The organism is Hyphomonas jannaschiana VP2 (genome assembly GCF_000685215.1).
GTDB lineage: Bacteria > Pseudomonadota > Alphaproteobacteria > Caulobacterales > Hyphomonadaceae > Hyphomonas > Hyphomonas jannaschiana.
This window is the reverse complement of sequence record NZ_ARYJ01000008.1, coordinates 1-113,006: the sequence shown is the minus strand read 5'-3', so window position 1 is coordinate 113,006 and position 113,006 is coordinate 1. Positions and strand designations below refer to the sequence as shown.

General features: G+C 61.0%; 114 protein-coding genes (1 of these 114 running past the window's edge). 72 read left to right on the top strand and 42 right to left on the bottom strand.

The features are described 5' to 3' along the window. The 8 genes from HJA_RS18130 to HJA_RS13080 form a co-directional block, all read left to right on the top strand. On the top strand, positions 1–104 hold the 3' portion of the coding sequence (locus HJA_RS18130) for an AGE family epimerase/isomerase (RefSeq protein ID WP_051597680.1). 1,036 nt of this gene lie to the left of the window's left edge; 104 of the gene's 1,140 nt are visible here — the last part of the coding sequence; its start codon lies off the left edge, out of view; the stop codon is at positions 102–104. A gap of 175 nt (positions 105–279) precedes the next feature. Next, complete coding sequence (locus HJA_RS13110) at positions 280–1,698, top strand: alpha,alpha-trehalose-phosphate synthase (UDP-forming) (protein ID WP_051597679.1); 1,419 nt, start codon at positions 280–282, stop codon at positions 1,696–1,698. After that, positions 1,698–2,429, top strand: a complete 732-nt coding sequence (gene otsB, locus HJA_RS13105) for a trehalose-phosphatase (protein WP_035583018.1) — start codon at positions 1,698–1,700, stop codon at positions 2,427–2,429. Before HJA_RS13110 ends, otsB begins: the two co-directional genes overlap by 1 nt. Next, the gene (locus HJA_RS13100) at positions 2,426–4,195 is read left to right on the top strand and encodes a glycoside hydrolase family 15 protein (protein WP_035583016.1); all 1,770 of its coding nucleotides are present in this window, start codon (positions 2,426–2,428) and stop codon (positions 4,193–4,195) included. The genes otsB and HJA_RS13100 overlap by 4 nt, the downstream gene beginning before the upstream one ends. A 126-nt stretch (positions 4,196–4,321) precedes the next feature. Further along, positions 4,322–5,755, top strand: a complete 1,434-nt coding sequence (locus HJA_RS13095) for a circularly permuted type 2 ATP-grasp protein (RefSeq protein WP_035583094.1) — start codon at positions 4,322–4,324, stop codon at positions 5,753–5,755. Between the two features lie 3 nt (positions 5,756–5,758). Then, positions 5,759–6,700 (top strand): alpha-E domain-containing protein, encoded by a 942-nt coding sequence (locus HJA_RS13090; RefSeq protein WP_035583015.1) that lies wholly within the window; start codon positions 5,759–5,761, stop codon positions 6,698–6,700. Positions 6,701–6,703: 3 nt separating this feature from the next. Continuing rightward, positions 6,704–7,504, top strand: a complete 801-nt coding sequence (locus tag HJA_RS13085) for a transglutaminase family protein (RefSeq protein ID WP_035583013.1) — start codon at positions 6,704–6,706, stop codon at positions 7,502–7,504. Between the two features lie 24 nt (positions 7,505–7,528). Beyond that, a complete protein-coding gene (locus HJA_RS13080) occupies positions 7,529–8,278 on the top strand; it encodes a proteasome-type protease (RefSeq protein ID WP_035583012.1) in 750 nt (249 codons plus the stop codon). Here the strand turns inward: HJA_RS13080 and HJA_RS13075 are convergent. From HJA_RS13075 to HJA_RS13035, 9 genes are all read right to left on the bottom strand, one after another. After that, positions 8,275–9,243 (bottom strand): alpha-L-glutamate ligase-like protein, encoded by a 969-nt coding sequence (locus tag HJA_RS13075; RefSeq protein WP_051597678.1) that lies wholly within the window; start codon positions 9,241–9,243, stop codon positions 8,275–8,277. The genes HJA_RS13080 and HJA_RS13075 overlap by 4 nt on opposite strands. Then, positions 9,240–10,775 carry a UUP1 family membrane protein gene (locus HJA_RS13070; RefSeq protein ID WP_162177063.1) on the bottom strand — a complete coding sequence of 512 codons (1,536 nt, stop codon included), beginning with the start codon at positions 10,773–10,775 and terminating at the stop codon, positions 9,240–9,242. Before HJA_RS13070 ends, HJA_RS13075 begins: the two co-directional genes overlap by 4 nt. Further along, positions 10,768–11,292, bottom strand: coding sequence for an ATP-dependent zinc protease family protein (locus HJA_RS13065; RefSeq protein WP_162177062.1), 525 nt, complete (start codon positions 11,290–11,292; stop codon positions 10,768–10,770). The genes HJA_RS13070 and HJA_RS13065 overlap by 8 nt, the downstream gene beginning before the upstream one ends. A gap of 162 nt (positions 11,293–11,454) precedes the next feature. Then, positions 11,455–12,738 carry an alanine racemase gene (locus HJA_RS13060; RefSeq protein WP_051597676.1) on the bottom strand — a complete coding sequence of 428 codons (1,284 nt, stop codon included), beginning with the start codon at positions 12,736–12,738 and terminating at the stop codon, positions 11,455–11,457. After that, a complete protein-coding gene (locus HJA_RS13055) occupies positions 12,731–14,155 on the bottom strand; it encodes a D-arabinono-1,4-lactone oxidase (RefSeq protein ID WP_035583008.1) in 1,425 nt (474 codons plus the stop codon). Before HJA_RS13055 ends, HJA_RS13060 begins: the two co-directional genes overlap by 8 nt. Further along, positions 14,152–14,538, bottom strand: coding sequence for a c-type cytochrome (locus HJA_RS13050; protein ID WP_035583006.1), 387 nt, complete (start codon positions 14,536–14,538; stop codon positions 14,152–14,154). Before HJA_RS13050 ends, HJA_RS13055 begins: the two co-directional genes overlap by 4 nt. A 103-nt stretch (positions 14,539–14,641) precedes the next feature. Beyond that, the gene (locus HJA_RS18125) at positions 14,642–15,262 is read right to left on the bottom strand and encodes a MotE family protein (protein WP_051597675.1); all 621 of its coding nucleotides are present in this window, start codon (positions 15,260–15,262) and stop codon (positions 14,642–14,644) included. A gap of 29 nt (positions 15,263–15,291) precedes the next feature. Continuing rightward, complete coding sequence (locus tag HJA_RS13040; protein ID WP_035583004.1) at positions 15,292–15,756, bottom strand: hypothetical protein; 465 nt, start codon at positions 15,754–15,756, stop codon at positions 15,292–15,294. A 5-nt stretch (positions 15,757–15,761) separates the two neighbouring features. After that, positions 15,762–16,286 carry a flagellar basal body-associated FliL family protein gene (locus HJA_RS13035; protein WP_035583003.1) on the bottom strand — a complete coding sequence of 175 codons (525 nt, stop codon included), beginning with the start codon at positions 16,284–16,286 and terminating at the stop codon, positions 15,762–15,764. A 128-nt stretch (positions 16,287–16,414) separates the two neighbouring features. Between HJA_RS13035 and fliF the strand changes: the two genes are divergently transcribed. From fliF to HJA_RS13010, 5 genes are all read left to right on the top strand, one after another. Continuing rightward, complete coding sequence (gene fliF / locus HJA_RS13030; RefSeq protein ID WP_035583000.1) at positions 16,415–17,926, top strand: flagellar basal-body MS-ring/collar protein FliF; 1,512 nt, start codon at positions 16,415–16,417, stop codon at positions 17,924–17,926. 70 nt (positions 17,927–17,996) lie between these two features. Next, positions 17,997–18,524 (top strand): hypothetical protein, encoded by a 528-nt coding sequence (locus tag HJA_RS13025; protein WP_162177061.1) that lies wholly within the window; start codon positions 17,997–17,999, stop codon positions 18,522–18,524. A gap of 4 nt (positions 18,525–18,528) precedes the next feature. Then, on the top strand, positions 18,529–18,852 hold the full coding sequence (locus HJA_RS13020; RefSeq protein WP_051597674.1) for a FliM/FliN family flagellar motor switch protein: 324 nt from the start codon (positions 18,529–18,531) through the stop codon (positions 18,850–18,852). Next, positions 18,839–19,624, top strand: a complete 786-nt coding sequence (locus tag HJA_RS13015; RefSeq protein ID WP_035582995.1) for a flagellar type III secretion system pore protein FliP — start codon at positions 18,839–18,841, stop codon at positions 19,622–19,624. Before HJA_RS13020 ends, HJA_RS13015 begins: the two co-directional genes overlap by 14 nt. Continuing rightward, positions 19,621–20,733, top strand: coding sequence for a FliG C-terminal domain-containing protein (locus HJA_RS13010; RefSeq protein ID WP_035582993.1), 1,113 nt, complete (start codon positions 19,621–19,623; stop codon positions 20,731–20,733). The genes HJA_RS13015 and HJA_RS13010 overlap by 4 nt, the downstream gene beginning before the upstream one ends. Positions 20,734–20,768: 35 nt before the next feature. Here HJA_RS13010 and HJA_RS13005 read toward each other — a convergent pair whose 3' ends face one another. The 5 genes from HJA_RS13005 to HJA_RS12985 all read right to left on the bottom strand — a co-directional run bounded on the left by HJA_RS13005 (position 20,769) and on the right by HJA_RS12985 (position 26,533). Beyond that, complete coding sequence (locus HJA_RS13005) at positions 20,769–21,872, bottom strand: flagellar basal body P-ring protein FlgI (protein ID WP_035582991.1); 1,104 nt, start codon at positions 21,870–21,872, stop codon at positions 20,769–20,771. A 4-nt stretch (positions 21,873–21,876) separates the two neighbouring features. Continuing rightward, positions 21,877–22,854: a flagellin gene (locus HJA_RS13000; protein WP_081814696.1), complete on the bottom strand. Its 978-nt coding sequence runs from the start codon at positions 22,852–22,854 to the stop codon at positions 21,877–21,879. A gap of 4 nt (positions 22,855–22,858) precedes the next feature. After that, positions 22,859–24,307, bottom strand: a complete 1,449-nt coding sequence (flgK, locus tag HJA_RS12995) for a flagellar hook-associated protein FlgK (protein ID WP_035582987.1) — start codon at positions 24,305–24,307, stop codon at positions 22,859–22,861. A gap of 26 nt (positions 24,308–24,333) precedes the next feature. Next, positions 24,334–25,638, bottom strand: coding sequence for a flagellar hook protein FlgE (locus tag HJA_RS12990; RefSeq protein WP_035582985.1), 1,305 nt, complete (start codon positions 25,636–25,638; stop codon positions 24,334–24,336). Between the two features lie 82 nt (positions 25,639–25,720). Then, positions 25,721–26,533, bottom strand: coding sequence for a flagellar motor protein MotB (locus HJA_RS12985; RefSeq protein ID WP_051597673.1), 813 nt, complete (start codon positions 26,531–26,533; stop codon positions 25,721–25,723). 163 nt (positions 26,534–26,696) lie between these two features. Between HJA_RS12985 and HJA_RS12980 the strand changes: the two genes are divergently transcribed. From HJA_RS12980 to HJA_RS12945, 8 genes are read left to right on the top strand one after another with little or no spacing between them, the layout of a single operon-like run. After that, positions 26,697–27,590, top strand: coding sequence for a FliM/FliN family flagellar motor switch protein (locus HJA_RS12980; RefSeq protein WP_162177060.1), 894 nt, complete (start codon positions 26,697–26,699; stop codon positions 27,588–27,590). Between the two features lie 40 nt (positions 27,591–27,630). Beyond that, entirely contained in the window at positions 27,631–28,497 is an 867-nt protein-coding gene (gene motA, locus HJA_RS12975) for a flagellar motor stator protein MotA (RefSeq protein ID WP_155839987.1), read from the top strand. Further along, positions 28,494–30,242, top strand: a complete 1,749-nt coding sequence (locus HJA_RS12970) for a hypothetical protein (protein WP_035582978.1) — start codon at positions 28,494–28,496, stop codon at positions 30,240–30,242. The genes motA and HJA_RS12970 overlap by 4 nt, the downstream gene beginning before the upstream one ends. Then, complete coding sequence (locus tag HJA_RS12965) at positions 30,242–30,979, top strand: flagellar hook-basal body complex protein (protein ID WP_035582976.1); 738 nt, start codon at positions 30,242–30,244, stop codon at positions 30,977–30,979. The genes HJA_RS12970 and HJA_RS12965 overlap by 1 nt, the downstream gene beginning before the upstream one ends. Positions 30,980–31,014: 35 nt before the next feature. Further along, positions 31,015–31,800 (top strand): flagellar basal-body rod protein FlgG, encoded by a 786-nt coding sequence (gene flgG / locus HJA_RS12960; RefSeq protein ID WP_035582974.1) that lies wholly within the window; start codon positions 31,015–31,017, stop codon positions 31,798–31,800. A gap of 2 nt (positions 31,801–31,802) precedes the next feature. Further along, positions 31,803–32,207, top strand: a complete 405-nt coding sequence (flgA, locus tag HJA_RS12955) for a flagellar basal body P-ring formation chaperone FlgA (RefSeq protein WP_035582971.1) — start codon at positions 31,803–31,805, stop codon at positions 32,205–32,207. Further along, positions 32,204–32,911, top strand: coding sequence for a flagellar basal body L-ring protein FlgH (locus HJA_RS12950; protein ID WP_241764358.1), 708 nt, complete (start codon positions 32,204–32,206; stop codon positions 32,909–32,911). The genes flgA and HJA_RS12950 overlap by 4 nt, the downstream gene beginning before the upstream one ends. A gap of 15 nt (positions 32,912–32,926) precedes the next feature. Beyond that, complete coding sequence (locus HJA_RS12945; protein WP_035582967.1) at positions 32,927–33,496, top strand: flagellar basal body-associated FliL family protein; 570 nt, start codon at positions 32,927–32,929, stop codon at positions 33,494–33,496. 29 nt (positions 33,497–33,525) lie between these two features. Here the strand turns inward: HJA_RS12945 and HJA_RS12940 are convergent, their stop codons facing one another. Together HJA_RS12940 and HJA_RS12935 are read right to left on the bottom strand one after the other, a co-directional pair. Then, a complete protein-coding gene (locus HJA_RS12940) occupies positions 33,526–34,155 on the bottom strand; it encodes a flagellar hook assembly protein FlgD (RefSeq protein ID WP_051597672.1) in 630 nt (209 codons plus the stop codon). A gap of 11 nt (positions 34,156–34,166) precedes the next feature. Next, on the bottom strand, positions 34,167–35,585 hold the full coding sequence (locus HJA_RS12935; RefSeq protein WP_035582963.1) for a flagellar hook-length control protein FliK: 1,419 nt from the start codon (positions 35,583–35,585) through the stop codon (positions 34,167–34,169). A gap of 120 nt (positions 35,586–35,705) precedes the next feature. Here HJA_RS12935 and HJA_RS12930 point away from each other — a divergent pair, with 120 nt between their 5' ends. The 6 genes from HJA_RS12930 to HJA_RS12905 all read left to right on the top strand — a co-directional run bounded on the left by HJA_RS12930 (position 35,706) and on the right by HJA_RS12905 (position 39,527). Continuing rightward, complete coding sequence (locus HJA_RS12930; RefSeq protein WP_155839985.1) at positions 35,706–36,026, top strand: hypothetical protein; 321 nt, start codon at positions 35,706–35,708, stop codon at positions 36,024–36,026. Continuing rightward, on the top strand, positions 36,023–36,403 hold the full coding sequence (locus HJA_RS12925; protein ID WP_035582959.1) for a hypothetical protein: 381 nt from the start codon (positions 36,023–36,025) through the stop codon (positions 36,401–36,403). Before HJA_RS12930 ends, HJA_RS12925 begins: the two co-directional genes overlap by 4 nt. A 147-nt stretch (positions 36,404–36,550) precedes the next feature. After that, on the top strand, positions 36,551–37,798 hold the full coding sequence (locus HJA_RS12920; RefSeq protein WP_035582957.1) for a flagellin: 1,248 nt from the start codon (positions 36,551–36,553) through the stop codon (positions 37,796–37,798). A 69-nt stretch (positions 37,799–37,867) separates the two neighbouring features. Then, the gene (gene flaF / locus HJA_RS18120) at positions 37,868–38,257 is read left to right on the top strand and encodes a flagellar biosynthesis regulator FlaF (protein ID WP_051597671.1); all 390 of its coding nucleotides are present in this window, start codon (positions 37,868–37,870) and stop codon (positions 38,255–38,257) included. Beyond that, positions 38,257–38,691: a flagellar biosynthesis repressor FlbT gene (locus HJA_RS12910; protein ID WP_035582955.1), complete on the top strand. Its 435-nt coding sequence runs from the start codon at positions 38,257–38,259 to the stop codon at positions 38,689–38,691. The genes flaF and HJA_RS12910 overlap by 1 nt, the downstream gene beginning before the upstream one ends. Positions 38,692–38,816: 125 nt before the next feature. Next, positions 38,817–39,527 carry a DUF1217 domain-containing protein gene (locus tag HJA_RS12905; RefSeq protein ID WP_241764357.1) on the top strand — a complete coding sequence of 237 codons (711 nt, stop codon included), beginning with the start codon at positions 38,817–38,819 and terminating at the stop codon, positions 39,525–39,527. Here HJA_RS12905 and HJA_RS12900 read toward each other — a convergent pair. After that, positions 39,511–40,851: a FliI/YscN family ATPase gene (locus tag HJA_RS12900; RefSeq protein WP_051597670.1), complete on the bottom strand. Its 1,341-nt coding sequence runs from the start codon at positions 40,849–40,851 to the stop codon at positions 39,511–39,513. The genes HJA_RS12905 and HJA_RS12900 overlap by 17 nt on opposite strands. A gap of 109 nt (positions 40,852–40,960) precedes the next feature. Here HJA_RS12900 and HJA_RS12895 point away from each other — a divergent pair, with 109 nt between their 5' ends. The 20 genes from HJA_RS12895 to HJA_RS12800 all read left to right on the top strand — a co-directional run bounded on the left by HJA_RS12895 (position 40,961) and on the right by HJA_RS12800 (position 59,288). Continuing rightward, positions 40,961–41,317: a flagellar biosynthesis protein FlgB gene (locus tag HJA_RS12895; protein WP_035582949.1), complete on the top strand. Its 357-nt coding sequence runs from the start codon at positions 40,961–40,963 to the stop codon at positions 41,315–41,317. Between the two features lie 11 nt (positions 41,318–41,328). Next, positions 41,329–41,712 (top strand): flagellar basal body rod C-terminal domain-containing protein, encoded by a 384-nt coding sequence (locus tag HJA_RS12890; protein WP_035582948.1) that lies wholly within the window; start codon positions 41,329–41,331, stop codon positions 41,710–41,712. A gap of 23 nt (positions 41,713–41,735) precedes the next feature. Beyond that, entirely contained in the window at positions 41,736–42,041 is a 306-nt protein-coding gene (fliE, locus tag HJA_RS12885; protein ID WP_035582947.1) for a flagellar hook-basal body complex protein FliE, read from the top strand. Between the two features lie 16 nt (positions 42,042–42,057). Further along, complete coding sequence (locus HJA_RS12880) at positions 42,058–42,321, top strand: flagellar biosynthetic protein FliQ (protein ID WP_034762145.1); 264 nt, start codon at positions 42,058–42,060, stop codon at positions 42,319–42,321. A gap of 68 nt (positions 42,322–42,389) precedes the next feature. Beyond that, positions 42,390–44,408, top strand: coding sequence for an FHIPEP family type III secretion protein (locus HJA_RS12875; RefSeq protein WP_051597688.1), 2,019 nt, complete (start codon positions 42,390–42,392; stop codon positions 44,406–44,408). Beyond that, positions 44,408–45,163, top strand: coding sequence for a flagellar biosynthetic protein FliR (locus tag HJA_RS12870; RefSeq protein ID WP_155839983.1), 756 nt, complete (start codon positions 44,408–44,410; stop codon positions 45,161–45,163). The genes HJA_RS12875 and HJA_RS12870 overlap by 1 nt, the downstream gene beginning before the upstream one ends. Positions 45,164–45,171: 8 nt before the next feature. Next, positions 45,172–46,248: an EscU/YscU/HrcU family type III secretion system export apparatus switch protein gene (locus HJA_RS12865; protein ID WP_035582935.1), complete on the top strand. Its 1,077-nt coding sequence runs from the start codon at positions 45,172–45,174 to the stop codon at positions 46,246–46,248. Positions 46,249–46,251: 3 nt separating this feature from the next. Then, complete coding sequence (locus tag HJA_RS12860; protein WP_035582934.1) at positions 46,252–46,587, top strand: hypothetical protein; 336 nt, start codon at positions 46,252–46,254, stop codon at positions 46,585–46,587. A 45-nt stretch (positions 46,588–46,632) separates the two neighbouring features. Beyond that, a complete protein-coding gene (dusA, locus tag HJA_RS12855) occupies positions 46,633–47,607 on the top strand; it encodes a tRNA dihydrouridine(20/20a) synthase DusA (RefSeq protein ID WP_035583073.1) in 975 nt (324 codons plus the stop codon). Positions 47,608–47,676: 69 nt separating this feature from the next. Then, complete coding sequence (locus tag HJA_RS12850) at positions 47,677–49,224, top strand: YifB family Mg chelatase-like AAA ATPase (protein WP_035582933.1); 1,548 nt, start codon at positions 47,677–47,679, stop codon at positions 49,222–49,224. Between the two features lie 66 nt (positions 49,225–49,290). After that, complete coding sequence (locus tag HJA_RS12845; RefSeq protein WP_035582931.1) at positions 49,291–50,775, top strand: ATP-binding protein; 1,485 nt, start codon at positions 49,291–49,293, stop codon at positions 50,773–50,775. Further along, complete coding sequence (locus HJA_RS12840) at positions 50,772–52,514, top strand: AmpG family muropeptide MFS transporter (protein ID WP_162177059.1); 1,743 nt, start codon at positions 50,772–50,774, stop codon at positions 52,512–52,514. The genes HJA_RS12845 and HJA_RS12840 overlap by 4 nt, the downstream gene beginning before the upstream one ends. Beyond that, positions 52,507–53,043 (top strand): HdeD family acid-resistance protein, encoded by a 537-nt coding sequence (locus tag HJA_RS12835; protein ID WP_081814693.1) that lies wholly within the window; start codon positions 52,507–52,509, stop codon positions 53,041–53,043. Before HJA_RS12840 ends, HJA_RS12835 begins: the two co-directional genes overlap by 8 nt. Positions 53,044–53,115: 72 nt before the next feature. Beyond that, complete coding sequence (locus HJA_RS12830) at positions 53,116–53,589, top strand: YybH family protein (RefSeq protein WP_035582928.1); 474 nt, start codon at positions 53,116–53,118, stop codon at positions 53,587–53,589. 110 nt (positions 53,590–53,699) lie between these two features. Then, positions 53,700–54,593, top strand: coding sequence for an ion transporter (locus tag HJA_RS12825; protein ID WP_051597668.1), 894 nt, complete (start codon positions 53,700–53,702; stop codon positions 54,591–54,593). Positions 54,594–54,670: 77 nt separating this feature from the next. Further along, positions 54,671–55,387, top strand: a complete 717-nt coding sequence (locus HJA_RS12820; RefSeq protein ID WP_035582926.1) for a molecular chaperone DjiA — start codon at positions 54,671–54,673, stop codon at positions 55,385–55,387. Between the two features lie 88 nt (positions 55,388–55,475). Beyond that, a complete protein-coding gene (locus HJA_RS12815) occupies positions 55,476–55,754 on the top strand; it encodes a hypothetical protein (protein ID WP_035582924.1) in 279 nt (92 codons plus the stop codon). A gap of 167 nt (positions 55,755–55,921) precedes the next feature. Beyond that, entirely contained in the window at positions 55,922–56,308 is a 387-nt protein-coding gene (locus tag HJA_RS12810) for a BlaI/MecI/CopY family transcriptional regulator (protein ID WP_035582922.1), read from the top strand. Further along, the gene (locus HJA_RS18115; protein WP_051597667.1) at positions 56,305–58,242 is read left to right on the top strand and encodes a peptidoglycan DD-metalloendopeptidase family protein; all 1,938 of its coding nucleotides are present in this window, start codon (positions 56,305–56,307) and stop codon (positions 58,240–58,242) included. Before HJA_RS12810 ends, HJA_RS18115 begins: the two co-directional genes overlap by 4 nt. Positions 58,243–58,373: 131 nt before the next feature. Next, positions 58,374–59,288 (top strand): hypothetical protein, encoded by a 915-nt coding sequence (locus HJA_RS12800; RefSeq protein ID WP_035582920.1) that lies wholly within the window; start codon positions 58,374–58,376, stop codon positions 59,286–59,288. A gap of 5 nt (positions 59,289–59,293) precedes the next feature. Here HJA_RS12800 and HJA_RS12795 read toward each other — a convergent pair whose 3' ends face one another. The 4 genes from HJA_RS12795 to HJA_RS12780 form a co-directional block, all read right to left on the bottom strand. Further along, positions 59,294–60,232 (bottom strand): ribose-phosphate pyrophosphokinase, encoded by a 939-nt coding sequence (locus tag HJA_RS12795; protein ID WP_035582919.1) that lies wholly within the window; start codon positions 60,230–60,232, stop codon positions 59,294–59,296. A 90-nt stretch (positions 60,233–60,322) separates the two neighbouring features. Further along, positions 60,323–61,102, bottom strand: a complete 780-nt coding sequence (pgeF, locus tag HJA_RS12790; RefSeq protein WP_035582917.1) for a peptidoglycan editing factor PgeF — start codon at positions 61,100–61,102, stop codon at positions 60,323–60,325. Between the two features lie 64 nt (positions 61,103–61,166). After that, the gene (locus tag HJA_RS12785; RefSeq protein ID WP_081814704.1) at positions 61,167–62,468 is read right to left on the bottom strand and encodes an ammonium transporter; all 1,302 of its coding nucleotides are present in this window, start codon (positions 62,466–62,468) and stop codon (positions 61,167–61,169) included. 122 nt (positions 62,469–62,590) lie between these two features. Continuing rightward, complete coding sequence (locus HJA_RS12780; protein WP_035582916.1) at positions 62,591–63,520, bottom strand: peptidylprolyl isomerase; 930 nt, start codon at positions 63,518–63,520, stop codon at positions 62,591–62,593. 94 nt (positions 63,521–63,614) lie between these two features. On the opposite strand from HJA_RS12780, the gene HJA_RS18110 reads away from it, so the two are divergent. Beyond that, entirely contained in the window at positions 63,615–64,106 is a 492-nt protein-coding gene (locus tag HJA_RS18110) for a GFA family protein (protein ID WP_051597666.1), read from the top strand. Here the strand turns inward: HJA_RS18110 and HJA_RS12770 are convergent. Next, the gene (locus HJA_RS12770; protein WP_035582915.1) at positions 64,094–65,710 is read right to left on the bottom strand and encodes a class I adenylate-forming enzyme family protein; all 1,617 of its coding nucleotides are present in this window, start codon (positions 65,708–65,710) and stop codon (positions 64,094–64,096) included. The two genes, HJA_RS18110 and HJA_RS12770, sit on opposite strands and share 13 nt — an antisense overlap. A gap of 93 nt (positions 65,711–65,803) precedes the next feature. Further along, positions 65,804–66,100, bottom strand: coding sequence for a TM2 domain-containing protein (locus HJA_RS12765; RefSeq protein ID WP_051597665.1), 297 nt, complete (start codon positions 66,098–66,100; stop codon positions 65,804–65,806). 178 nt (positions 66,101–66,278) lie between these two features. Between HJA_RS12765 and HJA_RS12760 the strand changes: the two genes are divergently transcribed. Further along, positions 66,279–66,677 (top strand): DUF1330 domain-containing protein, encoded by a 399-nt coding sequence (locus tag HJA_RS12760; RefSeq protein ID WP_206741719.1) that lies wholly within the window; start codon positions 66,279–66,281, stop codon positions 66,675–66,677. Between the two features lie 44 nt (positions 66,678–66,721). Continuing rightward, on the top strand, positions 66,722–67,579 hold the full coding sequence (locus HJA_RS12755) for a 50S ribosomal protein L11 methyltransferase (protein ID WP_035582914.1): 858 nt from the start codon (positions 66,722–66,724) through the stop codon (positions 67,577–67,579). On the opposite strand, the gene HJA_RS12750 is transcribed toward HJA_RS12755, so the two are convergent. Together HJA_RS12750 and HJA_RS12745 are read right to left on the bottom strand one after the other, a co-directional pair. Then, entirely contained in the window at positions 67,550–68,734 is a 1,185-nt protein-coding gene (locus tag HJA_RS12750; RefSeq protein WP_035582913.1) for an alpha/beta hydrolase, read from the bottom strand. The two genes, HJA_RS12755 and HJA_RS12750, sit on opposite strands and share 30 nt — an antisense overlap. 312 nt (positions 68,735–69,046) lie before the next feature. Further along, complete coding sequence (locus HJA_RS12745) at positions 69,047–69,313, bottom strand: hypothetical protein (protein WP_035582912.1); 267 nt, start codon at positions 69,311–69,313, stop codon at positions 69,047–69,049. Between the two features lie 109 nt (positions 69,314–69,422). On the opposite strand from HJA_RS12745, the gene HJA_RS12740 reads away from it, so the two are divergent. Beyond that, positions 69,423–71,234, top strand: a complete 1,812-nt coding sequence (locus HJA_RS12740; protein ID WP_035582910.1) for an aminopeptidase P family protein — start codon at positions 69,423–69,425, stop codon at positions 71,232–71,234. Here HJA_RS12740 and HJA_RS12735 read toward each other — a convergent pair. Then, the gene (locus tag HJA_RS12735) at positions 71,231–72,025 is read right to left on the bottom strand and encodes a helix-turn-helix transcriptional regulator (RefSeq protein WP_035582909.1); all 795 of its coding nucleotides are present in this window, start codon (positions 72,023–72,025) and stop codon (positions 71,231–71,233) included. The two genes, HJA_RS12740 and HJA_RS12735, sit on opposite strands and share 4 nt — an antisense overlap. Positions 72,026–72,141: 116 nt before the next feature. Between HJA_RS12735 and HJA_RS12730 the strand changes: the two genes are divergently transcribed. After that, positions 72,142–72,555: a tautomerase family protein gene (locus HJA_RS12730; RefSeq protein ID WP_035582908.1), complete on the top strand. Its 414-nt coding sequence runs from the start codon at positions 72,142–72,144 to the stop codon at positions 72,553–72,555. 7 nt (positions 72,556–72,562) lie between these two features. Here HJA_RS12730 and HJA_RS12725 read toward each other — a convergent pair whose 3' ends face one another. Both HJA_RS12725 and HJA_RS18105 read right to left on the bottom strand, forming a co-directional pair. After that, positions 72,563–73,249, bottom strand: coding sequence for an SDR family NAD(P)-dependent oxidoreductase (locus HJA_RS12725; protein ID WP_035582907.1), 687 nt, complete (start codon positions 73,247–73,249; stop codon positions 72,563–72,565). A gap of 1 nt (position 73,250) precedes the next feature. Then, positions 73,251–74,036 (bottom strand): SDR family NAD(P)-dependent oxidoreductase, encoded by a 786-nt coding sequence (locus tag HJA_RS18105; RefSeq protein ID WP_051597662.1) that lies wholly within the window; start codon positions 74,034–74,036, stop codon positions 73,251–73,253. Positions 74,037–74,189: 153 nt separating this feature from the next. Between HJA_RS18105 and HJA_RS12715 the strand changes: the two genes are divergently transcribed. Together HJA_RS12715 and ligA are read left to right on the top strand one after the other, a co-directional pair. After that, entirely contained in the window at positions 74,190–75,878 is a 1,689-nt protein-coding gene (locus tag HJA_RS12715; protein ID WP_035582900.1) for a DNA repair protein RecN, read from the top strand. Further along, complete coding sequence (gene ligA, locus HJA_RS12710; RefSeq protein WP_035582899.1) at positions 75,875–77,977, top strand: NAD-dependent DNA ligase LigA; 2,103 nt, start codon at positions 75,875–75,877, stop codon at positions 77,975–77,977. The genes HJA_RS12715 and ligA overlap by 4 nt, the downstream gene beginning before the upstream one ends. A gap of 6 nt (positions 77,978–77,983) precedes the next feature. On the opposite strand, the gene HJA_RS12705 is transcribed toward ligA, so the two are convergent. The 6 genes from HJA_RS12705 to HJA_RS12680 all read right to left on the bottom strand — a co-directional run bounded on the left by HJA_RS12705 (position 77,984) and on the right by HJA_RS12680 (position 84,718). Further along, positions 77,984–78,814, bottom strand: a complete 831-nt coding sequence (locus HJA_RS12705; RefSeq protein WP_035582898.1) for an outer membrane protein assembly factor BamD — start codon at positions 78,812–78,814, stop codon at positions 77,984–77,986. A gap of 162 nt (positions 78,815–78,976) precedes the next feature. After that, entirely contained in the window at positions 78,977–79,894 is a 918-nt protein-coding gene (gene lpxC / locus HJA_RS12700) for a UDP-3-O-acyl-N-acetylglucosamine deacetylase (protein ID WP_035582897.1), read from the bottom strand. A gap of 206 nt (positions 79,895–80,100) precedes the next feature. After that, a complete protein-coding gene (ftsZ, locus tag HJA_RS12695) occupies positions 80,101–81,567 on the bottom strand; it encodes a cell division protein FtsZ (protein WP_035582894.1) in 1,467 nt (488 codons plus the stop codon). A 96-nt stretch (positions 81,568–81,663) separates the two neighbouring features. Further along, the gene (gene ftsA, locus HJA_RS12690; protein WP_035582892.1) at positions 81,664–82,956 is read right to left on the bottom strand and encodes a cell division protein FtsA; all 1,293 of its coding nucleotides are present in this window, start codon (positions 82,954–82,956) and stop codon (positions 81,664–81,666) included. Next, on the bottom strand, positions 82,956–83,822 hold the full coding sequence (locus HJA_RS12685) for a cell division protein FtsQ/DivIB (RefSeq protein WP_035582890.1): 867 nt from the start codon (positions 83,820–83,822) through the stop codon (positions 82,956–82,958). The genes ftsA and HJA_RS12685 overlap by 1 nt, the downstream gene beginning before the upstream one ends. Then, positions 83,810–84,718 carry a D-alanine--D-alanine ligase gene (locus HJA_RS12680; RefSeq protein ID WP_035582887.1) on the bottom strand — a complete coding sequence of 303 codons (909 nt, stop codon included), beginning with the start codon at positions 84,716–84,718 and terminating at the stop codon, positions 83,810–83,812. The genes HJA_RS12685 and HJA_RS12680 overlap by 13 nt, the downstream gene beginning before the upstream one ends. A 255-nt stretch (positions 84,719–84,973) precedes the next feature. Between HJA_RS12680 and HJA_RS12675 the strand changes: the two genes are divergently transcribed. After that, a complete protein-coding gene (locus HJA_RS12675) occupies positions 84,974–87,040 on the top strand; it encodes a TonB-dependent receptor plug domain-containing protein (protein WP_155839979.1) in 2,067 nt (688 codons plus the stop codon). Here HJA_RS12675 and murB read toward each other — a convergent pair. From murB to secA, 3 genes are all read right to left on the bottom strand, one after another. Further along, positions 87,037–87,990 carry a UDP-N-acetylmuramate dehydrogenase gene (murB, locus tag HJA_RS12670; RefSeq protein ID WP_035582885.1) on the bottom strand — a complete coding sequence of 318 codons (954 nt, stop codon included), beginning with the start codon at positions 87,988–87,990 and terminating at the stop codon, positions 87,037–87,039. The genes HJA_RS12675 and murB overlap by 4 nt on opposite strands. Before the next feature lie 106 nt (positions 87,991–88,096). Further along, positions 88,097–91,135, bottom strand: a complete 3,039-nt coding sequence (locus HJA_RS12665; protein ID WP_081814689.1) for a tetratricopeptide repeat protein — start codon at positions 91,133–91,135, stop codon at positions 88,097–88,099. Between the two features lie 125 nt (positions 91,136–91,260). Next, on the bottom strand, positions 91,261–94,038 hold the full coding sequence (secA, locus tag HJA_RS12660) for a preprotein translocase subunit SecA (RefSeq protein WP_035582883.1): 2,778 nt from the start codon (positions 94,036–94,038) through the stop codon (positions 91,261–91,263). Between the two features lie 181 nt (positions 94,039–94,219). Here secA and HJA_RS12655 point away from each other — a divergent pair, with 181 nt between their 5' ends. The 4 genes from HJA_RS12655 to HJA_RS18400 are packed head-to-tail and all read left to right on the top strand — an operon-like array spanning position 94,220 to position 97,002. Continuing rightward, positions 94,220–95,170, top strand: a complete 951-nt coding sequence (locus HJA_RS12655) for a peptidylprolyl isomerase (protein WP_051597661.1) — start codon at positions 94,220–94,222, stop codon at positions 95,168–95,170. Next, positions 95,167–96,414: a bifunctional glutamate N-acetyltransferase/amino-acid acetyltransferase ArgJ gene (gene argJ / locus HJA_RS12650; RefSeq protein WP_035582881.1), complete on the top strand. Its 1,248-nt coding sequence runs from the start codon at positions 95,167–95,169 to the stop codon at positions 96,412–96,414. The genes HJA_RS12655 and argJ overlap by 4 nt, the downstream gene beginning before the upstream one ends. Continuing rightward, a complete protein-coding gene (mutT, locus tag HJA_RS12645) occupies positions 96,411–96,815 on the top strand; it encodes an 8-oxo-dGTP diphosphatase MutT (protein ID WP_035582880.1) in 405 nt (134 codons plus the stop codon). Before argJ ends, mutT begins: the two co-directional genes overlap by 4 nt. A gap of 10 nt (positions 96,816–96,825) precedes the next feature. Continuing rightward, the gene (locus tag HJA_RS18400) at positions 96,826–97,002 is read left to right on the top strand and encodes a Flp family type IVb pilin (protein ID WP_081814687.1); all 177 of its coding nucleotides are present in this window, start codon (positions 96,826–96,828) and stop codon (positions 97,000–97,002) included. Positions 97,003–97,009: 7 nt separating this feature from the next. On the opposite strand, the gene HJA_RS12640 is transcribed toward HJA_RS18400, so the two are convergent. Next, on the bottom strand, positions 97,010–97,810 hold the full coding sequence (locus HJA_RS12640) for a methyltransferase domain-containing protein (RefSeq protein WP_241764356.1): 801 nt from the start codon (positions 97,808–97,810) through the stop codon (positions 97,010–97,012). Positions 97,811–97,913: 103 nt separating this feature from the next. Here HJA_RS12640 and HJA_RS12635 point away from each other — a divergent pair, with 103 nt between their 5' ends. The 4 genes from HJA_RS12635 (at position 97,914) to HJA_RS12620 (ending at position 99,844) form a co-directional block, all read left to right on the top strand. Next, a complete protein-coding gene (locus tag HJA_RS12635; RefSeq protein ID WP_155839977.1) occupies positions 97,914–98,684 on the top strand; it encodes a ComF family protein in 771 nt (256 codons plus the stop codon). Between the two features lie 31 nt (positions 98,685–98,715). Further along, entirely contained in the window at positions 98,716–98,976 is a 261-nt protein-coding gene (grxC, locus tag HJA_RS12630; protein WP_035582877.1) for a glutaredoxin 3, read from the top strand. A gap of 18 nt (positions 98,977–98,994) precedes the next feature. Beyond that, positions 98,995–99,438 carry a DUF1178 family protein gene (locus HJA_RS12625; protein WP_035582872.1) on the top strand — a complete coding sequence of 148 codons (444 nt, stop codon included), beginning with the start codon at positions 98,995–98,997 and terminating at the stop codon, positions 99,436–99,438. A gap of 103 nt (positions 99,439–99,541) precedes the next feature. After that, positions 99,542–99,844, top strand: coding sequence for an aa3-type cytochrome c oxidase subunit IV (locus tag HJA_RS12620; protein ID WP_035582871.1), 303 nt, complete (start codon positions 99,542–99,544; stop codon positions 99,842–99,844). Here HJA_RS12620 and HJA_RS12615 read toward each other — a convergent pair. Next, positions 99,837–100,097 (bottom strand): TraR/DksA family transcriptional regulator, encoded by a 261-nt coding sequence (locus HJA_RS12615; RefSeq protein ID WP_051597660.1) that lies wholly within the window; start codon positions 100,095–100,097, stop codon positions 99,837–99,839. The genes HJA_RS12620 and HJA_RS12615 overlap by 8 nt on opposite strands. Before the next feature lie 117 nt (positions 100,098–100,214). Here HJA_RS12615 and HJA_RS12610 point away from each other — a divergent pair, with 117 nt between their 5' ends. Genes HJA_RS12610 through HJA_RS12600 form a run of 3 tightly spaced genes read left to right on the top strand, consistent with a single transcriptional unit; the run spans position 100,215 to position 103,345 of the window. Then, the gene (locus HJA_RS12610; RefSeq protein WP_035582869.1) at positions 100,215–101,192 is read left to right on the top strand and encodes an ABC transporter ATP-binding protein; all 978 of its coding nucleotides are present in this window, start codon (positions 100,215–100,217) and stop codon (positions 101,190–101,192) included. After that, positions 101,189–102,571, top strand: a complete 1,383-nt coding sequence (locus HJA_RS12605) for an ABC transporter permease (RefSeq protein ID WP_035582868.1) — start codon at positions 101,189–101,191, stop codon at positions 102,569–102,571. Before HJA_RS12610 ends, HJA_RS12605 begins: the two co-directional genes overlap by 4 nt. Positions 102,572–102,598: 27 nt before the next feature. Next, positions 102,599–103,345 (top strand): hypothetical protein, encoded by a 747-nt coding sequence (locus HJA_RS12600; RefSeq protein ID WP_035582859.1) that lies wholly within the window; start codon positions 102,599–102,601, stop codon positions 103,343–103,345. Between the two features lie 70 nt (positions 103,346–103,415). Here HJA_RS12600 and rpsU read toward each other — a convergent pair whose 3' ends face one another. Then, positions 103,416–103,637 (bottom strand): 30S ribosomal protein S21, encoded by a 222-nt coding sequence (gene rpsU, locus HJA_RS12595; RefSeq protein WP_035582858.1) that lies wholly within the window; start codon positions 103,635–103,637, stop codon positions 103,416–103,418. Positions 103,638–103,753: 116 nt separating this feature from the next. Between rpsU and HJA_RS12590 the strand changes: the two genes are divergently transcribed. The 3 genes from HJA_RS12590 (at position 103,754) to HJA_RS12580 (ending at position 105,513) form a co-directional block, all read left to right on the top strand. Next, positions 103,754–104,401, top strand: a complete 648-nt coding sequence (locus HJA_RS12590) for a COQ9 family protein (RefSeq protein WP_051597659.1) — start codon at positions 103,754–103,756, stop codon at positions 104,399–104,401. 304 nt (positions 104,402–104,705) lie between these two features. Beyond that, entirely contained in the window at positions 104,706–105,041 is a 336-nt protein-coding gene (locus HJA_RS12585; protein ID WP_035582857.1) for a DUF2794 domain-containing protein, read from the top strand. A gap of 97 nt (positions 105,042–105,138) precedes the next feature. Then, positions 105,139–105,513 carry a hypothetical protein gene (locus tag HJA_RS12580; RefSeq protein ID WP_155839975.1) on the top strand — a complete coding sequence of 125 codons (375 nt, stop codon included), beginning with the start codon at positions 105,139–105,141 and terminating at the stop codon, positions 105,511–105,513. A 6-nt stretch (positions 105,514–105,519) separates the two neighbouring features. On the opposite strand, the gene HJA_RS12575 is transcribed toward HJA_RS12580, so the two are convergent. Both HJA_RS12575 and HJA_RS12570 read right to left on the bottom strand, forming a co-directional pair. Further along, positions 105,520–107,223 (bottom strand): vWA domain-containing protein, encoded by a 1,704-nt coding sequence (locus HJA_RS12575; protein WP_081814686.1) that lies wholly within the window; start codon positions 107,221–107,223, stop codon positions 105,520–105,522. 104 nt (positions 107,224–107,327) lie between these two features. Continuing rightward, positions 107,328–109,208, bottom strand: a complete 1,881-nt coding sequence (locus HJA_RS12570; protein WP_035582853.1) for a DUF885 domain-containing protein — start codon at positions 109,206–109,208, stop codon at positions 107,328–107,330. A gap of 109 nt (positions 109,209–109,317) precedes the next feature. On the opposite strand from HJA_RS12570, the gene HJA_RS12565 reads away from it, so the two are divergent. From HJA_RS12565 to HJA_RS12555, 3 genes are all read left to right on the top strand, one after another. Then, a complete protein-coding gene (locus tag HJA_RS12565; protein WP_035582851.1) occupies positions 109,318–110,118 on the top strand; it encodes a SapC family protein in 801 nt (266 codons plus the stop codon). Positions 110,119–110,277: 159 nt separating this feature from the next. Beyond that, entirely contained in the window at positions 110,278–112,371 is a 2,094-nt protein-coding gene (locus HJA_RS12560; RefSeq protein ID WP_035582850.1) for a protein-disulfide reductase DsbD family protein, read from the top strand. 33 nt (positions 112,372–112,404) lie between these two features. Continuing rightward, positions 112,405–113,006 (top strand): redoxin domain-containing protein (locus tag HJA_RS12555; protein WP_051597657.1); only part of this gene is annotated, 602 nt, incomplete at its 3' end.

The window sequence follows — 113,006 nt, the reverse complement described above, 5'->3', positions numbered from 1 at the left end:
AGCCGGACGCGGATGATGTGCCCGCTTCAACGCTCTATCATATCTTCCTGGCATTCACGGAAGTGCTGCGTCTTCAGGACCGGATCGAAGCCCTGCGCCGCTGACGCAGCTGCACATGCCTTGGGGAACCGCCCGGGCGGTCTGTCGTTAATCCCTCATCCGGGGGCGCCATCATTGGCTCAATCCTGAGCAGGCTGGAAATTTTCCCGGGGAAAATGGCCTCCGGAGGTTGGGTCTTCCGGCAGAGCGGCCTACATGGAACCTAACAGGAAGGAACCGATGACAAGCGCCAAGGCAGACACATCGGCAGAGCCGTCAGGGCGTCTGGTCGCCATTTCAAACCGGACCGCTGCAGGCAGCGAAAGCAAAGCAGGCGGGCTGGCCGTCGCACTCTGGGATACCCTGGTGGAGACCAAAGGCCTCTGGATCGGCTGGTCCGGCCGGGTCCTCGATTTCGAAACCGCCCGGGTCAATTATGTGGAGGAAGAGGGAGTTCAGTTTGCCCTCAGCGACCTTTCACGCCGGCAATATGACGGTTTCTATCTTGCCTACGCCAATTCCGTTCTCTGGCCGGTCATGCACAACCGGATCGATCTTGCCGTGTTCGAGGCAGACACCTATCGCAATTACCGCTCCGTGAATGAGAAGTTTGCACGGATTGCCGTGCAGGAGGCCCGGCAGGAAGATTTTGTCTGGGTACATGATTATCATTTCTTCCTGCTGGGGCGGATGATGCGCCAGCGGGGATGGCAGGGGCGCCTCGGCTGGTTCCTCCACATTCCGTTCCCTGCGCCGGATGCCTTCCGTGCGATCCCGCAGCACCGGGAACTGGGCGAAGCGATGTGCGCCTATGATGTGGTGGGCGTTCAGACGGGAAAAGATCTCTACAATCTCGCCCGCTATCTGGAAGAAGAATTCGGAGCGGAAGAGCTGCCGGATGGGCGTTTTAAGGTTGGTGAGCGGACGGTTCGTCTTCTGCACTGTCCCATCGGGATTGATGTGGATGCGTTTGTGGAGGCCTCCACCTGCGATGAAGCCCGGCTGGCGGCGTCCAAGCTCAACAAATTCCTTGGCAATCGCCAGCTCGTGCTGGGGGTCGACCGGATGGATTATTCCAAGGGGCTCATTCAACGCTTCGAGGGGATGGCGGACCTGTTTGACCGCCACCCGGATGTGCATGGGCATATTTCCTTTACTCAGATTGCGCCGCCTTCGCGCTCCGTAGTTGAGGAATACCAGCAGCTCCGCCAGCAGCTGGATGAGCTGTCCGGCCGGATCAATGGCGACTATGGGGATCTGGACTGGATTCCGATCCGGTATCTTGCCCGCGGGTACGACCGGGACCAGATCGCGGGTCTCTACCGGCAGGCCAAGGTATGCCTGGTGACGCCTCTGCAGGACGGGATGAATCTGGTTGCCAAGGAATTTGTCGCTGCGCAGGATCCGGAAGATCCCGGCGTTCTTGTCCTGTCGCAGTTCGCAGGCGCAGCGGAGCAGATGCTGGAGGCCCTGATCGTAAACCCTTATGATGCAAGCGCGATTGCCGAAGCGGTCTACCGGGCCATTCACATGCCGCTCGACGAGCGGCAGGCACGCTGGCGGGCGCTCATGGACGGTATCCAGTCGCAGGACCTGATTTGGTGGCGCGAACGTTTTCTGAATGCTGTTCCTGCCGGTTCCGAGGTATCTGCAGCGTGATGACGGGGCAGGGTGCCGCGCCGCCGCCGCTCCGGGCGGAAGATGCGCTGTTTCTGGACTTTGATGGAACGCTGGCCGGTTTGCAGGACGATCCGGATACGGTCTTTCTGGCGTCTGGCATGGATACGGTCCTGGAGACGATCGGTGACCAGCTGGACGGGGCGCTGGCGATTCTCTCCGGACGGGATGCAGGGGATCTCGCCCGCCGCGTGCCGGGCGGGTTATGGCGGATCGGCAATCACGGACTTATCCCTCTGGCGCCAGAGGCGAAGCCGCCGGAAGCGCGGGCTGCTGCACCGGATGCCGTTCGTCACGCGATTGAGAAGATCAGCGCCATGTTTCACGGCACGCGCGTGGAAACCAAAGGACCGGTTTTGGCGCTGCATTACCGACAAGCCCCAGATTTTGCAGAAGAAATCGGCGTGGCGCTCGCAGATGCCGGGCTGTCTGCCGAAGGTTACCGTATACAGCATGGCAAGTTCGTTTTTGAGGCCAAACCTGAAGATGCAAACAAGGGCCGCGCACTGGCCCGTATGATGCAAGACGTTCCGTTTTCCGGGCGGCGTCCGGTCATGATTGGTGACGATACGACCGATGAGGATGCTTTCCGGACGGCCAATGACCTTGGCGGGTTGACGATCAAGGTCGGCGCAGGTGACACCGTCGCCCAGTACCGGCTGAAGGATGTCGAGGCCGTGCATGCGTATCTGAAGGAGCTGGCAGGGACATGAGCGGACTGGACCTTGGCATCGTGGGGAACGGCACGATTGCTGCCCTGATCAATTCTCGCGGCGATTACCAGTGGGCGTGTCTGCCAAGGTTCGATGGCCAGCCTGTGTTCAACCAGCTGCTGGGCGGGGGCGGCGCGTTTTCCGTCTGGATGGAAGACCTCGCGTCCCGTACGCAATCCTACGATCACAACAGTGCCATTCTGCGGACACGTCTTGAATCGCGTGACGGCGCGGTTGTCGAAATCGTCGACTTCGCGCCCCGTTTTGAAAACCAGGGCCGTATGTTCCGCCCGGCTGCTCTTGTGCGCCGCTTCCGAGTTCTGGCAGGCACGCCGCGGATGCGTATCACGCTGACACCGGAAACTGACTGGGGTGGACGCAAGCTGAAGCCGGTCCGGGGTGTCAATCACGTCCGGTTCATCGATGAAGAACTGGGTTTCCGCGTCACCACGGACGCGCCGGTTTCCTACATCCTGTCTGGCACCAGTTTCATACTCGACAGGGAGGCTGCTTTCATCCTGGGGGCAGACGAATCCCTGTCCGACCATCCGGAAGTCATTGCCCGCGATTGGGAGGAGCGTACGCGGCTATACTGGAAGCGTTGGGCGCGCAGCCTGGCGGTACCGTTCGAGTGGCAGCAGGCCGTCATCCGCGCGGCGATTACGCTGAAGCTCTGCGTGTATGAGGAAACCGGCGGCATCGTCGCGGCGCTGACGACCTCTGTCCCTGAACACGAAGGATCGGAGCGGAACTGGGATTACCGTTATTGCTGGATCCGGGACGCCTATTTTACCGTGACAGCGCTGAACCGCCTCTCGGGTATGGGGACTCTGGAGCACTATATGCGCTGGGTCCGGAATATCGTGGCCCAGTCCAAGGGCGGGCATATCCAGCCGGTGTATGGCATCGGGCTTGAGGCGGACCTCACGGAGGACTTCGCAAAGCAATTGCCCGGTTATCGGGGAATGGGGCCGGTGCGCGTTGGGAACCAGGCTGCCGAACATGTTCAGCATGACGTCTATGGACAGGTTGTTCTGGGCGTCGCGCAAAGCTTTTTCGATACCCGTTTGATGAAGCGGCCGGGGCTGGCGGAGTTTGAACAACTCGAGCCGGTGGGGGAGCGGGCCTTTGCGGTCCACGACACTCCGGATGCCGGTATCTGGGAGTTCCGCACGATCGCTCATGTCCACACCTCGTCGGCCATCATGTGCTGGGCCGCGTGTGACCGCCTGTCAAAAATCGCCGGGCATCTCGGTTTGCCGGCGCGGGCGGATTACTGGCGCGAGCGGGCAGACATCATTCGCGGCACCATTCTGGAAAAAGCGTGGAACGAAGAGGTCGGCGCCTTTACCGCAGCCTTCGGCGGGGAAGACCTTGATGCGTCTGTCCTGCTGATGGCGGAGATCGGGTTTATCGAGGCGGATGACCCGCGGTACATCTCAACCGTTCAGGTCATCAATCGCGACCTGCGCGAAGGTGACCATGTCTATCGCTACAAGGTGACGGACGATTTCGGGAAACCGAAAACCGCCTTCACTGCGTGCACGTTCTGGCTGGTCGATGCCCTTTACCGGATCGGTGAGGCCGAAGAAGCCCGGCGCGTTTTCGAGGCGCTGCTGGCCGCTCGCAACCATCTCGGCCTCTTGTCTGAAGACGTGGATACTGAAACAGGCGAGCTCTGGGGGAATTTCCCGCAAACCTATTGCATGGTGGGTATTATCAATTCTGCGGCTCTGCTTTCGCGGTCCTGGGGCGAGTCGATCTAGGCAGGGTGCCCAATTTTTGGGCAGCGCGGATGGCGCATTCTTCAAAGCCGGGCGACCTCAGTGGCGCAAGGTTATGCCCGCTGAGGCGGGTTGACCGGGCATACGCTTGCATGTGTTCATGTCTCCATGGGAGAGGCACCTCAATTCTTTGATGAAATGGACGGGTTCGACGGCAACGTGCGAGCCCCTTACGAGACTTATGCGGAGTGGCTTCAGAATATGAGCCGGCCCGCGCTGCTCAAGAAGTCTGTCGAAGCGCAAGCTTTCTTCCGGCGAACTGGCATCACTTTCAACGTCTATGGCGAAGCGGAAGCCGACGAACGGCTGATCCCGTTTGACCTGATCCCGCGCATTATCGGGGCAGGAGAATGGGCGAACCTGGTGCGCGGTATCGAGCAGCGGGTGAAGGCGATCAATGCTTTCCTGCACGACATCTATCACCGGCAGGAGATCATCCGGGCCGGCCGCGTGCCCGAACGTCTGATCCGCGAGAACGACGCCTTCCTGCCGAGAATGATCGGTGTGGATCCGCCGGGAGGTATCTATACCCATATTGTCGGCGTGGACCTTGTCCGCACCGGCCCCAACGAATTCTTCGTACTGGAAGACAATGCGCGCACGCCAAGCGGCGTGTCCTACATGCTGGAAAACCGTGAGACGATGCTGAAGATGTTTCCGGAACTTTTCTCGCATATCCGTGTCGAACCGGTTCAGCAGTACCCGGCGATGCTGCGGCGCTCGCTTGAGCAGTGCGGCCCGCCGGCTGCGGATGGTCACCGTCCGACCGTCGCGGTGCTCACGCCTGGCATCCACAACTCTGCCTATTTCGAACATGCCTTTCTGGCAGACCAGATGGGGGTCGAACTGGTTGAAGGGCATGACCTTCGGGTCACCGATGGCCGGATCGCCATGCGCACGACGCGCGGCTATGAACCGATCGATGTGATCTATCGCCGGATCGATGATGATTTCCTCGACCCGTTAAATTTCCGGTCGGACTCCCTGCTGGGGGTCGCGGGCATTTTCGATATTTATCGCGCTGGCGGCATCACGATCGCAAATGCGCCGGGCACAGGGATTGCCGATGACAAGGCGATCTATTCCTACATGCCGGACATCGTTGAATTCTACACCGGCCAGAAGCCGATCCTGCAGAACGTGCCGACCTGGCGGTGTGCCGAGAAGGACGCGCTGGCCTATGTGCTGGAACACCTGCAAGAGCTGGTGGTCAAGGAAGTGCACGGGTCTGGCGGGTACGGAATGCTGGTCGGGCCGGCCGCCAGCAAGGCGGAGCTGAAAGCCTTCCGCGCAAAACTGGTAGACAAGCCGGAGAACTATATTGCCCAGCCGACGCTCGCGCTCTCTACCGTTCCTGTGCTGACAAAGTCAGGGCTTGCGCCGAGACATGTCGACTTGCGGCCATTCGTTCTGGTCTCTCCGGAAGGGGTGAAGGTGACACCGGGTGGGCTGACCCGCGTGGCAATGAAAAAGGGCTCCCTGGTCGTAAATTCCAGTCAGGGCGGCGGAACCAAGGACACCTGGGTCCTGAAGGGGGAATAGGTGATGCTGGGTCGTACAGCTGCCGGCCTCTTCTGGCTGACCCGCTATATGGAAAGAGCGGAAAACACCGCACGCCTGGCGGAGGCCGGGTTCCGTATGGCGCTGACGCGGGCGGAGTCCAACACAGAGGAGTGGGGCTCTGTCATCACCACGGCAGGCTGCCAGCAGGCCTATCTGGAAAAGCATGAGACGATACGTTCAGAAAAGATTCTGGACTTCCTTCTGCGTGACAAGGAGAATCCCAACAGCGTCCTGTGCGGCTTCCATGCCGCCCGGGAAAATGCGCGGATGACCCGGACCGCGCTGACGCGGGAGGTCTGGGAAGCGATCAATGATGCCTGGATGAGCGTGCGGGATGCCTTGCGCCGGCCAGTATCTGAGCGGGACCTGCCGGAAGTCCTCTCTCTCGTGCGGGGGCAGGGGGCGCAGGTGCGCGGGGCCGTCACCGGCACGATGTTGCGCAATGACATCTACAATTTCATGCAGATCGGCACGTTGGTGGAGCGGGCGGACAATACGTCCCGTATTCTGGATGCGAAATATTATGTCCTGCTGCCGTCGAGTTCCTCGATCGGTTCGTCACTAGATAATGTGCAGTGGGAAATGATCCTGCGCTCAGCTTCAGCTGAGCGCAGCTTCTACTGGCTGAACGGCGGAACGGTCAGCCCACCGGCTATTGCGGACTTCCTGATCTTTGACGCCCGCCTGCCGCGTTCCCTGGCTTTCTGCTATGATATGATCACGGAGTACCTGGGGCGCCTGGCGGAAGAGTACGGGGGAAGCACACCCGCGCATGAGCTGGCGATCCGGCAGGAGAACCGGCTGACAGCGCTGAATATTGCCCTCGTCTTCGAGGAGGGCCTGCACGAATTCCTGACAAGTTTCATGGCTCAGAATGCGGCATTCTCCGCCCAGATCGAAACCGATTACAGGTTCAATGAGTAAGCCATGAGACTGCGCATCGATCACACCACGGTTTATGATTACGAGAAGGCAGCGACTTATGCGCTGCATCAGGTTCGCAAGCGCCCGCACGATACGGACGCGCAGACGGTGATCTCCTGGGACCTGGTTCTGGAAGGTGCCAGGAGCGAAGCAAGGTATGTTGACCATCATGGCAACCATGTTGAGCTGGTCTCCATTGAGCCGGATGCGAGGCGTGTATCGATCTCCTGCAAAGGCGAAGTGGAAACGCGCGATACCGCAGGCGTACTCTCCAACGACCGGCTGGTGCCGCCGCTCTGGCTTTATCGCCGTTTTACGCCGCTGACGAAGGTGGGGAAGGGTGTGCGGGCTCTCGTCTCCCAGCTCGGCCGGGACCCGGACCTCAGCCTGGAAACCCTGCACACGCTGATGAACCTCATCGCTGAGGCCGTGGTGTATGATACTGAGCCGACCGGGCCGGATACAAGCGCCGAGGAGGCGCTGGCGATCGGCCATGGCGTTTGTCAGGATCACGCTCACGTCTTCACATCCGCTGCCCGGCTTCTGGGGTTCCCGGCCCGTTATGTCAGTGGATACATGATGATGCTGGACCGTGTGGACCAGGACGCAGGGCATGCCTGGGCAGAGGCCTGGGTCGATGGCCTGGGATGGGTCGGATTTGATGCAGCCAACCGTGTTTGTCCTGACGAACGGTATATTCAGGTTGCAACCGGGCTCGACTATCGCGAAGCTGGTCCCATGACAGGGGTGATGTATGGCGGAGAGCAGGAAGTGCTGTCCGTCAATGTCCAGGTTCAACAATAATCAACGGGTCCGAAGAGGTTCGAAGTGACATATTGCGTGGCGATGCGGCTCAACGCGGGGCTCATCTTCATGTCCGACACGCGTACAAATGCCGGTGTCGACAACATATCCCGGTTCCGGAAGATGTTTACCTGGGAAGAACCGGGGGAACGGGTCATCACCGTCCTGACGGCAGGCAACCTTGCGACCTCTCAGGCCGTTATCAGCCTGCTAGATGAGCGGACAAAAGCGCCGAAGGAGCGCCGTCCCAGCCTGCTGGAAGCGCCGACAATGTTCCAGGTTGCAAATATTATCGGCGATACGCTCAAGGAAGTCATCAAGACGCAGAAGATGACCGGCCCGGAATCAGAGGCGGACTATGGCGCCACCATGATTGTGGGGGGGCAGATCACGGGGATCGAGCCGCGCCTGTTCATGGTCTATCCGGAAGGCAATTTCATCGAAGCGAGCGAAGAGACACCCTTCTTCCAGATCGGTGAGACCAAGTATGGGCGGCCGATCCTGCTGCGCGCCTATGACCCGGACATGAGCTTCGAAGAAGCGGTCAAGTTGCTGTACGTCTCATTCGACTCGACCCTGAAAGCCAATCTGTCTGTCGGCATGCCGCTGGACCTGCAGGTAGTCGAAACGGGAACGATGCAGGTCGGGCACCGGCGCCGCGTCGAAGACGACGACCCTTATTTCCAGACCGTTTCCAGTAGCTGGGGTGATGCGCTGAAGCTCGCCTTCAAGTCACTTCCGGACTTCACGTTCGGGCCGGACGACCAGGCTTAGGCATTTACCGGATGGGCAGGTGCGTGCTGGCGATATAGCTTTTTCGCCAGATCCACGCGGCCTTCCGCGTCGAGCCCTTCTGTGTCGGCTGTCAGCGCGGCGTTGACCAGCGGCCGGATGCCCATGCGATTGGCAATCTGGATGGCAAGGCCCGGCCGGGCATTCAGCTCCAGAAGCAGGGGACCCTTGCCCTTGTCGAGCACGATGTCGGCACCGAGATAGCCGAGTCCTGTCACTTCATAGGCCTTGGCTGCCATGAGCAGCATCGCGTCCCAGTGAGGCACGGAAAAATTGCTGAGTGGATTGGCTGTGTCCGGATGGATTTCCGTCGTCTTGCCGTTCTGCATGCCATGCATGGTGCGACCGGTGACAAGGTCTAGCCCTACGCCGACGCCGCCCTTGTGTAGGTTGGCCTTTCCGTCGGATTCAGCAGTTGGCAGGCGGACCATGGCGACAAAGGGAATGCCGCGCAGCACGATGATCCGAATATCCGGCACGCCGCCGAAGCTGATGGGGTCGAACACTTCGTCGAATTTGACCCGGTATTCGATCATCGCGACATCAGGCTGGCCGGACAGGGAGTACATTCCTGACAGGATGTTGTTGACGTGGAATTTCAGGTCTTCGAAGAGGGCGCGCTGGCCATTCGACCGGCGCCATCCGCCACGCATCGGGCCGAGGATCACCTGAATGCCATTGCCCTGAGAGCCATTGGCCGGCTTGATGACACAGCCGTCTGGCTTGTCCAACAGCGTCTCCAGGTTGCGCATGTCGAGCGGATTGCGGATCAGGCCATAGAGTTCAGGCGTCGGAATACCTGCTTCGATCGCAAGACGCTTGGTTTCCGTCTTGTCGTTCACCAGCCGCATGAGGCGGCGTGGGTTCAGATCGTTCACGAGGCGGAGGTTCCGCTCATTGATGCCAAGCAGACCGGCCTTGCGCAGGGCGATCCAGGTGCTGATCATTTCTCTGCCTGCTTGGCCAGTTCACGAAAGCGGATGATTTCGCTGAGACGCAGGCCGGTATATTTGCCCATCAGCAGACAGAGCGCCATCAGGACCAGAAGCAGTTCAGGGAAATTGAACAGAAGGTACTCAATGTGCTTGTTCGTCATCACCAGATAGGAAATCGAAGCAACCAGCATGGATCCGGCGCCGGCCTTGATGGCATCTTCGGCGGAATATTCTTCCCACATGATCGACATACGCTCGATGGTCATGGTCAGGATCACCATCGGGAACAGCGAGATCGACAGGCCCATGCGCATATTGGCGCCATTCATGACCTGTGCGATCACCGCCATACAGATCACGATGAAGATCAGCACAACGGCCAGCCGCGGTACGAGCAGCAATCGGAGCTTTTCGAGATAAAACCGCATTGCGAGACCGAGGGCGACCAGCATGGTGAACAGGATGAGTCCGTTCAGCAGAGCCGTTTCGCGGAACGCGATCCCGATCAGGATCGGCATGAACGTACCCAGCGTCTCGATCCCGACGAACTGGCGCATGAACACCAGCAGGACAATGCCGGCCGGGATGGTGATCAGGACCTGGTAAACAAGCTGGGTCGTGACGGGCAGGCGGTCGAAACTGAAGAGTTCCACAGGTGTGCGGTCTGCCCGGGCGGCCTTGCGTACGACGTCTGATGCGGATGAGTCGATCGGCTGGATGGAGACCTGAGGCTCAAAATCAAACACGCCATCGGCGCGGATCATTTCCTCGGTGCCATACCAGATCGTGAAGAACTCCTTCGGATCGGGCCCGAGGAAATAGCGCTTGTCGCGGCCATCGACATGATATTCCAGCCAGTGCTGGATTTCGGTGCGGCGGCGGGCCTCATCGAGGTAGACGCCATTGGCCACGCGCGCACGGATGCCTTGGCTCTGCAGGGCCTCGGCGGCGAGGGTCAGCCGGTCCAGCGGCGGGGGCAGCACAGGCAGCAGCGCCTCGATCTCGTCGGCATCTTTCTGAACAAAGATTTCCTGCAGGATCAGTTCGGCCAGCGAGTCGTCATCAGCGGACCGGCGGCGCATGTCGGAAGACCAGACGAGGAAGGCCTGGCGCTCCAGGTCATTAAGGGATTCTGGCGGCTCGCGGTCCGCGGGACGGTGCATCTCTGCAGGCAGGGGAGAGCGCTGGGTTTCGCCCTCGAGGCGTGCGCGATAGCGCAGCACTTTGCGGTCGTTCGGGTAACGATAGGTCCAGATCGCCTTGCGGCCATTGTCGTTGTCGCTCTCAAGGCGAAGGCCGAAGGCGCCATTATAATATTGTTCCTGGGAAACGCGGCGGGTGTCGCTGTTTGCCGGAATGAAGGTCTCGATCCGTACGGGCTGATTGGCCGTGTCGAAGTCGAGATAGATCTCGAAATCCCAGGTTGTGGTCTGGGTCCCCGGGGTCAGCGGGTAGTTGTACTGGAATACTTTGATGCCGAAGATCGTCAGGGCGATCGCGGTCAGCACAAAGGCCAGAAGTCGGGTGTGAAAAGTGCTAGTCACGCTCGGATACGTTACATTCGTCGTCTGCAATGAAAGTCGATGCAGAATCGACCAGGACCCGGGACGCGAGGAATTCGCGGCCAATCAGGATGTCGTATTCAAAGTCTTCCCGGTCGGCAAGATTGACTTCAGCCAGACCGCGAACGCCTCCAACGCAAATGGGAAGATGAATGACCGGGCGACGGATCGTGCCGCCCGTCTTCAACTTGATCAGCGCGAAGCGGCGCACATCCTGGTCATACCGCACAGTGCGGCCATTCTTGCCGCGCAGGCGGAACGTCACCCAATCATCCTTGCCGGACTTTTTGTAGACCTTCACATCGCGCCCATAGACAGAGGAGGAGTCGGCGCCGGTATCAAGTTTCCCTTTCATTTCAAGGCCTAACTTGCCTACGTGCACATCTTCGACATAGCCCAGAACTGTCATGTCATCGCGCCCTTCACGTTCGGCGAACGCTGGTGACGGGACCAGCGCCATAAAGAGGGCGGCATAGATTGGCAGTCTCAACAATTTCACGGGGGATCCCCTCCTTCCTGAGCTGTCGCGCGGATGTGGCCTTAGCATGCGCTGATGGGCTGCGATAGACATCCCACTCGGTGCGCAGGGGCGGCACAAACACCAGATTCGTGGCGAAAAATGGACGAAGCCTGCGGGAGGGTTCGGTACTGCCGGGCCCAATCAGGCCGACACGGGGAAGACCGGCCACGTGTCGACGATGGCGCCGTCCTCGTAAAGGGCGATGTCTCCGAATTGCAGGAAGACGGCCTCGCTTTGCTGGGGACGGAAGAAAACGAATTCGTCCGGCTGGATCGAGAGTTCCGGCCCGCCATTCAGCATTTCCTGGTTCGAGGAACGCCCGAACGTCTTGTTGTATTCAAGGCCTGGCGGATCCACCGGGTCAGCCAGCCAGTGGCCGCCATGGATGAAGACTGTTTTCTTCGAATTGGGGTTCCAGGCAGAGGCGGCCCCGCTTGCGAACTCAAGGCCGGGCAGGCGGGTCTTGTCGAGAGACTTGATCACCGGTGTTGCTATGAAGCTCGCGGGTTTGTGGGGTTCCAGCAGTTCGGTGTCGAAATGCGTCGGCTTGACCAGGCAGGACCCGGCCGAAACTTCATTCGCAATGTCGGTGGACTGGTAATACCTGTAGGTCGGGCTGCCGGCGGCATTGCGGGTCAGGCCAGCCATGCGGTCTGCGCCGATCAGGGCCGAGGCCTGCTCGAGTGCGGCCGTGTATGTGTTCCATGCACTTTTCAGCGCCTTGTCGCGCCAGCCGAGGGTTGTAGGCAGCGAAGGGATGTGCGGCTCGTATCCCATGAAGCCGGAGAATTCGAGATTCGGATCAGCCTCGATCGCTTCGATCGCCGCGCCGAGTTCCGGGCCGGGGGTGAAGCCGCCGCGGTGCAGTCCAACATCCAGCTCCAGGACAAGTTTCAGGGGGCGTCCGATGTCAGAAGCGAGCGACGCATATTGCTGCAGCCGTGCCGGTGTATCGATCAGCCACTCGACATTGTCTGCTGCTGTCGTGGACGTAGCCGGCAGGGTCTCAAAATAGTGCCGCGCCGCCCGGACTGGCAGCGGTTTGCCGAGCAGTTGGCTGGCTTCCGGCATGTCAATTGAGAGCTTGGACAACATGGGCTGATTGAACGTCATCAACCGGTCTGTGCCCGACAGGTCCCGGATGTACGAGATGAGATCGATGGAGGGCAGCGACTTGGCGACGATGCGGTAGCCCATGCCCGGGGGGAGGTGGGTTTTGAGAGTCCGGATATTTTCCGAAAGGCGCGTCTTGTCGATCACCAGTGTCGGCCAGGCAATGCCAGCGCCGATCAGGGCTGCCTGCATGCTCATGAAGTAGGGGTCTCTAGGTCCGCTATGATCATGCGGCTTGTTCATCAGGACGGCTCCTCCGGCGGCGACGGCGGCGCCGCCCAGAAACAGGGTACGGCGCGACAGATCAGGCATCGAAGTCTACTCCGAACAGGTGTGCAAGATGCGGGTTGAGGAATTTCCCACCTGGATCGAGCGCGGCGCGCAATTCGAGGAAATTCCCGAAATCCGGATAGAGACCGACCAGGTCTTCCTTTCCCAGCGAATGCAGTTTGCCCCAGTGAGGCCGTCCGCCATGAGACCGGTGAATGGGTTCCAGCATGTTGAAGAAATAATCGTACGGCTCGTCCACCGCGGCGTGTGTGGCGATGGACAGACGCGGACCGTCATTGAACGGGCTCAGCCACGCATCATCCTGAGCGGTCATGCGGACCTCTACCGGGAAAAACGCGTCCTTACGGGTCTCAAGGGCCGCAACGATTTCGCGAAGGCAGGCGAGGCCGTTATCCAGCGGGATGTGATATTCCATCTCGTTGAATTTGGTAGGGCGGGCCGTCGCAAGCAGTTTCCAGTAGGTGTCCGTACTTTCTTCCACGAGCCCCTTTGGCAGGCTGCCCTGTGCAATCCGCCGACGCAGCCAGGGGGCCCAGCCGAACATATCGCGCAGCGACTGCAGTCCGGCGAGTGTGTCCTCGTCCTCGTCGGAGATGCGCCCCGTCACTTCGCCGTCGTACACGTCGTGTGAGATGCCGGCAGCCAGACCTGTGAAGGGGAAATAATAAAATTCGAAGTTCCGATGCTGCTGAGACAGGTCCATCGCCTGGTCCATGATACTGTCCAGCGTATCGACCCAGACACGGCGCTTGAGCTTGTAGGATGGGACGCATTTCAGCGTGTATTGCGTGATCACGCCCAGAGCGCCGAGCGACACGCGGCCGGCATTGAAAAGGGCGGGATCGGAGCTTGCGGTCACATCCCGGGCCGTTCCATCCGCCGTGATCATCCGGAAGCCCTCAATGTGGGAATGGATGGGTTGAAGCGTCCGCCCCGTTCCATGGGTTGAGGTCGAGAAGGACCCCGCCAGAGTCTGCACATCGACATCCGGAAGGTTCTGCAGGGCGAGCCCGGCCTGGTCCAGTTCCCGCGCGGCTTGGCGGATACGTGTGCCGGCACCGACCGTGGCGAGGCCAGTCTCTTTATCTGCTGAGATGAGGCCTGAAAAACGGCTGGCATCCACAATCAGATGCTCGGATGGAACCAGTGCAGTGAAAGAATGGCCGCTGCCGACAGGCCGGACACGCCGGGCGCCTGATAGCGCAGCCGAAAGATCTGATTCCGTGGCTGGCACGGCAATTTGCCGGGGGGTGGATTGCTGAATGCCGGACCAGTTCGACCAGGCCACTTCTCCCTCCGGAGCAGGGGGAAGGCCGGGACTGTATCCGTCGCGTGTGAAGTCCTTCATGCTCCAGCTGGCATATTGCACGCCGGGAATGGCGGCAGCTGCGGCAAGTCCGGCAGTTCCGAACAGTATGGCCCGGCGTGTCGTGCTCATGATTGACCCTCGGTGGACATGAAGTCGATCAGGGCTTCAAAAGTGTCGTCCGTACAGTCCGGGCAGTAGCCCATTGCCGGCATGGCGCCGCGGCCGGAGTGGACAGACGCCAGCATGCCGTCCAGGCCGCGCGCCTCGAAACGCTGTGCCCAGGCGGCCGAATGACCTGTGAGCGGGGCGCCCAGCCCATTCAGAGCGTGGCAAGCACGGCAGGACCGGTCATACACTGCGCTGAGTTCAGGATCTGAGGGGGTGAGCTCTTCTGCCATGGCAATATGCCGGGCATCCGGTTCGATGATTTCCGGGGCTGAGTTCTCACTTGCGCCTTCAGAGCAGGCGCCCGCGCATATGAGCAGCAGCGCGACCGGAGCATACCTCACCATGTCTCTCCCCTCTTATCGACCCGGTGATATAATAAGATAGCAAATACTACTATTACATCGGGAGACAGAAAGAGTCCATCTTCGAAATAGGAGGCCTACGATTTTATTCTGCTTTTGTGGAGTTCCGGACGTCTTCGTTCAGGGCAGCAAGACGGAGGCTGACGGCATAGGCCTTCTTGGTTTCCATGCCCGCGAGAATCATGCCGGCCTGTTCGGACCGCATCAGGCGCAGGAAGCCGGCCGCGAAATCGGAATCCATCTGGTTGAAGATTGAAGCCGCCTGATCCGGTTTCATTGTGCCGTACATGCGTGCCAAGTGTTCCATGTCGTCATTGGAAACATCCTGAAGCTGGACCCAACGGTCCTGCAGGGTGGCTTCCACCGCCTGCAGGTCTGCTGCGCGCCGGTCAAGTTCCTGTTGCCGGGCGAGCAGTTCCAGTTCCAGTTCCTGCAGAGCGGCCTGCTGTTCTTTCAGCTTTCGCTGATCATCCGCCAGAAGCGCGGCCGTTTCTGCGGTAAAGCAGACCTGATCGACCTGTTTTGTGTTCGGCAATGATGCCTCTGCAGAAGGTGAATGATCCTCCGCTTCGGCGGGATGTGCAGGCGTCTGAGGGCTTTCCGCTATGGCCAGATTGCTCGGCAGGAATCTTACGGCGGCTCCCAGAGTAAACAGGAACCCGAGGGTGAGCAGGACGTAGGATCGGCTGTTGTTGAGCGATTTCATGGCAGGCAACCAGTTTCGTTTTCTGCGGGTCAGCGCCCGGTGGTCTGGGCGAGAGGGCGATAATCTTCGTCGGCAGCTTCGGTCATTTCGCGCATGTCATGCATGACGCGGTTCATTTCCATAATGCGTGTCTTGGACTGATCCAGGATGATCCGCATCATCGTGCTGAGCTCTGCCTGAGAAGCCGTGACCTGATCGACGGCATCCTTCTGCGACGCTTCAAGGGAGGCTTTCAGCTCTTCCATCCGGGCGCAGGTTTGTTTTGCATCTTCCAGCTGGGTTGCCAGGCGCGCCGCCATCTCGCCGACATGCGAGCGGGTTTCCCTGGTCGAATTGGACATCGCAGCAATGGATTTTGACATCGCCATAATGGTGGCGCCGAGGCCGTCACGTGTGTCCTGGAGGGCCTTCAGGCGGCGATTCAGAACGAAACAGTACACGCAGGCTGCGAAGGACACGAGAATGATGGCGATGTCGGTGGCTTGAATTTGCATGGGGCTCACCTCAACAGGAATTCTGTAATCAGGACGCCCTGGGAGACGCCGCCGCCGAGCACAAGTTCCGACCGCCGGCTCAGCTGTTCGCGCATATGGGCGTAAAAATCCGGATTCTCGAAATCGCTGAGTTCGACCGAACGCAGGTAGTTGGTAAATGCGTCGATCAGCACCGGTTCGGCTTTCTCAACCATGGCAGAGCCTTCATTGTCGGTGACGATGGAGACTTTCATTTTCAGGTATCGCGTCGCCGGCTCGCTGCCGATTGTAATGAGAATGTCCTGCAGCTCGACATAGGCCTGGTCTTTCTGGGCAATGGGCTCGACGGCCGGGCCTGCTTCCGGCGCCGGGCAGGCCGGCCCCGTCGGCGGGTCGGATGCAAGGACATAAACGGTTGCAAACGAGCTTGTCATTGCGCCCACAGCAAGAATCGCCAGGCCGACGAACCCGCCGCCCGACTTCTTCTTGCTGGTCCCATCGCCGCCGTCCGCAGCTTGTTCGCCAGCTTTCGCAGCACCTTTTTTAGCCATCAACTTCCCGGCTATCCCAAGACTCCCAAGCCTCGTTAAACAAGGCTTCGGGTAAAGGAAGCGTTAAGAATTTTCGGCCAGATATTAACCATTCCACTGATCCGCCCAGATACGGGAAGACCTGATTAATGAGTTTTATCGCCAATCTCCGAGCCCTGCCCGTCAGCCGGCAAATCATGCTGGCTGTCGCCGTTCTGGGGGTCGTCGGCATCATGAGCGTCATGATCCAGGGGGCGATGAAACAGCCGATGAGCCTGCTGTATTCGGGCCTTGATGCCTCGGTGACCGGCGAAATCATCGATGAACTCGACAAGCGCGGAACCAGGTACGAGATCAAAGGGGATGCCATCCTGGTGCCTCAGAATGATCGCGACTCAGTTCGCTTTGCGCTGGCCCGGGACGGACTACCGAAGCAGTCGGTTCAGGGGTATGAGCTGCTGGACAATGTAAACGGTTTTTCGGTGACTTCCGAAATGTACAACGCCGCTTACTGGCGCGCGAAAGAGGGGGAGTTGACCCGCACCATCCTGGCGGTCCCCGGCATCCAGTCTGCGCGGGTCCATATCGGGGCGAGCCTCAGATCCGGCTTTGCCCGTTCCGACCCGGCCCAAACGGCATCTGTTACGCTCTCTTCCGCACACGACCTGACGAACAGCCAAGCGCAGGGCATTCAGTACTTGGTGGCGCTGGCTGTTTCAGGCCTGAGCCCGGACGAAGTGGCCGTGATCGACCTCAACAAGGGCATTCTTGCCGGTCCCGGTGTTGCCAACGCAGAACAAGCGGGCGTCAAAGCCGAAACACAGGAAGCGCAGCTCGAGCAGAAGATCCTGCGCCTGCTGGAAGCGCGTGTGGGACCCGGAAACGCGCGTGTCTCGGTTTCCGTAGACGTCAGCCATGAGCGTCAGCGCACATCTGCGGTGACCTATGATCCCGATTCCCGGGTTGTCCGTAGCCGGACAACTGGGGATGTGGCGGAAACCAGCGGCGGAACATCAGGCGCGTTGACGGTTTCCAGCAACCTGCCTCAGGGCGCTGCGCCTGCCGGTAGCCAGAGCAATAGCTCTGTCAAGAATTCGTCGGAGTCGGTCTCTTACGAGATCAATGAAACACGGACCGAAACCGAACGTCTGCCCGGACAGGTCGAGCGGATCTCCGTTGCTGTCCTCGTCAACGACCAGGTGCTTGGTCTGGATCCGGCTGCGCCGGATGCTGCATCGGTTAATGATGAAATGGTCGCCAATTTCCGTCAGCTGGTAATGTCTGCTGTAGGTCTCGATCAGGGCAGGGGAGACAATCTGACGGTCGAATTCATGCCGTTCCAGGCAGCTCCGGTCGAAGACCTTGTCGCTGCACCGAGCATGATGGATCAGCTGATGGAGCGGTATTTCTGGTCCGGTATCCAGATCCTGGTGCTTGGCCTCGTGGTCATTGTGCTTGCGCTGGGCGTGATCCGGCCGATGCTCAAACAGCCAAAGACCGGGGCACTTGCGCTTGACGATGACGAGCCAGGTAGCCTCGACGCGATTGCGGCCGATCCCTTCGTCTCCCTGAAGGACTACGCGACCGAACGTCAGGATGACGCCGCTGCGATCCTGCAGGAATGGCTGAGCGAAGACCGGAAGGTCGCCGTTAATGAGTAGTGCTCTGCTTTCCAACCTCCCTCGGTTCGACCAGGGAGATCAGACGCATCCGGCCGAACAGCTGAAGCGTATGCTGGGGCAGATGCAGGAAGCGGCTGCACGGACGAAACCGGCTCCTGAACCCACGGGTGAATCAGTCGAGGAAGAAGTGCAATCGCCTGAGCCGGTCGACCTCGGCCCTTCGCTTGCCGAAATTGAGAGCCTCGCCGGGCAGCTTTCTGCCGTATTGGGCCGTATCGAGAACGAGGCGCGTGACCAAGCGATGCAGGTCACCCAGGCGCTTGCGGCCCGGCTGTTTCCGGAACTTTCCCAACGCTTCCTGGCTGCCGAGATCGCTCAGCATCTTCCGCAACTCATTCCGGCATCTGTGCCATCTATCGAGATCCGTGCGCGGCAGGAAGTGTTGAACAGGCTGGAACCGTTTATCGCGCATGATCCGTCACTTTCAGAGCGCTGCAAGATGACACCTGCGGCGACCGCGGATGAGCCCCGCGTGCAGGTTTCCTGGCAGACCGGCGGTGTAACGTTTGATTTTGAGGGGTTGCTGGCTGCTTGTCTGAGCCACCTGGACCCCTCCCACACGATGATTGAGGAGTAGACGCATGGCCGCCCCTATGGAAGCCGAACCCAAGCCTGCCGATGTCGAACGTCGGGATCCTTCATCGGCGAACCAGCACCGCCGGACCATTTTCAGTGTTCCGGTCACCGTGACGGTCTCGATCGGGCAGGCCCGGTTGAGCGTGTCGGAGATCCTTGAGCTGCAGCCCGAATCCATCGTGCCGCTGACCTCCCGGATTGAGGACCCTGTCGATCTGACCATCGACAACAAGATCATTGCCAAAGGCGAACTGGTTGAGACCGAGGACGGTTCCCTGGGCGTGAAAATCACGGAGATACCGGAGCAATCCTACGATGATCTTGGCTAAGGCCGGGGGAGGTTTCCTCCGCTTCAGCATTCTTATCCTGATTGCCGCGGCGAGCCTTGGGTTCGCCGCGCATGCACAGGGTGCGCCGGCGCTGGACCCGGTGCCGAGTCTGAATGATGTCCTGAACGGAAACGGGCAGGGGGGGCTCAGCCGGTCGGTCATTCAGCTGTTCCTGCTGGTCTCTGTGCTCAGTCTGGTTCCGGCCATCGCCATGATGGTGACCTGTTTGCCGTTCATGGTCATCGTGTTCTCGTTTATGCGCCAGGCGATCGGCGTCCCTCAGGCCCCGCCCAACATGATGATCATGGCGCTGGCCATGTTCCTGACATTCTTCGTCATGGAGCCGGTTTTCACCGATGCCTGGGACAGTGGCATCTCCCCCTACATGGATGGCGTGCTGACAGAGGAACAGGCCTGGGTGATGACCACTGACCCGTTCCGGACCTTCATGACGAGCCGCACCGAGCCGGAAACACTTTTCGTCCTCAGCGATGCCCTGAACCGGCCGCTGGCAGAAGGGGAGGCACCTTCGTTCCCGCTGCTTGCGACCGGCTTCATGCTGTCGGAAGTCAAGCATGCATTTCAGATCGGCTTCGTGATTTTCCTGCCCTTCATGGTGATCGACCTTGTGGTTGCCTCTGTCCTGATGGCGGTTGGCATGATGATGGTTCCGCCCACCGTGGTGTCCCTGCCGTTCAAGCTCGGTTTTTTTGTGCTGGCGGATGGCTGGCTTAAGATTACGGAAGCCATTTTGCGCGGATATGCAGGATGAGCTCAGCCCGTCCCGCCTCAAACGTTGAAAGCCTGCCAGCGCGGCGCGCGCAGAAGATGGCTGCTGTCGTGCCTCAGCCCGCACCGATAAGCTCGGCCCAGCGCGCTGCCGTGATCATTGCCCTGCTGGGGGAGAGCGCTGCGAAGCCGATTGTCGAAAAGCTCGACGATGCGGCGCTAGCCAAAGTCGCCACCGCGCTCGAAAATCTCTCCATGCTGACCCGTGACGAGCTCATAGAGATCGTCATGGACTTCATTGCTCACCTTCGCAAAACCAATGGTGCGCTGCGTGGTGGACGTACCCGGGCGAAAGAAGTTTTGTCTGGTGTCGTCGATTCCGGCCGCCTGAACCTGTTGTTTAAGGAAGATCAGCCGGATACGGTCGGCGATGAGGACGATGAGGAACTAAGCGTCTGGGAGCGTCTGGAGCGAAAGGACCCCAAGCAGATTGCCACCTATCTGTCGCGTCTGTCGCCCAACCTCATTGCCTTGATCCTCCAGAAACTGGATGTGTCAGTTTCCTCCGAAATCCTGGGGCATATGGAAGGCGAAAAACTCGGGCCGATGATCGGGCACATGGTTGAGCCACGCAAGACAGACCCGGGTGTCGACCAGGTACTTGGCCGGATGGTCGAGATGGAATTCCTGAATGCTGTGCAGGAAGAGGATGCAGATGAAGGCAACAACCTGGCTTCGGTTGGAGAGTTGCTGAGCCTCATCTCGACCGAGAAGCGTGACAGCCTGGTGGCTTTCCTCCGGGCCAAGCATGAGGACAAACTCGAAGGCATCGAAAAGTCGATCTTTACAATCGAAGGCTTGCCGGACCTTCTTCCGAAAAATGCGGTTCCGGTCGTATTCCGCGAGGTCGACCAATCCTTCCTGCTGAAACTCCTGAGCACGTTGCAGGGCGGCAATAGCGCCGTATCCGATTACCTGCTCGGCAATATTTCATCGCGTATGGCAGACCAGTACCGCGACGATCTGGGGACCATGAAGCCAATGGCTCCGGAAGCCGTGGAGCAGGTGCAGCGCGAGTTTCTAAATGTGCTGATGGGCCTCAAGCGCCGCGGACTGATCGTCCTTGAGCGCAACGCCGAGGAAAACGCCTGAGGCGCTCCGCCCGGCTTAACTCTCACAGACAAGCTCTATCGGATGACCAGTTCGGCATGAATGGCACCGGCCGTTTTCATGGACCGGATAATGTCTGCCATTTCCTGCGGCGTCACGCCTAACGCGTTAAGCCCGGAAATCAGTTCCGACAGGGTTACATTCGGTTGCAGCATGGCGATGTTGCTGCTGCCGGTCTGCCCGATGGAAATCTCCGATCGAGGCAAAACCTGTGTTTCGCCATTCGAGAATGGGCCGGGCTGAGAGGCGACAGGCGTCTCGGAAATCTTGATAGAAATATTTCCCTGGGCAATTGCCACGCGGGAAATGGTAACATCCTCACCGAGCACAATGGTTCCGGATTTTTCATCGATCACAATCCGCGCCGGGGCATTGACCGGCACGGTCAGGTTCTCGATTTCGGCCAGGAGCCGGGCAGGGGAGACCTGCAGAGACGCAAAGTTCAGCTCAACAGTGCCTGGATCCCGCATTGAAGCGACAGGCATTCCAACGCGCCCATTGATCACGTCTTCAATCCGGGCGGCGGTTGTGAAATCAGGGCTGCGTAGGGCCAGTGTCAGTTCGCTGCGGTCGTTGAAATCATAGGCCAGTTCACGCTCGACGCGCGCACCGTTCGGGATCGCACCGGTTGTCGGTGTCCCTCGCGTTTCCCGCGCGCCCTGAGCCTGAACATCGATACCGCTGACAATTATAGACCCCTGGGCAACCGCGTAGATCTCGTTGTCTGCGCCTTTGAGTGGTGTGAGGATCAGCGTGCCGCCTTCAAGGCTCTTTGCATCGCCGATTGAGGCCACAGTCACATCGATACTAGACCCCGACCGGGAGAAAGAGGGCAGGGTCGCGGTCACAAGAACCGCGGCCACGTTCTTGGGCTTGATTTCTTCCCCCTGAACATTCACGCCGAGGCGTTCAAGCATGTAGGAGAGGGAGTCCTCCGTAAATGGAGCATTTTTGACCGTGTCACCGGTGCCGTTGAGGCCAACGACGATGCCGTAGCCGACCAGGTCATTCTGCCGGATGCCTTCAACGTCAACGATGTCGCGAATGCGGGTCTCAGCGCTTGCTGTAAGAGCCATTGCCGCGACAGAGAATGCGGCCAGAATAAGAGCGGACCATTTCATGTCGCTACCTCATATAATTCAGCAGGCTGAGATTCGCGAGCCGGGCTGTAAGAGTGTAAGACGCTTCGAGGCTGGTTTCCAGCTGCTTCAGTTCCGAAGCTGCTTCGTACTGGTCTCGGGCTGTCATTTGATTGAAGGCGTGGGTGAGAACCGTTTCTTCCACATCCAGTGCGCTTTTTGAGGTTTCGATCTGCGCCTGCAGGATACCTCGTTCGGCGCGAGCATTTGTCAGCGCTGCCTGACCATCTGCGATGGTGTCGGTTGCCTGGATCAAGGCATCGCTGTTTCCATCGAGCAGCGCCAGTGTCTCATTTGATCCGGAAAGGGCCAGAACGGCAAGTCCCCAGACGGACTGGATGATGGCGGGGTCTGTTCCGGTGACGCCGGCAGGGTCAGACGATGTTGGCGTGCCCGCATAGATGTCTGCCTGCCAGCCACCGCCGGGCGTATTGAAATATGTGTCCATCTGCGCGGCAAAGTCTGCTGCGTCAGTTGCAGAAGCGGCCATTGCGCGGACGTCGTCCAGAAATTCATCCGCATCGGCAAAGGGCTTGGTGTTCGTTGCGTTTCCGGAAAAGAGATACCGCTCCCCATGCCGGGTGTTGAGCACCGAAAAAGTGGATGCGAGCGCCGCCTGCGCATCTCTGACGACGGCTTCCCTTGCCGTAAAATCCTCAGAGCCAAGGGCCGCTTTCATGCGGACGCCGAGTTGCCCGATATTGTCATCAATCGCCGTAAGGGACTGCTGGATGATTTCGAGCCGGCTTTCCTTCAGAACCAGCTGCGTTCGCTCGTTCGACACATCATCAATGGCCTTCTGTCCCAGCATCGCCTTCCCGATGCGGCCGGACAAATGTGCGGTCATATCCTTGTAGCGCCCGGTAACGGCTTCTTCCGACGTTGTGTCGATGCGCTCGCGCAGCCGGACAATTGTCTCGCTGAGGCCGCCTGAAAGATGAGTGAGAGGGAGAGTTAGTCGCATGTCATCAAATCTCCATCAGCCTGTCGATCATATTGCTGGCAATTTCAATGACACGTGCATTGGCAGCGTAAGCCTGTTCGATGATCAGGAGGTCCTGCATCTGCTGGTCGACATCGACTCCGGTCTCTGAGACTTCGGCTTCCGCCATGATCGTGTATTGTGAAGCCGTCGACGAGAGGATGGCCTCGTGGCTGACCCGTTTCTGACCATTCATTGAGGCAAACTGTGCGAGAAGCTCGCTTGAGGAGTAGCTGCCCTGGAAGCCGCCAGAATTCATTGGACTGACGTTGGTGATGGCATCCAGCATGTTCTGCAGGATGGTGGTATCGCCCGAGGCGCCTTCGCTCGTGGCTCCGATGCCATCCCGCAGCCGCCACATATTGCCTCCCTGAGCCGGGTCGATAGCCGGGTTGAGGGCAAGCCGGCCGGCAAGGCCGGGATCCCCTGAGCCGTCGGAATCCACAAACAAGCCTTGGGTGCCGGGTGTCTTGGTCGGGTCTATGGAATCGTCGGACAGGCGTGTGATGAGATCGCCAGCGAGTGTATCGAGCTGGTCGCTGAAGGCGGGCAGGTCCGTATCGCGGAGTGTAAACAGCGCACCGAACATGCCGCTTGAGACAGCGCCATAGGATGACGTTCCCGGCGTGATAGAGATCCCGTCAACGGTCATGCCTGACAATCCGCCGCCTGCAAGGGTTTGCGTGGGGCCGAAAGCCGTCGATGGGGAAAATTCGATTTGTCTTGCCGTGGATTGCAGGAGGTAGACGCCTTCCTGCGTGACAATGTCGATTCCGCCACTCTGGCGTGGCACGGTCTGGATCGGCATATATTCGGCGATCTGGTCCAGCAGTCGGCCGCGCTCATCCATAAGAGCTGCCGCCTGGCCGGACGACTGATCGATTTTTGCCAGTTTGGCGTTGATTTCCTCTATCCCCTTCAGGGCAGAGTTCACCGTGTCGACGCCGATAGCGATTTCATTGTCCGCGTCTGCGCGCAGGGACGTAGCGAAGTCCGAGAGGGCGTTGAACTCGTTGACCAGCGAGACCGCAGCCTGAAGCGTTGCCGTCATGTCGGATCCGGATTCGGGCGACACAGCCAGATTGGAGAGGGCGCTCTCGAAATTCGAAAACAGACCGAACAGGCTCGCCCCATCGGCCGTGCTTCCGACGCGAGTTGAAATCGTATTCCAGGTGGCGGCAAAGAGGTCTGCCTGAGAGAGGTCACTGCCAATCGAGCGGCGTTCAGTTGACAGGGCTTCGTTCCCTGCGCGAGCGACCCCGACAGACCGTACGCCGGAGCTTTGGCCGGCAATAATGTTTTCGGAAACAATCAACGAACGGCGGACATAGCCCGCCGTCGTCGAGTTCGAAACGTTCGCGGCGACAATGTCGGCCTTCTGACTGGTAATCCGAAGGCCGGACTGTGCCGCCTGGATGGCGCTAGATATGGTCACTTGCGTGCCGCCCCCTCAGGCCCGGATCAGCGCTTAAGGTTGGTGGTTTCCTGCAGCATCTCATCGACCGTCTGGACGATCTTCGCGTTCGAAGAATAGGCCCGCTGCGTTTCGATGAGGTCTGTCAGTTCTGCGGCAATATCCGTCGTCGACTCCATCAGAGAGTAACCTGATACAGTTCCAACCGGGCCTGTGCCGGCGTCCCAGAGATAGAGGCTGCCGGAAGAGGAGGAGACAGAGAATGCCTGACCGTCGAGCGCGGTGAGACCGTTCATGTTCGGAACGTCACCAACCGGGATCTGATAAAGTGTACGACGCAGGCCTGTGTCGTAGACGGCCTGCAGATAGCCGTTTTCATCGATTTCGACCGATGCAAGGTCGCCGAGCGGCGCGCCGTCTTTGGTTACTGCCGTCGGAGAGTAGGGGCCAGCCAGCTGCGTGATCCCTGCGCTGTCGTCAGGGCGGCCGATGAAAATATCGACCGGACCGTGTTCGAGTGTCATGGAAAGTTTGCCGGTGGCAGGATTATAGCTGACGCCGCCGCCAGCTGTTGCCGTGTCAATCCGGCCACCATTTGCTGCGGTATCGTCAAACACGAGGTTCAGGCTGCCGATCGAAGTCGCCGGATTGCCAGCACTGTCGAAGAACTGAACGTCCCATTCATTTGAGGAACCGCTGCCGGGAACAGACGGCGTAAATTCCATCGTCAGCGTCTGGGCACGGCCGAGATTGTCAAAGTACTCAATCGGCAGCGAATAGGGCTCGCCCGACCCACCGGCATTCGTGGCGTCTGCTGGCAGGTTGATGCCGAGTTCCATACTCGTCGTTGGGGAGGCGGTGAACTGGGATGTCGCGATGTTCACTGGCTCAAGGTTCAGGCCGCTGTTGCGACTAACATTGCCGATGTCACCTGAGGAGTCTGCTGGCCAGCCCAGCAAAAACATACCGCTCTGAGTACGGAGATAACCGTTCTGGTCAGTATGGAATGAGCCGGTGGGCAGGAGCATGAGCGAGCGTTCCGACGGAACTGCGCCGACGCCACCTTCATTCGTAACCGGGATCAGGCCGCGGCCTCCGACAGCAATATCCGTCGCGTTACCTGTTCCTGTCAGCGAGCCCGTTGCCGAAATATCCTTGAAAGAACTCACCCGCACACCGCCTGCCGCATAGGCGGAGCTGCGTTGCTGGAGAACCATGCTCGAAAAATCGACCTGACTGCGTTTGTATCCGTAGGTCGACGAATTGGCGATGTTATCGGAAATCGTGGAGAGGCGGGCGGAGTTTACATTCAACCCCATCACCCCTGCGTTCAGGGACGAAGAAATGCTCATGTCGGTTGCTCCTGCAAAGTGACGCAACCATGAGTAATTCTCCTTGGTTAATGACGAGATAACTCCGCTTAACCCCGTAAATTTATTGGGTCAGGATGGTAATCGAGATTCGCCTGTTCTGAGGTGCGGACGGATCGTCCGGGATCAGGGGTTCGGAGTCCGCCTTGCCTGACACTTCGCGGATCCGATCAGCCGGCATACCGGAACGAACCAGCAGGCGGCGTGCTGTGTTGGCGCGATCTGCCGACAGGTTCCAGTTATCGTAGACTGCGGCGTTCCGGTAGGTGCGGTTATCTGTATGTCCGACGATCTTAACCTGGTTTTCAAAGCTGCCGAACGAGCCTGCGACCTGACTCATCAGGTCGGCCAGAAGTTCGGAAGGGTAACTCGACCCGACCGGGAAGAGGGGAGTCTGCGCAGAGTCCGTGATTTCCACCACGATTCCTTCCGGGGACATCTTGATCAGCATGTGTTCCGAAATCTGGTGTCCGTCTTCGGTGAGACCTTTTTTGAGATCTTCCAGTTGCGCAGTGATCGCACGCTCGTCTGTTTTGTCCTTTGACCCGTGCGAGTCGATGGATTTCGAGCGCGATGCGCCTGTGCCCATCTTCGCGTAGGTTTCTTCGGTGAAAATGGATGAACCATTCAGCCCATCGGAGCCGCCGCCAGAGATGCGGCTGATCGGAATGGTCGGGTTGAAATAGTCTGCAATACCCTTGCGCTGTTCCTCTGTCGTGGCGTTGAGGAGCCACATCAGAAGGAAGAACGCCATCATCGCGGTCACGAAGTCGGCATAGGCAACCTTCCAGGCACCACCATGGTGTCCGTCGGCTTTAACGACCTTCTTCCGCTTGATGATTGTCGTGTGGACGACTGGTTGTTGCTTAGTACCCATTAACCCTAACCATTTGAGGCAGTGGGCATTCTCTAACAGACAGCTGTGAAGGAACGCTGCGGAGGCGATGGTTAACTTGCCCCGCCTCGTTAATGGTTTTTCAACCGGTCACCGACCATCACTGGTTAACGGGACGGTACGTTTTTTTAATAGGTGGCAAACTGTGTCTGCAGTTCTGCGGAAAAAGATAGAAGCTGGGGCAGGTATTCCACCCAGCATGCTGCGGCTGCAGTCATTCTGGCTGAAGTTGCAGACCTGTACCCGTGAGTGGGCGGCAGACACTTATGGAATTCAGCCGGATATTACGCTCGCCAGCCGGCGTACTGTCAGTGGCGTTGAAGCGCGGCAGACGCTGGACCAGGAAGCCGGATTCTTTTTCTCTGCCAATCTGTCGCCAGGGCTTGCTGGCCTTGCGTTGGATTCTGCCGGCGCTGTCCGTAATGCTGCGGTCCGCATGGACCAGGACGTCGACAGCCTTGCTGATGCTTCGCCCCTGTTTCTCAAGTTGCTGGCCGAACAGGCTGGCCTCGATCTGGCCCAATCCGTCTCGGCGGGCCTGTTCAGGATAGAGCAGGGGGTAGCTTCGACGGCCGACTCGGCAGGGGCGGCTGGCAGTTTCAGCGCGGCAAACCGCTATCTGCTCATTGAATACAAGCTGCAGCTGAATGAAGATGTCACCCGGGTCTGGTTCGTATTTGCCTTTGATTATTTGCAGAAATTTATCGCATCAAGCTTGCGCGACGCGGCCGATAATAAAGCCCAGGCCCGTCATCACAGCCGTAAATCGCTCAGCGACAGCGTGCTGGCGTCCACGACCACCCTGGATGCCGTTCTGGACCGATTGTCCCTGACAATCGGTGAGTGCGCCAAGCTTGAAGTCGGCACTGTGCTGCCGCTGTCCGGAGCGGACGCAGGCAAGTTGTCCTTGTCAGCGGATACGTTGAATGGGTGCGTCGATATAGGTTCGGGCGAACTGGGGGTCTGGAAGCGGCAGCGAGCGCTGAAGCTGACAACACCAATTTCGGAAAATTTTGCGCAGGAAATCGTGGATTCTTAGCAATCGCTCCGTGTGGAGATTGCTAGAGGGGAGTTGAGAAGTGAACGCAATTATTGGGATGCTGGTGACAGTTGCCATGGTTTTTGGCGGTTATCTGTTGGCTGGCGGCAAAATGGAAATCATCACGCATGCGCTCCCGTTTGAGGGCATGATGATCGGTGGTGCGGCGATCGGCGCCTTTCTGGCGGCCAACGACCTGACGACGATCAAGCATACGGTCGGTGACATCGTCTCCGTGTTCAAGGGACCGAAATGGAAAAAGCAGGACTATCAGGATCTGCTTTGCCTGATGCATGAGCTGCTGAATGTGCTCAAGCAAAACCCGGTCGACATCGAACCACATATTGAAGCGCCGAACGAGTCTGACATTTTTGCCAAGTATCCGAAGATCCTTAAGGACCATGCGGCGGTCGAAATGATCTGCGATACGATCCGTTCAATGATCATGAACTTCGACAATGTTCATCAGGTTGAGGAACTCCTCGAAGCGCAGCTGGAAGGCTTGCAGGAAGACAGCCTGCACGGCGCGCATGCCTTGCAGAATATGGCTGATGCCTTGCCGGCCCTTGGCATTGTCGCCGCCGTTCTGGGGGTCATCAAAACGATGGCCGCAATCGATAAGCCACCGGAAATTCTGGGTGGGATGATCGGCGGCGCTCTCGTCGGAACATTTCTTGGCGTGTTTCTCGCCTACGGTATCGTGGGGCCGTTTGCAAACAAGGTGAAGCACAATCGGACTGAAGAGCATTTCTTCTATGCCACCATTGGCGGTCTTCTTGTGTCGAATCTGCACCACAACCCGGTGAATATTTCGGTCGAGGTTGCCCGCCGCCATGCCCCGGCCCGGGTGCGTCCGAGTTTCGATGATGTGGAACAGGCAATTCGGGAGCTGAAAAAAGCGGCATGACGCGATTTGCCCTCCTTCTGCTTCTTGGCTGTCTCCTTGCGCCGGCTTCGCTGGCGCAGGAAGGCGCAACAGCTGAGTCCAAAGTAGAAGAAGGTAAGCCGGTCCAGCTGGCGAATGAGCTGGATCAGTTTGTTCGCGATGCTATCGATGAGGGATTGCTGACCCCGGCCGGGGACGTAGATGCCGCGCCGGAAGAAATGGTTGCCGATCGTCCTGGTCTGCCTGCCGGCGTAAGGCCGCGCCAGGCAGCGCCGTTTCCTGTCGAGGTGGACTGCGATGGCCAAAACCCCCTCGACTTTGGTGAATTCGAAGCGTTTGACCGTTATCAGCAAATCTACACCTTTCAGGAGAAGGCCCGCCAGCAGCCCGGGCAAGGTGAGGAACTTGCTGGGGTTGAGCTCGCCAAAGCCTACCTCGCGCTCGGACTCTACTCCGAAGCTGGTATGGTTTTGAAATCTACGCCCGGACCTGTGGCGACCGCGTACCTGAAGGTCAGCCGCCTGATGGAAAACCGGACCGCTGTGGATGTGGATTACTTCCAAAAGCTCGCTGAGTGCCGGGAAGAAGCGGGAATCTGGTATGGCGCTGCACTGCTGGCAAGCGATCGTGATGCGGGCGTGGACGTCTTCGGTGAGAGCATCAATGCCTTCCGCAAGTTGCCGTTTCGCTTGCGCGCCGATCTGACCGCCATGGTTGTGCCGGAGCTGGACAGGCGCGGTGAACGTATTCTGCCTGTGAAACTCCTCGCGGATTTCACACCCGCCCAGATTTCTGACACAACACAATTGCAGTTCGCGAAGTCCATTATCGACCTTGGGGAGCAACGGCCCGACGCGGAAAAGAACTTGCGGAGATTTCTCAGTGAACCGCAATTCCAGGAGCAGGCGCTTGCCGTCCTTATGCGGCATGGCAAACCGCTGAACAGCGTGCAGGAAGAAATCCTGATGGGCGAACTGATGAAGAAGTTCGGCCAGACAGGAGATGACCGGGCGCTGGCCGCTAGCCTTCAGTATGCGTTGCAGGAACTGAGTGGCAGCTCCAACTATCAGCCGATAATGGAGCTCGCTGGCATGCCGGCACTTCAGAATGAGCCAGCGCAAAAAGAAATCCGGCGCCAGTTCATCAAAGGGTTGGAACGGGATTTGACCAGCGATAACCGGCTTCGGAACCTTGCCGCGCTAAATGCACTCGTCTCGGACCCGGGGATTTTGGCATCGGCTCCAGAGCGGACAAAGCTTTACCGGTCCGGGGCATCCTTGTCGGTTCGGTTCGGTCTCGTATCCATGACGCGTGTGTTGATGAAGCAGGACGAAACGGATGATGCCGTGATCGCAGAGCTCGCACGGTTGGAGTTCCGCGCGGGGGACTATGATGCGGTCACCAATTGGGCTCAGGCTTATCCGGAAAATGCACCACTCAACCTCCTCGCCGCGCAAAGTGCGATCCGGCAGGGCAACCTGGTTGGTCTTCGTATTTATGAAGACCGGATGGAGATGGACCCGGAAGCTGTCTTGTCACTGATCGAACTGGATGCCGCGACAAATCGGTGGATTGTCTCGGATGAAATCTATGCGGCGGCGGCAGCCCTGGAAGACCCCCTCCTGAGACAGCGAGCGGACCGGGTGTTTGCGATGCGCTCCTCAGCCCGGGAGTTGGCTAAGCCCAGAAAGTCGAAGCTCGCCATGGGACAGGTTTCGTCCGTCCTTGGACAGCCTTCAGAACAGGTCACCGGAGGAGCGCACTGATGTCGAGCGCTATTTACGCTATGCTTGGCCGTCAACAGGGCCTGATGCAGGAAATGCAGGTGGTGGCGAATAACATCGCCAACTCCAGCACGACCGGGTATAAATCCGACCGCGCGCTCTTTGGCGAGTTTCTTGTCGCAACCGGATCTCAATCCTCTTCCCTGTCGATGGGCGGATTGGCTGGGCACAGCTTTGCCATGGAGCAGGGGGCGCTGAAAATCACCGGCGGGGAACTGGACCTGGCGATCCAGGGCGACGGGTTTTTCCTGGTCAATACAGAGCAAGGGCAGCGCCTGACCCGCGCCGGTCATTTCCAGCTGTCCGCTGATGGCCAACTGGTGGACATGAATGGCAGCCCGGTCCTCAATGCGGGGGGCGCGCCGATCAATATCCCCCCGAATGCCAGTCAGGTTCGCATTGCTTCGGATGGCACGATCACGATCAGCGCAGGCGATGGCCTCCCACCCCAGGAAGTCGGGCAGGTGGGCATTGTGACTGTCGATCAGGAAGCGACTTTAGTCCGCGATTCCAATTCCTATTTTTCCGCACCCGATGGCCACAGGCCGGCAGAGAACAATGAAATCGTTCAGGGCGCGCTTGAGCAGTCGAATGTTTCTCCAGTGCTGGAGGTCGCGCGCATGATTGAAGTGCAGCGCGCCTATGAGGCCGGACAAGCCCTTTTTGAACGCGAAGATCAGCGCATCAGCAAGATCATCAGCGCAGTACGCAACGGATAAGACAGGCAAACAGCCGGTAAGAGAAGGAGCAGGACGTGAAATCTCTACAAATCGCCGCGACAGGGATGGCCGCACAACAGATGCGGGTCGACGTCATCTCCAACAATATCGCGAATATGAGCACGGCGGCTTACCGGCCGCGGACTGCAGAGTTTTCGGATCTGGTCTACCAACAATACCTGACCCCCGGAACATCGACGTCACAGGTCGGCACACTGGTGCCAGCCGGTATACAGATCGGTACGGGCGTTCGTCCGTCAACGGTCTCTATGGAATTGACGCAAGGCGCCCTGAACCCGACCGATGCGGAACTGGACCTGGCAATCGACGGATCAGGCTATTTTGAAATCACGCTGCCATCCGGCGAGTCTGCCTATACCCGGGATGGAAAGTTCAATCGCGGTCAGGCAGGTGAAATTGTCACCATGGATGGCTTCCCACTCGCCGATGGTGTGATCATTCCGGATGATGCTCAGAGCATATCGATCAGCCGTGACGGCGAAGTGGTTGCCTATTTTGACGGCGTGACAGAAGGGCAGGCCATCGGAAATATCCAGCTTGTCCGTTTCGTGAATGAAAAAGGCCTTGAGGCAATGGGGGACAACCTGTTCCGCGAAACAGAGGCCTCTGGAACACCGACCCAGCTGGTGCCCGGCACTGAGGGCGCAGGTTATATCCGTCAGGGTTTCCTGGAAGGGTCTGGTGTTGATGTCGTGAAGGAAATCTCTGAACTGATCGAAGCTCAACGCGGATATGAGCTCAACTCCAAGGTCATCACCGCTTCGGACGAAATGCTCGCGGCGACGACAAGGGTGAAGTGATAATGATGTCGGTGTTTGCCTTCGGGTTTGGTGTGATGGCGGCGTTTGCCGGTTCATCATCCCTGGTCGCTTCGGAAGTTATCCGAGCTGGAGATCCCGTTACGGCTTACAATGCGATGACTGAAGAGGGAGAAAGCGCCTCCGGTGATCCTCTCGTCGGTCGTGAAGTCCTTCGCACAGTTTATGCGGGAAAGCCCATAACGTTCGAAAACACGCGGGCCCCTGTCATCGTCCGGCGCAATCAGGTTGTCTCGGTAAAATATATCAAGGGCGGCCTGGAAATCACGGCGTCTGGCCGTGCTCTCGGAGATGCGGGGGTAAATGATCCGGTGACGGTGCTTAATCAACAGTCGAAGCAAATGGTGCAGGGCATCGTTCAGGAAAGCGGATGGGTATTGGCACAATGAGAAACTTTCTTTCAACCGCGCTGATTGCAACTGCCGCAACGGCTTGTGCCGGGTCTCCGCTTTCAGACCCCAAACCCGAGCCTGTTCCACTCTATGCCGGGCCGTGGGCTGGGGCAGGGGTTGATATGGATGCGGTCAGCGAACCAAACCCGTCCCTGTGGGCAACCTCGCCGAATGCGCTGCTTAGCATGCGCCGGGCGAAGGCTGTCGGAGATCTCCTGACCGTCGTTGTGGAAATGGATGATCAGGCGAGCCTGAAGAGTTCTCTTTCACGCAGCCACGGGTCCAGTGAAGACATGAGCATCGATGCGTTACTGGGTCTTCCGGACGTCCTGAACAATGCGCTGCCGGGATCGGCCAGCGTGTCGCCAGCAATCGACTTCAAGCGCAATTCGAATATGGCGGGCAATGGCGCAGTGAACCGGGCTGAAAAGGTCACGTTTACACTTGCCGCGCGCGTGGTCGGGGTTGAGCCCAACGGGAACTTAATCATTCAGGGGTATCAGCAGACACGGGTCAGTAACGAGATCCGCTATCTGAGCGTCTCGGGCGTCATTCGCGCCCAGGACATTACCCGGACCAACACTGTAACATATGACAAGATCGCCGATGCCCAGCTTTCCTACGTCAATCAGGGTGACACAACCGGTCCCAACGGGCGCAAAGCGGTGCCGAAGCTTCTGGACAAGGTGCTGCCATTCTAGGGGTGGGAGACCGGCATGAAGCATGTCATCTCTGCAGTGGTCGCGGTCGTATGCATTCTGATCGGCGGCATTACCGGACATTTTGTTAAGACGGGTCTGTCGGCAGCGGCCAGTCCGAGCGCCCATGAGGCATCCTCAAAGTCTGATGGGGGACACGGGGCAGCGGATAGCCATGGCAGTGAGAAGAAAGAGTCTCACGGCGCAAAAAAGGAGACTTCCGGTCATGGAGGCGGTGGCCATGGCAGCGATACTGCGGCCGGAGGGGTCGTCTACTTCAAGTTCACGCGTGAGTTTATCGTCCCGGTCATGCATGACCGGAAGGTTGAGAGCCTCGTCATTCTGAATATCAACCTGGAAGCAGACTCGAGCATTTCCCAGAAGCTGTTTTCCATGGAGCCCAAGATCCGGGACAACATCATGACAACGCTGATTGAACTCAGCAATGATGACCGGACTTTTGAGAACATCACTGATGTTGAAAGCTATGAGACCATCCGCGCCATGGTTCTGATGAACCTGCAAAAGGCGGTGCCAACAGGAATTCAGAATGTCCTTATTGTCGACATTGCACAGCAGGATCTTTAATCGGCTGGGCAAATAGCCGTTCATAAAACCTAGCGATTGTACTTTTCGACGTTTGCCATTTCGGTGGTCAGGTCGAGTGACGTTTCCAGCAGCAATGTCCCGCTTTCATCTACCGTGACACCGGTGACTGTTCCGATGAGGCGAGGAGACGTTGTGCGCTGTAGCTCACCATCCTTGTACATCTGAATTTCCAGTTGGTAGACGCCGTCTTCCGCCATCTGGTCTCCGGTGGAGGTTTCACCATTCCAGGTGTAGGTGCCTGCTTCAGGATCCAGAGTTTTCGACCAGATCTCGTTTCCGTCTGCATCCCGGACTTTCAGGATGGTTTCGTCCGTGGATTCCGGAATATCGACCACAAGGTCCACGCCTTCGCCTGAATAGGGGGCCCACGACGTATCGATAGCGACCGTCTCCCCCAGCCATTGGCCCGCAAGAATGCTGGAATGCAATCCGCCGATCATACTGGCTATGCCTTCCAGATGCGTATTCGACGCAACTTGTTGTTCCAGGGTCGAAAACGTCGCCAGTTGGTCAACGAACTGCGTGGAGTCCATCGGTGACAACGGGTCCTGGTTTCTGATCTGAGCGGTCAGCAGTTTGATGAATGCATTGAACTCGCTGCCGATGGTTTGTGTTGTGGCGCCAGATACGTCGGACATGTGGCTGATCCTTAAAGTCTGATATCAAGACCGCCGCTCGCCGTGCGGGCCGGGCGAAGCGCGTCTGCAGTGAGGTTTGGCGTGGTCAGGGGCGGTACGTCCGAGCCTGTGCCACGGTCTCCAAACATGCGCCCTGGCATAGGTGTGTGCGCATGTTGCTGGCCGGATTGTTGCTGCTGGAATGTCATGTTCTGGCTGGATAGACCATTTCGTTCCAAAGCCTGAGTCAGCTCGAAGTGCATGAGACGTAGCTGTTTCAGCGCTTCCGGAGAATCTCCGGTGACTGTGATGTGCTGAAGACCGTTTGCGTCGAATTTAAAGTCAATTGACACACGGCCGAGTTCCGGGGGATCCAGCTGAACTGTGACCCGGTCAGGCGTATCATCGGGCGATGCAACGGCATCGGTGATGATCCGGACCGTCTCAGCCGGGCTGGCGGTAATGATTGCCTGGGTTGGCGCCATCTGAATCTGGGGCTGGCTGGTTTGTGCCGGCGCCTGGGAAGAGGGGAGGGCGCCGAAAGCAGGCGGCGTCGATTGCTGGCCTGTCTCCGGAGCGTGGGTGGTCTGAGTTGAATTGCCGGGCGCGCTGGTATCGGCTTTCCCTTCAGCCGAGTCGACGAAAAGGCTGGCGATTGAGGGCCGCTTCTCTGTCACGCTATCCGGCGAGTTTACTGATACGCCTGCCAGATCTTCCGCTTGCGGCGAGGTCGCCGTCACAGGGGGGCTCGTCTGATCTGCTGGCGCAGGGGCCGGCGCATTTGCCTCGGGAGGACGCTGCAGAAGCGATCGGGCGTCCGTTCCGTCTTTGAAAGAGGTTTGTGCCGTCTGGCTTGTGCCAATCGCGGGCGCCATTTCAGCTTGCTTGTCAGCACCGGCAGGTGGGGGGGCTTGTTGAGCCTCGTGCCCTTTTGTGTCGGTCCGGAGTTCTGCGGCTGGGTCAGCCGGTGAGGAGGCGGAAGTAGACTCCGTATTCGGCGGTGCGCTGTCTTCTGGGGGCTGAATCGCGACGGTCACAAGGCATGAGTCTGACGGTGTCTCTTGCTCTGTTTCGGCCTGAGTTGTGTCTTCGAGCTTCGCCTCGTGGCCGTTGTGCGAAGTGGTTGTTCCGGGGGCCGCATCCATATCAGCTTCTTCCGGTAAGAAGCCGAGGTCTGCTACGTCTGTTGTCTCGGCAGGATAATCGTCAAGCTCGTTTGCGGCAGCAGTTCCTGACTCCTCAGCCGGAAGCATGAGGCCATACGCTTCGCTGACATTGTTTCTTTCCGCTGATGCCCGGGACACTTCTTCGGAAGAGTCGGCGCCGCTTTCCTGCTTCAGCGTGCGGGAGAAATCTGCACCGGCATCACTCGTCCCAGCCTTGTTGGCTGTGCGCCCTGGTTTCGTGCCTGCTGACGAAAACGCCGGTTCCGATTCAATCAGAAATGTCATGATCGGTTACGATTCCCTGTCCCAATATTAACCAAGTTACAACGAAAGGACATGAAAACAGCGTTAACGCGCCGGTCAGTCCGGCGAATAAATTTTCCCGATCCGAACCCGGAGGATCAGATGACCCAGCCTATCTCAGCTCGGACTGTGATGCCCACAGCTGCGGAGCTTTCAAACCGGCCTGCAATTGGTGGGGAAGGGGCACAGGCCTCAGACATCGGTAAGCGATTTGAACAGATGCTCTGGACGGAAATGCTCTCCTATGCGGGCCTCGACAAGGCATTCGCCCAGGACGGTGGCCAGGCAGCCGAGACCTTTTCACGCTATGTCGTTGAGTCCATCGCTGCAGATCTTGCGGAAAGTCATCCGATGGGACTTGGAGAGGCCGTAGACCGCTCTGTTGCGGCGCGCCAATCAACACAACAGGATGACGTCGCATGAGCCAGGCCAGCATCCAGTCTGAAATTGAGGGCCTGAAAGAAACGCTGACCCTTGAGAGAGAGTATCTGCTTGCTGGCCGCGCACGCGAAACGCTGGCGCTTACAGAAGCAAAACTCTCAGCAATGAATTCGCTGGAGACCGCTTTTGGTTCGTTCGACCTTGGCTCAGTGCCGCATGTCTATCGGGCGGACATGGCCGAAGTTGTCATGATGGCGAAAGAGAATGCTGTTCACTTCGAAGCGATCCAGAACGGCTTGCGGCGTGCGATTGAGCGTGTCGGGTCTCAGCATGCGAATGCTTATGTCGGCTCTTATACCCAAACAGGTGGGAAGGTCGCGTTTACGGAAGTTACTGGTCATTTCCTGAAAAAGGCCTGACTGGTTAACTGCTTGTACACTCCCCGATTGTAACACGTTCTGGAAACCTGGAGGGGTTGGCGGTCTTTTCCGCAGTCAGGACGACACGTAATTTAATCAGGCCGCGACAAGGTTCGCTGGCCTCGGTCCTTAAGGGATGGGTATATAATGTCCAGTATTCTGACTAATAACAGCGCAATGGTCGCGCTCGACACGCTTCGCAACATCAACAAAGACCTTGCATCGGTCCAGAACGAAATTTCGACGGGCAAGTCTGTTTCCAGCGCCAAAGACAACGCGGCAATCTGGGCGATCTCGACGGTCATGTCGACCGACGTTGAAAGCTTCAAGCAGATCTCCGACTCGCTGAACCTCGGTTCTTCCACGGTCGGTGTGGCCCGCGTTGCTTCTGAAAAAGTCACCGAGCTTCTTCAGGACATGAAAGAACTGATTGTTACGGCTCAGGGCGCGAACGTTGACCGCACCAAGATCCAGACCGAAATCGGTGAGATCCGCGAAAACATCGCTTCGGTTGTCGGCGCTGCTCAGTTCAACGGCCTGAACCTGGTTGATGGTTCTTCTTCCGCCGATATGCAGATCCTGTCGTCGCTCGACCGCAGCTCTTCCGGCACGGTCACGGCAGCCTTCATCGACGTTGCACGTCATGACCTGTCGATCAGCAACACGGCGTCTGGCGCCACCTTCGGCGGCTCCGCTGTGACCGACCTGACCATCATCAACAACGGTGGTACGAACGCTGGTACGGCTGATACGCTTGCCGATAGCGCAACGCAGGACATCACCATCGCTGCTGTCGCAGATGGCAACTCCTACCGCATCGTTCTCGATGACTCGGCTACGACCAACAGCCTCGGCCAGCGCACGTTCGAGTATGTCGCCGGCACGGATGACAGCCTGAACTCTGTTGCTGCAAACCTTGCCAACCAGATCAGCACGTTCTTCTCTGCAACTGGCGAGACGAACTACACGGTTTCCCGCACCGACGACGTGATCTCCATTACGAACAATTCGGGCGCCAACCTGTCGATCACGGCTGCTTCGGCAACGGGTGGTACGGCTGCTGCTACGGCTGGCGGTCTCGGTAACGTTGCCAGCATCGACGTTACGACGGATGCAGGTGCAACGGCTGCTCTGACCTCGATCGAATCCCTGCTGCAGACGTCGATCGACGCTGCTGCCGGCTTCGGTTCTTCGCAGACCCGTATCGAAAACCAGACGGATTTCGTCAGCTCCCTGATCGACTCCATGACCTCCGGTATCGGTGGTCTGGTAGACGCCGACATGGAAGCTGCTTCGGCTAAACTGCAGGCCCTTCAGGTCCAGCAGCAGCTGGGCGTCCAGTCTCTGTCAATTGCTAACCAGGCGCCGCAGACTCTGCTGTCGCTGTTCCGCTAATATGACCGATAGCCCGGGGGCCAATGGCGGTTCCCGGGCTATCATTCCTACTGTCCCGGGGAGGGTGCATTGCAATCACTGGCTTTCAAAGCTTATGGGGAGGTCAAGCAACGCACTGCGGGAGAGAAGGAAATTGAATTTGCGCTTTTCCGGCAGATTACGGATGCGCTTGAACAGGTTTCCGGAAGTGAAGATGTACAGCCAACTGATTGGGCTGAAGCAATTCACCGAAATCAACAATTGTGGACAACTATCGCGATCGACCTGCTTCACCCTGGCAATAGCCTGCCAGATGAGATGAAGCGGAGCCTTTTGTATCTCGCCGAGTTTGTCCGGCAGACCAGCATGAAGATCATGGGCGGCGAAGGTGACATCGCCGATCTGATCGAAGTCAACCAATCCATCATGAAAGGCCTTGCGGGCGTTGCTGCCCAGGAGGCGACCGGGGAGGGTGCCTGATGTCTGGTCTCGTGTTTAAAGTGGCGCCGGGTGAGCGCTTCATCATCAATGGGGCTACGCTGGAAAATGGTGACAAGCCCGCCCGTATCCGTGTTGTCGAGGGGGACGCCCGTGTCCTGCGCTGCCGGGATGCGATGCATCCGAGCGAAGTCAACACACCGCTCAAACAGGTTTACTACGCTATCCAGCTCCTGGTGACGGGCGACCTGAAAGAAGACGATACCGTGCCGGCAATTGATGCTGAATGCGAGCGCCTGGAAGATGTGTTCAGTCACATCGATGCGGAACTCATCCCTGTGCTCCGTTCCATGATTGGCCGGGGCAACTACTATTCAGCAATGTGCCATTTGCGCCAGATCATGCCGATCGAAGCGGAGCTTCTGGCCTTGCCGGGCGGTCGCAGCGAGCCAGTTCACCAGGCGCGGGTCGCCTGACGTCCATGTTTCAGCCGGCGATCCCTCTGCCCGGAATAGGTGGATGGAGATTTCTCCAGGACACTTATTCCCGCCAACTCGATTCCTTCAGCGATTCTCCTCAGGTCCGGAATGACCGGGACTATATGCTGGAGAAATTGTCTCACCGCCTGACCGTCGATGAGTTCATGAGTGACCGGCGTCTCTTGCGAGTCACGATGACAGCGTTCGGCCTGGGAGGTGAAGAGTGGAAGGGTGGCTTTATCCGCAAAGCGCTTGAAGAGGTGGGAGATCCGGAGAGCACGTTCCTCGCGCGCCTCAACAACACCAAATACACGAAATTCGCCGAAGCCCTGGCACCCATTGATGGCAGCATCATCATGTCGTCAGGTGAATTGGCAAAGATTGCCGTCAATTTTGAAGCCCAGTCGTTCCGGACAGCCGTAGGGGAGGTCGACGACTCCATGCGGCTCGCGCTGAATTTTCAGGCCGAAATTCCTGAGATGACCGGCAATGATGCGTCGGACAAGACGATTCTTTACAGGATTCTCGGAGACGTACCGGTCCGGACCGTTTTTGAGACAGCCTTCAGTCTGCCGCAGGGGATCAGCAGTCTCGATCTCGATCGGCAGGCGGACATCTTCAAGGAAAAGATCACGTCTGTCCTTGGGATCAACGATCTGTCCGAACTTGCAGAACCGGACGTAACTGAAAAGCTCATTCACCGGTACCTGGCGATGGAGACGATTGAAAACGGATCGACGTCTTACTCTTCGGCATCTGCAGCCCTGACTTTGCTCGGCAACGGGGTGGGTAGCCAGGCCAGCCAGAACCTGTTCATCAGCCTTCTGAAGTAGGCGGTGACTCCGGCTGTGCCGACGAGGCGTCCGGCCCCAGGATGGTATTCAGCATCTGGAATGCGCTCTCGATCCCATTCTGGTTTTTCGTTCCCATGAATTTGTCGAGTGCCGGGAAAAGAGCGATTGCATTGTCGCCTTCGGCGTCCTTGCCAAACTCGTAGAGGTTGGCCCTCAGCATGGGTTCGAGTTCTTCGTACAGCGCGAGTGTCCGGCGGCAACGGCGGATAAGGGCATTTTCTTGATCCGTTGCTGCATGGGGCAGGGCGCGGGAGACCGACCGGAGAACATCTATTGCAGGATAGCGCTGGCGTTCGGCGATTTGGCGCGAGAGAATGATATGTCCGTCGAGGATGCCTCGGATCATGTCAGCCACCGGCTCTTCCATGTCAGACCCGGCGACGAGTACGGAATAAATCGCCGTGATGTCGCCTTTATCGTCAAGGCCTGGCCCGGCACGTTCGGCCAGTTCGGAGATAACCCGGACGGTTGAAGGAGGGAAAGCGTTCAGAGCCGGAGTCTCTCCGGCCATAAGGGCCGTTTCCCGGTGCGCTTCCGCAAAACGGGTAATCGAGTCGAACAGGAAGAGGACATTGTGCCCTTCGTCCCGAAAGTGTTCGGCGGCAGTGATGGCGCAGTAAGCCGCGCGCTTCTTGGCGCCAGGCGGCTCGCTGGCCGTCGCAGCGACCACAACCGTCTTGGACATGATGGATTGCGGCAGGACATTGCGCACAAACTCGTTCACTTCCCGCGAGCGCTCGCCAATCAGCGCGATGACGACCCGGTCAGCTTCCAGCCCAGCGGCAAGTGATCCCAGGAAGGTCGATTTTCCGACCCCGGAACCGGCAAACAGGCCAAGTCTTTGCCCCTGGCAGACCGGTAGCATCGTATCGGTGACCATCCAGCCTGTTGCCAGCCGGTTGCCAATGCCGCGCCGGGCGTGTGCGGGCAGGGGGGCTGCGTGCAGGCGGCGATTGGTTGCCCGCAGAGGCGCAATCTGAGCGGAAGTGCCCGTGACGTCTCCGCGGTAATTGATGATTTGTCCCAGCCAGTGGTCGCCGGGTTCGATCCGGGGTTCCTGTTGTATCTGGACCGCATCGCCAATCCGGATGGCGTCGCAAGGGGAATAGAGCAAGGCTGTGACGCTGTCCCCGGCAATCGACAGGATTTCGCCGAGAATGCTGGTTCCTTGCTTCTGGATGATGATTTCATTGCCCACGCCAGCCAGTTCGCTGATGCCGGCGATCCGTATCATCCCGGGGGCGACTTCGGTGACTGTGCCCCAGATACTGTAAAGCGTGAAGGAAGGTGATGCGTTGGTCATAGGTCTGGCGTGGCCAACATAATTCCTAACAAAACGGGGCAATCGGTTAACTCTTTCTTCAACTTATCCCTTGAAGTCTTGTTAACGAGTTAACCAAGACGAGTCTGTCATGATTTCCCAGCTTCCGCTTTTTGAAATCTACGGCGCGATGGCCCGTTACGCCGCAGAGAGCCAGAAGGTCAGCGCGACCAATATCGCGCATGCCGATGAGCCTGGATACAAGGCCAAGGAGCTTGAATCCTTTGAGGCTTACCTCTCCCGCGCGGCCAATAGTGCGTCTCACACCGGGCTCAACACGTCTTTCAAAGTTGTCGAGTCGGGCACGCCCGTGTCGCCCAGTGGCAACTCGGTCAGCATCGAAATGGAAATGTTCCGCTCTGCAGAAGCCGCCGGGCAGCATGAACAGGCAATGACGGTCTATTCCAAATCGCTCGACCTGCTCCGTACGGCACTTGGCAAATATTGAGGGAGGTCTGAATGAACCCGCTCAAGCAAATCATGATGCAGGCCGTTTCCGGCATGTCGCTGGAGCAGCGGCGTGTAACCGTCGCGTCGGAGAACATCTCCAACGTCGACACACCGGGATACCGTCGCAAGCTCTTGTTGCAGGAAGCCATGCCCGGACAGGGCGCGGACTTCGCTGCCACCAAGGTCATGCTGGATGAGACACCGGGTCAGAGGGAGTATGACCCGTCCCATCCGATGGCTGATCAGGACGGTTACATCACCATGTCCAATGTTTCCCTGATTACGGAAATGGCGGACTTACGCGACGCAAACCGGACGTATGAGGCCAACCTGAATTCGTTTCAGCAGGCCCGCACAATGTACCAGTCTTTGCTGGATGTTCTACGCCGCTGACGCGGTAAGAGGGGAGATGGGTAATGTCGACAGTGGGGTTCAGCGCTTATACAGCGCTTAACACAACGCGTCCTGCAGATGCCGCCGGTTCAGCGGGCGCTGCAGCAAAAACTGGTGACGGCAAGAACGTCGTCGCTGAAGGAATTTCCGATTTCCGAGCTGCCCTTCAGCAGGCGGAAGGCTCTGCCATGGAGACGGCGGTATCCGGGGCAGACCCGCATGCCATGGTCGAAGCGCTGGCAAATGCAGAGATGATGCTGGATGCGGCAGTGACCATCCGTGACAAGGTGGTCGAGGCTTATCAGGAACTGCTGCGGATGCCGGTCTGAGGCCTGAGAATACGGCATGTCTGAAGCGGAGATCTTCGAGGTTCTGAGAGCGCATATCTGGGGCGCGGCCATGATGGCCATGCCGATCCTGATCACGACGCTCATCCTCGGTTTCGTCATTGGTCTCCTTCAGGCGCTGACCTCCATTCAGGAGATGACCCTTACCTTCATCCCGAAGATCTTTGCGGTCGTCGTCGTGTTCTTCCTGTCGCTTGGCTACATGACCCGTATCGCGCTCGACCTTTTCAATAATTACGTCCTGCCGCTCATTTCAGAATAGGCCCCGCCGTGGAAACTCAGAAACTCTTTGGCCTGTCGAACCCTACCGCGCTTCTGGCGATCGGCCTGATGATGGTCATCCTGGTCATGATCCTGCCGGTTCCGGCCTGGGTGATGGACATCGGCCTGACCTGTTCGTTCGCCTTTGCGATCCTGATCTTCACCACGTCGATCTTCATCGAGAAACCTCTGGATTTCTCCTCCTTTCCGAGCGTACTGCTCGCATCGCTGATCCTGCGCCTTGCGCTGAACGTGTCTTCGACGAAGCTGATCATCGGTGATGGTCATACCGGAACGGACGCCGCCGGCGGGGTTATCCAGGGCTTCGCCATGTTCATCATGGGCGGAAATCTGTTCGTGGGTCTTGTGGTGTTTGGCGTTCTGGTAATTGTGAACTTCATGGTCATCACAAAGGGTGCGGGCCGGATGGCTGAAGTCGGTGCCCGTTTCGCCCTCGATGCCATGCCGGGCAAGCAGCTGGCCATCGACTCCGATCTCGCAGTCGGCGCAATTTCTCACGAAGAGGCAAAGAAGCGCCGTCAGAAGGAACAGGAAGAAGCCGCCTTTCTCGGGTCCCTGGACGGTGCGTCGAAATTCGTTAAGGGCGATGCGATTGCCGGTCTGCTGATCACGGCACTGAACCTCGTTGCGGGGATCGGCATCGGCCTTACGGTGCATCATCTCAGCTTTTCTGAAGCGCTCAGCAATTATTCGATCCTGACGGTTGGTGATGGTCTCGTCTCGCAGATCCCCGCCGTGATCGTGTCCGTCGCTGCCGCGCTTCTGCTCTCGAAGGGCAGGGAAGATGGAGCAATCGACCTCGCGCTCGTGGCCCAGCTGGGTGCCAACGCAACTGCGCTGTTTATCGTTGCAGGGATTCTCGGCGTGTTTGCCCTGTTCCCGGGCCTGCCATTCCTCCCGTTCATGGTGGCTGCCGTCGGGTTCGCCACGGCTGCCTGGTTCATCCATCAGCAGCATCAGAAGGCTGAAGCCGACAAGGAGCTCGCCCTTGAGGATGAGGCACCGGAACCGGTCAAGTTTGGCGACTCCATCCACTCTGACGAAATCCATCTCGAAGTCGCGCCGGACCTCGTGAACCTCGTCTTGCTTGGCGACAACGGATTCGAAAGCCGGATCCAGAAGATCCGAAGGTACATTGCCGAAGAATATGGGTTTGTCCTTCCGCCGATCCGGATGACGGACAATCCGATCCTGAAGAAAAACGAATACCGTATCCGCATCCAGGGCGTGCGGATCGATTCCGGTTTCCTGCGGCCTGGGTCTGTTCTCGCCCTGCTTGAGGATGACCAGCTGCCCCATCTCGATGGAGAAAAAGTCAAGGAGCCGGTCTACAAGGCGGCTGCGCGCTGGCTTGCCTCCGGCAAGAAGCAGGAACTGGCAGCGTCCGGCATTCCGGCGGTTGAGCCGATCGAAGTGCTGGCCACCCATATGCTGGAAGTCATCCAGTCGAACTTCTCGCTGATCTTTACCCGCATGGTGATGCTCGACACACTTGATGCTCTGACCAAGGTATCCGATCCGGATCGGGCCGCTGCCAACCGGCGCTTCCTGGACGAATACATTCCCGGCAAGGTCACTCCGGAACTGCTCTTGTCTGTTGTTCGTCTCCTGCTTGAAGAGCGGGTGTCGATCCGCAATCTCTTCCTCATCATCGAGACGCTCGCAGAGGCCAAACAGGCAGGGGCGAATATCCAGCGGTCTGTGGAAATGGTGCGCCAGCGGCTCGCCTTCCAGATCGTGGACCGCCTGCAGGACGAACAGGGGCGCCTGCCGCTGGTCCAGCTATCCACCAATTGGGAACAGAAGTTTGCCCAGTATGAAATCACCAATGAGAGTGGTAGCAGCGACATCGCGCTGCCGCCGGAACTGTTCGGCGAACTGACGAATTCGGTCCAGTCGAAACTGAATGAAGCTGCCCGGAAAGGCGTGATCGCCGCTGTCGCAACCACATCCCGCCGCCGCCGCTTCCTGCAGACCGTGCTTGTCAGCAAGGGCATTCGCAATGCCGTGTTGGCCTATGAAGAAATCAACGCCAAGACGAAGCCCTATATCATCGGCGTTGTCTGATGCTTTTGGGCATGCCCGTTCCGGACGCGCTGTCTGCCTGGATCGCGCTGGTCATGGTGATTGTTGCCCGGCTCAGCTTCATCATCTTCTTCATGCCGGGGATTGGTGAGCAGACAATTCCGGTTCAGATGCGGGTGATGATCCTGCTGGCGCTGTCCGCCATGTTCTCGATTTCAGGTTTTGTGTCTCCGCCGCCGACAGAGTCGTTCGCGTCTTATGCCGGTGTGCTCTCGACAGAAGTCGCCATCGGTTTCGCGCTGGGCGTTGTTCTGAGAGTCACGATCTGGATGCTCAGCATCGCCGGAACTGTAATTTCACAGGCTATCGGCCTGTCGCAGCTGCTGGGTGTGGCGCTTGAACACGAACAGCAGACGATGACCGCGAATCTTCTGTCGATGGCCGGGGCAGCGCTGCTGCTCTCCGCAGACTTCCACATCAAGGCGATTGCCAGCCTTTTGCGCCTCTATACGGACGTGCCGATCGGCGCACTGGAAGCCATGAACCAGGACATGCTCGTCCAGGCCTTTCTGTCTGCCTTCGGGCTGGCCATCATGCTGGCCTGGCCCTTTGTGGCGGTGAACTTGCTGTACAATATCTGCCTCGGCTTCATCAACAAGGCGTTGCCTTCGCTGATGGTGGCCTTTGTCGGTGCACCGCTGATGATCGGTGCGGGCATCATCCTGCTGGCCCTGTCGATCATGGGTATGCTGGTGGTGTGGGAAGGCCGCATCCCTGATATTGTGGTCTGGCAGTGAGGTAGACCATGGCCGAGCAGGACACAGATAGCGGTGAAAAGGAATTCGAGGCCACCGAGCAGCGCCGCCAGCAGGCGCGCGAGGAAGGCAATGTTCCGCAGTCAAAGGAAGCCAACACGCTGGCCCTGATTGTCGGGGCGATGGTCGCGGCGGTCGTCCTGCAGGTCGCAATCGGCAATTCGGTGTTCCAGGACTTTTCGTCCATGCTCTACCACGCTGATGCGTTTTCGGAGGACATCTTCGATTCGGGCGGCGCGGAAACGCGCAGCTGGTTTTCCAGCACGCTGGTCAAGTTCGCGCCGATCCTCCTGATCCTGGGTGCCATCGTGCTGCTGGCCCTGGTCGCACAGCGTTCGATTTCCTTTTCCGCCAAGAAAATTCAGGCGGATCCAAAAAAGCTGTCGCCTGTCGAGAACCTCAAGAAGAAGTATGGCGCCAGAGGGCTGCTGGATTTCCTGAAGGACACGGTCAAGCTGGTCTTCGCGGCCACAATTGCCGTCGTCTTCCTGATACAGCTCGCTCAGGATTATTATTCATCCAGCGCGATCCAACAGGGGCAGTTTGCGGAATTCACTTTCAGCCAGGTGCTGAAACTGATCTTCTGGTTTCTTCTGTTCCAGTTCGTACTTGCGGCGATCGACCTGCCGCTTCAGCGTCGTCTCCATGCCAACCAGCTGAAGATGACGCGCGAGGAGATGAAAAAGGAACTGAAACAGTCCGAAGGTGACCCGCAGCTGAAACAGCAACGCCGGCAGAAGGCGCAGAAAATCACCCGCGGCCAGATGCTGACCAATGTGAAGGATGCCACCGTCGTTATGGTGAACCCGGAGCATTACGCCGTGGCCCTGAAATGGGACCCGGAGTCCAGCAAGGCGCCGGTCTGCGTGGCCAAGGGCGTTGATCATCTCGCGGCTCGCATCCGCGAAGTGGCAACCGCCAACAATGTGCCGATCTATCGTGATCCGCCGGCGGCGCGGTCCATGTACAGTCTTGTCGAAGTGGACGAGGAAATTCGCCCTGAACACTTCGCTGCCGTGGCCGCCGCGATCAATTTCGTCGAGCGCGTAAAGCGGCATATGGAGTAGGGGATGGCGCAGAAAGGTCCGCCGCTGCAGAAGCTTGTCGCTCTCAAACGCCAGCGGGCGGAGCAGGACCTGCTGAGCGTTCAGCAGGAACTCACCGCCCTTAAAGCAGACTTGCACCGCCTCGAAGCCGATCTTGCCTCCCTGAATGGCGAGGCGGGCGGGATCGAGTCCCATATTCTGTCCTATGAGCATGGCTACGCCCAGCGCCAGACTTTCGCCATTCAGGCCTGCCGCGCAAAGATCACCGAGAAGGAAGCCGAGTTTCTGGCGGCGCGCGAAGCGCTCAAACGGGCCTTCGATTCAGAAGAGCGGCTGCGCCGGGAAGCCGGACGGCTCTGACCCCGATGCTTGATCTTTGACGGCCAGATCGCCACAAGACCGCCCATGCTCGACTATCGTTTCTCCGTGGCCCCGATGATGGACTGGACCGACCGGCATTGCCGGGCGTTTCACCGGTGCCTGTCAAAGCGCGCCTTGCTGTGGACGGAAATGGTGACCGCAGACGCCGTGATCCATGGGGATCGCCAAAGGCTGATCGGGTTTAATGAGGCAGAGCATACAGTGGTTCTACAGCTTGGCGGGAGTGAGCCGCAGAAGCTGGCCGAGGCGGCGCGCATCGCCGAAGGCTTCGGCTATGATGAGGTGAACCTTAATTGCGGTTGCCCGTCAGAACGGGTGCAGTCCGGCGCGTTTGGGGCCTGCCTGATGGCGGAGCCCGATCTTGTGGCGGACTGCATCGCGGCGATGAAGGCAGCGGTGTCGATCCCGGTGACGGTGAAGTGCCGGATTGCCATTGACGACCTGCCCGCGCGGGAGACGTTGTTCACCTTCATCGACAAGGTCTCTGCGGCTGGGTGCAGCATCTTCACAGTGCATGCCCGAAAGGCTTGGCTGAAAGGCCTGTCGCCAAAGGAAAACCGGGACATCCCGCCACTCGACTATGATCTGGTCGCGGAACTGAAGGCCGCGCGGCCGGACCTGACCATCATCCTGAATGGCGGTATTCCCGATATTGAGGCGTGTACAGAACACCTGACGCGGTTCGACGGGGTCATGCTCGGTCGGGCCGCTTACCAGACGCCCGCCCTGCTCGGCGAAGTCGATGCCGTACTGTTCGGGGAGGGGGAGGTGCGCTCGCCATTCGAAGCGGTGGAGGCTTACCGCCCCTATATGGCCGCGCGTTTGGCCGAGGGTGTCGGCCTGCACGGTATGACGCGGCATATGCTGGGCCTCTTTAACGGCCGGCCGGGCGCGCGCCTCTGGCGGCGGACCTTGTCTGAGCGCGCCCCACGCGCCGGGGCAGGGCTGGAAGTTCTCGACGCCGCGCTGGAAGCTGTGACCGAACGGGCGCCAGTCTGACCCTTTAATTTGTTCTTTATTTGTTCGCGGGTGCGTGTTAACCCTTTTCTCGCTGGAAGGGAAAAGGCGATGGTCTGCAGGGTTACCACATTTGCATTCGAGGGCGTCGAGGCGCAGCCTGTCGACGTTCAGGTGCAACTCACGGGCGGAAATCCGAACTTCCATATCGTCGGCCTGCCTGACAAGGCTGTGGGCGAAAGCCGGGAGCGTGTGCGCGCCGCGTTCGCATCCCTCGGGCTCGCTTTGCCGCCGAAACGGGTGATCGTGAACCTCGCCCCAGCAGACTTGCCGAAAGAAGGCAGCCATTATGATCTTGCCATCGCGCTTGCCATGCTGGCCATCATGGGCGTGATCCCGGCTGACCAGTTGGAAGGCTATGCGGCGATTGGTGAGCTCTCCCTGGATGGGAGCCTCGGGGAGACGGTTGGTGTCTTGCCTGCGGCCATGGCGGCCGAGGCCATGGATTTGCGCCTGATCTGTCCGGAAATTTGCGGGGCCGAAGCAGCCTGGGCTGGCGGCAGTGTGATTGCGGCGCGCAGCCTTATTGCCCTGATCAATCATTTCACCGGACGCGAAGCAATTGGTGCGCCGAAGGCAGGCCAGCTGGCAGAGCCGCCGCCGGGTCCGGACCTTAGGGATGTGAAAGGGCAGGAGGGGGCCAAACGCGTGCTGGAGATCGCCGCTGCGGGGGGGCACAATCTCCTGTTTTGTGGTCCGCCAGGATCGGGCAAATCGATGCTCGCTCAGCGCCTGCCTGGCCTGCTGCCGCCACTTAGTGCCCGGGAATTGCTGGAAGTCTCGCAGATCCAGTCGATTTCCGGCCTCCTGGAAAGGGGACGCCTGTCGCGGACCCGGCCGTTTCGGGCGCCGCACCACTCTGCTTCCATGGCGGCGCTTGTCGGTGGCGGGATCAAGGCGAAGCCGGGAGAAGTGTCGCTGGCGCATCATGGCGTTCTGTTCCTGGATGAGCTGCCGGAATTCCCGGCCCATGTGCTGGACAGTTTGCGCCAGCCGCTGGAGGCGGGGGAGGCCGTGGTGGCCCGGGCGAACCGGCATGTGCGGTATCCGGCGCGCTTTCAGCTGATCGCGGCCATGAATCCCTGCCGGTGCGGGGGTGGTCCCGGCGCGGCCGCCTGTACACGCGGTCCGAAATGCGCCCAGCAGTACCAGTCCCGCTTGTCAGGCCCGTTTCTTGACCGGATCGACCTGTATTTCGACACCCCACCGGTCACAGCTGTGGACCTTGCTTTGCCGCCGCCCACAGAGGGCACTGCTGAAGCCCGGGCCCGTGTGGCTGCCGCGCGGGACATCCAGGCTGACCGGTTCGGCGAGACGGGCGACGACACGCGCCGGCCGGTCAATGCGGATGCGCCGCTTCCCGAACTGGAAAAGGTGGCCCGGCCGGACCAGCCGGGCGCCACGCTGCTGGCCGATGCCGCGTCCCGGCTGAATCTGACGGCGCGAGGTTATTCCCGCGTGCTGAAAGTGGCCCGGACCATTGCGGACCTGGACGGATCAGATGCTGTACGCCGCGTACACATTGCTGAAGCACTCTCTTACCGCCAGCGTCCGGCGGGTCAGGGCGAGGGGGTCAATGCGGAGGCCATGGCCCGTTAGCAAACGGCCGTTGAAACATGCGGCGGATTTAAACAAATCCTAAAGCGTCTGTTGCAGGATACGGCCATGACCAAGTCCCCCCTGCCGCCGGGCGAGCATCGCCCGCAAGAGACATTCCTCGCCGCTGCGAGCCATGAAATCCGCACGCCGCTGAACGGGATTCTCGGCACAGTGTCCTTGTTGCTGGAAACGGAACTGGAACCGGCCCAGCGGGAATATGCCGAAGCCATCCGGCTCAGCGGTTCCCGTCTGCTGGATCTCCTGAACAATGTGCTCGATTATGCGCGCCTCGATGCCTCAGCCATCGAACTGGAAACCGAGGCATTCTGCCCGGTCCGGCTTGGCCGGGAAGTGATGGAATTGCTGAGCCCGCGCGCCCATGCTGCGGGGCTGGACATCGCTGCGCGTGCCTCGGTCCTGCCGATGCCGTCCTATTCGGGCGATGCCGGCCGGATCCGCCAGATCCTGTTCAATCTCGTGGGCAATGCGCTGAAGTTTACCGAAAGCGGCGCTGTCCTGCTCGACATCTGCGCGCATGAGGACGGGCTGGAATACCGCATCATCGACACCGGCCCGGGCATTGCCCCGGAAGACCGGGAGCGCCTTTTCGAAGCCTTCCGCCAGACCAGCCGGCAGGACGCTTACAAGGATGGCGGCGTCGGACTTGGCCTTGCCATCGTCAAGCGCCTGACAGACCTGCTGGGCGGGAAGATCGAAGTCACCGGGGAACCCGGCCTTGGCACCTGTTTTTCCGTATTTCTTCCCCTGGAAAAGGCGGACTTGCCAGCGACGCATGACCTGCCGGTCCTGGATGCTGTGGTCGGAATTGCGGGCCTGCCGCCCGCGACCTGCCTGTCGACGACGGCGGCCCTCATCAATGCCTCCGCCCGGCCTGTGCGGATCGATGTGTCATCCGGCTATGTGCCGCCGGACGTCGATGTGCTGCTGATCGGGGCGGAGCAGCCGGAGGAAACGGTGCGCGCGCTCGCCCGCAAGGCGCCGGCCCTGATCGTGCTGAGACCCGAAGACCGGGGCGCCATTGCGCGTTTCAAGGCGATGGGCTGTGCCGGATGGCTCGTGCGTCCGCTGAGAGCCTCGTCGCTGATTGAGCGTATTTTTGTCGTGAAAACGGGCGGCTTGCCGGTCGAAGAGCCTGAAAAGCTGACAGGTGCCGGACGGGTGCTGATTGCGGACGACAATCCGGTCAATGCGATGATTGCACGGCGCGCCTTGGAATCGGCCGGATTTACCGTCACAGTCGCGTCCACAGGTATAGAAGCGCTGGAGGCCGCGAAAAGCATGAATCCCGCCCTGGTCCTGATGGATCTCCGTATGCCCGAAATGGATGGGTTCGAAGCCATGCGCCAGTTGCGTGCCGGCGGTTCGGACGTGCCGGTCATCGCCGTCTCCGCCGAAGTGAACGCCGACATCGAACGTCAGGCCAGGACTGCCGGGGCGAATGATGTGGTTGCCAAGCCGATCGAGCCTCAGGCTCTGCGCACCCTGGCGATCAAATGGACCGGCGCTGCCGAGAAGGCCGGCGCTGCATGAGCGGCAATGCCGCGCTTCCGGTGAATCAGCCCTCCCGGGCGGCGCGCGCTTTCCGGGCGCTGAAAGACCGGCGCATGGCGGCGATGCTGATCCTCGCCTTCGCGGCCAGCATACCTTATGGCGCCATTGTTGGCGTGCTGACAGCCTGGTTGACGCAGGAAGGTATCGACACAGACACGATTGGTGTCCTGTCTCTCGTCGCCATCGGGTACTCGTTCAAATATCTCTGGGCGCCCTTGTTCCAGACGCCGCATGGCGTGCCGTTCATTCGTGTCGGCGGGCGGCGGTCCTGGCTGATCCTTTGCCAGGCCTCGATTGCCGTGCTGCTGGCGGTACTGGCCTTCTCCAATCCGCCGCAGAATATCGGGCTCGTTGCACTGATCTGTTTCGTGATCCTGATCCTCGGGCCCACGCATGACATCATCCTCGACGCCTGGCGGATCGAGGTCGCCCGGTCTGAAGAAGACAAGGACCTGATGTCCGCCCTCTATCAGTTCGGCTACAAGTCGGGCGGGTTCATATCCGGCTTCGTCGCATTGCTGGTTGCAGCGCGCGGCGGGTGGTCCGTCGCCTATGTGATGATGGCCGGATTTGTCGGCCTGACCATTCTGGGCAGCCTGCTGGCGCCGGAGCCTGAGTATAACAAGCACGAACACACGACACGCCTCAGCTTCCTGCCGTCCGTGCCGGGGCGTGAGGCAGCGCCGGCAGTGGCCTTCGTTGCGGCCTGCTGGGCGACGGCTTTTGTCATGATTGCCTCCTTCGCGGTCATGCGGCTCGGCTTCAATGCAGACATTTCCTCGCGCACATTCGTATCGGAGCAGGGGCCCATCATTGTGATCCTGACCGTGATCGTGCCGTCAGTCGTGGCCGCGGTCCTGCTCGTCCGGAACAAGGGGGAGGCGGTCGATGCGCCGCTGTTCTCGCCCGGTCAGAGCCGGCGCAGCAAGCTGGTCGCGACCCTGTTCCGCGCGATCTTCGACCCCCTGATGGACCTGATCTACCGGCTTCGCTGGTGGACGATCCTCGTGCTCGCTTTGGCGTTGACCTATCGTTTTACCGATGCCGTCTGGGGTTCATTCGCCTATCCGTTTTACCTGCGCAGCGATCTCGATGCGCTTGGCCATACGCTGGACGATGTGGCGATCGCCTCCAAATTCTTCGGCGTGATTGCGACCATTCTCGGTTCGCTGATCGGAGCGACGCTGATCGCAACTATCGGCCGGATGCCGGTCTTCTTTGTCGGCGGCGTCGTGGCGGCGGCGACCAACCTGCTCTACGCGGATCTCGCCCACGGGGCGCATGCCGTAGATGCCTTCCTGGCCGTCACGCATCTCGACGGGCCACTGATCGCCTTTGCGGACTTTGCGGCGAAACTCCAGCCACAGGAGATCACCCTGCCGGCAGATCACAGCCAGCGCCTGGCCAGGCTGATGATCACCATCTTTGCCGAGAACATTGCGGGCGGGTTCGCACTTGTGGCCATGACGGCCTATCTGACGGCGGTCGTGAATCCGCGCTTTGCGGCGGTCCAGTATGCACTGCTTGCGTCGTTGACCATGCTGATCGGCACGCTCGGCCGGCCCTGGCTGGGCGCGATGATCGAGTCGAATGGCTTCTATCCGGTTTTCATCGTCACTTTCTGGCTGGGCGGCGTCGCGGTCCTGCTAAGCATCGTGGAATGGTGGCGCCAGGCGCGTGTGGCCCGCCTGGCAAGAGAAGGAGCGGCAAATGGATAATCAACGACCCAAAGGGCTCGGCGGACACTGGCGGCTTTACGTGGCAATGGGTGTGCTGTCGCTACTGGGCGGCATGTTTGCGCTTCTCAATCCTTATGCGGCGTCGGTTTTCGTACTGCAGCTTGTGGCCTTCCTGTTCATTCTGCTGGGCGTGATGCAGGTGGCCTTCACGCTGCGCTCGCCTTTTGGACTGTCCTGGTTCGATCTGGGGCTGGGGGTGCTGCAGATTCTTCTGGGCGTCATGCTGGCGACGAATGTGCTCGGCGGACTCGTCTCGCTGACGCTGATCCTGGCTTTCCTGTTCATGCTGGAAGGGGTGATTCTCGTGCTGGCGGGGACCAATCTGCGCCCGTTCCGGCCATGGCTGTGGCTGGTCGTTGGCGGCACGATTTCGATTCTTCTGTCGGTCTTCGTCCTGATGAATTTGCCGGAAGCGGCGGCGACCTTGCTGGGCCTGCTTCTGGGCATCGACCTTCTGTCCAACGGGCTTTGGCTCGTGGCGGCCGGGCTGATGCTCCGCGACCTCTGACACGGGAAGGGGCTGGTCCCTCGCGGCGGCGCGCACTAGGCTCCGGGCACCATTCTCTGCCGGAGCTTTCCCATGAAACCGCTGTTTGCCGCCGCTGCCATTGCTCTTCTGCCGCTTGCGGGGTGTACCACGCAGGACAGCGCGCCGATCTCGGCCATCAATGTGCAAAGCGAAGCCGAAACTGCCGCGATCACCGCGCTGCTGGATGCGCAGGATGCGGCGTGGAACCGCGGCGATATTGACGGCTTCATGAAGGGCTACTGGCAGTCACCTGAGCTGCGGTTCGCCTCAGGCGGCAAGGTCACGCGCGGCTGGGACGAGACCAATGCCCGCTATCACGCCACGTATGGCGGCCCGGAGACGATGGGCACGCTGCTGACAGATGAATATGAGATCGTACTGCTGGGGCCTGATGCAGCCGTCGCGCACGGCCGGTGGAAGCTGGAAGGCCGCGAAGGCACACCATGGGGGCTCTATACGCTGGTGCTCCGCAAGATGGGCGGCGAGTGGAAGATCGTCTCGGATACGACCACCTCGGCCGACTGAGGCCATCGGCCTGCCATGAAATGACCTCAGGCCTCCGGCTTGGCAGGCCAGCGCTTTGACGGCAAAAAGCGGGCATTGGCCCTGTGCGGCCACAGGATCAGGGGACCGGCATGAAGCGAGCGACACTCGACCAGGAGACGGCGAACTTCGCCCTGGAACGCTCGATTGAGCGGCCCTGGTTCCGCAGTTTCATCACCGGACTCATCATCTTCAATGCAGTGATCCTGGGCATCCTGACCTACCGGCACTCGCTGCCCGGCGGCCTGGTTGTCGCGCTTGAGATGATCGACCATGGGATCACCTATATTTTCGCAGTGGAGATCCTGCTGAAACTGGTGGTCTACCGGCTCCAGTTCTTCCGGGTCGGCTGGAACTGGTTCGACTTTATCGTCGTCGGCATTTCACTGATCCCCGGCGGCGGCGCGTTCAGTGTGCTGCGGGCCCTGAGGGTGCTGCGGGTATTGCGTCTGCTGCACGTCGTTCCGGTCATGCGCCGGATTACCGAGGCCCTTCTGAAGGCCCTGCCGGGCATGGGCGCGATCGTCGCCGTGCTGGCGCTGGTGACCTATGTCGCAGCGGTGATGGCGACCAATATGTTCGGCAATACCGAGACCGAGGAAGTGCGCCAGCTGTTCGGCGACTTGCCGAGCTCTGCGCTGTCGCTGTTCCAGGTCATGACCATGGATGGCTGGCGGTTTGAGGTCATGCAGAAAGTCATCGATGACGGACACCCGATGGCGTGGGTATTCTTCCTGATTTTCATCTTCGTGGCGAGTTTTGCCATTCTCAACCTGTTCATCGCCCTGGTCGTGGATTCGCTGGCGGCCGAGCAGAAAACACTTCTGGAAGAAGGCCTTGAGGACCTGGAGGAAGAGTTCGAGGAGGAGCGGGAAGAAGCCGACGATGCCCGTCACGAGATCCTGGCAGCTCTGAAGCAGTTGCAACAGGAAATGGCCGAGCTTAAAGTCGCCGTGGCGGTCCGCGACAGGCCACCGGAGGCCTGACTCATTAAGCCCGCTTCACAGAACTGTCAGCAACGCGGCCTCCCAAGTTCTGAAAATCCTGCTATAAGGCGCCAACGATGAGCCTGTGGACGCGACTTCTTGAAGGCGGCAGACGCCTTTTTGATCCCGACATCACGCATGACGACGAGCCCCGCGAGCCGGGGGAGGTTCCGTGCGCGCCGGACCCGAACGATGTGGGCTTTACCGCTGCGGTTGTGGGCCTTGGGGCGAAGCTCGCCAAGGCGGACGGGACCGTCTCCGACAAGGAAATCATGGTCTTCTCCCGCGTCTTCCGGGCGCCGCCGGAAGAGGCTGACAATGTGCGCCGGGTGTTCAATCTCGCCCGCCAGACGGTGCGCGGATACGAGGGCTATGCCCGCCGCATCGGGCGGCGCTACCATGACCGGCCCTGCCTGCTGGAAGGTGTGATGGATGGCCTGTTCCAGATCGCGGGTGCTGATGGCGTCATTACACAGGACGAGCTGACCTATCTGCAGAATGTGTCGGAAGCCTTCGGCTTCAGCGAGGCAACTTTCCGCCGGATCAAGGCCGCGCATATGGGGCCGGACCGGAACGATCCCTATCACGTGCTGGGCGTGGCGCATGATGCCGAGTTCGGTGTCATCCGCGCTGCCTATCGCCGGCTGATGGCGGATCATCATCCGGACCGTGTCATCCAGATGGGCGCGCCGCGGGAATTCGAGGATGCCGCGCACGCGAAAGCCGCTGCGATTACAGCCGCTTATGCCCAGATCCGGACAGAGCGCGGCCTGCTGATCCGGCAGGATTCCTGAGCAGACCGTAAGTTTCTGTCAGGTGCCGTATGCGCCGCGTTGACGGGCGGCCATGATGCCGCCATGTTGATCGGGCAAAGGAATTGCCATGACCCAGACAGCCCCGCATCCCGCCGGATTTGACTTCGCCGCCGCCCTTCGCGCCGGTCTTGCCCTGTTTCTTCAGGTGATGATCGGGATGATGCTGGTGCTGACCGCAGGCATCGTGGCCGTGATGACCGCCATCGCAGGTGTGCTGATCGGGACGGCTGCGCTGGTGATGCGGTTTGCGGGCGGGCGCCGCGCGCGCCGCCGGACCGAAGACACCGGCCAGGAAGCCATGACGCTGGAAGCCCGCCGGACACCGCGTGGCTGGACGGTTGAATAAGTCCGCTTCCGGACCATGAACAACACCGTATAAACACCATGAATACACCATATATGCGGCCCGTTTCTGACGGGCCGTTTGCTTTTGTTCACATGTCACTTGACGCGAATGCACTACAACTGTAGTGAGTCAGTGACCGTGATAGTGAACGAGGCACAGGTGAAGCCATGTCCCAGCCTAATTCTTCCGAACTCATCGTTCTGAAACATCTGTGGTCCGCCGGGCCGCAGAGTGCGCGCGAAGTGCATCAGGCCGTCGGCCCGGCGCAGGGGTGGAAGCCTTCCACCACGCGCACCGTGATTGCCCGGATGGAAGAGAAGGGGTGGGTCACGCGGAAGGACGTGCACGGCATGGCCGTCTTCTCCGCCGTGCTGGACCGGACCGCGACGCTGGGCGGCCTTGTCCGCCATCTGGCCAGACAAGTCCTCGACATGGACGGGCCGATCCCGGCGGCGCTGTTTGCCGAGAGCCCGCATCTGTCCGATGCCGAGCTGGACGAGCTCGACGCCATCATCAATGCCGCCGAGGATGAGACCAAAGGGGGCAAGTCATGAGCCCGCTCGGTCTGGTCCTTCTCGTTCTCGGCTGGAGCGCGGCCGTCTGGGCCGGTACCAGCCTGATCTGCCGGAAACAGCCCTCGCCGAAAGTGGCGCAGGCGATCTGGCGCGGCGCGGCACTTGCGTTGCTGGCGCCCTTTGCTGCGGCGCTGTTTGTGCCGGGCTTCTCCGTAGAGGTCGACGTTCCGCTGGGCGAGCTGCCTTTGCTGGAGCCGGTCATGATCACCCCGCAGGACGGCGTTGCCATGCCTGCGCCCGCCGCCGGGATTGAATTGCCAGACATTGGCACACTGATTATCTGGACTATCTGTGCAGGCTGGGCCGTGCGCTTCCTGCTGTGGGGGATCAGTCAGGTGCGTCTGCAGCGGCTGAAGGCGCGTGCCATGCGCACACATCGGCCGATCGGCCACTGGGCGGAAGCGGTCGGCCTTTCCCGCACGCCGCGCGTCTTTGTCATTCCGCGCGGCGCCCCCTTCCTGGCGGGCGTCCTGAAACGCGCCATCTATGTGCCCGCTGCCCTGATCCGCGGGGGAGGGGCGAGCGAAGTGATCGTCCACGAACTGGTTCACCTGAAACGCGGAGACCTGATTGCACGACCTCTGGAGCGGATTGTGGCGGACTTTTTCTGGTTCTCTCCCTTTGCCTGGTGGATTCGCGGCCAGCTCGATTTCTGGCGCGAAGCGGTCGTCGATGAAGAGACCGTCGAATTGACGGGCGACCGGATCGCCTATGCCCGGACCCTGACGTCTGCTGCGCGAGCTTCGCGCGATGAGGCGGTGCTGCCTGTGGCGGCATTCATCCTCCGGAAGAAAGGAACCCTGAAGATGCGTCTCAACGAATTGCTGACAGAGAAACCCCGCCCGCGCCGCATGGGCCTTGTGCTCGCCGCCGCCCTGATGTGTGCCGCCCCGCTGGCGCTCGCGCAGGGCATGCTGATCAAGGGCGCCGCCGCCGGGCCGGGTATGACCGTGACCTACAGCCACGCCGTACTGGACAAGGCCCGTCTGACGAGTGCGTTCGGCATGCGCAAGCACCCGACAACGGGAGAAATGAAGTTGCACAGCGGTATCGACCTTGCTGCGCCGGAGGGGACGCCTGTCTATGCGCCTACGGATGGTGTGGTCACCGTGGCGGAGATGACAAAGGGCTACGGAAACCTCGTCCAGCTGATGGCCGGCGGCGAAACGGTGCTGCGGTTCGGACAGTTGTCCTCTATGGACGTGAAAGCGGGCGACGTTGTGAAGCCCGGTGATGTGATCGGCAAAGTCGGTCAGTCCGGTATTGCTACGGGCCCGCACCTGCACTTCGAAACAGTTCGAAATGGGGATTATTTCGATCCGCAGGCAGAAGAGGGTCTGGTTCTGGCGGATGATCTGACCATTCTTGCCACTTCGGGTGCCAAAGCGCCTGTGCCGCCCGCCCCGCCGGAAGCGCCGCCTATATCAGGGCCCGCTGCTGCACCACTGGCTCCTGAGGCTCCGCTCGCGCCGGAACCTGCCTCGCTGGAAAAGACCGCAGACTTTATCAAAGAAGCCGAAGCTGCACAGGCCGCCTGCAAGAAACTCGATGCCTGGTTCAGACAGCCGGAAGAGACTGAAGACTGGGCGCGGCGCAAGGCAGAGGCCGAAGAGGAAAACAAACAGGCCGGACTTCTGATGGATGCTTCATGGGTGCCGGAAACGACGTCCTACCCGATGCCTGTCTATCCCGCGGAGGCGGCGTCAGCGGGCAAGATCGGCGCCTGTCTCGTGATGTTCGATCTGGGTGTGGACGGCAAGCCGAAGAATACGCTGGCGACTTGCTCCGATCCCGTATTCGCAAGCTCTGCTGCGGCCCTGCCGGGCGCGGCGTTCAAGCCCGTGACCGGACCGGATGGCCAACCGGTGGAAGTCAAAGGCGTGACCTATCCGCTCTCCTACTGCATGAGCTGACAGTGAGCGGATGGTTTCCGGGCGGGTCACACACCTGCCCGGAAACCGCGTCATCCCGGTGCCTCTGCTGGCGCATGGACAATTGTTTCAATGTAACATAATGTTCTGGTTGAGCTGGGAGCAACCAGAACATGAAGCATCTTGTCGCCATCATCACAGTGCTGGGCATGGCCCTGTCCGCTGGGGCGGACACACCGGAGATGCCCGCATGCACAGAGGGGCAGGCCGTGTCGTTCGAAGACCTCGCCGCCTCGCACAAGGCAATCCTTTTCGGCAATTATCATGGCACCCGGGAAATGCCGGCTGCGTTTGCAGATGCGGTGGCGCAGGCGGCAGCAGGGGAGCGGCGCGTGCTGGTCGCGCTGGAATATCCGCCCGAATGGCAGGCCGATCTCGATGCGGTGATGGGGGCGCCAGACGAGCTGGCCGCGCTCGACGCCTTTTCGATGCACCATACGAAGGACGGGCGCACCTCCGATGCGATGCGGAACATGCTGTTGCAATTGAGGGCGCTGAAGCTGGCGGGGGCGGATATTCATGTCGTCGCCGCTGATAGCCGCCGCTACAGGACCGATGCTGACAAAGCGGCTGTTGCGGCGCTGGACCTTCCGGAAAGTGTCGACCGCACGCTCAGTGTTTGGGATCTCGATCTGGCCTTGCATACGAAAGCGGCTTGCGAGGCGGTCGATTGTGATCTCATCCTGATGTTTGCGGGTAATTTCCACACAGGCCTGGCAACGCGGCCAAGCCAGGTCATCGATCCGCTGACCGGCGAGGCCACATCATACCGGGCTGCGACGGCGGGGGTCGTGCTCAAGAAATTCACGCCGGTGGCATCGGTGATGCTGGTGCACCGGGGCGGTCTGGCCCACAACCGGGTGGCGGGCAGACTCGCGATCCGCGAAGAGCTGCCGACGGCACCGGATTTTGTGGAAGAAGACGGCATTTACTACTGTACCGGACCAGACAGCATCACCCACATGTTCAGTGTGGGACTTGTTGGTCCGTCTGAAGATACACTCGCCCCGGCATTCGAAGACCGGTAAGGGGGTTAGCGGTCGAAGAGTTTCGAGACGCTTTCCTCGTTCGCAATGCGGCGGATGGCTTCGCCCAGCAGGGGGGCAATCGGCAGGATACGGATGGATTTTGACTTTTTCGCTTCGTCTGACGGGGCGATCGTGTCGGTCATGACCAGTTCGTCGAGCACCGATTTCTCAATCCGCTCCACCGCTTTGCCAGACAGGACGCCGTGGCTGACATAGGCCGAGACCGATTTTGCGCCCTGATCTTTCAGGGCTGCAGCCGCGTTCGCCAGCGTGCCGCCTGAGTCACACATGTCGTCCAGCATGATGCAGCGCTTGCCGCTGACATCACCGATAATGTTCATGACTTCCGACTTGCCGGCTTCCGGGCGGCGCTTGTCGACAATGGCGAGGTCGGCATCGTCGAGCCGCTTGGCGAGGGAGCGCGCGCGTACCACGCCGCCGACGTCCGGCGAGACGACCACGATCTTGTCCTTGCCATAGCGTTCCTTGATGTCGTCGATCATCACCGGGCTGCCGAACAGGTTATCGGTCGGGATGTCGAAGAAGCCCTGGATCTGGCCGGCGTGGAGATCGACGGTCAGGACGCGGTCGGCGCCGGCAGTCGAGATCAGGTTGGCGACCAGCTTGGCCGAGATTGGCGTGCGGCCGTCGGTTTTGCGGTCCTGACGGGCATAGCCGAAATAGGGGATGACAGCCGTGATGCGGCGGGCAGAGGCGCGGCGCAGCGCGTCCATCATGATCAGCAGCTGCATCAGATTGTCATTGGCGGGGTGCGAGGTCGACTGGATGACGAAGACGTCCTCACCGCGGACATTCTCGTCGATACGAACGAAGATTTCCTGGTCGGCGAAGGATTTCACCTCCGACCGGGTCAGTCTCATGTCCAGATAGTCGGCAATGGCTTCAGCGAGCGGGCGGTTTGCGTTGCAAGCGAGAAGTTTCATGTCGGCTCTGACCCTGTTGCCCCTGATGGCGACGCTTTTGTAACAGGGAGCGGCGAGTCGCAACCGGACTCTGGCATTGAATCCGTTTTTTTACGGCGCCAGCACAATGACTGAGGCATTTCGGCCATAGTCCGGTTCGCCCCGGTGATTGCGGCGGCGATTGGAGAAATAGCCGTCCTCCAGCGCGCAGGTATCGAGGCCGAGATCGGCGACATGGCCAATATCCATGGCGGTCAGGCTGGCCTGGCAATAGGCTGGCAGGTCGAAATGGAAGCGGTCGCCCTTGCCTGGCACGAAGAGGTATTCGCTGGCCGGGGAGGCGTCGAGGAAGATGTCGCGGAATTCCGGGCCGACTTCATAGCTCGCCTGGCCGATGGTCGGCCCGATGGCAGCGTGGATGTGCCCCGGCCGGGCGCCGAGTTCGGTCATCGAGGCGACGGTCGCCTCAAGAACACCGCCGAGCGCGCCTTTCCAGCCCGCATGCGCCGCGCCGATCACGCCCGCTTCGGCATCGGCGAACAGGACCGGCGTGCAGTCGGCCGTCAGAATGCACAGGGCGAGGCCCGGCAAAGTGGTCACCATGGCATCGGCCTGCGGGCGGTCTGTGTCCCAGGCCTCGGTGACGTGGACGACGTCTGCCGAATGGATCTGATGGCAGGAGAGCAGGGCGTCCGCCCCCATGGCCTGGCGGATGATGTCCCGGTTCTTCGCCACGGCGGCCGCATCGTCATTCGAGCCCGGCCCGGCATTGAGGCTGGCATAGAGCCCGGTCGACACACCGCCCTTGCGGCCGAAGAAACCGTGGCGGATGCCTTTCAGGCCGGACAGCCCGGGGGCGGTTTCGAAAGGGGGCGGAGCCGTATCGGTCATGCCATCAGGCGTGCTGTGCCCCGCCCGCCCTGTCAAGTTTCGGGACGTGTCGTTTATTGCCCGCTTATTGGTGGTAGGCGCTCTCGCCATGTGTGGCGGAATCGAGCCCGGCTTCCTCATCTTCCGGCGAAACGCGGAGCGGTATGACGGTGCGGATGGCGTAGAGCAGGCCAGCCGTGACCGCTGCCGAAAGGAGCGCCACCACGGTAACCCCCAGCAGCTGGACCCCGAACTGGACGAAGACCGGCTTTGACAGACCGGGCGCCAGCGGACCGAACGCAGCCAGGAAGGGCAGGGCGAGGCTGCCCAGAATGCCGCCAACACCATGCACGGCGAACACGTCGAGACTGTCGTCGATCTGCAGTTTCTGGCGGATCAGCACGACGGCGCCATAGCAGACAAAGGCGCTGGCTGCCCCGATGACGATGGCCCCGGCCGGTCCGACCGATCCCGCCGCCGGGGTGATCGTGGCAAGGCCCGCCACCATGCCGGTCGCGATGCCGACCAGCGTCGGTTTGCGGAAGCTGACCCATTCGATGCCCATCCAGACAAGCGATGCCGTGGCGGCGGATGTATGCGTCACCAGCATGGCGCGGGCGGCGTCTCCATTGGCGCCTAGGGCGGAGCCGGCATTGAAGCCGAACCAGCCGACCCACAGCATGGCTGCGCCCAGCATGACGAAGCCGGGGCTGTGCGGGGGATGCATGTCTTTCGGGAAATGGGCCCGCTTGCCGATGATCAGGGCAAAGACGAGTGCCGAGACGCCCGCTGTCGTGTGGACCACGATGCCGCCGGCGAAGTCGATCACGCCCATGCCGGCGAGCCAGCCGCCGCCCCAGACCCAGTGCGCGGCAGGCGCGTAGCAGAGCAGCAGCCACAGCGCACAGAAGACCAGCATGGCGCCGAAATTCACCCGTTCCACAAAAGCGCCCACGATCAGCGCCGGGGTGATGATCGCAAAGGTCATCTGGAACATCATGAAGAGCGGCTCAGGGATGGACTGGCCGTCCAGCGGTGCGGCGGTGACACCTGCGGCAAAGGATTTCGCGAAACCGCCAATGATGCCGCCTTCGCCCGGCCCGAAGGCGAGGGAATAGCCGCAGATGAGCCAGACGAGGCTCATCAACGCGGCGATCGCCATGCATTGCATCAACACCGAGAGCAGGTTCTTGGCCTGGACCAGGCCGCCATAGAACAGGGCGAGGCCCGGCAGGGTCATGAACAGGACGAGCGCCGTCGCGGTCAGGATCCAGGCCGTGTCACCCGAACTGGTCACACTGTCGGCAAAGGCTGGCACGGAAAATACCGCGCACAGCAGCGAGAGCACGCCGAAGCGCGCCGCAATTGATTTGAACCCCAATGTCAGCTCCCTCACTTAGTTCACGCGCGTGAACTTGCCCTCCACTCGCGTCTATTGGTTTTCTGACAAAACAGGATGCGGGTCTGCCTGCCCGCCAAGCAATTTGGGTTAACCCCTCGCGAACAGCGTCAATATTGCCCAAAAACTGGGCGCACAGGCACCGGTAATGTACAAATATCGAGCACTTCTGGCGGCGTATTCACAAAGGCACTGATCGAAGAATAATCGCGTTTGCTGTCTTTCAAGGCGTCCCAGTCGGGGCTTGGCGTCTTCATGACCTCAAAAGCCGGGCGGGTGTCCGCGGGCATATCGGCAGCAACATGGGCGGCGATGATCCTGTTCGGAGCCAGTTTGTCGTCGCGGGCTTCCGCAGCTTCAGCGGCCAGCTGCTTGTTTTCGCCAAACAGAACCTCTGTCTCCTCCGGCGTGGCAGGTGCCACCCGGGCGAGGCGGTTCACCGTGTCCATGCCGGAAATTACGCGGCCGACGACCGTATAATTCCGGTCGAGATAGCGGCGCGGCAGGAGAGGAATGTAGATTTCGGTGACGGCCGTGTCCGGCCCTTCATCACGCGCCATGCCGATGGCGCCGGGGCAGTTCAGCAGCCATTCTGTTCCCTGCGACCGGCCAGCAGGCATGCCCATGCGGTGGCCAACTTCCGGGGCGAAGAGGTCGGCGCTGCCAAGCGGGTCGAAGCCCGCCTCGCTGGTTTCGCGTTCGGCTTCCAGCGGCAGGCGTGGCCTGTCCTTCAGGCGTTCGTCGAACTCCCGGCCGGCCTGTGCCACATGCGTTTCGACCACGCGGTAGAAATATTCGCCGTCGAAATAGCCGGTCCGCACCGCTTCGCGCAGCGCGGCCGTGTTGGCAGGCGCAGCTTCCGGGAACAACTCCATATAGATGACGCCGTTCTGGCCGAGATCGAACAGGAGCAGATTCTCCGGATCGACCGGGCGCCAGGCACTGTCTTCCTCTGCGGGCGCGGGCTCCGGAACGGTTTCCGCGGGCGCGTTCTGGCAGGCAGCGATCAGGGCGAAGACGGGGATCAGGCGTTTCAGCATGGGCCGAGTGTTGGCGGGGAAGGGGCCCGGAGGCAAGCGAATATGAAGGGACGGAATAGTTGCTGCGCAGGCTATGCCAGGTAGGATCACCCCCATGCTTCGCACAGAGATTTCCCGCCCGCCACTCCCTGCCATCCCGATTGAGGGCGGCTGTCATTGCGGCGCGGTGCGCTACCGGATCACGGCCCGGCCGAAGGCGGTGAACGCCTGCCATTGCGACGACTGCAAGCGCCTGTCGGGGGCGACGTTCGGGGTCTATCTGCATGTGCCAAAGGACGCGCTGGCGGTGACTTCCGGCACGTTCGACGTTTTCCGGCGGACAGGCGGCAGCGGGCACACGATCCCGATTGAGCGCTGCCGGGCGTGCGGCACACGGATGTGGCACCTGCCGGAAGCCGCACCGGACCTCGTGATCCTCTGCGCCGGTACGCTGGACGACGCGTCCTGGGCCGTCCCGACGTCTCACATCTTCACCGAAGAAGCCGCCCGGGACGCCGTCGCGGCGAATGACGCCCTCGTCATCGAAGCCTTCAACTCCACCCGGCAGGCGCTCTGGGCGCATTTCGATCAGATCTACTCGACCTGATCGGTGTAGGCGCCTTGTTCGAAGGCTTCAGCGAGTTTGAATCGCTGGATCTTGCCGGAGCCGGTGAGGGGCCAGTCGTCGACCCAGATCCAGTAGGCAGGCGTCTTTTGCGGTGAGAGACGCTCACGGATGAACTGCTTCAGTTCCGCATCCGTCGGGTGCGGCTTTGAATTGCCGCGCATGAAGCAGGCGACCTGTTCGCCCCATTTCTCGTCCGGGATGCCGACAATGGCAATTTCTGAAATGGCTTCGTGTTCCAGCAGGGCGTTTTCGATTTCGGCCGGGAAGAGGTTCTCCCCGCCGCGGATGATCATCTCCTTCACCCGGCCGGTGATCTTCACATAGCCGCGTGCGTCCATCCGGCCGAGATCGCCGGTGTGCAGCCATTTCTCTTCATCGATGGTGGCGGCCGTAGCCTCCGGATTGTCATTGTAGCCGAGCATGACGGAATAGGCGCGGGCACAGATTTCGCCTTGTTCATCCACCGGCACGACGCTGTTGGTGATCGGGTCGCGGATCGAGATTTCCGTATACGGCACAGGCTGGCCGATGGTTTGCGTCAGGTCCGTCTCGTCGTCCTCATACCAGGCCTGGGTCAGGGCAGGGGAGGTTTCCGTCTGGCCGTAGATGATCTGGATCGGCGCGCCGAAGACTTTGCGGGCCTTGCGGCAAAGCTCAGGCGGCACCATCGACCCGCCCGACATGATGCGGCGGGTCGACGAGACATCGCGCCCGCTCTTCTCCACTTCCTCGATCAGGGCGACCAGCATGGTCGGGACGCCGAGGATGAATTTGGTGCGCTCGCGTTCCATCACTTTCACGACCATGGCCGGATCGAACATCGGCGCCAGCAGCAGGGTCGCCCCGACGCCGAGGCCGCCCAGTACGAGAATGGCGCAGCCCGTCGTGTGGAACAGGGGCATATGGTGCACGAAGACATCGCCCTGGTTCACGCCGGCGCGCTTCATGGCTTCGATGCCATTCAGGACGAGGCCATTGTGGTGGAGCAGGGCGCCCTTGGGAAAGCCGGTCGTGCCGGACGTGTACTGGATCTGCGTCGGGTCGAGCGGGTGCGGCGTGCGAAGTTCACCCTTGTTTTCGCCATCGAACAGCGCGGTGTGATCGGTCAGGAGGATCCTGTGGCGGATCGCCGGGATCTCGTTGCACACTTCATCTGCGATCTTCTGCATCGGATTGCCCCGGAAATCGGCGACATAATAAATTGCTTCGGAGCGGGACTGTTCGAGTACGTATTTCAGTTCGCGCTTCTGATAGGCGGGGTTCACCGTAACCAGCGTGACCCCAGCGAGACCACAAGCCAGTTCCAGCAGGACCCATTCGGGCACGTTGTTGGCATAGGCCGCCACGCGGGCGCCTTCCTCGTGGCGGCTGGCGAGCGCGCGGGCGAGGCGTTCGGCATCGAAGAGAAGGTCCTTGTAGGACCAGGTGCGCAGGACGGCGCCGTCATAGTCCAGCGCTTTCAGGGCGGGCTGGTCCGGATGGCGGGCCGTGGAGGCGCGCAGCATGTCGCCGATTGTCCGGGGGGCCGGTTCCGGGCCTCCATGGGCTGGAAAATAGGATTCCGTCAGCGAAACCTGGTACATGCGTGCCTCCCAACACTTATTCTGTATGGGAGACTACAGGCAAAATTTCAGGGCCGCTATGGGGCTAAACCGGCGCAGGCACGGCAGATTCGCCTAGTAGGCGTAATGCCCGCGGCGGCGCAGGTATCCGGCCATGCGGGAGCGCTTGTCGTCCAGATCGTCCTCGATGATCGACGGGATCAGGAAGAAGTCCAGGAACCACCAGACAAAGCCCACAAGGATGAAATAGGACAGGATCTGCAGAATGGCGCTGATCGGCTTGCCCAGATAGAACCGGTGGGCCGACACGAAGCCGAGAAAGAACCAGAGCAGATAGGCCGCACCCGCGCTTTTGCGCTCATTGGCAACGCGTTGCTCGATCAGGATCATGTCATCGGTTGAAAGGCTCATGGCCCGGGGTCTCCTTCTTATCGAATAACAATATATGTTATCCTCCGCGGGATTCCAAGGGCAGCGCGTAATGGACGCCTGAATTTTTTCGCAGGATCACGAAAACCCTTGGCAGGCCGGACTTCCCGGCGCTTTCTGAGAAGCTGGGACAACATCGGGTTTCAGGGGAGACGAAATAATGAGGATTCAAAAGAGCATTGGTGTCGCGATCCTTTGTGCAGGGCTTTTCATGGCGGCGGCCTGCACCACTGTGGCTGAGCCGGAAACGGCCGAGGCACAGGTACCCAAGGCCTATCTGATTGCCGAAATCGAGGTGGTGAACCCGGAGCCCTACAAAGAATATGTGGCGGCGGCCGGGCCGATCGTGGCGGCGTATGGCGGCAAGTATCTCGTACGCGGCGGCGCAACCGAAGCGCTGGAGGGCGCTCCACCGGCTGGCCGCATGGTTGTCGTGGAGTTTCCGAGCATGGCGGAAGCAAAGCGCTTCTATGACTCGCCGGAATATACAGACGTCCGGCAGGGGCGCATCGAGAACGCGATTTCCCGCTTCATCCTGGTGGAAGGCCCGGCCCCCTGATGCAGCATCTTCCTTTCGGTTCGGTGTCCTGCTAAGCGCCGCGGATGTATCAGATCTCGGCAAGAGGCGCGCGGGCGCCGGTGGAAGCAGCATGGGATGCCCTGGCCTGGGCAGACCCGTCGCCTGCGGGCGCAGTGGACTGCAAGGAAGATGGACGGGGCGTCTGGCGCCTCGATGCTTTCGCGGAGACTCAGGAAGAGGCGGACGCGTGCGTCGCCATCATCTCCGAGACGAGTCCGGAGCTGAATGCGCGGGTGGAAGAAGTGATCGAGCGCGACTGGGTGACGATGTCACTCGAAGGTCTGCCGCCGGTCTCGGCTGGTCCGTTCTTCGTCGCCGGTAGTCATGCCATAGCACGGCATGCTCCGGGTAAGATCGCAGTGCTGATCGAGGCTGGTCCGGCTTTCGGCACAGGCCATCATGGCACGACGCTTGGCTGCCTGCTGGCGCTGGACGATGTGCGCCGCCGCCGCGCCATCGGGAAAGTGCTGGATCTCGGCACCGGCTCCGGCGTGCTGGCGATCGCCGCCCTGAAGGCCGGGGCGACCATGGCGCTCGGCACCGATATTGACTTCGACAGCGTGACCGTGGCGAACGAAAACGCAAAGAAAAACAATGTCACCGGCTTCACGGCGATGCATGTCACCGGCGCGCGGCATCCGCGCATCCGGCAGGCGGCGCCCTACGATACGGTGTTTGCGAACATCCTGATGAAACCGCTGATCGGTCTTGCACCGGAAATTGCGCGCCTCACGGCGCCCGGTGGCACGATCATCCTGTCAGGCCTGCTGCACCATCAGGCTGGGCAGGTGCGCCAGGCCTTCGAAGGCCACGGCATCCTGTTCGATCGCCGCATCCGCCAGGATGGCTGGTCAACCCTCGTCATGCGCCAGCAGGGCTGAAGCGGGACCGGGGAAGACCGCCTCCAGATTTTCGGGCAGGGCCAGCTCCCATTGGTCCTGCATGTGGCCTGCCGGGTACCAGTGCGTCTCGACGTGGTATCCGGCGGCTGACAGGTTTTCCGCACTGAACTTTGCACTGCGAAGGAAGCGGGGCTCATAATAACCCGCGCTGATGCGGAAAGTGGCGGCATCTTCGCTGGGCGCAGGAGGCGGCGCTTCGATCCCATCAGACCCCGGCGACATCGGCCAGGCATGCGCGAAAATGTCGGGCCGCCGGAACCCGGCATTCAGTGCAAAGCCTCCGCCGCTGGACATGCCTGCAATGACCCGCTGCTGACGGTCACGGCTCGCCCCGAATTCAGTCTCGGCCCAGGGCAGTACCGTCTCGATCACGAAGTCCAGATGTGCGTCAAACCGGGAAGGGGGATGTCCATCCAGATCGGAAGGCAGGTAGTCTATATTTCTAATGTCGCTGCCAAGGTCGCTGCGGTCTTCGACGATTCCCAGCTGGCCGCTGACAAGTCCCACAATGAGCACAGGCGAGATCTGGCCCGAATCCATAAAAGGTTCGATGATCCGGGCCCAGAAGGGGAGTTCTTCTCCGTCTGCCAGCACGAGAACAGGAAGGGGTGCTCCGGTTTCGGGAACGTTGGGCCGATACACGAAGAGGCGCCGGGTTTCGCCGAGTTGCGGGCTGTAGAGTTCGTGCCGTGAAAGTGTACCGCTGAGATCCGGCTTGGGCACCGGCGCTGGCCTTGCGTCCGGGCCACGCCATTTAAGCAAATTGTCCTCGGCAGTTCCTGGCCGGGGAGGCGCCGCGAACTGCATGAGCATGCCGGATTGCAGGTCTTTCAGGCGTAGCCGGCTGACCCAGGTTCTTTCATCGCCGAGATGGCGCCAGTTCAGATCCTGAAGGGAGCAGCATGTGAAGGGGGGCTGGCCGTCCGAAAGCTGAAACAGGGTAAGGGTCTCACCACTGGCCTCAAGCGCGATTTGTTTTCCTGCCAGCCGCGCCTTTGCTTCGGGGAGGGGCACATCATCTGTCGGAAGTGAGCAGGCGGCTCGGACCGCATCGAGGGTTTGCAGGTGGATAATATTGTCGGTGGTGCCAGTCAGCGCCGCGATGTCTGCGCAATAGGTGTTGGTGTCTACCATGTGTCGCGTGATGGTTTCCGGGGTTGTCTCACCTGAGAACTGCTCTGGCTGACCGGTCTGGCAGGCGGCGAGGCAAACAGGAATAAGTACCGCCAACGCGGTCACTTTCAGTTTCATACGTCACACCACCCTGTCCAGCTTCTCTCTTAGGTAGGGTAACGATTCCTCCTGTAAGACGAAAATAAATTCCCGGACAGATCTCCAAATAAAAATCTCCCGCCGCATCCCAGGGAGGATGGGCGGGAGAAGTGTACGCTACACTAAGGGGTGGGCCTGCTCAGGAGGAGGTGAGGAAGCAGGCCCCAGGGATAATCAGGCGTGCGCGGCGCGGCGTGCCCAGCGGGCCATGCGGCGAGCCAGGATACGCGGACGGTTCACCGGCATCTGCACGGCTTCGCCGGCAATGATGGCGCGGGTGAGTTCGTTGACTTCCGAACCGCGAATTTCGGCGGTGTCGGTGCGGGCGGAAGTCGCCAGGTCGGTATTCATCAGTTTTGCTTTCGTTGTTCTTGCAATTTTATTTGTACGTTCTTTTTCCGAACCCATGCTTTCAGGGAGAATGACTTCGGAGGGCGCCATATAGGCCTCCGAGGTAAACAAAAAAGAGGGGGAATCGTTAAATATGCATGCTGAAATGCATGGCTCAAATGCGCTTTCCTCGGGGCAGGCGCAGCGGTAAGACTCCGGCATGAGACAGACCTTCGATATCAAGGGCGGCCCCCAGGATGGGCGCGCGCACCTTCCGCTGCTCCGCAAGGAGCTTGGCAATATGGGCCTCGACGGCTTTTACGTGCCGCATGACGACGAATACCAGAACGAGTACCTGCCGGACGCAAATGAACGTCTGGCCTGGGTATCGGGCTTCACCGGCTCGTTCGGCTCGGCCTTTGTGTTCACCGACAAGGCCGTGATCTTCGCCGATGGCCGCTACACGATCCAGGCGGCCGACCAGACCGATCCGGAACTGTGGGAACGTCAGGCGATTCCGGAACCGGGCGCCTTCGGCTGGCTCGCGAAGCAGAAACTCTCCGGCAAGACGGTCGGCTATGATCCGCGCCTGATGAGCCCGAACGATGTGACGCTGCTGCAGGCGGCCGCCAGGAAAGCCGGCGCCACGCTGGTCTCCGTGGATGAGAACCCGATCGACAAGGCCTGGGCAGACCGCCCGCCGCAGCCGATGGCGGAAGTTGCGCCTTATCACGTGAAATATGCCGGCGTTGCGCATGACGAGAAGCGCGCGGAGATTGGCAAGGCACTGGAAGAAGACGGCATCGATGCGGCCGTGCTGACCTCGCCCACGTCGCTGGCCTGGGCATTCAACATAAGAGGCGGGGACGTGATGTGCACGCCGCTGCCGCTCGGCCGCGCGATCCTGCACAAGGACGGTACGGCAGACCTTTTCCTCGACGAGGCGAAGGTCTCGCCGAAGCTGCGCAAGCATCTCGGCAACACGGTCACCGTCCGTCCCCTGTCGGAAATCGATGAAGGACTGGGGGAGCTCGCCGGCAAGACGGTCAGCCTCGATCCGGATCTCGCTTCGGCCTGGTTCTTCGATACGGTCGAGGCCGCAGGCGGCAAGATCGTGCGCCAGCGTGACCCGGTGGCCCTGCCGCGCGCCTGCAAGAACGAAGCAGAGATCAAGGGCACGACCGCTGCGCATATTCGTGACGGGGTGGCCGTGACGCGGTTCCTGCACTGGCTCGATACCGAAGCGCAGAGCGGCAAGGTCACGGAGATTGAGGCCGCGATCCGGCTTGAGAATTTCCGGGATGAAAATGACTCCCTGAAAGACCTGTCTTTCCCGTCTATTTCCGGCGCCGTGGAGCATGGCGCGCTGCCGCACTATCGCGTGTCGGAAGCCTCCGACCGGACGCTGGAGCTCGGCTCGCTCTACCTGATCGATTCCGGTGGTCAGTATCCGGATGGGACGACGGACATCACCCGTACCGTGCCGATCGGTGAACCGACGGCTGACATGATCCGCCACTATACGCTGGTGCTGAAAGGCCATATCGCGCTGGCAGCCGTGCGCTTCCCGCAAGGCACGACAGGCACGCATCTGGATGTCCTGGCGCGCCATGCATTGTGGCAGGCCGGGCTCGACTACCAGCACGGAACGGGCCATGGCGTTGGCGTGTATCTCGGTGTGCATGAAGGCCCGCACCGGATTGCCAAGGCGTGGAACGATGTGCCCCTGATGCCTGGCATGATTGTCTCGAACGAGCCCGGGTATTACCGGGAAGGGCAGTACGGCATCCGCATCGAGAACCTGCAATATGTTACGCCCGCCGCGCCCATCGAGGGCGGCGAGATCGACATGCTGGGCTTCGAAAACCTCACCTTCGCTCCGCTTAGCAGAGACCTGATCGACGTGAAGCTGCTGACGAAGGAAGAGCGCAAATACGTCAACGACTATCACAAGCAAGTCTGGAAACTGCTGAACCGCAAACTGCCGGACGATGTAAAAGCCTGGCTGAAAGAGGCCACGAAGCGGATCTAGACGGCGTAGTAGATAATGGTTTTGAGTGCCGGGTTTTCGATAACCTGAAGGGCGACATATTCGTATTTCGTCCTCCCGCCGCCTGGCGGGTAGAGCGTCTTGCGCCCGGCACCCCCAACCTTGATGCCATGCTGGCCCCACCATTTTGCGAATAGCGGGCTCTCTGCCTGAAGCCGGCCCGTCAGCTTCACGAAGCGCGGATCGGCCGCGTTTACATCGTGGATGGGCCTGAATTCAGCCAGCATGCGCTTGGCTTCAGATTCCCAGCCCGTGCCGAACAGCTTGCGCGAGGCGGGGCGGAGGAACATGCCGATAAAGACATTCCTGTCTGCGTCAGCAAAATCGCCGAACCCGAACAAGGCATCTGCTGCAAGATTCCAGTGCAGCACATCGCCCAATTTATTCGTGACATAAGCTGGCTGTGTTAGCCGATCAGTCATGCGCTGGACAGTAGGCGGAACAGTTTCGTCCGTGCTGTCCAGGGGTGGAGAAATGCCGGAGAGGGCATAGAGATGGGCGGTCTCGACCATGTCGAGCCGCAAGGCCCTGGCAATCGCGTCAACGGTCTGCCGGGATGGGCGAACCGGACGGCCCTGTTCCAGCCGGATGTACCAGTCAACGGAAATGTCTGCGAGCTCGGCCACTTCGTCACGGCGAAGCCCCGGGGTGCGGCGCCTGCCGCCCTCAGGCAGGCCGAGTGCCTCCGGCCGGATCGACTCACGCCGGGAGCGGAGGAAGCGGCCAAGTTCGTTGCGGGCATGGCGGGGAGGGGTGGGCGTCGTCGTTTGCATCTCAGGGTGGGCTTATTTTATCCTACGATAATCCTAGTCCTGTTTGTGGTGTGATGTTCACCCTAGTCTCGACAAACGATCCGTCAACTGCGGGTCGAGCGAGAAAGGAAAATCCCATGCCAATGATTCAAGTCTGGATGCGTTCCGGGAAAAACAAGGCCTACAGGGCGGCTGTATCGGCAGGCATCCATCAGGCGATGATGTCGGTCATGAACCTGCCGGAAGACGATTATTTCCAGGTCACGCACGAACTGGAAAAAGAAGAGAACTATATCTTTGACCCGAACTATTTCGGTATGCCGCGCAGTCCGGACTTCCTGATGATCCGGCTGTCGTTCAATGCCCGCCCGGCCGCTGTGAAACAGCGCCTGTTCGAGACGATTGCGGACAATCTCGTGAAATCTCCCGGCCTGCGCCGCGAGGACCTCGGCATGTCGATTGTCGAAACGACTTTTGAGAACTGGTGGGCCCATGGCCGCCGCGTCGACAAAGAGACAGGCACGGATGAGCGGATGAGTGGGGGCAGCTAACCTTTCGCTAGAACGCCCGCTCTCTCCCGGTCCATTCGATGAACTGGCCTGTGCGGGCGAGGGTCAGTCCGTCTGCAACATTGATGATGCCGCGGGCGACTTCTGTCGGCTTGAGGGTCGCGGTTGGCCCGCCCATGTCGGTCTGAACCCAGCCTGGATCGATCAGGCAGACCGCGATGCCTTCCGGGGCAAGGTCAGTTGCTAGACCCTGCATGACCTTGTTCACCGCCGCCTTCGAGGCCCGGTAGGCGATCCGGTCCGATGCGGCATAGCCCATCCACGACATCTGGCTGGAAACGGTCAGGATACGTCCATTGTCCGATTTCCGGATATTCGGAAGGAAAGCCTGCGCGACGGCCAACGGCGCGAGCGTGTTGATCTCCAGCGTCCGGGCGAAGCCGTCAAAATCCATGTTCAGCGTCGTCTGGTCCGCATCTGGCGGACCGATGGTGCCGGCATTGTTGATCAGGATGTCGATGGGTGCGTCGAGCGTTGCCGCCGCCGATTTGACGGCGGCGCGGTCGGTCACGTCGAAAACGAGCGGTGTGAAGCCGGAGCCCAGTTCCGCAGCCGTCTGCTCTGCCTGCGCTTCGGTGCGCACGCTGCCATAGACCTGCCAGCCCTTGTTCAGGGCTTCCCGGGCCAGGTGAAAGCCGATGCCGCGATTTGCGCCGGTGATGAGGAGGGTGGTCATGTCAAAGGAGTCCCAATTGCGTGAGCGCATCCTGCACGCCGTCGAACCGGGGGCGGATGTCGTCTCCGATATGGGCATGGGTGGGGATGTAGAACAGACCGAGGTCCAGTCCTTTCAGCGCGATTTCAGCGCAGCGATCCGGCATGATGACGCCCATGTCCGGCGGGAGATCTTTCGGGTCTGGTAAATTGCGCGAGATCAGGGGTGTGTAGACGGCGCCGGGCATCAGGACGTGCACATCCATGAGGTCCCCGCCCAATTCCTCCTTCAGCCATTCGGCCATGATCAGCACGCCATGCTTGCTGGCCCCATAGGCGCCGAGGCGGCTACGCCTTACGGCCTGCGGCAGGCTGAGGGAGTTCTCTGATCCTGTGATCATCAGCCGTCCGCGCGCGCCGGAACCCGCGAGCCCCGCGCCATAGGCCTGCGCAATGCGGAATGGTGCGAACATGTTCACGGCGAAGAGGGTCATTGCGTCCGCGCCGAAATCCTCTTCCATCATTTTCTTGCGCCGCCCGAAGCCGGCATTGGCGCAGATCAGGTCCAGCTGGCCTTTCCAGCCGAAAGCGTCCTTCACGAGGGCCGCGGGCGCGTCAGGCTCCGACAGGTCGCAGGGAAGTGCGAGACCGGGATGCGGCAGGCGGGCTGCGACCTCTTTGGCGAGATCGGCCTGTTTATCAGCCACGATGACATGTGCTCCGCGTTCGCTCAGCTGTTTCGCCAGCGCTTCGCCGATGCCTGACGCCCCGCCGGTGACCAGTGCCACTTTGCCTTTGTAATCGATCATGCTTGCGGCCTCCCTGAATTGCGCCTTTTTAGCAGGCTATACCGAAAGCGGGTCAGGGCAGAGGGCTCTCAGAAAAACTGTCCGTGCAGATTCCATTTGTTCTGTTTTTGTTCTCGTGATAGGACCGCACTCCGTAGAGTTGGGAGTGTGTCCATGATCCTTGCTTTGTCCATTCGTGATTTCGTGCTGATCGATCGTCTCGATATTGAGCCCGGATCCGGCTTCACCGCACTGACCGGGGAAACCGGGGCGGGCAAATCCATCATTCTCGATGCCTTGGCGCTGACGCTGGGCGCGCCAGCCGACCGGGCCTTGATCCGGGCCGGGGCAGAGCAGGCGAGCGTCGCGGCGGAGTTTGCCGCTTTGCCGGGCCATCCAATCTGGGATGTGCTGGCCGAGCATGGCTTCGAGGCAAGCCCCGACGAGACGCTGACCCTGAAGCGTGTCGTGCGCGCCAGTGGCCCGGCGCGGGCCTTCATCAATGACCAGCCCGTCAGCGCCGCCCTGCTGGCCGAAGCGGGCGAGACGCTGGTGGAAATCCATGGACAGCACGCTGCCTCGGCGCTGATGCGGCCGTCGTCGCACCGTAAGCTGCTCGACCTGTTCGCGGGCAATGAAGCCTTGCTGGACGCCTGTGCTGAAGCGCATGCCGCCCGGCTTGCCGCGCTTGAGACCCGGGAGCGGCTGGAGTCCGAAACCGAAGAAGCCCTGCGCACGCGGGAGTGGCTGGCTGGCGCCGTGGAGGAACTGGGCGCGCTGGCCCCACAGGCCGGGGAGGCGGGTAGTTTGACGGAAACCCGCACACGGCTGATGCAGTCCGAACGAGTGACGGAAGCCATTGCCGAAGCTGAAGAGGCCCTTGCCGATGCCGAGATCGAGACGGCCCTCTCCAAAGCTTCCCGCGCAGCTGAGCGTATCTGCCGCCTGCCGGGCTTTGACGGGGCTGACCATCCACTGGCCCATGCCGCCCGTGCAGCGGCCGAAGCGCTGGAGCGCGCTCTGATCGAAACGGGGGAGGCCGAGGCAGCGATTGCGGCGCTGGAAAGCCTGGTCGAGCACGACACAAGCGCGCTGGAGTCTGCCGAAGCGCGGCTCTTCGCGCTGCGCGCCGTGGCCCGCAAGCATATGGTCGACCCGGACCTGTTGCCGGATGTGCTGGAGACGCTGCAGGAACGGCTGAATCTGGTCGAGGCAGGCGAGGATGCCCTGATCCGTGCGAGGAAAGCTGAAAGCGCTGCCAATGCGGCCTGGCACGCAGCGGCCGAGAAATTGACTGTGGCGCGCAAGGCCGCAGCGTGCCAGCTGGAAAAGGCCATTGTGAAAGAACTCGCGCCCCTCAAACTCGGCCGGGCGGTGATCCGCGTCTCTGTCACCCCGCTTGGCGATGACGGCGGTGCGCATGGCGCCGACCGGGTGGAATTCGATGCTGAGACCAATCCCGGCGCAGGCTTCGGCCCGCTTCGCAAGATTGCCTCGGGTGGGGAACTTGCGCGGGTCTCGCTGGCCTTGAAATGCGCCCTCGCCGAAGCAGGCAGCGCAGGTACTCTGATCTTCGACGAGGCGGATCAGGGTGTTGGTGGCGCGGTGGCTGCGGCCATCGGTGAGCGGCTGATCCGGCTTGGCCGGACGCGTCAGGTCTTCGCCATCACGCACAGCCCTCAGGTCGCCGCCGCCGCGCGGTCGCAGTGGCTTGTGGAAAAGGGCAGGGGCAAGTCTGGTGGCACGCGCCTGCGCGGGCTAGATGAGTCGGACAGGCAGGAAGAAATTGCCCGCATGTTGTCCGGCGCCGAGATTACCGAAGAGGCGCGGGCAGCCGCCGGGAGGCTGTTGGAGGATGTATGAGCGAGGCGACCCCGGTCGAGGAATTGACGCGCGAAGAGGCTGCGGTCGAACTTGAACGTCTGGCCGGTCTGATCGCCGAGGCCGACGCGGCGTATTATCAGGAAGATGCCCCGCTGATGACGGATGCGGAGTATGATGCTGCACGCCTGCGCAATGCGGCGATCGAGGCCCGGTTTCCTGACCTGAAGCGTGAAGACAGCCCATCAGACCGGGTGGGCGCCACCGCACATGAGGGCTTCGCCAAGGCCGCCCATGCTGCGCCCATGCTGTCGCTCGACAATGCGTTCTCGGATGAGGATGTCAGCGACTTCGCGGACCGGATCCGGCGCTTCCTTGGTCTCGGCGCTGAGGAAGAGGTTGCCATCACGGCGGAGCCGAAAATTGACGGCCTCTCCCTCAGCCTCACCTATGAGAAGGGAAGGCTGAAACGCGCGGCGACGCGCGGGAATGGCGAAGTGGGCGAGGACGTCACTGCCAATGCGCGGACGCTGGACGACATTCCCGAAAACCTGTCCGGCAAGGGCTGGCCGGACATGATCGAGATCCGTGGCGAGGTCTACATGACCAAGCAGGATTTCGCGGCCCTGAATGCGCGCGAAGAGGCGGCCGGCAGGAAGGTTTTCGCCAATCCGCGCAACGCCGCCGCCGGCAGCCTGCGGCAGCTGGATGTCGAGGTGACGAAATCCCGCCCGCTCCGCTTCTTCGCTTATGCCTGGGCGGCCGAAAGCGCAGCCTTTGCCGAGACCCAGCATGAGGCCGTGCAGAAGTTCGCGGACTGGGGATTTTCGATCAACCCCATGATGATCCGTGCCGGAACGGTCGAGGAATTGCTGGGCGCTTATCGCGACATCGAAGAACAGCGCGCCGACCTGCCTTATGACATCGATGGCGTAGTCTACAAGGTAGACCGGCTGGACTGGCAGCAGCGGCTGGGTTTTGTGAGCCGCGCGCCGCGCTGGGCCATCGCGCACAAATTCCCGGCGGAGAAGGCGACGACGGAACTGCTGAATATTGAAATTCAGGTTGGCCGCACCGGCTCGCTGACGCCGGTCGCGCGGTTGCAGCCGGTGACGGTCGGCGGCGTGGTCGTCTCGAACGCTACACTGCACAATGAAGACGAGATTGCCCGTCTTGGCGTAAAGCCGGGCGACACGGTCGAGATCCAGCGCGCGGGCGATGTGATCCCCCAGGTCCTCCGTGTCGTGAAGGATGGGGGCGGGAAACCCTGGCAGATGCCGCACCAGTGCCCGATCTGCGGCTCGGACGCGGTGCGCGAGATTGATGCCAAGGGGGAAGAGGATGTGCGCCGGCGCTGTACTGGCGGTCTCGTCTGCCCCGCGCAGGCGGTGGAACGGTTGAAGCATTTCGTTTCCCGCAAGGCGCTCGATATTGATGGTCTTGGGGCAAAGCAGATCCAGCTTTTCCATGAGAAAGGCGTGCTGAAAGGGCCGCAGGATATATTCCGGCTTGCTGATGCGATTGAAGCTGCGGGCCTGCCGCCGCTGGAAGAGTGGGAAGGCTTCGGCAAAGTCTCTGCGAAGAAACTGCTGGATGCTATCGACGCGCGCCGGACGGTCCCGTTTGCGCGCTTCCTGAATGGGCTGGGTATCCGCCATGTCGGGCAGACCACGTCGCAACTTTTCGCGAGGACCTTCCTGAAATGGGATGTGTTCTGGGCGAATGTTGTCTCCGCCGCCGAAGAGGGGGAGAGCAGCGAGGCCTGGGAGGCGCTGGCCGGCATCGACGGCATTGGCGCCACGGCGGTCAACGCGCTCTGCGATTTCGAGCGTGAAGTGCACAATCGTGAGATGCTGGAGGCCCTGCTATCTAAGCTGACAATTCAGGACGAAGCCAAAGCGGCCTCTGACAGTCCGGTTGCGGGCAAGACAATCGTCTTCACCGGAACACTGGAGCGCATGACGCGGGATGAGGCCAAGGCGCGTGCCAGTGCATTGGGCGCGAAAGTCTCAGGGTCGGTGTCTGCCAAGACGGACCTTTTGGTCGCCGGTCCGGGCGCCGGATCCAAGCTCAAAAAAGCTCAGGACCTCGGTGTGCAGACGATGACCGAGGATGAATGGTTTGACCTGATCGGTGGCTGATACGGCCTATTTGCCGCCTGGGATCAGCTTCTGCAGCAGCGTGCGTTTGGGCGCCGAGGTATCCATCATGATGCCTTCCGACGTCATGAGCTGGTAAGCCATCCTGTACCAGTCAGAGTCCGGATAGTTGTAGCCTAGCGTCGCAGCCGCTTCGGTGGCCTGCGGGCGCATACCGAGCGAAAGATAGGCCTCGACGAGACGGTAGAGCGCTTCTTCGGAGTGGGACGTCTCGTCATACTCCTTCACCACCGTGCGGAACCGGTTGATCGCTGCCAGCGTCTGGTTGGACCGCAGGTACCAGCGGCCGACTTCCATCTCCTTGCCAGCCAGCTGGTCATTGACCATGTCCAGCTTCACCTGCGCGTCGCGGGCATATTTGCTGTCGGGGAAACGGCGCAGCACGTCCTGCAGTGAGGCCTTGGTTTGCACGGTCATACCCTGGTCGCGGCCGACATCGACGATCTGCTCAAACTGGCTGATGGCGATCAGGTAATAGGCGTAGGCCGCTTCAGAGCCACCCGGATGCAGCGAGATATAACGCTGGGCAGCTGAGATGGTCTCGTCATAGTCATGGCGCTGGTAGTGAGCGTAGGCCGTCATCACCATCGCCTTGCGGGCCCATTCGGAATAGGGGTGCTGGCGCTCGACTTCGTTGAACAGCAGGATTGCCGTTTCGTAGTCATGCTGATCCAGCTCACGACCTGCCTGATTGTAGAGCTGTTCGACCGGGCGTTCGACATAGGCCAGTTCGCGCTGGCGCTTTTCCCGGTTCTGGCAGGCGGTGAGGCTGACAGCCACGGCAATCAGGGCGAGGGCGAGGGGCTTGGCAGGCTTCATGGGCTCTGGCGCGCTTTCTGAAATTCTTGACGCTTTTGATTAGCGCGAACCCGGCCTGTTTTCCAAGGAACTTTCACAGGCTGTATACCTTGTTCAGGCCCGGAATGCGGCCCGGCCCGACAAGTGTTGCGAGCTTTTAATGCGGGGGTCGAAGCCGGCGGCCTAGATCGCGGCCCCGGCGCGTACGGCCTGCGAGACGAGATCGGTGTCTGCGTCGCTTTCCCAGCACCAGGCTTCCGGGGTCTCCAGCAGCTTGCGGACCAGCTTGTTGTTGAGGGCGTGGCCGGGCTGTACCGCATCATAAGCGCCGGCGATCGGCGCCCCGGCCAGCATCAGGTCGCCCACGGCGTCCAGCATCTTGTGGCGGACGAACTCATCCTCGATGCGCAGGCCTTCGGGGTTCATGATCGCTTCGTCGTCATCGATCACGACCGCATTGTCGAGCGAGCCGCCGCGGGCGAGGCCCATGGAGCGCAGCATCTCCACATCGCGGGCAAAGCCATAGGTGCGGGCGAAGGCGAGATCACGCGCAAACATGCCGGGCGCCAGGCGCAGGGCCATCTGCTGGATGCCGATGACGCTGTTGTCGTATTCGATCCGGGCGCGCAGCGTGAGGTGGTTGTCGGGGGAGGGCGCCAGCAAGGCGCGCTTCGGCCCGTCAACGATTTCGATGGTTTCAAGAATGCGGATGCGGCGGCGAGGCGCGGTCTGCTGTTTCAGGCCAGCCTGCAGCAGCAATTCGCAATAGACCGCCGAGGAGCCGTCCATGATCGGCACTTCCGGCCCGTCGATCTCGATCAGGAGATTGTCGATGCCGAGGCCGCAGACAGCCGCCATCAGGTGTTCGACAACCGCGACAGACACGCCAGCCTCGTTCGAGATGGTGGTGCCGAGCTGGACATCGGAAACATTGTTGGCGTGAGCGAGGACGGTGGCGTTCTTCAGGCCAAGATCGGTCCGGCGGAAGACAACGCCTGTGCCCACCGGGGCCGGTTTCAGCACGAGCCGGGCCTTCTCGCCGCTATGGACGCCGACACCGGCGCACATGGCCGGCCGCTCGATGGTCTGCTGCATGTCCATGCTAAATCTACTCACAACTGCCCCATGAAACCTGACATCTTTGTGGGGGCAGGGGCCGGGTGGGGCAAAACACGGCTTATTTCGCCGTGTTACAAAACGGGCCGTATCATATGATACGGCCCTGTTTCTATTTGATTTTCATTGTAACAGGTTAACCTTGCCTGACTGTTTTTTCACGTCTCCGGCAGGCCGGTTCGCAGAACGGCTCAGTGATTGGCCGAGCGGCGCAGGAATGCGGGAATCTCGAGATCCGCATCGTCGAACGGGGCCGGTTCCGGATGATCGTCCGGCGAAGAGACGATCGGTGCCGGTTCAGCGGCATCGTCGTTTTCGCCCTGCGGCGTGTTGCGGCGCCAGCCGAACAGATTGGCGAAGCCCGATCCGCCTTGCTCGGCTTTCGGCTTGTCGGCGACGGGCGTGTCACGGCGGGCGGAGAATACGGAATCTGCAGACACTTCTTCGTCTCCTTCTGCGCCTTCGTAGTGGGTTTCTTCCTGATGGGCCGTGTCAGCGTCGGCTTCTGCCTCAGCCGGCGTCGACCGGTGTGTCACAATAGTCGGACGGTCCTGATCCGCAGCCGGGGCAGGGGTTTCGGCCGGAACCTCTTCCATGTCCGTTTCGGCTGGTTCGGCGGTTTCTGCCTCAGCTTCGATTTCGGGCTCCGGATCCTGAACCGGGGCGGCGATGGGCTGGCGGACCGTTTCCTGTTCCACGGCCGGCTGTGCGGCGAAGTTGGCCTCGACGCCCGCCGCGATCACGGAGACGCGCAGGCGGCCTTCCAGTTCGGTGTCGAACGCCGAACCGAGAATGATGTTAGCGTCGGTATCCACCTCGCGGCGGATTTCGTTGGCGGCCTCGTCCAGTTCGAACAGGGTCATGTCATAGCCGCCGGTAATGTTGATGAGCACGCCCTTGGCGCCCTTCATCGAGATGTCGTCCAGCAGCGGGTTGTCGATGGCCTGGCGCGCCGCTTCCAGGGCGCGGTTTTCGCCGGTCGCTTCGCCCATGCCCATCATGGCGGTGCCCATGCCATGCATGATCGAGCTGACATCGGCGAAGTCGAGATTGATCAGGCCGGGCATGACCATAAGGTCGGTGATCCCACGCACGCCGGAGTAAAGCACGTCGTCAGCCATGCGGAAGGCTTCAGCGAAGGTCGTGCGGTCATTCGCAATGCGGAAGAGGTTCTGGTTCGGCACCACGATCATCGTGTCGACATGAGAGCGGATCAGGTCCAGCCCGCTTTCAGCCACATGCATGCGGCGGTTGCCTTCAAAGCCGAACGGCTTGGTCACGACGGCGACGGTGAGGATCTCCATCTCGCGGGCAGCGCGGGCAATTACGGGCGCTGCGCCGGTGCCGGTACCGCCGCCCATGCCGGCAGCGATGAACACCATGTGCGCACCTTCGAGGTGCTGCTTGATCTCGTCGATGGATTCTTCAGCGGCTTTCTCGCCGATTTCCGGACGTGCGCCGGCGCCGAGGCCAGACGTTGTCACCGGGCCGAGCTGGATACGCGTATCGGCTTTCGACCGCGAGAGGGCCTGCGCGTCGGTATTGGCTGCAATGAACTCGACGCCCTGCAGGTTCGCTTCGATCATGTTGTCGACTGCGTTGCCACCGGCACCGCCGACGCCAAAGACCAGGATCCTGGGCTTCAGTTCATAATTCATTGCATCCCTCACTTCACTCTACTCGTTCGCGGACCCCTGCCGTGAGGCAAGATGACGTGATGCGGCTAAGAAGCAGTTAAGTGGAGTGAAATCGGCTCAGAAATTTTCTTCGAGCCAATGGAACACTTTGTTCACCACGCCGCTTCTCGACTCTGGTCCGTCCTTGCGCGAAGCAGCTGCCCTGACTGCGTCCGCAAACCCCAACTCGGAGTACAGTAGCAGACCGGAGGCTGTGGAGAAAGCTGGTGTTGCCAGTGTTTCGCCCAGAAACTCGGCGATGGTCGGTCGCCCAAGCCGTACTGGCGCCTGCAGGATGCGGCTTGCGACGTCGCGCACGCCTGGTAACTGAGATGCGCCGCCCGTCAGCACAATCCGGTGAGGGAGTACTTTGCGTACACCACTGGAATCCAGCGTCTTGCGGACATATTCGAACGTTTCTTCGACCCGCGGTGCAATGATCGCTGCCAGCTGTCCGCGCTCCATGCGCGTTGCCTGCAGGCGGCCATCGTCGCCAAGGCGCGGGACTTCGATTCTTTCAGCGAGGCCAGGACCTTCGAGGTTGGCTGTGCCATAGACGCTTTTCAGGCGCTCGGCGGCAGCGAACGTCGTGCCGAGGCCTTGTGCCAGGTCGGATGTCACATGCGATCCGCCCGCAGGCACGAGGCCCAGCCAGGCCGGAGAGCCATTGAGGTAAACCGAGACGGCCGTCACGCCAGCGCCCATGTCGATACAGATGGCGCCATTCTCGATTTCGTCGTCGATCAGTGTGCCCGCACCGCTCGCAATGGAGGAGGGGATCAGAGCCGTCACGCCGATATGCGCGCGGCCGACACATTCGACGAGATTCTTCACGACCGATTTCGGCGCGGTGACCACTGAGAGAAGCAGGTTCAGCTCATTGGCGTACATGCCCTGTGGCTCGCGTACGCCTTCCTGCTCGTCGACGCGGTAGGCAACCGGCCAGGCAGCGAGGGTTTCTTCGCCGCGCGCCGGTATTTTCGCCAGTGCCTGAGCCTGGATGCGGCGCACGTCTTTCTGGTTGATCTCGCGTCCGTCAATCGCGATGCGGGCGGTCACCAGTGTGGAGGCCAGCTTCTGGCCGGTGATGCCCAGCATGACGTTGGAAATCTGTTCGCCGGCTTCGCGCTCAGCGTCTTCCACGGCGAGGCGGATGGCGCGTTCCAGGCCTTCCATGTCGGTAATCGTGCCGCCGGTGAAGCCGCGCGATTGCTGGCGTCCGGCGCCAAGGATGCGGAAACTGCGCGGGCCTGTGCCGTCATTGCGGCCGATCAGGCAGGTGATCTTCGAACAGCCGATGTCCAGCGCCGCCACCGTGCCGGTGCTTGAACGGCCCATACGCGGGGCCCGGCGGGACTGAACGTTCGCCATCAGGACCGCGCCGCGATTTCACGCGCATTGAAGTTCGGCGGATTCACCGGACCGAGATAGACGCGCCCGGCATTGCGCAGGTCGATCATTTTCAGCGGGCGCTGCATCAGGGCGGTGCGCACCTGCAGGTCGCTCAGGCGTCCAAGCGCGTTGGTCAGGTCAATGTCTTCCGGCAGGCGTACCGTGGCGCCGGAGATGAGGCGCATGTCCCAGCGGCGGTCATTGATCCGGGTCGCGATGGCAAGATCGCTGGTGACGGCAGGGGCATCGGCCAGGGCTTTGACAAGGGCAGGGGCCGCTTCCGGCGCGCCGCGTCCGGCGACACGCACGAGATCCGGATGGTCGCTGGCGCGTTCATCCGGGATCACACGGCCGAGGCCGTCAACCACGGTCCACTCCGTGCCGTCATGCCAGATGGCAACCGGCTCGGCAGCGTCCGCTATAATCACGACCTGGTCCGGCCAGAGCCGGTGCACGCGCACGTTCAGCACCTTGTGGGTGCCCTCGACGCGGCGTCGGATGATGTAAGGATCGGCGCGGAACATGTTTTCGCCCGGTTCGATCATCGCAGCGGCGCGGATTTCCTGCTGCAGGCCTGGATCCTGTTCGAGGCCGAGAACGGAGACTTCGTTCACAGAGACACCGGCCATGCGGGCGGTATCGTCCATGAAGCCGGCGAACCGGTTTTCGATCTGCGACATGGACCCGCCCATCCAGGCGGCCAGCGCCACGATGATGGCGATCAGCATGACGAAGCCGAACAGGACGGATGAGACGCGCACTTCCTCACCGGTCACTTCGTCCACGAAAGTGATCGGTTCGCGCTTGCGCTTCGGAGGGGGCTGGTTGCGGCTTATCTTCGGCATGAAGCGTCCTCAATCATCCATGCGACCAGGTCTTCGAAGGACATGCCCACGAAGGCGGCCTGTTCAGGGACAAGTGAGGTCGGCGTCATGCCTGGCTGGGTATTAGTCTCAAGGATCACGAGCCGGTCTCTCTTGTCGTCGTAGCGAAAGTCGGATCGCGTCGCGCCCCGGCATCCAAGGACCTGATGTGCCCGCAAGGCGAAGTCCATCGCCATGGCGGTGATGTGCTCAGGCACGTCTGCCGGGATCACATGACGTGATCCACCAGCTGAATATTTTGCATCGAAATCGTAATAGTCCCTTAAGGTCGTGATCTCTGTCACGGCGAGGGCCCGGTCGCCCAGCACGGCGACGGTCAGTTCGCGGCCGGGAATGAATTCCTCGGCCATGAGATAGTCGCCATAATGCCAGCTCTCGCCCAGCAATTCCTGTGGCGGCCCATTCGCGCCCTTGCGGACGATCAGGACGCCGAAACTGGAGCCTTCATTGACGGGTTTCACGACATAGGGCGGCTCAAGCGGGTGCGCGGCGGCCGCCTCTTCGCGGGTGACCTGCTTGTCTTCGGCAACCGGCAGCCCGGCAGCGCGGTAGACTGCCTTCGATTTCAGCTTGTCCATGGCGAGGGCGGACGCCAGTACGCCGGAATGAGAATAGGGCAGGTCCATGATCTCGAGCAGACCCTGAACACAGCCATCTTCGCCCCAGGGGCCATGCAGCCCGTTCAGCACGACATCCGGCTTCACCTCTGCCAGCTGGGCGGCCAGATCCCGGCCCGCATCGATGCCGACCGCATCATAGCCTGCCGCCTGCGCCGCTTTCAGCATCTGTGTGCCTGAGGAAATCGAGACCTCACGTTCAGAGGACCAGCCGCCATAGATGACTGCGACACGTTTCATTCTGAAAGTCCTTCCTGCCCGGTGCGCCCGCCGGGCTCACCTGTTTCTAACTGTCTTTTCTGCTCCGTGCCGGTGAATAGGGGCTTAAGCGAGGCGAAGCGGCGGCAGGGCACGGCCGGATTACGAAAATGTCATGACCCGGTACTCTTGCACCATGTCGACTACATCAGTAGTCGTTATCGAATAACGAAAAGATGAGTCGCTGGCGGGGGCGCCGGTTTCTCTTCACCAAAGCGAGGAAGCAGGAGGCGCCCCGTGGCTGTCAGCCATACCCTATTGTCGAGTTTTGCCGCCCTGACGGCAGCCGGTCTTACAGCATTCCCAGCCATGGCGGAGCCCGATGCCGGCACGCCCGCATCTGCCGTCAGCGATTATGCGCCGGCCGATTTCGCGCAATATAATCCCCAAACCGCGCTGGACATGGTGAACCGGATTCCGGGCTTTTCCATCCAGGGCGATGATGACGGATCGCGCGGTTTCGGCCAGGCCAGCGGCAATATCCTGATTAATGGCCAGCGCGTCTCCGGAAAATCAAACGGGGCCGAAGCGGCGCTCGGGCGGATTTCAGCCACGCGGGTTGTGCGTATCGAAGTGGTCGACGGCACCACACTGGATATTCCGGGCCTGTCCGGACAGGTGGTGAATGTCACGACCGACGGAGAAGGGGGCATGTCCGGCACCTGGCGCTGGAAATCCCGCTTCCGGGAAAACCTGACACCCTATTTCCATGAAGGCGTGGTCACCCTGTCGGGCGGTGACGAGCGCCTCAACTGGAGCGTCGAGGCGAGCAGCCTGCCGGAACGCGGCGCGCATGCGGGCTGGGAATCGATCACCACGGCCGGTGGCACGCTGCTGGAGCGCCGCAAGGAAGACGTGACCAACATCGCCGACAATGCATCCGTATCCGGATCGCTCTCCTGGACGCCGTCAAGCGGCGTGGTGGCGAACCTCAATGGCCGGGTCGGTATCTATCAGTTCGACCGGAAGGAAATTTCGAAGACCTTTCCTGTCGATGGCCTGGAAGGCCGCCGTCTGTTCCTGAGCGGGGAGGATGAATGGAATGCCGAGTTTGGCGGGGACTATGAACTCGGATTCGGGCCGGGCCGCCTGAAAGCGATCGGACTGATCCGCCGCGAGAACAGCCCGGTAAATGATTCTGTCCGTATCGGCGTGGTCGACGGATCCGATTTCTCGGAAACGCGGTTCAGCCAGACCGTGGATGAAGGTGAATATATCGGCCGGGGCGAATATGCCTGGGCGACGGGTGAGGGGCGCGACTGGCAGGTCTCTGTCGAGAACGCATTCAATTTCCTTGAGGCCGAAACCGGGTTGAGTATCGCGCGGGACGGTCAGCCGTTCGAGATCATTCCTCTACCGGGCGCAAACTCCCGAGTTGAGGAGAACCGCTGGGAAGCGGCCGTCACGCATGGGCGCGCCCTGACAGAGGCGTTGCGGCTGCAGGTCTCTCTTGGGGCGGAATATTCCGAACTCACCCAATCGGGCGACAATACCAATGCGCGGGAATTCACCCGGCCGAAGGGCTTTGTCAGCCTGTCCTGGCAGGCCGATCCGAAGCTGAAGCTGACGGCGCGGCTGGACAGGGAAGTCGGCCAGCTCGATTTCTTCGACTTCATCTCCTCGGTGAACCTCAATGCCGACAATGGCAATTCGGGCAATGCCGAAATCGTGCCGCAACAGGCCTGGAAGTGGAGCCTGCAGGCCGAGAAGGATTTTGGTGCCTGGGGGGCGGCGACGCTGAACACCTATTATTCCGACATTGAAGACATCGTCGACCGCGTGCCGATCGGGACAGGCGACGGGCCGGGAAATCTTGATACGGCGTGGGAAATCGGTGTGACGCTCGACACAACGCTCAAGCTTGCCAAGCTTGGTATTCCGGGCGGTGAACTGACAAGCTTTGCCGAAGTATACGATTCCGAGGTCACCGACCCGCTGACCGGAGAGGTCCGCCGGATTAATGACAGCCAGCTTTACTATGTAAACATGGAGTTCCGGCAGGATGTTCCGGGAACGGACTGGGCGTGGGGCGCCTTTGCGGAAAAGTTCGAACGCAACCCTTACTACCAGCTTGGTGAAAGCGGCGTTGAAGCTTCCACACCCGGCTATGCCTATGCGTTCGTGGAGCACAAGGATGTGTTCGGTTTGACGGCCACACTGGCGGTCGGAAACCTCCTGAACCAGAAAGACAATTTCCGGCGGGAGATCTATGAGACCAACAGGCTGGGCCCGGTCGCTTCGATTGAAGACCGCAACCGCCGCTTTGGCCCAATTGCGATTTTTGAATTGCGGGGAACGCTCTAGGCCGTCTCGCTGGCCAACTGTCCGACACGGCGCACTTCCCAGCGCAGCTCCACGCCCTGCGTTTCCAGCACCCGGCGGCGGACGAGTTCGCCCAGCGCTTCAAGATCGGCGGCGGTGGCGTCGCCGGTATTGATCAGGAAGTTGCAGTGCTTGGGTGAGACCTGCGCGCCGCCCACTTTCAGGCCCCGGCATCCGGCCGCGTCGATGAGCTTCCAGGCGGAACGCTGGTCCGGCGTGCCCGGCGGGTCGGGATTGGCGAAGGTGGAGCCGGACGTCTTTTCCTTGATCGGCTGCGTGTCGGCGCGGCGTGCCTGCAGCTGTTCGATGTCGGACAAGATGGCTTCCGGCGCGTCCGTGCCATTGCCTTCCAGAATGAGCCGGGTGACGATCAGGTCATCCGGCAGGTCCGTGTGGCGATAGGAGAAATGCGCTTCCGGCTGGGCGCCCGGCTTGCCCGGCCCGCGATAGGCGGCTGGTGATCCGTCGCGCCGAAAACCATGCAGGGCGACCAGCGTGTCGCGCAGCTCCCGTCCGTAGCATCCGGCGTTGGTGCGTGTCGCGCCACCGATGGAGCCTGGAATGCCGGAGAGGAATTCGAGGCCCCGGATGCCGTTCTGCGCAGCAGCTTTTGCGACCGACAGGTCCAGCGCCCCGGCGCGGGCCTCCATTGTGATCCCGTCCAGGGCCTGGGCCATGCCCCAGTATTTTCCCATCAGGCGGATTACGACGCCCCGGATGCCGCCATCGCGGACGATGACATTTGAGCCAACGCCGAGCACCGTGACCGGCACGGCCGGGTCCAGCGCTGTCAGGAAGGCGCTGAGGTCTTCCTCGTCAGCCGGCAGGAACAGGGCATCCGCCGGCCCGCCGACCCGGAACCAGGTGTAGGGCGCCAGCGGCGCATTCACGATGATTTTTCCGCGCACGGGAGGGAGTGGAAATGCCGTCATACGCTGGCGTTCCCCCGACTTGCCCACGAAGTCAAGCGGGCGGGCGTAATGTTGACATGATGGTCATCAGGTGCCCCGCAGCAGGAAAGAACAGGTCACGAGCGTTTCAGGGCAGGCGTTTTTTCGCCTCTTCAATCATCTGCTCGGCAACCTCATCGGGCACTCCCAGATCATTCAGGACTTTCCGAACCTCTCCGTCGGATTTCCCCTGCGCTAGGCACGCTTTGGCGAGATCTACGCAATTCGTTATCCAGAGACCGCCATAGCGATCCATATATTTCTCGAAGTAAGGTCGAAGAATCTTTGCGGCTTCGAGATAGGCGGATTCCGCCGATTGCCAGTCTTGAAGGGCAAAGTAACAATCTCCCAGAACGGACAGGCTCATCGCTAGATCCGGGTTGAAGGCGTCTGGATTCTTCCGTGCGAGTGTCCGGCGGATCTCAACGGCTTCCTGGGCTGCCTGCATGGCGTCCTCGCGATTTCCGAGGGCGGCATGGCGGTTCCCCAGATTATTGAGGCTCATGGAGAGATCCGAGTTGAAAGCGTCGGGATTTTTCAGTGCGAGCGTTCTGTAGAGGTCGACGGCCTCCTGGGTTGCCTGCATGGCGTCCTTGCGATTTCCGAGGTCGGCATGGCGGTTCCCCAGATTGTTGAGGCTCATGGCGAGATCCGGGTTGAAAGCGTCGGGGTTTTTCAGTGCGAGCGCTCTGTAGAGGTCGACGGCCTCCTGCGTTGTCTTCATGGCGTCCTCGCGATTTCCGAGGGCGGCATGGTCGACCCCCAGATTGATGAGACCCATGGCGAGATCTGGGGTGAAGGCGTCTGGGTTTTTCCGTGCGAGAGGTCTGTAGAGGTCGACGGCCTCCTGAGCTGCCTGCATGGCGTCCTCGCGATTTCCGAGGTCGGCATGGCGGTTCCCCAGATTGTTGAGACCCATGGCGAGACCCGGGTTGAAGGTGTCGGGATTCTTCCGAGCGAGCGATCTGTAGAGCTCAACGGCTTCCTGGGCTGCCTGCATGGCGTCCTCGCGATTTCCGAGGGCGGCATGGCGGTTCCCCAGATTATTGAGAATTCCTGCCCGGCGTTCTGGAGACATGTCGCCGCTGTCCGAGCGTAAATGCTCAGTTTCAATCGCCAAAGCCAGGGCGCGAAGCGCCGTGGTTTGTTCCGGCAGAGCAATACTCAAAATACTAATTGCCTGAATTGGAAGCTGGCTCTGAATGATGTTGCGCGTAAGCACATCAATGAATTGGTGAAACCTTTCCCGCGTTTCGGCTTCGGGGTTTTGGGCCGTGCCCCGGATCAGGACCTGGAGTGCCGCCGCCGCTTTGACCGGGAAGGTGTCGAAGTCCGATGCGGCGGCGAGTGTTTGCGATAATAGATCAGCTCCTTCCGGAAAGGCGCTGACATCAGCCACCAGCCGTTCTCCCAGAATATCGGGTTCCAGGGCGCTGATCGTATCGCCGGTTTTTGTGTCCGCCGGATAGAATTGCCCAAGCTCAGCAAGGGTTTGTGTAAGTTCGGCAGGCGTTTGCGGGCCGAAATAGGTGTCCAGGCCGACGCAGGCTCTGGCCAGTGGGACGTCCGCGCCCTGAAGGAGCGTGATCTGCGCAGCGCCGCGGCGGATGCGTTCAAGACGGCTTGCATCTGCACTGGCGCCGATTGCTGCCAGATACCTGCGCCAGCCGCGCTCTTCCTCTTTCATCATGTCGGAGATCAGGTTGAGCCCGGATGAGGCGGATTCCCCGCGCGCGGTCAGATAGGCCGCAAAAGCAATCGAGATTGGGCGCTCGAACGTATCCGCCGAAAGGTCCGGTCGTGGGGTAGGGTCTCCGGCGAGGCCGAGCGGCTGAAGCCTCGCGCGGAACACATTCACGGAATGATCGAACAATTGTTCGCGGACATCCGGCGGAAGCCCGGTTTTTGCCTGCCCCAGGTCGAACGGAACGCGCTCGAATATCTCCATGCCTTTTTCCGAAAGGGCGCTCTCCCACCAGGGTTGGGCAGACCGGGAAAGAACGAGGATCCGCAGGTTTGGGCCGCTGCTTTTGGCCAGCCGCTCCGCCTCGAAGGCGAGCTTTTGCAGGGCGTCTTTCTTCGCTTCGACATAATCGATGATGACGAGGATACCTTTTGGCGCCGATGCGCCTTCGACCGTGCGCCATATTCCTGCGGGATCGGAGAGACTGGAGATCCGCGCGACTTCCCAGCCGCGGCGATCCAGTTCGTCGGCAAGCTCAATCGATAGGCGGGTCTTGCCGACGCCTCCGTCCCCGACATAAAGGCGCCCGGCGACTGACCGCTTCGCCTCTGTTGCGTGCCGGGTGCCGTTGCAGGCCCATTCCACAAGCTTGCTAAGGCGTCCGTCGAAATCAGTGAACTGCATAAGACGGTATTTTGCGAGCACCATCGCGGAAGGACGTTGGGTCGGGATCCCGGACGTGGTCAGAATATCATCGAGCCATTCAATGCCCGCATCAAGATTGGCATCGGCTCTTCTGCGGCGTTCGAATGCCCGTGCTTCCTGCAGAACATCTGTCAGCCCGAGGCGGATTTCCGAGAGGATTTCTGCCTGGAAGATGGCCTGAAAGGCGCTTTCGGTTTTGATCTCAACTGCAACATATTCGGCAAAGGCTGCAAAGAAGCCCCGGCCATCTCCTTTTCCATCGAACCGATCGAGAAAGGCTTGCGGCGGATCAATTGCTTCGATCATTGAGGACCGGATTGCCGCAATGGCTTTGGCTCTCAGCCTTTGCAATTCTGCCGCGCTTGCCGGTCCGGCAGGCAGGTTCACAAGGGTCGCTTCGATCCCATCGACAAGCGCCTGAACCGTTTCACTCTCAAGGTCTTCATTGGAGGCCTTGCGCCATTGAGAGGTCCATTTTCTTAGCTTCTGCTCGAAAGCTTCGGCAGCAGCCCGTTCGGTAGCGCTGGCTGCAGTTTCGAAATTTCTTGTTTCGCTCCGGGCGAGCTTCTCAAGCGCGGTTGCCGCAGCGCTCAGCACGGCTCTTGGCGCGTCATGGTTCTTGGGAAAATTCTCACTGACATTGTGGGCAATAACCTTGTGGCTCTTGCTGAACTTGTCCTGCACCAGCCGGGAGGAACAGAGAACCCCTCCAAACAATGAGCCCACAACTCCAATCATTCGCCTGCTGCTCCCATTCTGGAAGCGCCAGCGTTCATGGCAATTGCATCTCCGTCAAGTTCATACGGAAACCGCAAAGGTAGAAATCAGCTGGCCGCACGCATTTTTTTTGCGCAGCAATCGGCTTAAACCCGCTGGGTGCTGAGGGCGCCGTGGCAGTGTTTGTATTTCTTGCCAGAGCCGCAGGGGCAGGGGGAGTTGCGCGGTGTGTTTGTCCAGTCGTCTTCGGCCTGGTGAAGTTCCGGGCCGGGCGGCTGGGCGTTGTCGTCCGGGTCCATCTCGTTGATGCCCGTGTCAGGGTCGAGATGGGTTTCACGCGGCTGCGTGGGGGGCGCCGGTGCCGGAGCTGGCGCAGGCTGTTGAGGCATCTGGGCCGGGGCAGGGCGCTGTTGCGCCTGTTCCGGTGGGGCCTGCTGTTGCACACGGATGTGCATCAGCGAGCGAGTCACCGTCGCGCGCAGTTCTTCCAGCAGGTTGTGGAACAGGTTGAAGGCTTCGGACTTGAACTCGTTCAGCGGATCGCGCTGGCCATAGGAACGCAGGTGGATGACCGAGCGCAGCTGGTCAATCATCTGCAGGTGTTCGCGCCAGCGCATGTCGAGCACCTGAAGCAGGATCTGCTTCTCGATCCGGTGCATCTGTTCTGCGCCGACGGCCGCGGTGATCGCCTGGTAGACCTGCTCCACCGCATCGCGGATGCGCTGGGCAATTTCCTTGTTCGCGACGCCTTCTTCGGCGGCCCACTCATCGACTGGCAGGTCAATCGCAAACTCGTTGCGCATGGCTTCACGCAGGCCCTGAATGTCCCACTGCTCCGCATACGCCTTTTCCGGCATGGTCCGGGACACGATTGCGTCGATCACATGCTCGCGCATTTCGAGGATCACGTCGGAGACATCGTCGGCCCGCATGAATTCCATGCGTTGTTCAAAGATGGCTTTCCGCTGGTCGTTGATGACATCGTCATATTTGAGGACGTTCTTACGGATCTCGAAGTTGCGCTGCTCGATCTTGCGCTGTGAGGTTTCCATCGCCTTGTTCATCCAGGGATGGGTGATGCCCTCATCTTCCTTGATGCCGAGGCGGCGCATGACTGCGTCCATGCGCTCGGCAGCGAAGATGCGCATCAGGTCGTCTTCGATGGAGATGTAGAATTTCGATTTGCCCGGGTCACCCTGACGGCCCGTCCGGCCGCGCAGCTGGTTGTCGATCCGGCGGCTTTCGTGGCGCTCTGTACCGAGAACATAAAGGCCGCCAGCGTCCAGCGCGCGTTTTTTCTTGACCTCGATGTCAGCCTTGATCTGGGAGACGAGCAGGGACGTCTCGCCCTCGGTCAGCTCGCGGCCGAGTTCGGCCTCTTTCTTTTCCTTTTCCTGCTCAAGGCGCATTTCGAAATTGCCGCCGAGCTGGATGTCGGTCCCGCGGCCGGCCATGTTGGTGGCGACGGTAACGGCGCCGGGCACACCGGCATCGGCCACGATATGGGCCTCCTGCTCGTGGTGGCGCGCGTTCAGCACCTTGTGCGGGATCTTCGCGGCGGTGAGCAGGTTATCGAGGATTTCCGATTTCTCGATCGAGGCGGTGCCCAGCAGGATCGGCTGGCCCTTGGCGTGGCACTCGCGCACTTCCTTGACGATCTCGGCATATTTCGCCTTGGCCGTCCGGTAGACGACGTCGTCCTCGTCGATCCGCTGGATCGGCTTGTTCGTCGGCAGGTCGATGACTTCCAGCTTGTAGATGTCCGCGAATTCGTCAGCCTCGGTCAGGGCCGTACCGGTCATGCCGGCCAGCTTGGTGTAGAGACGGAAATAGTTCTGGAAGGTGATCGAGGCGAGCGTCTGGTTCTCAGGCTTGATGTCGACGCGTTCCTTGGCCTCAATGGCCTGGTGCAGGCCTTCGGAGAGGCGGCGGCCTTCCATCATCCGGCCGGTGAACTCGTCAATGAGCATCACCTGGCTGTCCTTGACGATATAGTCCTTGTCGCGGGTGTAGAGCTTATGCGCCCGCAGGGCCTGATTGGCGTGATGGACCAGGGAGATATTGTGCGGTTCCCATAGGGAGCCTTCCAGCAGGCCTTCCTCTTCCATCCAGCCTTCGATCTTTTCCATGCCGCCTTCGGCATAGGTGACCGAGCGCTGTTTCTCGTCGAGTTCGTAATCGTCCTCTTCAAGGCGCGGGATCATCGCGTCGATCTTGATATAGAGGTCGGAGCGGTCGTCCGTCGGGCCGGAAATGATCAGCGGCGTGCGGGCTTCGTCGATCAGGATGGAGTCCACCTCGTCGACGATGGCGAAGTGGTGTCCGCGCTGGGCCATCTGGTCCAGCGAGTATTTCATGTTGTCGCGCAGATAGTCGAAGCCGAACTCGTTGTTCGTGCCATAGGTAATGTCGGCAGCGTAGGCGGCCTTGCGCTCCTCATCGGTGACGCCGTGCACAATGATGCCGGTGCTCATGCCGAGGAAGCCATAGAGCTGGCCCATCCATTCGGCGTCGCGCTTGGCGAGGTAATCGTTCACGGTCACGACATGCACGCCTTTGCCCTCAAGAGCGTTGAGGTAGGCGGCGAGTGTGGCGACCAGCGTCTTGCCTTCACCGGTGCGCATTTCGGCGATCGCGCCGGAGTGCAGGATCATGCCGCCCATCAGCTGGACGTCGAAATGGCGCATGCCGAGCGCGCGGCGGGAGGCTTCGCGTGTGACGGCAAAGGCCTCTTCCAGCAGAGAGTCGAGCGTGGCGCCATCGGCCAGGCGTTTGCGGAATTCAGCGGTTTTGCCTTTGAGGGCGCTGTCGGAAAGCGCTTCCATCATCGGCTCAAGGGCGTTGATGCGGTTGACGCGGGCGCGCAGGGGTTTCAGCTTGCGGTCATTAGCGGAACCGAAAATCTTGCGGGCGACGGAAAACATATCAGGCTGCACCAATCAGGTCTGGGGCGAAGAAACAGTGATCCTGACCGTGTGACCGCACAGGAATACGCGGGTTCTCCCACCGAGATTACACCGGCCAAACCTACTCGACCAGCGCGCGGGTGAGACTTAAGAACGCCGCATTGGGGTGTCAATGCGGCGCCATCAGACAGCTGGAGTGATGACTGTGTTGAATCTGAAGGCTTTGCGGGTCAGCCCGCGTATCCTGTTTGCCGGACTTGTGATCCTGACGGCGGCGGCCTGCAGCCCGCCACCGGAGGAGGAAGTTCCTGTGCGCGTTGAAGGCGCAACAGCGGCGACGGTCAATGGCGAGAAAATCTATGTCAGCGATGTGGAGCTGGAAGCGGTGGCCCGGGGCCTCGTTCCGGCCGGCAAGAAGGTCAAACGGGGCGACCCGGAATATGACACCGTTCTCAATCAGCTGATCGAGCAAAAGCTCATGTCCCAGGAGGCGATTCGGCGCGGGCTGGACAAGGACCCGGCTGGCCGGCGCCGTCTTGAGATGGCCGAGGAACGCATTCTCGGCAACCTTCTGGTCGAAAACCTCGTCGCCGAAGATGTGACAGAGGACCAGATCGAGGCGATGTACCAGAAACAGGTCGCCCTGCAGCAGGATGACGATGAGGTCCGCATCGCGCACATTCTCGTCGCCACGCAGGACGAGGCGCAGGCGCTGTTTGACCGGATCCAGGCCGGCGAAAGCTTTGAAAGCCTGGTCAGTGCCAATTCTCTCGATACGGCCACGCGCATGGAGCAGGGGGATCTTGGCTATGTTTCCCCAAATGACGAACCTGCGCCCTTCCCGCTGGTGATCGCCAATACGGGGGAGGGTGAGGTCGCACCACCCTTTGAATCGGCCGATGGCTGGCACATCCTGAAAGTGAAGGACCGCCGGTCGCGCGCGCCGAAAACACGCGAGGAGATGCGGCCCGACATCGTCACTTTCCTGACGCTGGAACAGGTCGCCAAGATCGTGCGGCGCCTCAAGGCAGAGGCGCAGATCCAGCAGGGTGAACCGGGGCTCGACGCTGACGGCGCAACGCCTTACAGGCTTCCCGACACCGAAACCGGTACCGAAGACAGCCCGGCCCCTGAAGGAACAGAACTTTGAATCTCACCCCATCGCCCTTTGCGACGCCTTTCCCGAAACTGCCTGAGGTGAAGGGCGTGCGCGCCGCCACGGGTTCGCGCGGCTTTTACGCAAAGCGCGGCGTGACGCGTGACGATGTTTTCCTGTTCGCCTTTGATGAAGGCACGACCTGCGCTGGCGTTTACACAATCTCGCGGACTGCCTCGGCGGATGTCCTCTGGTGCCGGCAGGCGCTGCAGACCGGGGGCGGAGTGGCGCGGGCGCTGGTTGCCAATTCAGGCAATTCGAATGCCTTCACCGGTCCAAAAGGGCAGGAGAAGAATGAGGCGACGCTGAAGGCGATGACCGAAACGCTGGGCGTCGCGAAGGAGCATTGCTACCTGGCCGCCACCGGCGTCATCGGCGAACCGCTGGCCGATCCGAACTATGTCGGCGCCTTCGTCCCCGATCTTGCCGCAAAGCTTGGTCCGCCCGACTGGGAAGCGGCAACCCGGGCCTTCATGACGACGGACACCTTTGCCAAGGGTGCCGGCATGTCGATGGACATCGACGGGCATGATGTGAACTTCGCCGGCATCGTCAAAGGCTCCGGCATGATCGCGCCGAACATGGCGACCATGCTGGCTTATATCTTCACCGATGCGGCGATCGCGCATGATGTGCTTCAGGAACTGCTGGAAGACATCACCAATGAGACGTTCAACGCCATCACCGTGGACGGTGATACGTCGACCTCCGACACACTGATGGTGTTCGCGACCGGCCAGTCGGGCATGGATCCGATCACGTCGAAGGATGACCCGCGCCTCGATGCGGTGGCCATGGCGCTGCACTCGGTCTGTCTTGAACTGGCCCAGCTCGTCGTGAAGGACGGAGAAGGGGCGCAGAAATTCGTCACCATCCAGATCGATGGCGCGGTCTCACCGATGTCTGCGAAGATCATCGCCTGCGAAATCGCCAATTCGCCTCTCATCAAGACCGCCATGGCGGCCGGCGATGCGAACTGGGGCCGCATCGTGATGGCGGTCGGCAAGTCGCTGGAGCCGATCGATGCCACCAAGCTCGCCATCTGGTTCGATGACGTCCAGGTCGCCGTGAATGGCGCGCGCAAGCCGGATTACAGCGAAAAGGCGGCGAGCGCCGTCTTTGCCCAGCCGGAATTCACGATCCGCGTGGATGTTGGCGCGGGCGAGCATTCCGCCACCGTCTGGACCTGCGATCTCACGCATGGCTATGTCGACATCAATGGCGCCTACCGGACATGAGTCATCGTCTGGTCCTGGTGGTTGCGGCCGCCCTCTATAACGACAAAGGCGAAATCCTGCTGGCGCAGCGACCGGAAGGCAAGCAACTGGCGGGCCTGTGGGAGTTTCCCGGCGGGAAGGTCGAGCCGGGCGAGACGCCTGAGGCTGCCCTCGTGCGGGAGCTTCAGGAAGAGCTCTCGATAACGGTTAAGGAATCGGAACTCCAGCCCATAACTTTTGCGAGTTTCACTTACCCTGACTTTCATCTTCTTATGCCACTCTACAAGTGTCAGGCATGGTTAGGCGAAGTGTATCCAAGCGAAGGCCAGGCCATCGCATGGGTTCCTCCGGCAAACCTGTCAGACTACCCGGCCCCTCCGGCGGATATTCCGCTGTTCGAGGTTCTTCGGGGGGAGAAGTGACGGAGGGACCATGAGAGCCGCACGTGAAGAGTTCATGCAATTCCTCTCCAAAGAGGATGGGGCAACGGCTGTCGAGTATGCGCTGATTGCAGGCATTATCTGTCTGGCCATTGTTGGCGGCCTGGCAGCGGTCGGGACATCCACCGGCAGCTCGCTTAACAAGGCGGCTGACGGCTTCGGTCTCTGATTTTCTTCTATTTGCCGCTTTGGCCCTGACGTCGTACGGCCTCGGCGAGGCTTACCCTGGCTGAGCCGGGGCGCAGGGGCTGTGGCTGGCCAGGCGCCGGTGCCCAGCCAGATACATGGACAATCTCGAAACTCGCCCGGACACGGCCGTCCGGATCGGCGTGGCGTTCCCGGTAAAGGCTGAGCGCCCGGTCCAGCACGGCGCGCGGCAGCGGCCGGATCATGCCCGGCGCCAGCGCATTCTGTTCCCCCATGCCTTTCAGGTCCGCCAGAAGGCGTGCCGGGTCGCGATAGCGCACCACCACCGTGTCACGGTCAGCGACGGGCAGGGCAAAGCCCGCCCGCTGCATCAGGTCGGCCATGTCCTTCAGACCAGGCAGGGGGGACAGGCGTGGGGAGACACCTCCGGACAATTCCGTTTCCGCTTCCATCAGGCACTCGCGCAGTTCGCTGAGCGTGCCGGCTCCGAACAGGGCGCCGAGGAACAGGCCGTCCGGTTTCAGGCCCTGGCGTAGTCGCACCAGCGTACCGGGCAGGTCATTCACCCAGTGCAGCGAAAGTGCCGAGACGACGAGGTCGTAGCGATCCTCCGGCAGGGCGGGGGTTTCCTCATCCAGAATGCGGGCTTCGGTGCCGCCAGCCTGTGCCGCTGCCACCATTGCAGGCGACAAATCCCCGGCATCGATGTCCTTCACCCGGCCGGTCTCACTCAGGATGCGAGCGAGGCGTCCATCATGACAGCCAAGGTCCAGCGCGCGCTCAAACTGACGCGGCGTATCCTGCACGCGGTCTGCGATGTCTCTCGACACGCGCTCCTTCAGGAACGCATAATCATTATAACAGGGGGCTGCCCGGTCGCGGTTGCGCGCAACACGGGCACGATCGAAAAGGCGCGGGGGAGCAGCGGGCGTCATGGCACGCGATATGGAGCAGCGGCAGAGCCGTTCAAAGGCCTTTCTGCGGAATGCCGCGGATTTCCTGTGGCCGCCGCGCTCCCTGGTCAGCCGGGAACGCGGGCTCGGCAAGGGGCCTCTCGCCCCGCATGAGTTCAGCCAGATCCATTTCCTGAGCGGCGCTGTCTGCGACCGGTGCGGCACGCCGCTGGGGGCGGAGCTGGACGAGGGCGAAATCTGTGCAGTCTGTATTGCCCGACCGCCGCGCTGGGACCGTGCCCGGGCGGCTTTCGTTTACGACCCCGCGTCCCGGCGCCTGGTGCTGGACCTGAAACGCTCCGGCCGGCGCGACGGGCTGGGCACGTTTGCAGGCTGGATGGCGCAGGCCGGGCGGACCCTGCTGGATGAAGCAGATGTGATCGTGCCGGTGCCCCTGCATTATGGCCGTCTCGCCACCCGCGGGTTCAACCAGTCGGCCTGGCTTGGCGGGGCTTTGTCGCGGCGGACCGGCGTACCCATGGTCGTGGACGCCCTGAAACGGACCCGCCGTACGCCGACGCAGGGCGGGCTTTCGGCCCGGGCGCGGCGGCGTAATGTGGCTGGCGCCTTTGCACTGCGCCCGAACCGTGCCGGACATATCCAGGGTAAACGCGTCCTGCTGATCGACGACGTGCTGACGACGGGTGCCACCCTCGGGGCGTGCACGCGTGCCCTGAGGCGGGCAGGGGCGCGGCAAGTGGATGTTCTGGTGCTGGCGCGCGTTGTACGCGAAACCGACGTCACCATATAATTCGTGTAACGGTTCCAAGGAGCTTATCCCCATGGCGAAAGTCACGATCTACACCCGGGCCTTCTGTCCCTATTGCTCGCGCGCGGTCTCGCTGCTGCGGGAGAAACAAGTCGAGTTCGAAGAAATCGATGCCGGCATGAGCCCGGACAAAAGGGCAGAGATGGTCCAGCGTTCCAATGGTGGCCGGACCTTTCCGCAAATCTTTATCGGCGAGCACCATATCGGTGGCTGCGACGACATGATGGCGCTTGAGCGGGCCGGCAAGCTGGACCCGATGCTGGCGCAGCCCTGAGGCGAGGAGCGCTGACCGGTGATCCGCTACGCACTCCATTGCAAGGCCTGTGACGAGGACTTCGAAGCCTGGTTCGCCTCTTCCTCGGCTTATGAGACTCTGAAGGAAAAACGCCAGGTGCGCTGCACGGCGTGCAATTCCTCCCGCGTGGACAAGCAGATCATGGCCCCGGCCGTGGCGTCGGCGGCCAAGAAGAAGGACGCGCCGGCAGATCCGGAAAAGATGTTTGCCGCCTTCGCGGAGAAGGCCCGCCAGCATGTGGCGCAGAATTTTGACTATGTCGGCAGCAATTTCGCCGAAGAAGCCCGCTCCATGTATTATGGCGAACAGGACGAGCGTCCGATCTGGGGCGAGACGACCGAGGAAGAGCGTGAGGCCCTGAAGGAAGAGGGCGTGCCCGCCGCGCCGCTGCCGGAGCCCTTCACGCCGCCCATTCCCAAGCCAAAAGGCCAGTTGAACTGACAAAGCTGCCATCTGCGGCAATACGGGCGCCATCATCCGCTTGACCCTTCGCCTGCCTTCGATAATACGGCAGGCAGCAATGATTTCACGGGGAGAGCCCTAAATGGCTGCCAGCGAATACCACCACGGCGAAATGGACATCCACGACCAGAAAGCCACCTGGGACGGATTCATCAAGGGAACCACTTGGGGCAGCCTGATTCTGGCGCTGATTCTTGGCCATGCCATCCTGGCTGTAGCTATCGGCCTTCACTGGGCGGTTTCCCTCGGACTGATGACCCTCGTGGGGATCGGAGCCGGCGCTGTGTTGAATCTCGGCGGCCGCTGGTATGCGACGCTGGTGATCCTGCTGCTCACCGGCCTGTTCGTTCAGTTCATGATCTGGCTGTTCGGCGTCTTTATCTGACGTCTTCGTCTTTGCCTGAATCGCAGGTTTCGCACATCGCCTCGGCCGGATCGGCCTCGAGGCGGTGTAGCCCTATGCGCCCTTCGCAGGTCAGGCAGAAGCCATAGCATCCCTTGTCCATCCGGGAGAGGGCGGCCTCTATCCGGGCAAGCTTGCGGGCATAGGACTGCAGGCTCATGCGCGCCGTCGGCCCGCACTCCTTTGCCGCCAGCCCCAGACCGGAAGGTGCACGAAGGGAAACATTTGTCTTCATCGGAAATCATGCTGCGTCGGCTTTAAGGGGTTGGCAAGACGCGCCGGGCCAAAGAGTAGGTTGCCATATCGACTCTCGTGAAAAGCGAGCGATTTTCATACGGATTCGGAGACACGGATGGCCCAGTCCCCCCTCGTCCTGACAAATGTGACCAAGCGGTTTGGCGGCTTCACCGCCGTCCGGGGGCTGTCACTGGACGTGCCGGAAGGGCGCATTATCGGCTTCCTGGGCCCGAACGGGGCCGGCAAATCGACCAGTTTGCGCGTGTCGCTGGGCGTGATCCCGCCGGATGAGGGCGAGGTACGCCTGTTCGGGGCGGCGCCGAATATCCTGTCGCTGCGGCGGGTCGGCTTCCTGCCGGAGGAACGCGGCCTCTACAAGAAGATGACCGCGCGCGACACGATTGCCTATTTCGGCCGCCTGAAAGGCCTTGGCGCTGCGGCGGCAAAGGCCCGCGCGAACGAACTGATGGACTCGACCGGTCTGGGCGAGTTCCGCAATACCCGCGTCTCCAAACTGTCCAAGGGCATGGCGCAGAAGGTCCAGATCCTCTCGACCCTGGCCCACAAGCCGGATTTCCTGATCCTCGACGAGCCCTTTTCCGGGCTCGACCCGGTCAACCAGCAGGTTCTGGAAGACCTGATCCGCGAAGAACATGCGCGCGGGGCCACGATCTTGTTTTCCACCCATGTGATGGAACATGCCGAACGCCTCTGCGACCGGATCGTGATGATGGCCCGGGGGCGCAAGGTCTTCGACGGTACCCTGCCGGAAGCCTTTGCGACGCTGGACAAGGGCGCGAGCCTGGAAGTCGAGCCGGGCTTCGACCTCGCCGCCGCGCTCGCCCCGAAAGGGTTTGAAGCCCACCGCGCCGCAGACCGGGGCCATGGCGATGCCTGGCGGATCGCCCTGCCGAAAGGCGCCGGGCCGCAGGATGCGCTGCGGGCCGCGATTGAGGCCGGCGCCCCGATCACAGGCTTTGCGCCGGACGAAGCGCGCCTGCGCGACGTGTTCGTTTCGCTGGTCGGTGAGGCTGAGGCAGCGGCTCTCGATGATCCGCCTGCTGAGCGGGAAGAGGGGGTGCCTGCCGAATGAGGAATATCTATCTCATCTTCCGGCGTGATTATCTGGGCTATGTGAAGGCCTGGGGCTTCTGGCTGAGTCTTGCAGCCGTGCCGGCACTGATGCTGGTCGGCTCGCTGTTTGCACTGTTCGCGGCGCAGTCTTCGCCCATCCGTTATTACACCGTCATCGAGCCCGGAAAGGTCTTCGCCGAAGCCATAGATGCGGAGTTTGCGCGCAGCGAGGCCGCTGCCATGGCGCAGGAAATTGCCGGGCAGATGCAGCTGCCGGAGGGCGCGGCGCAGAATGGCGCGATGCAGTCGCTCCGGGAACGGAAATTCATCGAAGTGCCGCCGCCCGCAGAGGACATTGATGGCCTTAGGCCCTACCTGCTGGGCGAACGGCTCGTGTTCGGCCCGCAGGGCGACAAGCCGCTGTTTGCGGCTCTTATCCTGTCCGCCGATGGCAAGACGCTCGAATACTGGAGTGACGATGTCAGCATCAATTCGCTGCGCTACGAGGCGCAGGATGCCGTACGCCGCCTTGCGCGCAAGCATGCTCTGGAGGCGGCGGGGCTCGATCCGGATTTCATCCAGAATGCGGACGATGCCGCCGTCGACGTGCCGGCCCGGCGGATCCGCACCGTGGCCGAGCAGGCATCGGCCGGGGCGGAAGTCACGCTCGCCGACAAGGCACCTGTCTATGTCGCCGGAGCGCTCGCCTATTTCCTCTGGCTGATGGTGTTCTCCATCATTCAGTACCTGCTGATGGGCACGATCGAGGAGCGCTCCAACAAGATCTTCGACACGCTGCTGACCTCCGTGCGCATGCCGGAGCTGCTGGCGGGCAAGCTGCTGGCCGTGTTCGCGGTGACGTCCACCATGATGCTGGTCTGGGGCCTGTTCACCCTGTCGGGCTCAGCCTTCCTTGCGTCGCAGGTGCCGGGGGCAGGGGACATGATCGCCCCCTTCCTGTCGACGGCTGCCAGCCCGCAGATCCTGCTGCCCGCACTGGTCAGCTTCGTGCTTGGCTACATCATGTATGGCATGATCTTCATGGCGCTCGGCTCCCTCTGCGACACGATCCAGGAAGCGCAGACGCTGCTCAGCCCGATGATGATCCTCCTGATGCTGCCCATGTTCGCGATCTTCATCGCCTTCCAGGATCCGGGCTCGCCCGTGGTGGACGTGGCGACCTGGGTGCCGGTGTTCACGCCCTTCCTGCTGATCCTGCGCATGCCGCATGATCCGCCGATGTGGGAAGTCGCCCTGCAGATGGGCCTGATGGTGGTGACGACGCTCGCCGTGCTCTGGGTCTCCGTCCGCGTCTACCGCGCCGGGGCTGTCAACGGCGCCAGCATCGGCGACCTCGGCAAGATGCTGAAGGGTATGGGGTGGAAGAAGGCGGGTTAGGATCTGCGTAACGATGGAGGGACAGATATGAAAAAGATGTTCTCGGCTCTCATATACTGTCTCGGACTTCTGACGCTCACGGTCGGGCTGTATGTATCGTCTTTCTATCTGGTCAGGGGCGGGCTTATCCGACCGCATGAAAGGCCCGTGGAGCCGAATTCGCATCCGATGCGGCCAATCTACAATGCCTTTTTTTATCCGATGCGTTGGTTCTCTGCGAACGGAGCCTCCTTCCAAAGTAGTCCAACCAAGATCTACTATGGCCGTCTTGAGAAATTCAGGTCTGTGGGGGAAAGAAATGGCAGCACGTCGTCCGTGGAGCTGGATTCTGCGGAGGGCGGCTACCTGATGATTGGCTTCACGGGCAGACAGGCCCTCGTGCAGTCGCTTTCGCAGATCGAGCCCGGGACCTATCTGAAGATCAAATTCGGTAGGGCACTCGATCAGAAATCCGACCGGTTCATAAACCGTCTTGTCGGGTTCGAGGTCATAGATCTCATGGAGGACCCCCGCATTCCGCAGAAGGAGTTTACTGCCCAGGAACTCGATCGCATTGACAACCTTCACAATAGCCTTTCGGCCGATGATCGAATGTGTGTGAATGCGTTCCTGGAAGAATACCGCGACGCAGTTTTCGAGCATTGTATGCAAGCTGGTTATGCCCAGAATATTGGGGGCGGATGCGCGCATGTCGTGGGGCGTGGGGTAAATACGGCGGTCATTGAACAGGCGCTGGAAAAGTGCGGACATCCCGCTTCGCAAACAACAGACTGAGCCCCCTAAACAAAAACCCCGCCAGATCGCTCTGACGGGGTTTTGATTATCTTGCGATAAAAGCAGCGTCCTAGAGGATGCCTTCGCGCTGGGCGCGCTTGCGGGCCAGTTTGCGGGCGCGGCGGACGGCCTCTGCGCGCTGGCGTGCTTTTTTCTCGGACGGCTTCTCGAAATGCTGGCGGGCCTTCATTTCGCGGAACAGGCCTTCACGCTGCATCTTCTTCTTCAGAGCGCGCAGGGCTTGCTCAACATTGTTATCGCGGACGACGATCTGTACGATGGTACTCTCCATTGGCTGGGGGCGTCGCCCCGATTGTGACTTTGTGTCGGCCAGACAGGCCGGAAAGAGGGCGCTATATCACGTGAAAAGGGATTTGGCCAAGCCCCCCTTTGCTATGGAGTTCAGTCATGACTGTCACACCTTCCCGGAAACTTCGCCGCCGCTGGCTCGATGCCCTGCTGCCAGAGGTCGCTTTTGACGGCTGGACAGAGGCCGCTGCGGCCCGAGCGGCCAGTCAGGCCGGGCTTGGCGAGGGTGAACGCGCCCTTGCGGCCCCGCGCGGCGTGATCGACCTGATTGATGGGTTTTTCGAGGACGCAGGCGAGGCGGCAAAGGCAGACCTGGCCGCACAGGATCTCTCCGCCATGCGCGTGCCGGACAAGGTGAAGGCCGGCGTCCTCGCCTGGCTGAAGGCGCTGGAGCCCCACAGGGAAGCGGTCCGCCGGGCGGTTTCGCGCGGCATGGTGCCATGGAATGCCGGACCAGCGCTGCAACGCGGCTGGGCCGTGGCCGATCTTATCTGGGACGCTGCAGGCGACACGGCAGAGGACTATAACCGTTATTCCAAGCGCGGCCTGCTGACCGCTGTGCTGCCGCCCATCGTGCTGTACTGGCTGGACAACCCGTCTGAGGAAGATCTGGACGAATATATCGCCCGCCGCCTTGCCCAGGTGTCGGGCGCGGGGCGGACGGCCGGCAAGATCCTCGGGCCGCTGCTTGACGCCATCGGGTCAAAAGGGCCCAATAGCAAAAAGGCGCCAGGCGCGCGCAGCTAAGCGGAGACGGCTTGCAACCGGTTTTTGAGCACTCGATTTTTGGGCACTCGATTTTTGGGGAAGTGTGTCGGACAGAAGTTTATCTGGCGCCCCAGGGGGCTGGGGGGGCTGATGGGTCCGGGGTGCTAGATGGTCACCTCCGTCCGACAAGTCAAAGATGGCTGTGTGCGGGGGCGCAAGCAAGACCGAAAGGTGGCAGGATTGCCGCATTTCCTGCTGTTTCCCCCCGAATTCAGATTAAAAGACGTTTAGGCGAGCTTTCCCGCACCCAATTCGCATTACAGGGGAGTCATAAATAGAGAAAATGAGCGAATTTCCCTCCCGCCGGCCCCCCAGCGAGCCGCGAATCGCTTTCCACAAAACCGAGATGCGTCCGATTCTCGACGTCTACGGACGGTTGGTCATGGCAGGCGAGGCGCGTGACTACGCGATCGGCATGCACAAGGACCACGCCATCTTCGCAATCTTCCGCCGCCACGCGGAAAATCCGACCTGGCGGATCGAGAAACAGCCCCACCTCGCCAACATGCAGGGCCAGTATGTGGTGTACGGACAGGCCGGCCAGGTCCTGCGCCGGGGCCGCGACCTGCAGCAGGTATTACGGGTTTTCGACCGCAAGCGCTTCACCGTCGTGAAGTAATTCCACAGGCGCGGCGTTAACCCTTTGTTTACTAAAAACTTCTTGCGAACAAGATGAGAACAAGATAGGAACATGCTCATTGGAACGGAGCATGAACATGAACATCTCAGTCAGTTTTCGGGGACGCTCTGGCAAGGCATGGGACTTCCAGCGTGTTCCAAAGGACGCCGCATGGGCCCGCAGCCCGGGCGCCGTCATCTTCGCAGCCCCCGACTCGTTCGGCTGGCGCATCATCCGCGTGATGGAGCTGACCGGCCGCCCGCATGACCTGCAGCCCATCTGGGCCCTGGCGGAGGCCGAGCGCTACGGTGCGACGGCCGTGTTCCTGGCCCTCGAATTCGATGCCCGCGAACGCAAATGCATGGTCGCCGACATCGAGGAAGGGTTCAGCCCCGTGTTCCTGAACCCGCGCGAGGTTCCGGAAGCGAAGGAATCGCAGCGAGTACCAGCCGCAACCGGCCTCGCTGCCTGATTTCCCTTACTGTTCGGGCGCAGGCCGGTTCAGCGCCGCCTGCGCCTCAGCCGTTTCCGCCAGACGGCTCAGTTCGATGAATTCCGCGCGGTAGCCGAATTCATCCTCGCCCTTCGCGCCCGCCGCGAGATTCCGGATCTCTTCCCAGCCAAAGCCTGCACCGAGATCCTCGCCGCCGCGCAGCATTTCCCCGAACCCGGCCACCGCCGTCGCGAAGCGCACCCATTGCGGGGCAGCGTCCAGGCTGTCTGCCTTGTCTGCATCTGTCACCGCATGGGTCAGCAGGATGGAATCCGGCTCGCCCGGCGGCTTGTAGCGAAGTTTCACAAAGGCATATTCGCCCGATTTCCGGTCGCTGGCATTCGCGGCGTCGCCATAGCGCAGCGGGTCGATCTGGGCCGCGTCCGATCCGACGGGCGTGATGTCATAGATGGCGGTCACGCTGGCGCCTGCGCCGATGTCGCCGGCATCCACCTTGTCATTGTTGAAGTCCGCCCGGTCGAGCATCCGCGTCTCGTAGCCGATGAGGCGATATTCTGCGACGCGCGCCGGATTGAACTCGACCTGGATTTTCACATCGTCGGCGATCGGGAAGAGGTTCCCGCCGAGATCATCGGCCAGCACTTTGCGCGCCTCGCTCAGCGTGTCGACATAGGCCGCCGTGCCATTGCCCGTCTGGGCGATCTTCTGCATCAGCGCATCATTGTAATTGCCGCGCCCGAAGCCGAGGACCGAGAGATAGATACCGCTCTCGCGCTTGCGGGAGATGAAGTCTTCGAGCTGTTCGGAATCCGTGATGCCGACATTGAAGTCGCCATCGGTCAGCAGCATTACGCGGTTCACCGCATCTTTCTTCAGGCCCTGTTCGGCCAGCGAATAGGCAAGGCGCAGGCCTTCGCCGCCCGCGGTAGAGCCGCCGGCACGAAGGTTTTCCAGGGCTGCATAGATCTTGCGCTTCTCGCTGACCGGTGTTGGCTCCAGCACTTCACCGGCAGCGCCTGCATAGACAGCGATGGAGATCGTGTCCTGCGGGTCCATCTGATCCAGCATCAGTTTCAGTGCCTGCTTGGCCAGCGGCAGCTTGTCTTCCGAATGCATGGAACCGGAGACATCCACCAGCAGGGTCAGGTTCACCGGCGGGCGGGCGTCCCGGTCAATATCGCGGCCCTGAATGCCGATCTGCATCAGCTGGCGGCCTTCGGCGAAGGGGGAGGGGGCAAGGGTGACATAAGTCGCGAACGGGTCGGCGCCGGCTTCCGGCTGCGGATAGGTGTAGTCGAAATAATTGATCATTTCCTCGATGCGCACAGCATCCTTGGGCGGCAGCACGCCGCTTTTCAGAAAGCGCCGCACATTGGCGTAGGAGGCTGTGTCGACATCGATGGAGAAGGTCGAAACCGGCTCCTCGCTGACCAGCTTCACCGGGTTCGGATCGACATCTTCATACTTGTCACGGAACTCCGGCTCGGGGGCTGCCATGATCGCAGGGGGTGGCGGCATTGCAGCCGCATAATCGCCTGCTTTCATGGCGCCGCTCATGGCGACCCTCTGCTCGGCCTGGACTGTCGCCGGCGGCGGCGGTGGAGGAGCGGGCGGTGGCGGCGTCTGTGCAATCTCGGTCGTGCTACCGCCTGTCTCATTGGCGCATCCCGTGAGCAGCGCTGCCGCTGCCACGCTTGCCATCACCAGTCCTAAAGTCTTGTTGCGCATGATTGTCCTCCACCTGCGTCTCGATCATGACAGAATGGCAAGGTGGTCGTGGCGGGAATTAGGCGGTGTTGGGACAATTCGGGCGGAAGCCGGAATTTCCGGGCCTATTTGCGGATCTTTGCCGTGTACCAGCGTGCGATGTCTTCCTCGAGAATCGAGAGGGGCCGCGGGCCGCCGGTCAGGATCGTGTCATGGAATTCGACGAAATCGAAATCCGGTCCCAGCACGCGCTCGGCCCGTTCGCGCAGGTCCAGCATCCGCTTACGGCCGATCCAGTAGGCCGCGGCCTGACCGGGCCAGACCGTGTAGCGGTCGACTTCCTGCGCCATTGGTCCTTCCGGCTGCCCGGTCACGGTGACGAGATAGTCGATCGCGTCCTGCCGGGTCCATTGCATGCGGTGAATGCCGGTATCGGCGACGAGGCGCGCGGCACGGAACAGCATGGACTGGAGATAGCCAACCCTGGCAAGCGGATCGTCATGGTATAGTCCGACATCGTCCGCCAAGGTCTCGGCATAGACGCCCCAGCCTTCGCCATAAGCCACGTTCCAGATCATCTGCCGGATCAGCGGCAGGCGCGCCTGTTCGGCCGTGAGCGCGCTTTCCAGATGGTGCCCCGGAACCGTCTCGTGGAAGACCAGCGTCGCCAGCGTAAAGGCCGGCCAGTCGGTCATGTCAGCAAGGTTGATCTCGAACAGGCCGGGCGCGGTGCCATTGGCCGGGGCGGCCGAATAGAAGGCCGCAGGAGCGGAAGCTTCCAGGAATTCCGGCACCGCACGCAGCGCGACTTTCGTGCGCGGCACGGTCGAGACGATGCCGGGCAGCGCGGCTTCGGCCCGGTCGAGATAGGTCTGCATAAGGGCCAGCAGGGCGGCGCGTCCCTCCGGTGTCGCATCGAAGATCTGGTCCGGCTCGGCAGACAGCAGGGTCAGGCGCTCTGCCGCGCTGCCCTCGGTCAGGCCCGCCTCGAAGAGGGCGAGCTCCAGCTCCGCCGTCAGCCGGTCCACTTCGCTGAGCCCCAGCACGTGCAGGTCTTCGGCGGAAATGCCCTGATCGGTGTAGGCCTGCAGGGCAGAGGTGTAATAGGCGTCGCCATCGGCCTGTTGCCACACGCCGGGTTGAGACGGGGCATCGGCCTGCAGGGCGGTGAAGGCGTCGGCCAGGTGGAGATAAGCTGGTTGGATTTCCTGCCCGACAAGGCGTTTGGCACGGATCAGGATGTCCTCGGCCTCTTCGAGGCTGATGTCTTCCGGCCCGGACAGCTGGCTTTCCAAGGTCGTGATCAGGACATGCGTGTCGGCCGGGCCTTCGGCGAATTTCAGGGCCACGTCCCGCATGCGCGCCAGGATGAAGTCCGGCGGGAGGATGCCAGAGCGGGCATCGGCTTCCAGACGCCGGCGTTCGTCTTCCATCGCATCGGCAAACTGGGCGAGCCTGTCGACATAGGCACGTGCTTCGGCGGCAGACCGGACAGGATGGGCACGGCTCAACAGGTCCGGCACATCGATATAGGCGCCGCGCATGTGGTCCATGACATAGGGATAGGAAACACCCAGCCCGGTCTGGCCGTGACCGGAGACGAACAGGGTTTCAGCGGTCTCATAGGCGGCGGTGACCGTATCGAGGTGACGAGCCTGCGGGCTGCCCTCGGCAGGGCGGGGGGTGGCAGCCAGGACTTCCAGGATCTCCAGCCGGCTGACCCGGCGCCGCTCATAGGCCGCCTGCGACCGGTCTGTCAGGTAGCGGTTGAACGGGTAACCGACCGCCTCTTCCGACAGGCCGAGCCGGGTGGCGAGTTCCGGATCGGCGGCCAGTTCCGTCATCGCAATTGATTGTAGCGTCTGGTCCACTTCGCGCGCGATGCGCCGGGGCGTGCCGGCATCATCGACCTGCGGACCGCAGGCCGCGAGCGAGGCTCCGGCGGCGAGCCCGGCAAGCACGCTGCGGCGGCGGATCAGAAAACGCGTGTCAGACGTGGATTTCATGACAGTTTTTTACTTCGCTCTCACTGCAGTTCACGCTGGTTCGGGAGTTGTAGCCAGTGTTTATTTCCGGTAGGCAAACGCCCAATTATCCCAGATCGGAGAGACACACGTGAACACGCCTCCCGCAGCAGGCCAACCGGCCCTTACAGGTCAGGTCCTTTTCTACAAGCAGCCGCAGCCGCTGTCTCCGGAAGAACACGCCGGTCTCGGCGTCAAGCAGATCGACCAGCCGTTCGGCTTCATGCGCGAAGCGCACGCCATCCCGGTGACCGTCACCGAATTCGGCCTGTGCGCCAGCTCGTTCCCGGTGATCTTTGTCGGTGATGACCGCACGCCGGTTGCCGTCATGGGCATCCGCCAGGGCCAGAACCTCTATGTCGGCGCCGATGGCCGCATCGTGGAAGACTATTACGTGCCGGCTTTCGCCCGCCGTTATCCGTTCGTCTTCGCGTCTGACGATTCTTCCGATCGCCTGATCCTCTGCGTCGACCGCCAGGCGCCGATGGTGACCAACCAGCCGGAAGTGCCTTTCTTCGAGAATGGCCAGCCGACCCAGTTCACCAACGATGCCATTGAATTTTGCAAGGAATTTGAGCGTCAGCGCCGCGCGACGACGGATTTCGTCAAGATGATCCGCGACCTCGACCTGTTCGAGCAGAAGACGGTCACCTTCCAGCCGCGCAACCCGGACGGCACCGAAGCCGGCCCGCAGCAGAAAATTGCTGACTACTGGGCAATCTCCGAAGAGCGCTTCAACGCGCTTCCGGATGCCAAATTCATGGAACTCAAGAACAATGGCGCCATCGGAGCAATTTATGCGCACATGGTGTCGCTGCTGAACTGGCAGCGTGTCATCCAGCGTGCCATGCGTATTCCGGTGTCGCCGAACCCGCAGCCGGCCAACGTCTGATCGGTACACATTGCGCAAGAAGATTGAAGGCGGCCCCGGTGGCCGCCTTTTTTCTTGGGTGGGAGAGGCGTGAACTGCCTTCACGCTTCCGCGAGGCCCTTCTTTCGTAAGACATTTGCGGGCATATGGGCGGCAACTCCAAGAAACCGGACCTGCCCGATGAAATTCTCCGCCTGCCTGGCTGCCCTGTTCAGCGCCCTGTTTGTCTTCCTTCCGGCCGCCGCTGCTGCGCCTGTCGATGCGGGGCATGCGCGGGTCGAGCTGATTTCCGAGCGCGAGGCCGCCCTGCCGGGCGAGACCATCTATGCCGCGCTGAAAATGGATCTCGACGATGGCTGGCATGTCTACTGGCGCAATGCCGGGGATGCGGGCCTGCCGCCTCAGGTGCTGGTCCAGCCTGCCAGCGACATCCGCCCCGATGCGGTGGGGGACATCGTCTGGCCGGTGCCGCACCTGCTGCCGGTCGTGGAAGGCGAGATCATGGACTATGGCTATGACGGCGCGGTCGTCCTGCCTTTCCCGGTCACCATTCCGGACAATGCCATGGGCCCGGTGACGCTGGACGTCATCGCCGATTATCTGATCTGCGAAGACACCTGCGTGCCGGAACAGGCGCATGTGAAGCTGACGCTGGAAACAGATCAGGCGGCAGAAAACATCCGTAATGGCGAACTGATCGGCAAATGGATCGCGAAAAGTGACGTACCGTTTCCGGGGGAGGCGCGCGTCCAGAAGAAGAACCTCGACTGGTCGCTGAGCCTCCGCATGGATGGCGGGTTCGGCAAGGTCCGTTCGATCCGCTTCTTCCCCTTCGGCCATGACATCCTGCACCCGGCCGGCCAGCCGGTCGAGCTCGGCCGCCACGGGGCCACGCTGTCGCTCAGCGCGGCGGACATCACGGCGGTGTCGAAGCCGCTCGAAGGCGTGGTTGTTGTCGAGCAGGAAGGCGGCGGGCGCACGGGCTACCGGATCAGCGCCGTCGAAGGGTCCCCTCTGCCGGATACGAGCGGGCTTGGTCCGGCCGGCGGCATGCCGGGTCTGGAAGTGGCGGCGTGGAAACTGATCCTGCTGGCCATTCTCGGCGGCCTCGTCCTGAACCTGATGCCCTGTGTGCTGCCGGTCCTCTCGATGAAGGCGTTCGGCATGGTGTCGGCAGTTTCCGGCGGACAGGCCGGGGAAGTGCGCCGCCATGGCATCTGGTACACGGCGGGCGTGCTGATCTCCTTTGCCGTCCTGGCGGCGGTCATTGTCGCCCTGCGGGCGGCGACCGGGCCGATCACGCTGGGCTTCCAGTTGCAGAGCGCGCCGGTGGTGGCGATCCTTGTCCTCGTCATGTTCGCGGTCGGCCTCTGGCTGATGGGCATGTTCGAGCTGGGCACCTCGCTCCAGAATCTGGGCTCCGGCCTTGCGGACAGGGGCGGGGATGCGGGCGCCTTTTTCACAGGTGTCCTGGCAGCCGTTGTCGGCTCGCCCTGTGTCGGCCCGTTCCTGGGTGTGGGCCTCGGCGCAGTGATGGGGCACTCTGCCCCGGTCGTGTTCGCCTTCTTCCTCGCCATGGGCTTTGGCCTGGCGCTGCCCTTCCTTGTGCTGAGTTTCGTGCCGAACCTTTACCGGTTGCTGCCGCGCCCCGGTAAGTGGATGGACACGCTGAAACAATTCTTCGCATTCCCGATGTTCCTGACGGCGGCCTGGCTGGCGAAGGTGCTGGGCGATCTGGCCGGGTCCGGCGCCGTGGCGTGGACCGCTGCCGGCGCGGTCGCCATCGCCTTTGCCGCCTGGCTCTGGCAGCGCGAGGCGCGCCTGCCGCGCATTCTCGCCGTCGTCACGCTGGCATTGGCACTCTATGGCGTCACCGAACGGGCCATGGCCCCCGTGCCGGCCATCGGCGGATCGTCTGCCTATGCGGCGAAGTATGACGCCGGAACGTGGAGCCCGGGCGAAGTGCAGTCCATGATCGCTGAAGGCCGCCCGGTGTTCGTCGATTTCACCGCCAGCTGGTGCGCGACCTGTCAGGTGAACAAGGCCACGACGCTGAAATCCCGAGCCGTCCACGAATTTTTCGAGGCCAATGACGTGGCCTTCCTGGTGGCGGATTTTACCCGGAAGGATCCGGCCATCGCGGCAGAACTGGCGCGGCATCAGCGCGCAGGCGTTCCGATGTATCTGTGGTATCCTGCCGGTTCGGAGAAGCCGCAGGTTCTGCCCGAGATACTCAATCCGGGCCTTGTCACCAGCCTGCCGGTCAATCCCTGAGCCGGGCGGTAAGCAAGAGAACACGAGAGACGCATGATCAATCTCAACCAGCGCAACCTGTCGCTGGCTGCCGGTATGGCGGCCGCAGTCGTCCTGACGGCGGGCGCCCTGATTGCCTCTACAGCTCGCGCTGAAACCGGGCTTCCAGTCGGCCAGCCTGCGCCGGATTTCACGGCCATGGACTCCCATGGCGCGGAGGTTTCCCTGTCGGACTTTGCCGGCCGCACCGTCGTGATTGAATGGACCAATGAGGGCTGTCCCTTCGTGCGCAAGCACTATGCCCAGCCGCCCGGAAACATGCAGGGCCTGCAGGCTGATGCGGCGGCCGATAACACCGTCTGGCTGACGGTCATCTCATCGGCGCCGGGCAAGCAGGGCCATGTCGATGCCGAAACAGCCAATCAGTGGACGGAGCAGCATCATGCGGCACCGGCCCATATCCTGCTGGACCCAGAAGGGACGCTGGGCCGCCTCTACAAGGCCAAGACCACGCCGCACATGTATGTCATCGGCCCGCAGGGCAGGGTCGCCTATCAGGGCGCCATTGACTCCATCGCGTCGGCCAATGTCGCCGACATCGCCACCGCCACCAATTATGTACGCGAAGCCCTGACCAGCCTCACGGCGGGCGAGCC

Coding starts and splice junctions, on each gene's coding strand:
- HJA_RS13015 (WP_035582995.1), top strand. CDS start 18,839: ATGATCTTGGCTAAGGCCGGGGGAGGTTTCCTCCGCTTCAGCATTCTT.
- HJA_RS13040 (WP_035583004.1), bottom strand. CDS start 15,756: ATGCAAATTCAAGCCACCGACATCGCCATCATTCTCGTGTCCTTCGCA.
- ligA (WP_035582899.1), top strand. CDS start 75,875: ATGAGCGAGGCGACCCCGGTCGAGGAATTGACGCGCGAAGAGGCTGCG.
- secA (WP_035582883.1), bottom strand. CDS start 94,038: ATGTTTTCCGTCGCCCGCAAGATTTTCGGTTCCGCTAATGACCGCAAG.
- HJA_RS12910 (WP_035582955.1), top strand. CDS start 38,257: ATGTCTGGTCTCGTGTTTAAAGTGGCGCCGGGTGAGCGCTTCATCATC.
- HJA_RS12575 (WP_081814686.1), bottom strand. CDS start 107,223: ATGCGCAACAAGACTTTAGGACTGGTGATGGCAAGCGTGGCAGCGGCA.
- HJA_RS12935 (WP_035582963.1), bottom strand. CDS start 35,585: ATGACATTTCTGATTGAATCGGAACCGGCGTTTTCGTCAGCAGGCACG.
- HJA_RS13075 (WP_051597678.1), bottom strand. CDS start 9,243: ATGATCAGCACCTGGATCGCCCTGCGCAAGGCCGGTCTGCTTGGCATC.
- HJA_RS12965 (WP_035582976.1), top strand. CDS start 30,242: ATGTCGAGCGCTATTTACGCTATGCTTGGCCGTCAACAGGGCCTGATG.
- HJA_RS12860 (WP_035582934.1), top strand. CDS start 46,252: ATGGCGCAGAAAGGTCCGCCGCTGCAGAAGCTTGTCGCTCTCAAACGC.
- HJA_RS12985 (WP_051597673.1), bottom strand. CDS start 26,533: ATGGGTACTAAGCAACAACCAGTCGTCCACACGACAATCATCAAGCGG.
- mutT (WP_035582880.1), top strand. CDS start 96,411: ATGAGTCATCGTCTGGTCCTGGTGGTTGCGGCCGCCCTCTATAACGAC.
- ftsA (WP_035582892.1), bottom strand. CDS start 82,956: ATGGCGAACGTTCAGTCCCGCCGGGCCCCGCGTATGGGCCGTTCAAGC.
- HJA_RS12600 (WP_035582859.1), top strand. CDS start 102,599: ATGAAAAAGATGTTCTCGGCTCTCATATACTGTCTCGGACTTCTGACG.
- HJA_RS12925 (WP_035582959.1), top strand. CDS start 36,023: ATGAGCCAGGCCAGCATCCAGTCTGAAATTGAGGGCCTGAAAGAAACG.
- HJA_RS12950 (WP_241764358.1), top strand. CDS start 32,204: ATGAGAAACTTTCTTTCAACCGCGCTGATTGCAACTGCCGCAACGGCT.
- HJA_RS12755 (WP_035582914.1), top strand. CDS start 66,722: ATGTATCAGATCTCGGCAAGAGGCGCGCGGGCGCCGGTGGAAGCAGCA.
- HJA_RS12770 (WP_035582915.1), bottom strand. CDS start 65,710: ATGTACCAGGTTTCGCTGACGGAATCCTATTTTCCAGCCCATGGAGGC.
- HJA_RS12615 (WP_051597660.1), bottom strand. CDS start 100,097: ATGAAGACAAATGTTTCCCTTCGTGCACCTTCCGGTCTGGGGCTGGCG.
- HJA_RS12685 (WP_035582890.1), bottom strand. CDS start 83,822: ATGCCGAAGATAAGCCGCAACCAGCCCCCTCCGAAGCGCAAGCGCGAA.
- HJA_RS12875 (WP_051597688.1), top strand. CDS start 42,390: ATGATGGTCATCCTGGTCATGATCCTGCCGGTTCCGGCCTGGGTGATG.
- HJA_RS12825 (WP_051597668.1), top strand. CDS start 53,700: ATGAAGCGAGCGACACTCGACCAGGAGACGGCGAACTTCGCCCTGGAA.
- HJA_RS12890 (WP_035582948.1), top strand. CDS start 41,329: ATGAACCCGCTCAAGCAAATCATGATGCAGGCCGTTTCCGGCATGTCG.
- HJA_RS13060 (WP_051597676.1), bottom strand. CDS start 12,738: ATGCCTGATCTGTCGCGCCGTACCCTGTTTCTGGGCGGCGCCGCCGTC.
- HJA_RS13085 (WP_035583013.1), top strand. CDS start 6,704: ATGAGACTGCGCATCGATCACACCACGGTTTATGATTACGAGAAGGCA.
- HJA_RS12735 (WP_035582909.1), bottom strand. CDS start 72,025: ATGCAAACGACGACGCCCACCCCTCCCCGCCATGCCCGCAACGAACTT.
- HJA_RS13110 (WP_051597679.1), top strand. CDS start 280: ATGACAAGCGCCAAGGCAGACACATCGGCAGAGCCGTCAGGGCGTCTG.
- fliE (WP_035582947.1), top strand. CDS start 41,736: ATGTCGACAGTGGGGTTCAGCGCTTATACAGCGCTTAACACAACGCGT.
- HJA_RS12930 (WP_155839985.1), top strand. CDS start 35,706: ATGACCCAGCCTATCTCAGCTCGGACTGTGATGCCCACAGCTGCGGAG.
- HJA_RS12635 (WP_155839977.1), top strand. CDS start 97,914: ATGGCACGCGATATGGAGCAGCGGCAGAGCCGTTCAAAGGCCTTTCTG.
- fliF (WP_035583000.1), top strand. CDS start 16,415: ATGAGTTTTATCGCCAATCTCCGAGCCCTGCCCGTCAGCCGGCAAATC.
- HJA_RS13090 (WP_035583015.1), top strand. CDS start 5,759: ATGCTGGGTCGTACAGCTGCCGGCCTCTTCTGGCTGACCCGCTATATG.
- HJA_RS12945 (WP_035582967.1), top strand. CDS start 32,927: ATGAAGCATGTCATCTCTGCAGTGGTCGCGGTCGTATGCATTCTGATC.
- HJA_RS12800 (WP_035582920.1), top strand. CDS start 58,374: ATGAAGCATCTTGTCGCCATCATCACAGTGCTGGGCATGGCCCTGTCC.
- HJA_RS12840 (WP_162177059.1), top strand. CDS start 50,772: ATGAGCGGCAATGCCGCGCTTCCGGTGAATCAGCCCTCCCGGGCGGCG.
- HJA_RS12835 (WP_081814693.1), top strand. CDS start 52,507: ATGGATAATCAACGACCCAAAGGGCTCGGCGGACACTGGCGGCTTTAC.
- HJA_RS12760 (WP_206741719.1), top strand. CDS start 66,279: ATGAGGATTCAAAAGAGCATTGGTGTCGCGATCCTTTGTGCAGGGCTT.
- HJA_RS18400 (WP_081814687.1), top strand. CDS start 96,826: ATGAGAGCCGCACGTGAAGAGTTCATGCAATTCCTCTCCAAAGAGGAT.
- HJA_RS12845 (WP_035582931.1), top strand. CDS start 49,291: ATGACCAAGTCCCCCCTGCCGCCGGGCGAGCATCGCCCGCAAGAGACA.
- HJA_RS12605 (WP_035582868.1), top strand. CDS start 101,189: ATGAGGAATATCTATCTCATCTTCCGGCGTGATTATCTGGGCTATGTG.
- HJA_RS13035 (WP_035583003.1), bottom strand. CDS start 16,286: ATGGCTAAAAAAGGTGCTGCGAAAGCTGGCGAACAAGCTGCGGACGGC.
- HJA_RS12870 (WP_155839983.1), top strand. CDS start 44,408: ATGCTTTTGGGCATGCCCGTTCCGGACGCGCTGTCTGCCTGGATCGCG.
- HJA_RS18115 (WP_051597667.1), top strand. CDS start 56,305: ATGAGCCCGCTCGGTCTGGTCCTTCTCGTTCTCGGCTGGAGCGCGGCC.
- HJA_RS12765 (WP_051597665.1), bottom strand. CDS start 66,100: ATGAGCCTTTCAACCGATGACATGATCCTGATCGAGCAACGCGTTGCC.
- HJA_RS12620 (WP_035582871.1), top strand. CDS start 99,542: ATGGCTGCCAGCGAATACCACCACGGCGAAATGGACATCCACGACCAG.
- HJA_RS12580 (WP_155839975.1), top strand. CDS start 105,139: ATGAACATCTCAGTCAGTTTTCGGGGACGCTCTGGCAAGGCATGGGAC.
- HJA_RS12940 (WP_051597672.1), bottom strand. CDS start 34,155: ATGTCCGACGTATCTGGCGCCACAACACAAACCATCGGCAGCGAGTTC.
- HJA_RS13055 (WP_035583008.1), bottom strand. CDS start 14,155: ATGAGCACGACACGCCGGGCCATACTGTTCGGAACTGCCGGACTTGCC.
- HJA_RS18110 (WP_051597666.1), top strand. CDS start 63,615: ATGCTTCGCACAGAGATTTCCCGCCCGCCACTCCCTGCCATCCCGATT.
- HJA_RS12880 (WP_034762145.1), top strand. CDS start 42,058: ATGTCTGAAGCGGAGATCTTCGAGGTTCTGAGAGCGCATATCTGGGGC.
- pgeF (WP_035582917.1), bottom strand. CDS start 61,102: ATGACCGATACGGCTCCGCCCCCTTTCGAAACCGCCCCCGGGCTGTCC.
- HJA_RS13010 (WP_035582993.1), top strand. CDS start 19,621: ATGAGCTCAGCCCGTCCCGCCTCAAACGTTGAAAGCCTGCCAGCGCGG.
- HJA_RS12740 (WP_035582910.1), top strand. CDS start 69,423: ATGAGACAGACCTTCGATATCAAGGGCGGCCCCCAGGATGGGCGCGCG.
- HJA_RS12665 (WP_081814689.1), bottom strand. CDS start 91,135: ATGATTGGAGTTGTGGGCTCATTGTTTGGAGGGGTTCTCTGTTCCTCC.
- lpxC (WP_035582897.1), bottom strand. CDS start 79,894: ATGGACATGCAGCAGACCATCGAGCGGCCGGCCATGTGCGCCGGTGTC.
- otsB (WP_035583018.1), top strand. CDS start 1,698: ATGACGGGGCAGGGTGCCGCGCCGCCGCCGCTCCGGGCGGAAGATGCG.
- HJA_RS12570 (WP_035582853.1), bottom strand. CDS start 109,208: ATGAAATCCACGTCTGACACGCGTTTTCTGATCCGCCGCCGCAGCGTG.
- HJA_RS12590 (WP_051597659.1), top strand. CDS start 103,754: ATGACTGTCACACCTTCCCGGAAACTTCGCCGCCGCTGGCTCGATGCC.
- HJA_RS12730 (WP_035582908.1), top strand. CDS start 72,142: ATGCCAATGATTCAAGTCTGGATGCGTTCCGGGAAAAACAAGGCCTAC.
- murB (WP_035582885.1), bottom strand. CDS start 87,990: ATGACGGCATTTCCACTCCCTCCCGTGCGCGGAAAAATCATCGTGAAT.
- HJA_RS18105 (WP_051597662.1), bottom strand. CDS start 74,036: ATGATCGATTACAAAGGCAAAGTGGCACTGGTCACCGGCGGGGCGTCA.
- flgA (WP_035582971.1), top strand. CDS start 31,803: ATGATGTCGGTGTTTGCCTTCGGGTTTGGTGTGATGGCGGCGTTTGCC.
- HJA_RS12560 (WP_035582850.1), top strand. CDS start 110,278: ATGAAATTCTCCGCCTGCCTGGCTGCCCTGTTCAGCGCCCTGTTTGTC.
- HJA_RS12705 (WP_035582898.1), bottom strand. CDS start 78,814: ATGAAGCCTGCCAAGCCCCTCGCCCTCGCCCTGATTGCCGTGGCTGTC.
- HJA_RS12820 (WP_035582926.1), top strand. CDS start 54,671: ATGAGCCTGTGGACGCGACTTCTTGAAGGCGGCAGACGCCTTTTTGAT.
- HJA_RS13005 (WP_035582991.1), bottom strand. CDS start 21,872: ATGAAATGGTCCGCTCTTATTCTGGCCGCATTCTCTGTCGCGGCAATG.
- HJA_RS12810 (WP_035582922.1), top strand. CDS start 55,922: ATGTCCCAGCCTAATTCTTCCGAACTCATCGTTCTGAAACATCTGTGG.
- HJA_RS12830 (WP_035582928.1), top strand. CDS start 53,116: ATGAAACCGCTGTTTGCCGCCGCTGCCATTGCTCTTCTGCCGCTTGCG.
- HJA_RS12655 (WP_051597661.1), top strand. CDS start 94,220: ATGACTGTGTTGAATCTGAAGGCTTTGCGGGTCAGCCCGCGTATCCTG.
- HJA_RS18125 (WP_051597675.1), bottom strand. CDS start 15,262: ATGAAATCGCTCAACAACAGCCGATCCTACGTCCTGCTCACCCTCGGG.
- HJA_RS12905 (WP_241764357.1), top strand. CDS start 38,817: ATGCTGGAGAAATTGTCTCACCGCCTGACCGTCGATGAGTTCATGAGT.
- HJA_RS12585 (WP_035582857.1), top strand. CDS start 104,706: ATGAGCGAATTTCCCTCCCGCCGGCCCCCCAGCGAGCCGCGAATCGCT.
- HJA_RS13100 (WP_035583016.1), top strand. CDS start 2,426: ATGAGCGGACTGGACCTTGGCATCGTGGGGAACGGCACGATTGCTGCC.
- grxC (WP_035582877.1), top strand. CDS start 98,716: ATGGCGAAAGTCACGATCTACACCCGGGCCTTCTGTCCCTATTGCTCG.
- HJA_RS12990 (WP_035582985.1), bottom strand. CDS start 25,638: ATGAGCATTTCTTCGTCCCTGAACGCAGGGGTGATGGGGTTGAATGTA.
- HJA_RS12895 (WP_035582949.1), top strand. CDS start 40,961: ATGATTTCCCAGCTTCCGCTTTTTGAAATCTACGGCGCGATGGCCCGT.
- HJA_RS12780 (WP_035582916.1), bottom strand. CDS start 63,520: ATGCTGAAACGCCTGATCCCCGTCTTCGCCCTGATCGCTGCCTGCCAG.
- HJA_RS12900 (WP_051597670.1), bottom strand. CDS start 40,851: ATGACCAACGCATCACCTTCCTTCACGCTTTACAGTATCTGGGGCACA.
- HJA_RS12795 (WP_035582919.1), bottom strand. CDS start 60,232: ATGAAACTTCTCGCTTGCAACGCAAACCGCCCGCTCGCTGAAGCCATT.
- rpsU (WP_035582858.1), bottom strand. CDS start 103,637: ATGGAGAGTACCATCGTACAGATCGTCGTCCGCGATAACAATGTTGAG.
- HJA_RS12750 (WP_035582913.1), bottom strand. CDS start 68,734: ATGGTAGACACCAACACCTATTGCGCAGACATCGCGGCGCTGACTGGC.
- HJA_RS13095 (WP_035583094.1), top strand. CDS start 4,322: ATGGGAGAGGCACCTCAATTCTTTGATGAAATGGACGGGTTCGACGGC.
- HJA_RS12850 (WP_035582933.1), top strand. CDS start 47,677: ATGGTCTGCAGGGTTACCACATTTGCATTCGAGGGCGTCGAGGCGCAG.
- HJA_RS13050 (WP_035583006.1), bottom strand. CDS start 14,538: ATGGTGAGGTATGCTCCGGTCGCGCTGCTGCTCATATGCGCGGGCGCC.
- HJA_RS12865 (WP_035582935.1), top strand. CDS start 45,172: ATGGCCGAGCAGGACACAGATAGCGGTGAAAAGGAATTCGAGGCCACC.
- HJA_RS12970 (WP_035582978.1), top strand. CDS start 28,494: ATGACGCGATTTGCCCTCCTTCTGCTTCTTGGCTGTCTCCTTGCGCCG.
- HJA_RS12920 (WP_035582957.1), top strand. CDS start 36,551: ATGTCCAGTATTCTGACTAATAACAGCGCAATGGTCGCGCTCGACACG.
- HJA_RS13025 (WP_162177061.1), top strand. CDS start 17,997: ATGCTGGGGCAGATGCAGGAAGCGGCTGCACGGACGAAACCGGCTCCT.
- dusA (WP_035583073.1), top strand. CDS start 46,633: ATGCTCGACTATCGTTTCTCCGTGGCCCCGATGATGGACTGGACCGAC.
- ftsZ (WP_035582894.1), bottom strand. CDS start 81,567: ATGAATTATGAACTGAAGCCCAGGATCCTGGTCTTTGGCGTCGGCGGT.
- HJA_RS12725 (WP_035582907.1), bottom strand. CDS start 73,249: ATGACCACCCTCCTCATCACCGGCGCAAATCGCGGCATCGGCTTTCAC.
- HJA_RS12610 (WP_035582869.1), top strand. CDS start 100,215: ATGGCCCAGTCCCCCCTCGTCCTGACAAATGTGACCAAGCGGTTTGGC.
- HJA_RS12745 (WP_035582912.1), bottom strand. CDS start 69,313: ATGGCGCCCTCCGAAGTCATTCTCCCTGAAAGCATGGGTTCGGAAAAA.
- HJA_RS12815 (WP_035582924.1), top strand. CDS start 55,476: ATGACCCAGACAGCCCCGCATCCCGCCGGATTTGACTTCGCCGCCGCC.
- HJA_RS12715 (WP_035582900.1), top strand. CDS start 74,190: ATGATCCTTGCTTTGTCCATTCGTGATTTCGTGCTGATCGATCGTCTC.
- HJA_RS13020 (WP_051597674.1), top strand. CDS start 18,529: ATGGCCGCCCCTATGGAAGCCGAACCCAAGCCTGCCGATGTCGAACGT.
- HJA_RS13000 (WP_081814696.1), bottom strand. CDS start 22,854: ATGCGACTAACTCTCCCTCTCACTCATCTTTCAGGCGGCCTCAGCGAG.
- HJA_RS12680 (WP_035582887.1), bottom strand. CDS start 84,718: ATGAAACGTGTCGCAGTCATCTATGGCGGCTGGTCCTCTGAACGTGAG.